This is a genomic window from Actinoplanes sp. NPDC049802 (assembly GCF_040656595.1).
In the GTDB taxonomy this organism is placed as follows: domain Bacteria; phylum Actinomycetota; class Actinomycetes; order Mycobacteriales; family Micromonosporaceae; genus Actinoplanes.
Window position 1 is genome coordinate 1 of record NZ_JBFAMR010000002.1, and the last position, 115,343, is coordinate 115,343.

90 protein-coding genes (1 of these 90 running past the window's edge) are annotated in these 115,343 nt (G+C 72.1%); 41 read left to right on the forward strand and 49 right to left on the reverse strand.

Translation table 11 applies throughout. From position 1 onward, the window contains the following. Positions 1-192 precede the first annotated feature (192 nt). The 3 genes from AB0I88_RS01520 to AB0I88_RS01530 form a co-directional block, all read right to left on the reverse strand. Complete coding sequence (locus tag AB0I88_RS01520) at positions 193-1,194, reverse strand: TAXI family TRAP transporter solute-binding subunit (protein WP_361017128.1); 1,002 nt, start codon at positions 1,192-1,194, stop codon at positions 193-195. 36 nt (positions 1,195-1,230) lie between these two features. Then, positions 1,231-3,240, reverse strand: coding sequence for a TRAP transporter fused permease subunit (locus AB0I88_RS01525; RefSeq protein WP_361017129.1), 2,010 nt, complete (start codon positions 3,238-3,240; stop codon positions 1,231-1,233). Positions 3,241-3,384: 144 nt separating this feature from the next. Continuing rightward, complete coding sequence (locus AB0I88_RS01530; protein WP_361017131.1) at positions 3,385-5,643, reverse strand: beta-galactosidase; 2,259 nt, start codon at positions 5,641-5,643, stop codon at positions 3,385-3,387. Between the two features lie 210 nt (positions 5,644-5,853). Here AB0I88_RS01530 and AB0I88_RS01535 point away from each other — a divergent pair, with 210 nt between their 5' ends. From AB0I88_RS01535 to AB0I88_RS01560, 6 genes are all read left to right on the forward strand, one after another. Further along, positions 5,854-7,167 (forward strand): extracellular solute-binding protein, encoded by a 1,314-nt coding sequence (locus AB0I88_RS01535; protein WP_361017133.1) that lies wholly within the window; start codon positions 5,854-5,856, stop codon positions 7,165-7,167. A gap of 65 nt (positions 7,168-7,232) precedes the next feature. Continuing rightward, positions 7,233-8,207: a sugar ABC transporter permease gene (locus tag AB0I88_RS01540; protein WP_361017135.1), complete on the forward strand. Its 975-nt coding sequence runs from the start codon at positions 7,233-7,235 to the stop codon at positions 8,205-8,207. A 1-nt stretch (position 8,208) separates the two neighbouring features. Continuing rightward, complete coding sequence (locus AB0I88_RS01545) at positions 8,209-9,057, forward strand: carbohydrate ABC transporter permease (protein ID WP_361017136.1); 849 nt, start codon at positions 8,209-8,211, stop codon at positions 9,055-9,057. Between the two features lie 14 nt (positions 9,058-9,071). Beyond that, entirely contained in the window at positions 9,072-10,088 is a 1,017-nt protein-coding gene (locus tag AB0I88_RS01550; protein ID WP_361017137.1) for a LacI family DNA-binding transcriptional regulator, read from the forward strand. 90 nt (positions 10,089-10,178) lie between these two features. Then, positions 10,179-11,276: a glycosyl hydrolase 53 family protein gene (locus tag AB0I88_RS01555; protein ID WP_361017139.1), complete on the forward strand. Its 1,098-nt coding sequence runs from the start codon at positions 10,179-10,181 to the stop codon at positions 11,274-11,276. Between the two features lie 93 nt (positions 11,277-11,369). Beyond that, complete coding sequence (locus tag AB0I88_RS01560) at positions 11,370-12,473, forward strand: glycosyl hydrolase 53 family protein (protein ID WP_361017141.1); 1,104 nt, start codon at positions 11,370-11,372, stop codon at positions 12,471-12,473. A gap of 437 nt (positions 12,474-12,910) precedes the next feature. On the opposite strand, the gene AB0I88_RS01565 is transcribed toward AB0I88_RS01560, so the two are convergent. From AB0I88_RS01565 to AB0I88_RS01580, 4 genes are all read right to left on the reverse strand, one after another. Next, on the reverse strand, positions 12,911-15,109 hold the full coding sequence (locus tag AB0I88_RS01565) for an MMPL family transporter (RefSeq protein ID WP_361017142.1): 2,199 nt from the start codon (positions 15,107-15,109) through the stop codon (positions 12,911-12,913). A 34-nt stretch (positions 15,110-15,143) separates the two neighbouring features. Further along, positions 15,144-15,692, reverse strand: coding sequence for a helix-turn-helix domain-containing protein (locus AB0I88_RS01570; RefSeq protein WP_361017144.1), 549 nt, complete (start codon positions 15,690-15,692; stop codon positions 15,144-15,146). A 67-nt stretch (positions 15,693-15,759) separates the two neighbouring features. Next, on the reverse strand, positions 15,760-16,500 hold the full coding sequence (locus AB0I88_RS01575) for a hypothetical protein (RefSeq protein ID WP_361017146.1): 741 nt from the start codon (positions 16,498-16,500) through the stop codon (positions 15,760-15,762). Continuing rightward, a complete protein-coding gene (locus tag AB0I88_RS01580; RefSeq protein WP_361017147.1) occupies positions 16,493-18,097 on the reverse strand; it encodes an AAA domain-containing protein in 1,605 nt (534 codons plus the stop codon). Before AB0I88_RS01580 ends, AB0I88_RS01575 begins: the two co-directional genes overlap by 8 nt. Before the next feature lie 90 nt (positions 18,098-18,187). On the opposite strand from AB0I88_RS01580, the gene AB0I88_RS01585 reads away from it, so the two are divergent. After that, positions 18,188-19,816 carry an amidohydrolase gene (locus tag AB0I88_RS01585; RefSeq protein ID WP_361017149.1) on the forward strand — a complete coding sequence of 543 codons (1,629 nt, stop codon included), beginning with the start codon at positions 18,188-18,190 and terminating at the stop codon, positions 19,814-19,816. Between the two features lie 4 nt (positions 19,817-19,820). Here the strand turns inward: AB0I88_RS01585 and AB0I88_RS01590 are convergent, their stop codons facing one another. After that, positions 19,821-20,468, reverse strand: coding sequence for a hypothetical protein (locus AB0I88_RS01590; protein ID WP_361017150.1), 648 nt, complete (start codon positions 20,466-20,468; stop codon positions 19,821-19,823). A gap of 275 nt (positions 20,469-20,743) precedes the next feature. Here AB0I88_RS01590 and AB0I88_RS01595 point away from each other — a divergent pair, with 275 nt between their 5' ends. Then, positions 20,744-21,406, forward strand: a complete 663-nt coding sequence (locus AB0I88_RS01595) for a LamG domain-containing protein (RefSeq protein WP_361017151.1) — start codon at positions 20,744-20,746, stop codon at positions 21,404-21,406. Positions 21,407-21,427: 21 nt separating this feature from the next. Here AB0I88_RS01595 and araA read toward each other — a convergent pair whose 3' ends face one another. The 5 genes from araA to AB0I88_RS01620 form a co-directional block, all read right to left on the reverse strand. Then, on the reverse strand, positions 21,428-22,909 hold the full coding sequence (gene araA, locus AB0I88_RS01600) for an L-arabinose isomerase (RefSeq protein ID WP_361017153.1): 1,482 nt from the start codon (positions 22,907-22,909) through the stop codon (positions 21,428-21,430). Between the two features lie 37 nt (positions 22,910-22,946). Then, positions 22,947-23,963: a galactofuranose ABC transporter, permease protein YjfF gene (gene yjfF / locus AB0I88_RS01605; protein WP_361017154.1), complete on the reverse strand. Its 1,017-nt coding sequence runs from the start codon at positions 23,961-23,963 to the stop codon at positions 22,947-22,949. Between the two features lie 85 nt (positions 23,964-24,048). Beyond that, positions 24,049-25,071: an ABC transporter permease gene (locus AB0I88_RS01610; protein ID WP_361017156.1), complete on the reverse strand. Its 1,023-nt coding sequence runs from the start codon at positions 25,069-25,071 to the stop codon at positions 24,049-24,051. Further along, positions 25,068-26,594, reverse strand: coding sequence for a sugar ABC transporter ATP-binding protein (locus AB0I88_RS01615; RefSeq protein WP_361017158.1), 1,527 nt, complete (start codon positions 26,592-26,594; stop codon positions 25,068-25,070). Before AB0I88_RS01615 ends, AB0I88_RS01610 begins: the two co-directional genes overlap by 4 nt. 70 nt (positions 26,595-26,664) lie before the next feature. After that, positions 26,665-27,648, reverse strand: a complete 984-nt coding sequence (locus tag AB0I88_RS01620; RefSeq protein ID WP_361017160.1) for an ABC transporter substrate-binding protein — start codon at positions 27,646-27,648, stop codon at positions 26,665-26,667. A gap of 323 nt (positions 27,649-27,971) precedes the next feature. Here AB0I88_RS01620 and AB0I88_RS01625 point away from each other — a divergent pair, with 323 nt between their 5' ends. From AB0I88_RS01625 to araD, 3 genes are all read left to right on the forward strand, one after another. Next, the gene (locus AB0I88_RS01625; RefSeq protein WP_361017161.1) at positions 27,972-28,964 is read left to right on the forward strand and encodes a LacI family DNA-binding transcriptional regulator; all 993 of its coding nucleotides are present in this window, start codon (positions 27,972-27,974) and stop codon (positions 28,962-28,964) included. A gap of 126 nt (positions 28,965-29,090) precedes the next feature. Beyond that, the gene (locus AB0I88_RS01630; protein ID WP_361017163.1) at positions 29,091-29,477 is read left to right on the forward strand and encodes a hypothetical protein; all 387 of its coding nucleotides are present in this window, start codon (positions 29,091-29,093) and stop codon (positions 29,475-29,477) included. A gap of 107 nt (positions 29,478-29,584) precedes the next feature. Continuing rightward, positions 29,585-30,292, forward strand: coding sequence for an L-ribulose-5-phosphate 4-epimerase AraD (gene araD, locus AB0I88_RS01635; RefSeq protein ID WP_361017164.1), 708 nt, complete (start codon positions 29,585-29,587; stop codon positions 30,290-30,292). 265 nt (positions 30,293-30,557) lie between these two features. Here the strand turns inward: araD and pstS are convergent, their stop codons facing one another. From pstS to AB0I88_RS01665, 6 genes are all read right to left on the reverse strand, one after another. Next, positions 30,558-31,607, reverse strand: a complete 1,050-nt coding sequence (pstS, locus tag AB0I88_RS01640; protein ID WP_361017166.1) for a phosphate ABC transporter substrate-binding protein PstS — start codon at positions 31,605-31,607, stop codon at positions 30,558-30,560. A gap of 62 nt (positions 31,608-31,669) precedes the next feature. After that, positions 31,670-33,046: a hypothetical protein gene (locus AB0I88_RS01645; RefSeq protein WP_361017168.1), complete on the reverse strand. Its 1,377-nt coding sequence runs from the start codon at positions 33,044-33,046 to the stop codon at positions 31,670-31,672. Between the two features lie 76 nt (positions 33,047-33,122). Continuing rightward, positions 33,123-34,325: an esterase-like activity of phytase family protein gene (locus AB0I88_RS01650; RefSeq protein ID WP_361017170.1), complete on the reverse strand. Its 1,203-nt coding sequence runs from the start codon at positions 34,323-34,325 to the stop codon at positions 33,123-33,125. 93 nt (positions 34,326-34,418) lie between these two features. Further along, complete coding sequence (locus AB0I88_RS01655) at positions 34,419-42,002, reverse strand: DUF4011 domain-containing protein (RefSeq protein WP_361017172.1); 7,584 nt, start codon at positions 42,000-42,002, stop codon at positions 34,419-34,421. Positions 42,003-42,352: 350 nt separating this feature from the next. After that, entirely contained in the window at positions 42,353-44,125 is a 1,773-nt protein-coding gene (locus tag AB0I88_RS01660; RefSeq protein WP_361017174.1) for a hypothetical protein, read from the reverse strand. 168 nt (positions 44,126-44,293) lie between these two features. After that, positions 44,294-45,289, reverse strand: a complete 996-nt coding sequence (locus tag AB0I88_RS01665; RefSeq protein WP_361017176.1) for an NADP-dependent oxidoreductase — start codon at positions 45,287-45,289, stop codon at positions 44,294-44,296. A 142-nt stretch (positions 45,290-45,431) separates the two neighbouring features. Here AB0I88_RS01665 and AB0I88_RS01670 point away from each other — a divergent pair, with 142 nt between their 5' ends. Next, a complete protein-coding gene (locus AB0I88_RS01670; protein WP_361017178.1) occupies positions 45,432-46,082 on the forward strand; it encodes an NAD(P)-binding domain-containing protein in 651 nt (216 codons plus the stop codon). Here the strand turns inward: AB0I88_RS01670 and AB0I88_RS01675 are convergent. Next, a complete protein-coding gene (locus AB0I88_RS01675) occupies positions 46,066-46,368 on the reverse strand; it encodes a hypothetical protein (RefSeq protein ID WP_361017180.1) in 303 nt (100 codons plus the stop codon). The genes AB0I88_RS01670 and AB0I88_RS01675 overlap by 17 nt on opposite strands. 122 nt (positions 46,369-46,490) lie before the next feature. Here AB0I88_RS01675 and AB0I88_RS01680 point away from each other — a divergent pair, with 122 nt between their 5' ends. The 3 genes from AB0I88_RS01680 (at position 46,491) to AB0I88_RS01690 (ending at position 48,541) form a co-directional block, all read left to right on the forward strand. Further along, positions 46,491-46,823: a metalloregulator ArsR/SmtB family transcription factor gene (locus tag AB0I88_RS01680; RefSeq protein ID WP_361017182.1), complete on the forward strand. Its 333-nt coding sequence runs from the start codon at positions 46,491-46,493 to the stop codon at positions 46,821-46,823. After that, positions 46,820-47,305 (forward strand): SRPBCC domain-containing protein, encoded by a 486-nt coding sequence (locus AB0I88_RS01685; protein WP_361017184.1) that lies wholly within the window; start codon positions 46,820-46,822, stop codon positions 47,303-47,305. The genes AB0I88_RS01680 and AB0I88_RS01685 overlap by 4 nt, the downstream gene beginning before the upstream one ends. Before the next feature lie 72 nt (positions 47,306-47,377). Further along, positions 47,378-48,541 carry a methyl-accepting chemotaxis protein gene (locus tag AB0I88_RS01690; protein WP_361017186.1) on the forward strand — a complete coding sequence of 388 codons (1,164 nt, stop codon included), beginning with the start codon at positions 47,378-47,380 and terminating at the stop codon, positions 48,539-48,541. Here AB0I88_RS01690 and AB0I88_RS01695 read toward each other — a convergent pair whose 3' ends face one another. The 7 genes from AB0I88_RS01695 to AB0I88_RS01725 all read right to left on the reverse strand — a co-directional run bounded on the left by AB0I88_RS01695 (position 48,542) and on the right by AB0I88_RS01725 (position 53,178). Next, positions 48,542-49,216 (reverse strand): DUF6766 family protein, encoded by a 675-nt coding sequence (locus AB0I88_RS01695; RefSeq protein WP_361017188.1) that lies wholly within the window; start codon positions 49,214-49,216, stop codon positions 48,542-48,544. An 87-nt stretch (positions 49,217-49,303) separates the two neighbouring features. Next, positions 49,304-49,684, reverse strand: a complete 381-nt coding sequence (locus AB0I88_RS01700) for a hypothetical protein (RefSeq protein WP_361017190.1) — start codon at positions 49,682-49,684, stop codon at positions 49,304-49,306. Positions 49,685-49,714: 30 nt separating this feature from the next. Beyond that, positions 49,715-50,326 (reverse strand): TetR family transcriptional regulator, encoded by a 612-nt coding sequence (locus tag AB0I88_RS01705; RefSeq protein ID WP_361017192.1) that lies wholly within the window; start codon positions 50,324-50,326, stop codon positions 49,715-49,717. Between the two features lie 22 nt (positions 50,327-50,348). Then, positions 50,349-51,077, reverse strand: a complete 729-nt coding sequence (locus tag AB0I88_RS01710) for an ABC transporter permease (RefSeq protein ID WP_361017194.1) — start codon at positions 51,075-51,077, stop codon at positions 50,349-50,351. Beyond that, a complete protein-coding gene (locus AB0I88_RS01715; RefSeq protein WP_361017195.1) occupies positions 51,074-51,796 on the reverse strand; it encodes an ABC transporter ATP-binding protein in 723 nt (240 codons plus the stop codon). The genes AB0I88_RS01710 and AB0I88_RS01715 overlap by 4 nt, the downstream gene beginning before the upstream one ends. A gap of 76 nt (positions 51,797-51,872) precedes the next feature. Then, entirely contained in the window at positions 51,873-52,505 is a 633-nt protein-coding gene (locus AB0I88_RS01720; RefSeq protein ID WP_361017197.1) for a phosphoribosyltransferase family protein, read from the reverse strand. 7 nt (positions 52,506-52,512) lie between these two features. Beyond that, complete coding sequence (locus AB0I88_RS01725) at positions 52,513-53,178, reverse strand: alpha/beta family hydrolase (protein ID WP_361017199.1); 666 nt, start codon at positions 53,176-53,178, stop codon at positions 52,513-52,515. Between the two features lie 148 nt (positions 53,179-53,326). Here AB0I88_RS01725 and AB0I88_RS01730 point away from each other — a divergent pair, with 148 nt between their 5' ends. Beyond that, positions 53,327-53,722: a hypothetical protein gene (locus tag AB0I88_RS01730; RefSeq protein ID WP_361017200.1), complete on the forward strand. Its 396-nt coding sequence runs from the start codon at positions 53,327-53,329 to the stop codon at positions 53,720-53,722. Here the strand turns inward: AB0I88_RS01730 and AB0I88_RS01735 are convergent. Then, a complete protein-coding gene (locus AB0I88_RS01735) occupies positions 53,719-54,399 on the reverse strand; it encodes a GAF and ANTAR domain-containing protein (protein WP_361017202.1) in 681 nt (226 codons plus the stop codon). The two genes, AB0I88_RS01730 and AB0I88_RS01735, sit on opposite strands and share 4 nt — an antisense overlap. Positions 54,400-54,980: 581 nt before the next feature. On the opposite strand from AB0I88_RS01735, the gene AB0I88_RS01740 reads away from it, so the two are divergent. Then, positions 54,981-56,477: a family 43 glycosylhydrolase gene (locus AB0I88_RS01740; RefSeq protein ID WP_361017204.1), complete on the forward strand. Its 1,497-nt coding sequence runs from the start codon at positions 54,981-54,983 to the stop codon at positions 56,475-56,477. A gap of 64 nt (positions 56,478-56,541) precedes the next feature. On the opposite strand, the gene AB0I88_RS01745 is transcribed toward AB0I88_RS01740, so the two are convergent. Both AB0I88_RS01745 and AB0I88_RS01750 read right to left on the reverse strand, forming a co-directional pair. Further along, on the reverse strand, positions 56,542-57,912 hold the full coding sequence (locus tag AB0I88_RS01745; protein WP_361017206.1) for a pyridoxal-dependent decarboxylase: 1,371 nt from the start codon (positions 57,910-57,912) through the stop codon (positions 56,542-56,544). Positions 57,913-58,124: 212 nt separating this feature from the next. After that, positions 58,125-59,453: a jacalin-like lectin gene (locus AB0I88_RS01750; RefSeq protein WP_361017207.1), complete on the reverse strand. Its 1,329-nt coding sequence runs from the start codon at positions 59,451-59,453 to the stop codon at positions 58,125-58,127. A 143-nt stretch (positions 59,454-59,596) separates the two neighbouring features. Here AB0I88_RS01750 and AB0I88_RS01755 point away from each other — a divergent pair, with 143 nt between their 5' ends. Together AB0I88_RS01755 and AB0I88_RS01760 are read left to right on the forward strand one after the other, a co-directional pair. Continuing rightward, complete coding sequence (locus tag AB0I88_RS01755) at positions 59,597-61,471, forward strand: phosphatase PAP2 family protein (RefSeq protein ID WP_361017209.1); 1,875 nt, start codon at positions 59,597-59,599, stop codon at positions 61,469-61,471. Between the two features lie 112 nt (positions 61,472-61,583). After that, complete coding sequence (locus tag AB0I88_RS01760; RefSeq protein ID WP_361017211.1) at positions 61,584-62,927, forward strand: prolyl oligopeptidase family serine peptidase; 1,344 nt, start codon at positions 61,584-61,586, stop codon at positions 62,925-62,927. A gap of 83 nt (positions 62,928-63,010) precedes the next feature. On the opposite strand, the gene AB0I88_RS01765 is transcribed toward AB0I88_RS01760, so the two are convergent. Beyond that, entirely contained in the window at positions 63,011-66,370 is a 3,360-nt protein-coding gene (locus tag AB0I88_RS01765; protein ID WP_361017213.1) for a bifunctional proline dehydrogenase/L-glutamate gamma-semialdehyde dehydrogenase, read from the reverse strand. Between the two features lie 186 nt (positions 66,371-66,556). On the opposite strand from AB0I88_RS01765, the gene AB0I88_RS01770 reads away from it, so the two are divergent. Further along, positions 66,557-67,459, forward strand: coding sequence for a LysR substrate-binding domain-containing protein (locus tag AB0I88_RS01770; protein ID WP_361017215.1), 903 nt, complete (start codon positions 66,557-66,559; stop codon positions 67,457-67,459). Here AB0I88_RS01770 and AB0I88_RS01775 read toward each other — a convergent pair. Next, on the reverse strand, positions 67,397-68,503 hold the full coding sequence (locus AB0I88_RS01775) for a Glu/Leu/Phe/Val dehydrogenase dimerization domain-containing protein (RefSeq protein WP_361017217.1): 1,107 nt from the start codon (positions 68,501-68,503) through the stop codon (positions 67,397-67,399). The genes AB0I88_RS01770 and AB0I88_RS01775 overlap by 63 nt on opposite strands. Positions 68,504-68,611: 108 nt before the next feature. Here AB0I88_RS01775 and AB0I88_RS01780 point away from each other — a divergent pair, with 108 nt between their 5' ends. Next, positions 68,612-69,082, forward strand: coding sequence for an Lrp/AsnC family transcriptional regulator (locus tag AB0I88_RS01780; RefSeq protein ID WP_361017219.1), 471 nt, complete (start codon positions 68,612-68,614; stop codon positions 69,080-69,082). Between the two features lie 51 nt (positions 69,083-69,133). Here AB0I88_RS01780 and AB0I88_RS01785 read toward each other — a convergent pair whose 3' ends face one another. Both AB0I88_RS01785 and AB0I88_RS01790 read right to left on the reverse strand, forming a co-directional pair. Beyond that, entirely contained in the window at positions 69,134-70,576 is a 1,443-nt protein-coding gene (locus AB0I88_RS01785; RefSeq protein ID WP_361017221.1) for a DUF222 domain-containing protein, read from the reverse strand. A 503-nt stretch (positions 70,577-71,079) separates the two neighbouring features. Then, a complete protein-coding gene (locus AB0I88_RS01790) occupies positions 71,080-71,703 on the reverse strand; it encodes a maleylpyruvate isomerase N-terminal domain-containing protein (protein WP_361017223.1) in 624 nt (207 codons plus the stop codon). Between the two features lie 385 nt (positions 71,704-72,088). On the opposite strand from AB0I88_RS01790, the gene AB0I88_RS01795 reads away from it, so the two are divergent. The 6 genes from AB0I88_RS01795 to AB0I88_RS01820 all read left to right on the forward strand — a co-directional run bounded on the left by AB0I88_RS01795 (position 72,089) and on the right by AB0I88_RS01820 (position 77,553). After that, positions 72,089-72,919: an MCP four helix bundle domain-containing protein gene (locus AB0I88_RS01795; RefSeq protein WP_361017225.1), complete on the forward strand. Its 831-nt coding sequence runs from the start codon at positions 72,089-72,091 to the stop codon at positions 72,917-72,919. Then, entirely contained in the window at positions 72,841-73,683 is an 843-nt protein-coding gene (locus AB0I88_RS01800; protein ID WP_361017227.1) for a methyl-accepting chemotaxis protein, read from the forward strand. Before AB0I88_RS01795 ends, AB0I88_RS01800 begins: the two co-directional genes overlap by 79 nt. A gap of 174 nt (positions 73,684-73,857) precedes the next feature. Then, entirely contained in the window at positions 73,858-75,318 is a 1,461-nt protein-coding gene (locus AB0I88_RS01805; RefSeq protein ID WP_361017229.1) for an aldehyde dehydrogenase family protein, read from the forward strand. Between the two features lie 75 nt (positions 75,319-75,393). Next, positions 75,394-75,735 (forward strand): hypothetical protein, encoded by a 342-nt coding sequence (locus tag AB0I88_RS01810; RefSeq protein WP_361017231.1) that lies wholly within the window; start codon positions 75,394-75,396, stop codon positions 75,733-75,735. A 579-nt stretch (positions 75,736-76,314) separates the two neighbouring features. Then, the gene (locus AB0I88_RS01815; RefSeq protein WP_361017232.1) at positions 76,315-77,142 is read left to right on the forward strand and encodes an aldo/keto reductase; all 828 of its coding nucleotides are present in this window, start codon (positions 76,315-76,317) and stop codon (positions 77,140-77,142) included. A gap of 138 nt (positions 77,143-77,280) precedes the next feature. Then, entirely contained in the window at positions 77,281-77,553 is a 273-nt protein-coding gene (locus tag AB0I88_RS01820; RefSeq protein ID WP_361017233.1) for a YggT family protein, read from the forward strand. 55 nt (positions 77,554-77,608) lie between these two features. Here AB0I88_RS01820 and AB0I88_RS01825 read toward each other — a convergent pair whose 3' ends face one another. After that, positions 77,609-78,586 carry an acetylxylan esterase gene (locus tag AB0I88_RS01825; RefSeq protein ID WP_361017235.1) on the reverse strand — a complete coding sequence of 326 codons (978 nt, stop codon included), beginning with the start codon at positions 78,584-78,586 and terminating at the stop codon, positions 77,609-77,611. 59 nt (positions 78,587-78,645) lie between these two features. Here AB0I88_RS01825 and AB0I88_RS01830 point away from each other — a divergent pair, with 59 nt between their 5' ends. Then, positions 78,646-80,832, forward strand: coding sequence for an ATP-dependent RecD-like DNA helicase (locus tag AB0I88_RS01830; RefSeq protein WP_361017237.1), 2,187 nt, complete (start codon positions 78,646-78,648; stop codon positions 80,830-80,832). 209 nt (positions 80,833-81,041) lie between these two features. Continuing rightward, a complete protein-coding gene (locus AB0I88_RS01835; protein ID WP_361017239.1) occupies positions 81,042-81,671 on the forward strand; it encodes a DUF4360 domain-containing protein in 630 nt (209 codons plus the stop codon). Here the strand turns inward: AB0I88_RS01835 and AB0I88_RS01840 are convergent. The 5 genes from AB0I88_RS01840 to dhaK form a co-directional block, all read right to left on the reverse strand. Then, positions 81,668-82,921, reverse strand: a complete 1,254-nt coding sequence (locus tag AB0I88_RS01840) for a YibE/F family protein (RefSeq protein WP_361017240.1) — start codon at positions 82,919-82,921, stop codon at positions 81,668-81,670. The genes AB0I88_RS01835 and AB0I88_RS01840 overlap by 4 nt on opposite strands. Before the next feature lie 54 nt (positions 82,922-82,975). Then, a complete protein-coding gene (locus AB0I88_RS01845; RefSeq protein WP_361017242.1) occupies positions 82,976-83,647 on the reverse strand; it encodes an acetoacetate decarboxylase family protein in 672 nt (223 codons plus the stop codon). Positions 83,648-83,687: 40 nt separating this feature from the next. Next, the gene (locus tag AB0I88_RS01850; RefSeq protein ID WP_361017244.1) at positions 83,688-85,259 is read right to left on the reverse strand and encodes a methyl-accepting chemotaxis protein; all 1,572 of its coding nucleotides are present in this window, start codon (positions 85,257-85,259) and stop codon (positions 83,688-83,690) included. Positions 85,260-85,331: 72 nt separating this feature from the next. Then, entirely contained in the window at positions 85,332-85,976 is a 645-nt protein-coding gene (dhaL, locus tag AB0I88_RS01855; RefSeq protein ID WP_361017245.1) for a dihydroxyacetone kinase subunit DhaL, read from the reverse strand. A gap of 1 nt (position 85,977) precedes the next feature. Continuing rightward, positions 85,978-86,976: a dihydroxyacetone kinase subunit DhaK gene (dhaK, locus tag AB0I88_RS01860; protein ID WP_361017247.1), complete on the reverse strand. Its 999-nt coding sequence runs from the start codon at positions 86,974-86,976 to the stop codon at positions 85,978-85,980. Positions 86,977-87,057: 81 nt separating this feature from the next. On the opposite strand from dhaK, the gene dhaM reads away from it, so the two are divergent. The 3 genes from dhaM (at position 87,058) to AB0I88_RS01875 (ending at position 89,195) form a co-directional block, all read left to right on the forward strand. After that, positions 87,058-87,444: a dihydroxyacetone kinase phosphoryl donor subunit DhaM gene (dhaM, locus tag AB0I88_RS01865; protein WP_361017249.1), complete on the forward strand. Its 387-nt coding sequence runs from the start codon at positions 87,058-87,060 to the stop codon at positions 87,442-87,444. Next, positions 87,428-87,688 carry an HPr family phosphocarrier protein gene (locus tag AB0I88_RS01870; protein ID WP_361017251.1) on the forward strand — a complete coding sequence of 87 codons (261 nt, stop codon included), beginning with the start codon at positions 87,428-87,430 and terminating at the stop codon, positions 87,686-87,688. Before dhaM ends, AB0I88_RS01870 begins: the two co-directional genes overlap by 17 nt. 136 nt (positions 87,689-87,824) lie before the next feature. Further along, positions 87,825-89,195 (forward strand): endo-1,4-beta-xylanase, encoded by a 1,371-nt coding sequence (locus AB0I88_RS01875; RefSeq protein ID WP_361017253.1) that lies wholly within the window; start codon positions 87,825-87,827, stop codon positions 89,193-89,195. A gap of 164 nt (positions 89,196-89,359) precedes the next feature. Here AB0I88_RS01875 and AB0I88_RS01880 read toward each other — a convergent pair whose 3' ends face one another. The 4 genes from AB0I88_RS01880 to AB0I88_RS01895 are packed head-to-tail and all read right to left on the reverse strand — an operon-like array spanning position 89,360 to position 92,006. Further along, positions 89,360-89,581 (reverse strand): type II toxin-antitoxin system HicA family toxin, encoded by a 222-nt coding sequence (locus AB0I88_RS01880; protein ID WP_361017255.1) that lies wholly within the window; start codon positions 89,579-89,581, stop codon positions 89,360-89,362. Beyond that, on the reverse strand, positions 89,578-89,790 hold the full coding sequence (locus AB0I88_RS01885; protein WP_361017257.1) for a type II toxin-antitoxin system HicB family antitoxin: 213 nt from the start codon (positions 89,788-89,790) through the stop codon (positions 89,578-89,580). The genes AB0I88_RS01880 and AB0I88_RS01885 overlap by 4 nt, the downstream gene beginning before the upstream one ends. A gap of 34 nt (positions 89,791-89,824) precedes the next feature. Then, entirely contained in the window at positions 89,825-90,664 is an 840-nt protein-coding gene (locus AB0I88_RS01890) for a MaoC/PaaZ C-terminal domain-containing protein (protein WP_361017259.1), read from the reverse strand. Between the two features lies 1 nt (position 90,665). Further along, positions 90,666-92,006 carry a 3-oxoacyl-ACP reductase gene (locus AB0I88_RS01895; protein ID WP_361017261.1) on the reverse strand — a complete coding sequence of 447 codons (1,341 nt, stop codon included), beginning with the start codon at positions 92,004-92,006 and terminating at the stop codon, positions 90,666-90,668. A gap of 50 nt (positions 92,007-92,056) precedes the next feature. Here AB0I88_RS01895 and AB0I88_RS01900 point away from each other — a divergent pair, with 50 nt between their 5' ends. From AB0I88_RS01900 to AB0I88_RS01915, 4 genes are all read left to right on the forward strand, one after another. Next, on the forward strand, positions 92,057-93,334 hold the full coding sequence (locus AB0I88_RS01900) for an acetyl-CoA C-acetyltransferase (protein WP_361017529.1): 1,278 nt from the start codon (positions 92,057-92,059) through the stop codon (positions 93,332-93,334). A gap of 85 nt (positions 93,335-93,419) precedes the next feature. After that, on the forward strand, positions 93,420-94,631 hold the full coding sequence (locus AB0I88_RS01905; protein ID WP_361017263.1) for an acyl-CoA dehydrogenase family protein: 1,212 nt from the start codon (positions 93,420-93,422) through the stop codon (positions 94,629-94,631). Between the two features lie 6 nt (positions 94,632-94,637). Continuing rightward, positions 94,638-96,182, forward strand: coding sequence for an AMP-binding protein (locus AB0I88_RS01910; protein ID WP_361017265.1), 1,545 nt, complete (start codon positions 94,638-94,640; stop codon positions 96,180-96,182). Between the two features lie 101 nt (positions 96,183-96,283). Next, entirely contained in the window at positions 96,284-96,802 is a 519-nt protein-coding gene (locus AB0I88_RS01915) for a DUF6879 family protein (protein WP_361017266.1), read from the forward strand. Here the strand turns inward: AB0I88_RS01915 and AB0I88_RS01920 are convergent. Next, positions 96,792-102,089: a DUF3320 domain-containing protein gene (locus tag AB0I88_RS01920; protein WP_361017268.1), complete on the reverse strand. Its 5,298-nt coding sequence runs from the start codon at positions 102,087-102,089 to the stop codon at positions 96,792-96,794. The genes AB0I88_RS01915 and AB0I88_RS01920 overlap by 11 nt on opposite strands. A 114-nt stretch (positions 102,090-102,203) precedes the next feature. After that, positions 102,204-103,778: a bifunctional NAD(P)/FAD-dependent oxidoreductase/class I SAM-dependent methyltransferase gene (locus AB0I88_RS01925; protein ID WP_361017269.1), complete on the reverse strand. Its 1,575-nt coding sequence runs from the start codon at positions 103,776-103,778 to the stop codon at positions 102,204-102,206. Between the two features lie 73 nt (positions 103,779-103,851). Between AB0I88_RS01925 and AB0I88_RS01930 the strand changes: the two genes are divergently transcribed. After that, the gene (locus AB0I88_RS01930; RefSeq protein WP_361017270.1) at positions 103,852-104,457 is read left to right on the forward strand and encodes an XRE family transcriptional regulator; all 606 of its coding nucleotides are present in this window, start codon (positions 103,852-103,854) and stop codon (positions 104,455-104,457) included. A gap of 75 nt (positions 104,458-104,532) precedes the next feature. On the opposite strand, the gene AB0I88_RS01935 is transcribed toward AB0I88_RS01930, so the two are convergent. The 3 genes from AB0I88_RS01935 to AB0I88_RS01945 form a co-directional block, all read right to left on the reverse strand. Beyond that, entirely contained in the window at positions 104,533-105,471 is a 939-nt protein-coding gene (locus AB0I88_RS01935; protein ID WP_361017272.1) for a phosphoglycerate dehydrogenase, read from the reverse strand. An 18-nt stretch (positions 105,472-105,489) separates the two neighbouring features. Continuing rightward, the gene (locus AB0I88_RS01940; RefSeq protein WP_361017273.1) at positions 105,490-107,040 is read right to left on the reverse strand and encodes a glycosyltransferase family 39 protein; all 1,551 of its coding nucleotides are present in this window, start codon (positions 107,038-107,040) and stop codon (positions 105,490-105,492) included. Between the two features lie 235 nt (positions 107,041-107,275). Continuing rightward, entirely contained in the window at positions 107,276-109,393 is a 2,118-nt protein-coding gene (locus AB0I88_RS01945; RefSeq protein ID WP_361017275.1) for a PhoX family phosphatase, read from the reverse strand. Between the two features lie 412 nt (positions 109,394-109,805). Here AB0I88_RS01945 and AB0I88_RS01950 point away from each other — a divergent pair, with 412 nt between their 5' ends. From AB0I88_RS01950 to AB0I88_RS01965, 4 genes are all read left to right on the forward strand, one after another. Next, positions 109,806-112,295 (forward strand): alpha-L-arabinofuranosidase C-terminal domain-containing protein, encoded by a 2,490-nt coding sequence (locus AB0I88_RS01950; RefSeq protein WP_361017277.1) that lies wholly within the window; start codon positions 109,806-109,808, stop codon positions 112,293-112,295. A 10-nt stretch (positions 112,296-112,305) separates the two neighbouring features. After that, on the forward strand, positions 112,306-113,727 hold the full coding sequence (locus AB0I88_RS01955; protein ID WP_361017279.1) for a family 43 glycosylhydrolase: 1,422 nt from the start codon (positions 112,306-112,308) through the stop codon (positions 113,725-113,727). Between the two features lie 87 nt (positions 113,728-113,814). Next, positions 113,815-114,249, forward strand: a complete 435-nt coding sequence (locus AB0I88_RS01960; RefSeq protein ID WP_361017280.1) for an Rrf2 family transcriptional regulator — start codon at positions 113,815-113,817, stop codon at positions 114,247-114,249. Between the two features lie 109 nt (positions 114,250-114,358). Then, positions 114,359-115,343: the 5' portion of a globin domain-containing protein gene (locus AB0I88_RS01965; RefSeq protein WP_361017282.1), read on the forward strand. 221 nt of this gene lie beyond the right edge of the window; the window shows 985 of its 1,206 coding nt (coding positions 1-985); its start codon is at positions 114,359-114,361; the stop codon falls past the right edge of the window.

Genomic DNA, 115,343 nt, shown 5'->3' on the forward strand with positions numbered 1-115,343 from the left:
CGTGAGACATGCGGCTCGCCTCCCCTCGGGGTCGGTGGGTCGGGTGCGGTCTGAGCTGGGAAATCCCCCGGATTCATCCGTGGGGATGGCGTTAAGAGGTCTCCATCCCGTCGGTCCCGCTAAACACGAGGCGAGCACCGGGGAAGGTTGCACGGGAATCGGGGAGGCCGCCGGATCGGCCTCCCCTCATCCTTACCGCGGGGCGCCCAGGTCGTCGAGCGCCTTGGTGGCGCCGCGGTGGACGGTCACCGGGGCGGTCTCGCGGGCCGTCTCCAGTTCGATCTCCTTGGCGGCGGCGCTGGTCTGTTCCAGCTGGGCCTTGCGGTCGAAGAGGGTCTTGGTGAGCACGCAGGCGACGTCCGGGTCCAGGTCCTCCCGGACCAGCAGGACGTTGGGCACGACGATGGTCTTCACGTCCGCCGCCGTCCGGTAGGTGGCCGCCGGGATGACGCCCTCCTGGTAGACCTCGTTGATCTTCCGCATCTCGGGCAGCAGCGGCGTGATGTCGAGGAACTCGACCTGGTCCCCGCTCGTGGTGAGCAGGTCGGTGATGCCCGGGGTGGGCAGGCCGCCGGACCAGAACAGGGCGTCGATGCTGCCGTCCTTCATCCCGTCGACGGTCTTGGTCAGGTCCAGCTTCTGCGCCTGGACGTCGGTGTCCGGTTCGAGCCCGGCCGCGGTCAGCAGCCGGTTGGCGATCACCTCGGTGCCGGACTTCGGGGAGCCGGTCGAGACCCGCTTGCCCTTCATCCCGGCGACGTCGGAGATCCCGGCCGCCTTGCGGACGATGACCTGCGTGTAGTTGTTGTGGATGCGTGACAGGGCGGCCACCTTCTGCTTCTCGGTGAAGCTTCCGGTGCCGTTCACCGCGTCGGCGGCCGTGTCGGCCAGCGAGAAGGCGACATCGTAGGTCCCGGCGACCAACTGCTGGATGTTCTGCACCGACGCGCCGGTCTCGGCGGCGGTCGCCTGGACTCTCCCGCCCACGGCGTTGATCTGCTCGGCGTACGCGTTGCCGAGGGTGAAGTAGACGCCCGTGGCGTTACCCGTCGCGATACCGATCCGGGCGTCCGCGGACACCTCGCAGGTGACCGCGCCGCCGGTGTCGGTGTTCGCCGAGTCCTGCCGGCCGCCGCACGCCGCGGTGGCGGCCGCGAGCGTGCCGGCCAGCGCCAAGCTCAGTATTCGTCTCATGCTTTCCTCCGGGGAGAGTGGTTCGGCAAGGGCGACTTACTGGGGGGTCCGTGCCCGGGGCGCGGGGCCCTCGGGAAGGGGTGCGGCCGTGGCCCGGCGTTTCTCGAGCATGCTGACCAGCACGGCGGCCAGGAGCGCCGTCACGCCGGTGGCGATCGCCACCGGATCGAGGTAGAGCAGCAGCAGCCCGGCGACCGCGGCCGGCACCCGGGTCGCCGGCCCGGTCGCACCGACGCCCGGCATCCACGCGCCGGTGGCGACGGCCAGCCCGAACACGGCCAGGGCGGCCACCACGGTGGTCCAGAGGATGCCCAGCAGCGGGCCGCGGGCCAGCAGGAACTCGCCCTCGTCGGTCAGCACGAAGGCGATCGGCACGAGGAAGGCCGGCAACGCGTACTTCAGCGCCTGCCACATGGTGGGGATGGCGCGGCCGCCGGTGATCGCGCTCGCGCCGACCGCGGCCAGCGCGGTCGGCGGGGTGACCTCGGAGAGCACCGAGTAGTAGAAGACGAACATGGCGGCGGCGGGCGCCGGGACGCCGAGCGTCAGCAGCGCCGGCCCGATGATCACCCAGCCGATGATGAAGCTGGCCGTCACCGGCACCGCCAGGCCGAGCAGCGCCAGCGCGAACGCGGCCAGCACCACGGTCAGCGCCAGCACCACAGCCGGCTCGTCGGTGATCGCCCGCGCGCCGTTGACCAGCAGAGACGCCAGTTGCGCGCCGAGGCCGGTCTTCGTGGTGGTCGCGGTGATCACCCCGGCCGCGGCGCAGACCGCGACCACCGGCAGGACGCCGCGCACGCCCGCGGAGAGCGCCGTGAAGATCCGCCGCGGGGTCATCCAGTGCCGCCGGTCCAGGAAGGACAGCGCCCCGGCCAGGATCGTCGCGTAGACCACCGAGCGGGTCGCGCTCACCCCGAGGGCCAGCAGCGCGACGATGACGATGAGGGAGGAGAAGTGGTAGCCGAAGCGGCCGAGCAGGCGCCAGGCGCCGGTGGCGGGGGCCTCGACGGCGCGGACCCCGTGCCGGCGGACATCGATCTCCACGGCGAGCAGGATGCCCAGGTAGTAGAGGACGGTCGGGATCATCGCCCAGCCCAGGACGGTCAGGTAGGAGACGTTCAGGTATTCGGCGACGATGAACGCGGCGGCGCCCAGGGTGGGTGGCGACAGGATGGCACCGACCCCGGCCGCGGCCAGCATGCCGCCGGCCTGCTCGGGCGGGTAGCCGGCGCGGCGCAGCATCGGCCAGGTGACGGCGCCGACGCTGACCGCGGTGGCCGTACCGGATCCGGAGACCGTGCCGAGCAGGAAGCCGGCGGCGACCGCGGTGCGCCCGGCCGCGGAGCGTGATCTCCGGAAGGCCGCGACGGACAGGTCGACGAAGAAGCGGCTCGCCCCGGACAGGTCGAGCACCGCGCCGTAGATGGTGAACAGCACGATGTAGGTGGCCGCCACGTCCAGCGGGGTGCCGTAGAAGCCGCTGCCCGAGTTGTAGAGGGCGTCGACGATCTGTGCGAAGTCGAGCCCGGAGTGCGCGATCGGCCAGGTCTGCGGCAGCAGGCCGCCGTAGTAGCCGTACGCCAGGAAGAGCAGGCAGACGATCGGCAGAGCCCACCCGGTGGTACGCCGGCACGCCTCGATCACCAGGGCCAGCAGCACCGCGCCGAACACGATGTCGACCGGTTCGAGCAGGCCCTGCCGGTTCAGGAAGTCGTCGTAGCCGCCCACGATGGGATAGAGGCAGACCACCAGCGAGCCGCCGGCCAGGATCCAGTCGGTCACCCCGGGCGTCTCCCGCCCTCCACCGAACCCCGATCGGTACGCGAGGAAGACGAGCGGCAGGGTCCCGGCCAGGAAGATGATCAGGTAGTACTGGCTGCCCTGGGCGAGCGGCCGGAACACCTGCCAGAGGACGAACAGCGCGACCGCGAACGCGACGACCGAGACGAGGAGCCCGGTCCGGCCGGTCAACTGCCGGGCCGGCCGTTCCTCCTCGTCGTAGTGCACGGCGGGCGGGTCCGCCAGAGATCGATCATCGCCCATGGAACGGACAGTACTATGTGACATCCCTTCCAGTAACGATCGGCGACCGGGGCCGGTTCCTACCGGAAGGTCTCGGATTCGCGGGGCCCCTCGGCCCGGGGGAGCGCGGCCCTGCCCGGGCCGCGCTCCCTCCCCCCGTTCGGGTCAGGGGGTGACGGTCGAGGTGGCGCGGGCGGTCACCTCGACCGTGTCGATGGCCAGCAACTGGGTCTCGATGGCGGCCAGGCGGGTGCGGGCCTCCTTCGGGACCGAGACCGGGGAGCCGGCGGCCAGCGGCAGCAGGTGCAGGGTGAGCTGGGCGCCGGCCCGGTAGCCGATGTCGGTGAGGTTGACCGTCCAGCCGGAGCCGTCCCAGTAGCGGTCGGTGACGGTCCGGCCGTCGATCCGCAGCTCGGCCACGTCGCCGGCCCAGATGATCCGCAGCAGCGGGTCGCGGGACCCGTCGGCGGCCCAGCCGGGCAGGCGGAGGCGGTAGACGGCGGCCAGCTCGTCGAAGACGTCGGGGGCGGGGGCGGACGGGCGGCCCTCGTGCTTGCCGTAGCTGACCGGGACCGTGGGGGCGGCCGGGCGGAGCTCCTCGACGGTGACGTTCTCGGTCACCGGGGCGGTGTTGCGGGGCACGCCGATCGAGCGGAAGGCACGAAGCGACGGGTCGTACGCCCGTACGTCCGCGGTCTTGACGGCCTTGACCGTCACCGTGCCGGAGGCGTCCCACTGCAGCTCGTCGTCGCTGAGCAGCAGGCGGCGTCCGCCGTCCTCGCGGACCCAGATCGTCGCGGCCGCCTCGGCGGGCAGGACGAGCACGTCGAGGCCCTCGAGGCGAACCGGTTCGAAGCCGGGCGTGATGTCGTGAACGGAATCGGCCACGGCGATCTGGGGGTCGATGCCGGGGGCGGCCACCAGCACGAGCGTGGGCACGTCGCCGGTCAGCAGGGTGAGCGCCGTGGCGGTGGCCCAGGTGATCGTCGTGCCGCCCGCGGTCAGGTGGAGCGGCCAGCGGGCCAGGGTGCCGGGCGGGATGTCGATCGGCCGTTCCGGGAACTCGATCACCCGGTCGGGAGCGAGGGTGACCTGGAAACGTGCGCCCTGGTAGGCCGGCAGCGGGAAGTGCGGCTGGTGCCGGGAGACGAAGAGGAAGCCGCTCTCCCCGTCGCTGCGCAGTGCCCACCGCAGGGTTTCGGAGTCCTCGACGTCGGCGGGCCGTACGTCCGGAAGACTGGACGGCATCTCCGCGAGCAGGTGGCCGAAAGCGGACAGGAAGGCGTGCTGACGGCGTAGTTCGGCGTGGCTGGGGGCGAGGGTGCCGGCCTCGCCGATCGGCGCGTGGAAGTCGTAGCCGAGAGGGGTGATGTCGTTGGGGTAGCCGGTGGCGTGCGACTCGTGTGTGTCCGGGCCGGGGTTGGTGCCGCCGGCGTACATGTAGTAGCCCTGCCAGGCCGAGCCGTTGCCGATCTTGCAGTGGGCGATGGTGGCGACGTCGAGGGCCTCGGGCCGTGGCCGCCGGTGGTACGCGGTGGCCATGCCGCCGCCGAGTTCGCAGGTGGCGGGCGGGAACTCGTCGGACGGGGTGCGCGGTCCCCCGGAGGCGGCGGCGATCGCCTGGGCCCGGCGTACGTCCGCGCCGATGCCCGGGTCGTCCCAGACGTGCGAGAAGAAGTAGTGGTCGCGGAAGGTCGGGTCCCACGGGGCGTCGGCGTCGACCCAGAAGCCGTCGCCGTAGCCGCCGTAGAGCGGCAGCACCTCGGAGGCGGGCAGGTCGGCGCCGCCCCAGGCGGTGGCGGTCCACAGCGGCGCGGACATGCCGGACGCCCGGGCCAGGCGTTTGAGCGTGACGAGGTGTTGCGGCTGGTCGTAGAGCTCGTTCTCCAGCTGAATGCCGATGATCTTGTCGAATCGGGGGCCGACGGCCGCCGCGATGGACGCGAACCACGGGGTGACCAGCGCGAGGTACGCCGGGTCGTCGGTGCGGTGCCGGACCGGGGCGTGCTGCACCCAGTCGGGGAAGCCGCCGTTGCGCGCCTCGCCGTGGCACCACGGGCCGATCCTGAGCACCACGTCGAGGCCGGTCTCGACGGCGAGGTCGACGAACGCGCCGACGTCGAGGTTGCCGTCGAAGCGGGTCTCGTCCGGGGTGGGCGCGTGGTGCAGCCAGAAGACGTAGCTGGCCACCACGGTCACACCGCCGGCCTTCATCTGGCGCAGCCGCTCGGCCCAGCGCCCACGCGGGACCCGGCTGTAGTGCAGCTCGCCGGAGACCGGGATGACCGGAACACCGTCGCGGATCAGGTAGCGGTTGGTGAGCGAGACGCCGTCCCGTACGTCTTCGGAGTTGCTCATCCGCGGCCGGCGCAGCGGCGTCGCCCAGGGTTGGTGGCGAACGGAGAGCGGCTCGAGCCACGACATGGGATCAGCTCCTTGCGGGTTTGACTGTAACCGGTCACAGGCCGGCGAGCCCGAACGATACACAGGAGTAACGGGTAGGACGCAAGGGCTTGACACATCGCCGTAACACCAGCACTGTAACCGGTCACAGGGGCCGCACCGAGCGACACGCTTCCGGTGAGGCACCGTCCCCGGCTTTCCGTTCCCGGCCAAGCCGATCAAGGAGGATCGATGAAAACGAAATTCGCCCCGCTCATGGCGGCCCTGACCGCCGCGGCACTGTTTACCGGCACCGCCTGCTCCAGCTCCGACTCCTCGTCCGAGAGCACCACGGACCCCAACGAGAAGGTCGCGCTGACCTACTGGACCTGGGCGCCGAACATGGACAAGGTCGTCGCCGCCTGGAACGCCAAGAACCCGAACATCCAGGTCACGGTCAACAAGCAGGACGGCGGCGACCCGGCCGTCACCAAGCTGCTCACCGCGATCAAGGCGGGCTCCGGCGCACCGGACGTCATGCAGGCCGAGTACCAGAAGATCCCCACGCTGGTCTCCGCCGACGCGCTCGCCGACATCGCCGGTGACGCCGGATCGCTCAAGGACAAGTTCCCGGCCGGCACCTGGAACGGCGTGACGCTGGGCTCGGAAGCGGTCTACGGCGTCCCGCAGGACTCCGGCCCGCTGATGTTCTTCTACCGCGCCGACGTCTTCGAGAAGAACGGCCTGCAGGCGCCCAAGACCTGGGACGAGTACGCCGCCGCCGCCGAGAAGATCCACAAGGCGAACCCGAAGCAGTACCTCGGCACCTTCTCGGCCACCGACGCGGGCCTGTTCACCGGCCTCGCCCAGCAGGCCGGCGCCTCGTGGTGGGGCGTGCAGGGCGACGCCTGGTCGGTGAAGATCGACGAGCCCGCCACCCAGAAGGTCGCCGCCTACTGGGGTGGCCTGGTGGAGAAGGGCGTCATCGACAACAAGCCGATGTACACCCCGGAGTGGAACGCCGCCCTCAACGACGGCACCCAGGTCGGCTGGGTCAGCGCCGTGTGGGCGCCGGGCGTCCTGGAGGGCTCCGCCAAGGACACCAAGGGCAAGTGGAAGGCCGCCGCGATGCCGCAGTGGGACGCCGCGGCCCCGGCGACCGGCGCGTGGGGCGGCTCGGCCACCAGCGTGACCACCCAGTCCAAGCACAAGAAGCAGGCCGCTCAGTTCGTCGCCTGGCTCAACAGCGACCCCGAGGCCGTGAAGCTGCTCGCCACCGAGGCCAACGTCTACCCGGCCGCGAACGACGCCACCAGTGTGCTGACCAGCCCGCCGGCGTTCTTCGCCGACCAGGCCGACTACTACACCATCGCCGGTGAGGCGTCGAAGCAGCTCGCACCGTTCACCTACGGCCCGAACGTGAACGTCGCCTACAGCGCGTTCAACGACGCCTTCGGCAAGGCCGCCGAGTCGAAGAAGGCCGCCGCCTTCACCGAGTCGCTGACCACCATGCAGAAGACCACCGTCGACGACCTGAAGAACTCCGGGTTCAACGTCGCCGGTTGAGATCGTCTCCGGGCGGGCGCGGCCGATCGTGCCCGCCCGGAGCGCTCCGAAAGGAAGATTCGGCGATGTCGCTGACCACCACCGCACCGAGCGCGACCGCGGCCCCCGCGACCGTGGCCGCCCGCCGCCGGCCCGCCAAACGCGGGACCGCCACCCCCTGGGGCTTCCTCGCACCGGCGCTGATCCTCTTCGCCGCGTTCCTGGCCGCGCCGATCGTCTACGCCGCCTACCTGAGCCTGCGCAAGGTCAAGGTGAGCGGCCTCGGGCTGGGCTCGAAGGCCCGGACCGAGATCTGGGCCGGGCTGGACAACTACTCCCGGTCGCTGACCGATCCCGACTTCCTGCCCAGCGTCGGCCGGATCGGGATGTACGGCCTGATCGTCGTCCCGATCATGCTCGGCCTGGCCCTGCTGTTCGCGCTGCTGCTGGACGCGAACCGGACGCGCGAGTCGATCGGCAGGTTCGCCCGGATCTCGATCTTCCTGCCGTACGCGGTGCCGGCCGTGGTCGCCTCGCTGCTGTGGGGCTTCCTCTACCTGCCCCGGGTCAGCCCGATCACCGACGCGTTCGAGGCGCTCGGCGTCACCGCGCCGAACCTGCTCTCCAGCAGCCTGACCATCTGGGCGGTCGCCAACATCGCGATCTGGGGCGGCACCGGCTTCAACATGATCGTCATCTACACCGCGCTGAAGGCCGTGCCGACCAGCCTGTACGAGTCGGCCCGCATCGACGGCGCCTCCGAGGTCGCGATCGCCTGGCGCATCAAGATCCCGATCGTGCTGCCGTCACTGATCATGACCTTCGTCTTCTCGCTCATCGCCACCCTGCAGGTCTTCGCCGAGCCGATGACGCTGCGGCCGCTGGCCAACACGATCTCCACGACGTGGACGCCGCTCATGAAGGTCTACCGGGACGCGTTCACCCGCAACGACATCTACGCGGCCGCCGCCACCTCGGTGATCATCGCGCTCGCCACGTTCATCGTGTCCTTCGGCTTCCTCAAGCTCGTCGGGCGCCGGGCCTTCAACCAGGAGGACTGACATGTCCGTCATGACAGCGGCGCGCAGGCGCAGCCCGATCGCCACCGGGCTCCTCCTGCTCGGCGCGGCCTACTGCCTGCTCCCGGTGCTCTGGGTGCTCATCGCCTCGTCGAAGAGCTCCAGCGAGCTGTTCTCCACGTTCACGCTGGCGCCGAGCACCCACCTGTTCGACAACCTCGCCGACCTGAGCGGCTACCGCGACGGCCTCTACTGGCGGTGGATGGCCAACACCGCCCTGTACGCCGGCGTCGGCGCGGCCGCGTCCACGCTGATCTCGGCGATGGCCGGGTACGCCCTGGCGAAGTTCGAGTTCCGCGGCAAGAGCTTCGTGTTCAACGTGATCCTGGCCGGCGTCCTGGTGCCCGGCGTCATCCTGGCCATCCCGCAGTACCTGCTGCTGGCCAAGGTGGGGATGACCAACACCTACTGGGCGGTGCTGCTGCCCAGCTTCATCAGCCCGTACGGCATCTATCTGGCCCGGATCTTCGCGGCCGCGTCGGTGCCCACCGAGATCCTGGAGGCGTCGCGCATCGACGGGGCCGGGGACTGGCGCACCTTCGGCACGGTGGTGCTGCCGATGATGCGGACCGGCCTGGTGACCGTCTTCCTCTTCCAGTTCGTGGCGATCTGGAACAACTTCATGCTGCCGTACATCATGCTCGGCGACGACAAGCTGTACCCGATCACGGTCGGCCTGAACGGGCTGCTCAACCAGGGCGCCAACCAGCCGGCCATGTACACGGCCGTGGTGACCGGGGCATTCGTCTCGATCATCCCGCTGATCGCCCTGTTCCTCACGTTGCAGCGCTACTGGCAGGTCGACCTGGCCGCCGGCGGCGTGAAGGCCTAGCTATGATCCCGAAGGTGTCACGCAAACGCCCCACCATCCGCGACGTCGCGGCTGAGGCCGGGGTGTCCTACGCGACGGTCTCCAGGGTGCTCAACGGCCGTGACTGGGTCAGTCCCGAGGCAGTCCGGGCCGTGCGTGACGCCATCTCCCGCACCGGTTACACCGCCAACCCGCACGCCCGGTCGCTGGCCACCGGGAAGTCCGGCTCGATCGCGTTCCTGCTCACCGAGCCGCAGCACCTGCTCTTCGAGGACCCGAACTTCTCCGTGCTGCTGCGCGGGGTGGCCCAGGCCCTCTCCGACCGGGAGCTGACCCTGATCCTGATGATCGCGTCGACGCCGGTGGAGCGCAGCCGCGCCATCGCGTACCTCTCCGGCGGCCACGTCGACGGGGTGCTGCTGGTGTCGCCGCACTCCGGCGACCCGCTGCTGCGGCAACTGGTCGAGGCCGAGGTGCCGATCGTCGCCTGTGGACAGGTGCTCGGCTTCGAGGACCGGATCAGCTCGGTGTCGGCGGACGACTGGGGCGGCGGCCGGTCGGCCGTGGAGCACCTGCTCGCCCACGGCTGCCGGCGGATCGCCACGATCACCGGGCCGCAGGACACCTTCGGCGGCGTGTTCCGGCTGCGCGGTTACACCGACGCGCTGGTCGCGGCCGGTATCAGCGTCGATCCGGCGTACATCGTGCACGGCGACTGGAGCCGGGAGAGCGGCGCGGCCGGGATGCGCACGCTGCTGGACCGGGCGCCCGACGTGGACGCGGTGTTCGCCGCCTCGGACGCGATGGCCGCGGCCGCCCTGCCGGTGCTGCGCGAGGCCGGGCGCGACGTGCCCGGCGACATCCGGGTGGTCGGCTTCGACGACTCCGGGCTGGCGGCCACCACCGAGCCGCCGCTCACCACCGTCCGGCACCCGCTGGAACGGATCAGTGAAGAGATGGTCCGGCTGCTCACCGACGTGATCGCCGGGCGTACCCCGCTCTCCATCACCGTTCCCACCAGCCTGGTCGTACGGGGCAGCTCCCCCGCCTGAGACCGGCCGGCCTCGATGAACCCCCTTGATCGAGGCCGGCCTTGCACAAAAACGACCCCTTTTGTCATGGAAGACCACAAAGGAGTGTCAATGAAACCGTCCCTCGCGGTCGCCGCCTTCCTCGCGGTGGCCCTCATCCCCTCACCCGCCGTCGCCCACGACAGCGACGGGTGGCGCATGCGCGGCGCCGACGTGTCGACACTCCAGCGGTCGCTGGAACTCGGCCAGCGGTTCTACGACGCGCGCGGGCGCCGCGACAACCCGTACGACATCCTCAAGCAGGCCGGGGCCAACTACGTCCGGCTGCGCATCTGGAACGACCCGGCCAGCGGCTACTCCAACAAGGCCAAGGTTCTCGAGCAGGCCCGGGCGGCCAAGGCCCGCGGCATGAAGTTGCTCGTCGACTTCCACTACTCGGACACCTGGGCCGACCCGGGCAAGCAGTACACCCCCGCCGCGTGGGAGGGGCACTCGCTGGAGCAGCTGCAGAAGGACGTCTACGACTACACGTACGACGTCTGCACCAGCCTGAAACGGCAGGGCACCACCCCGGACAGCGTGCAGATCGGCAACGAGATCAACGTCGGCATGTTGTGGCCCACCGGCTACGTCACCAACAGTGACTTCGGTCCGCTGTCCAAACTGCTCAACGCCGGGTACGACGCCACCAAGGCGTGCAGCAAACGCACCGAGGTCATGGTGCACACCGCGCTGGCCGGCAACATCGGCGCGGCGCACTGGTTCTACGACGGCATCACGGCGGCCGGCGCCAAGTGGGACGTCACGGCACTGTCCTACTACTGCATGTGGCACGGGACGCTGGACAACCTGAGCACGGTCATCGGCGACGTCACCGACCGGTACGGCAAACCCGTGGTGATCGCGGAGACGGCGTACCCGTACACCACCGAGAACTACGACCACCTGGAGAACATCATGCTCTCCAGCGCACCGTGCGACGGCATCCCCGCCACCCCGCAGGGTCAGGCACAGCAGTTCGCCGCGGTGCAGACCACCGCCCGGGCGGCCGGCGCGATCGGCGTCTTCTACTGGGAACCCACCTGGACCGCCGTCGACGGCAACGGGTGGGACACCGAGGACATCGAGAACTCCGGCAACGCCTGGGAGAACATGGCGATCTTCGACGACGGCGGGCGCGTCAACCCGTACGTCCGCTGGCTTCGTTGATCTTGATCGTGGCCCGGTGAGAGCCGGGCCGCGACGCAAGCCGGCGTCCGTCCCCGGCGCCGGAAACCGTTCCTCGTCACTGAAGGAGCGCACATGAAACCGTCCCTCCGAGCCGCCTTCTCGGCCGCGGTCCTCGCGGTCGCGCTGGTGGTGTCACCCGCCCCCGCACAGGCCGCCTCCCTCACCATGCTCGGCGCCGACGTGTCGTCGCTGCAGCGCACGCTCGACCTCGGCGGCAAGTACTACAACGCCTCGGGTGTCCAGGCCAACCCCTACGACATCCTCAAGACGGCCGGCGTCAACTACGCCCGGCTGCGCGTCTGGAACAACCCGGCCAGCGGTTACAACAACAAGGCCAAGGTGCTCCAGCAGGCCGCGGCCATCAAGGCCAAGGGCCTGAAGCTGATGGTCGACTTCCACTACTCGGACACCTGGGCCGACCCCGGCAAGCAGTACCCGCCGGCGGCCTGGGCGTCCTACTCGCTCACCCAGTTGCGGACGGCCGTCTACAACTACACCTACGACGTGTGCACCAGCCTGAAAGCGGCCGGGCTCACCCCGGACAGCGTGCAGATCGGCAACGAGATCAACGTCGGCATGCTGTGGCCGCGCGGCCAGGTCGTCAACAGCGACTTCGCCCCGCTGGCGTCGCTGCTCAAGCAGGGTTACAACGCGACCAAGGCCTGCAACAGCGGCACGCAGGTCATCATCCACACCGCCAACTCCGACAGCATGACGAACGCCCGCTGGTTCTACGACGGCATCAAAGCGGCCGGCGTGACCTGGGACGTCACCGCGCTGTCCTACTACTGCATGTGGCACGGCACGCTGGCCAACCTCTACAACGTGATCGTGGACATGCGCACCCGCTACGGCAAGCCGGTGGTCGTCGTGGAGACGGCCTACCAGTTCACCGCGGCGGACGCCGACAGCGAGAAGAACTCCATCCCCGGCACCGTGCTCTGCGACGGCATCCCGGCCACCTCGGCGGGCCAGGCCCAGCAGTTCACCTGGGTCCAGAACACGGCCCGCAACGCGGGCGCCGTCGGAGTCTTCTACTGGGAACCCACCTGGTACGCCATCAAGGGCAACGGCTGGGACCCGGCGAACATCAACGGCACCGGCGACGGCTGGGACAACATGGCCGTGTTCGACTGGGGCGGCAAGGTCAACCCGTACATCAAGTGGACCCCCTGACGGTCTCACCCCAGCGGCCCGGTCCGGCTTCTGCCGGGCCGGGCTTCTGCCTTTCCGGTACGGGCTGCCCGAACCCGCCGTGGAAGACCCGCGAGCCGCTGCCCACCCCCGCCCGTGCCGCGCCCACCGGGCGGAGATCGATTCCCGGCCGGCCGCCGGCCCCCTTTCGAGCGTTTTGAGGCGGCCCCCACGACCAGCCGTTGCCCGGCCATCGAGCTCGGCCCGGCGGGCGCGGCACCGGCCGGACCCGGCAGCAAGGCCGCGCCGCACGGACGGAACGGCCCCGATCGGGCGGGGCGAGGCCACCCGTACCGGAGATCGGATCGACTCGGACCGGCGACCGGCTGGAGCGGGAGCGCGCCGGAGCGGGCACCGGCATCTCCGCGAAGCGGCGAAGGGCCGCTGCCCGGAGGCGGCGGCCCTTCGTGGTGACGGGGTCAGACGGAGGTCGCGTAGGGCTCGGAGTGCGACGGGACCGGGTCGACGACCGGCGGGTGGCGTTCCAGGGCGGCACCCTCCACGTCGAGTTCGGGCAGCCAGCGCAGCCAGGACGGCAGCCACCAGGCGGAGCGGCCGAGCAGGGCGAGAGCGGCCGGCACGGCGACCATCCGGACGATGAACGCGTCGAAGGCGATACCCACGGCCAGGGCGAACGCGATCGGCTTGATGGTGTCGTTGCCCTCCGGGACGAACGCGGCGAAGACCGCGAACATGATGGTCGCGGCGGCGATGACGACCGGGGCCGCCTGCCGGAACCCGGTGACGATGGCCTCGCGGGGCGCCGCGCCGTGGGCGTGCGCCTCGTGCATCCGGGACACCAGGAAGACCTGGTAGTCCATGGCCAGGCCGAACAGGATGCCGACGATGATGATCGGCGCGAGGCTGAGGATCGGGCCGGTGGAGCCGGCGTTGACCGCGTCGGCGGCCCAGCCCCACTGGAAGACCGCGACCGTCGCGCCGAACGCGGCGCCGATGGTGAGCAGGAAGCCGAGCACGCCGACGACCGGCACCAGCAGCGAGCGGAAGACCAGCACCAGCAGCACGAACGCCAGGCCGACGACGAGCGCCAGGTAGACCGGGAGGGCGTCGTTCAGTTTCTGCGACACGTCGATGCTGACCGCGGTGTTGCCGGTGACGTAGACGTCCGCGCCCTCGGTGTCGTCGACCGAGTCACGGATCTCGTGGACCACGTCGACGGTCCGGTCGTCTTCCGGGCCGGTGGCCGGAATGATCGTGACGAGGGCGGCCGAGGCGTCCTGGTTGGGCTGCGGCGGCAGCACCAGGGTGCCCTTCGGCAGCACCTTGGTGAGGTGTTTCTGCACCTGGGGCGCGTACTCGACGGCGGCGGGCCCGTCGATCAGGACGAGCAGCGGGCTGCTGACGCCGGGGCCGAAGCGGCTGTCGATGATCGCCTGGGCGCGGGCCTGGGTGCTGCCCTCGGGGGCGCGCTGGGCCAGGGTGGTCTTCATCGAGAAGAACGGGATGGCGATGACCGCGAGGGCGGCGACCGCGGCGATCAGGCTGAGCCAGCGCTGCTGGGTGACCAGCCGGGCCCAGCCGCGGATGAAGCCGCGCCCGTCCGGGACGCCACCGTCGTCGCCGAGCGGGACGTCGCGCACCTTGCGGGGCAGCGCGCGCCGGCCGACGAAGCCGAGGATCGCCGGGACCAGGGTGATCGCGACCAGGACGGCGATCACGATGGTGACGGCGGCCGCGATGCCCATCTCGGAGAGGAAGGGGATCCCGACGACGGAGAGGCCGACCAGGGCGATGACCACGGTGAGGCCGGCGGTGACGACGGCCGCGCCGGCGGTGCCGACGGCCATCGCGGCGGCGGCGTCCACGGACAGGCCGCGGCGCAGCTCGTGCCGGAACCGGGTGATGATGAACAGCGCGTAGTCGATGCCGACCGCGAGGCCGAGCATGACGGCGAGGATCGGGGTGGTGGACTGCAGTTCGGTGAAGCCGGTGAGGGTGAGGATGCCGGCCGCGCCGATGCCGACGCCGGCGATCGCGGTCAGCAGGTTCATCCCGGCGGCGACCAGCGAGCCGTAGGTGAGGGCCAGCACGATCAGGGCCACCACGACGCCGAGGATCTCGGAGGCCCCGCCGATGTCGGCCGGGTTGCTCAGCGCCTCGCCGCGGGCATCGACGGTGAGGCCACTGGCGCGGGCCCGCTCGACCGCCGCGGTGACGGCCTCCCGCTGCTCGTCGGTGACCTCGGACGGCTGCACCTGGTAGCGGACCGCGCTGTAGGCGGCCGCTTGGTCCCGGGAGACGGTCGGTGCCTTCGGGTCGAGCGGGTTGGACGCGCTCACCGCGCCGGGCAGTCTGCTGAGGTCGGCCACGATCCCGGCCACCTTGGCGGCGTTCGCCGGGTCGGTGATCTTCTGGCCGGCCGGGGCTTCCAGGACCACCTGGACGGTGGCGCCGGCCGAAGCCTCCCCGAACCTCTCTTTCATCAGGGTGAGGGCGGTCGTCGACTCCTGGCCGGGGATCTTGAACGAGTGGGCCGTGTCACCGGAGAGCGTGGCCGCCCCGACGCCGACGGCGGCCAGTGCCACCAGCCAGGCGATCGTGACGAGTATCCGGTGCCGTACTGACGCCAGCCCGAGCCGGTGCAGAAGCGTTGCCATGAGAGGTTCCTTTTTCCGTGTGGGGCTGTGGGCTTCAATGACCGAGCGCGTCGAACCCGACCTCGGCGAGGCGGGGCGAGGCGTCGGCGGTGAGCCGGCCGCAGAGGGCGATGCTGGCGACGGCGACGGCGCCGAGCGCTCCGGTGACCCGCAGAGCCCGCTCGCTGTAGGCGTGCAGGTCATCGCCGAAGGCGTCGGCCAGGGCTCGGCCGATCACCGCGAGGGCCTCGCCGATCTCGCTCTCCCGCTCGCTGAGCAGGGAGGAGAGCAGCAGGGCGACCATGCCGGGCTGGGCGATCGCGAGGTCGGCCAGCCCGGTGAGGACGGCCCGGTCCCGTCGGGGGCCGGGAGGCAGCTCCGCCACACCGGAGGCGGTGTCACGGATCTGCTCGACGCAGCGATCGATCACCGCGGTCTGGAGCGCCTCCTTGGTCGGGAAACGGTGCAGCAGGCCGGTCTTGGAGTAGCCGACCGTGTCCGCGATCCGCTGGACCGAGGTCTCCTTGAGCCCGTGCCGGGCGAAGAGGTGCGCCGCGGCTTCGAGGATCTCGTCGTCGATCTGCTGCCTGGTGAGGCGAGGCATGGGACCACCGTAGACCGTTATGGACCAACCTGGTCCGGGAGGGACCGTGTCGGTCCCCACACTCCTGTCAGTCCGCTTCTGATTGCCCAGCGTGGCGACGGTAAACATCCAGCAGGTACGGGTCCGGGCCGTCCACCGCCCAGCCGAACACCAGCGGGCCGTCCTCGCACTCGACCGCGTAGACCGGCAGCCACACCGGCCGGGGCTCGGCAGCGGCCACCTCGACGGGCACCGCCGGTCCGGTGAAGTCGGCGACGTCCGGACGGTCGAGCAGCAGCTCCACCGCGTTCGACGGCAGTGGCCGGGCGGGGCCGACCGGCGCGAAGACGGTGCCGTCGGGCAGTTCCAGCACGGGTTCGCTCAGCCACACCGCGTGGGTGGCGTGGGCGTACGGCACCGGCTCGCCACCGCGCCCGTCGAACCGCAGCGTGATCCGGCGGCCCCGCGTGAGCAGGTACCGGCGCCCGTCTTTGATCGACTGGTGTCCGAGTTCGGTCAGGGTCAGCTCGTCGCCGTCGCGCCGCAGGTGACCGATCCGCTCCAGGAACCGGGCGGTTCGGATCACCAGCGCCGGCTCCACCCCGAAGAAGGCGGCCAGCTCGGCGGGGCGGGTCAGGCCGGCCTCGGCGACCGCCCGGCTCAGATAGCGGTCGAAGACGTCGTACGGATGCGCCTCCCGGACGGTGGCCACCACGTCGACCGCCCACATCGGCAGCAGCAGCGGAACGAAACGCCGGGGCCGTACGCCGGGAAGCGCCCCGGCCCGGCGGACCACCTCCCGCATCGGCAGGTGTGCGGCCTCAGTCACCCGGGCGCTCCGGAACCGGTGGAAGGTGATCGAGACCGGCCCGGTTGGGCTCCGGGGCACGGGCCGCGACCCGGTCGAACACGCTGCCGGTGAGCAGGGCGGTCAGCTCCGCGGCGTCCGTCCCGGCCGGGCAGCGGGCGGACACCCAGGCCCGCACCGACTCGAGGTCGCGCAACGGCGGGCGCCCGGTCTCGCCGACCAGCACGGCCCGCCGGGCCCGGACCAGCGGCACGAGCGCGGCCGGCACCGGCACCCGGGACGCGTCCTCGACGACGACCAGGTCGAACTCCAGGTCGGCGTGCTCCGGGCGGCCGGCGCCGAGGCAGGAGGTGGCGATCACATCGGCGTACCGGAGCAGTTCGGCGTGCAGCTGCCGGCTGGGGCGGGCGGCCCGCTGGCGCCACTCGCGCAGCAGCCCGGCCCGGCCGCGCAGGGTCGGCTCCAGCGTCCGGCAGCGGTCCGCGAAGCCGGTGAGCCCCGCGTGGTCGGCGGTCCAGTCGGGCCGGCCCAGCACGCCGTCGAGCATCCGGGTGAGCTGGTGGGCGGAGCGTTCGGCGGACTCCAGGGCGCGCCGGGCGGCCAGGTCGGCGAACGCGGCGCGTTCGGCGGCGGCCCGCACCACGCTGTCGTTCTCGATCGCCGTCCTCGTATCGCGGGCGCCCTCCTCGTACGCCGAACGGGTCCGGGAAAGGGCCGACCGGGCAGCGGCCGCACGCCGGACCGCGTCGCTCAGCATGGTCCGCGGCCGTCCGGTCCGCCACCGGCGCAGCCGGGAGGTCTCGGCGCGGCGCAGCGCGGCGGTGAGCAGCTCCACCTCCCGGGCCGTCGCCGCGGCGGCCCGCTCGGCCGTCGCGAGCTCGCGTTCGAGGGCGGCGAGCGGGGCGCCGAGCCGGTCCCGTGCGGCCCGCGCGGTCGCCTCCCGGTGCGCGGCGGCACGCCCGGCCCGTTCCTGAGCCTCGGCCGCCTCGGTGAGCGCGGTGTCGAGCCGGCGCAGCCAGCCGGTGGCCGGGGACGGGTCGCCGAGCCAGGGTTCGAGGGCACGGGCGGCGGCTTGCGAACGGGACAGGATGCGCTGTTGCACGGCGGCGGACGCGGCGTCGATGCTGCCCGGCCCGGACCCGGTCTGATCGGTGCGGATGACGGTGGCGCCGTCGGGCAGGGCGGCGATGACGGCGTCGACCAGCGGCGGTGTGGGCGCGGTGAGCAGCACCCGTTCGCCGCGTTCCGCGGCCGAGCGCACGATCTCGCAGACGGTCCGGGTGCGTGCCGTGCCGGGCGTCGCGACCAGGCAGAACACATCCGGTACGGCCAGCGCCCGCCCCACCTCGCCGAGGGACGCCGGGACGTCCGCGCCGAACGCGGCGAACCGCCCCTCGGCCAGCAGCGGCAGCAGCCCGGGATTGGCGGTGGCGCCGGAGCGCAGCCGCAGGATCGCCTCCCGCTGGACACGCTCGTCGAGGCCGGCGTCCCGTGGCGGGCGGGCCCGGTCGCCGCCGGGGCCCAGCTCGCGGGCGGCCGCGACGGCCAGTTCCAGGACGGCGCAGAACCCCTCGTTCCGGTACGGCGACTGCTCTAGATCGACAAGGGTCGACGCCATCCGACCACCATAGTTGTGCCGCGTGCGGGCCATCAAACGCACCACGATTGAATGAGGCGTCGCCGCCGTCGTACAGATCGGAGTCGCCGAATGTCCCATGATCACGCTGACCTGCTCCTCACCGGCGGGCCGGTGTTCTCCGCCGGTGCCGGGCCGGCCACCTCGGTGGCGGTCCGGGCCGGCCGGATCATCGCGGTCGGCGACGACCTCGGCGGGTTGCGCGGTCCGCGTACCGAGGTGGTGGATCTGGCCGGGCGCCTGCTGCTGCCCGGTTTCCAGGACGCGCACGTGCACGCCGTGATGGGCGGCGTCGAGCTGAACCAGTGCGACCTGACCGAGACCACCGACCCGGCGGAGTACCTGCGGCGGGTCGCGGCGTACGCGCAGGCCCACCCCGGCCTGGAGTGGATCGTCGGCGGCGGCTGGTCGATGGAGAGCTTCCCCGGCGGGGTTCCGGCCAAGGAGCTGCTGGACCGGGTCGTTCCGGACCGGCCGGTGTATCTGATCAACCGGGATCACCACGGCGCCTGGGTGAACAGCCGTGCCCTGGAGCTCGCCGGGATCACGGCGGACAGCCCGGATCCGGCCCACGGGCGGATCGACCGGAACCCGGACGGCTCACCGGCCGGCGGCCTCCAGGAGGGCGCCATGGAGCTGGTCGGCGACCTGCTGCCGGAGGTGACCACGGCGGACCGGATCGCCGGGCTGCGGCGGGCACAGGCGCTGCTGCACTCGCTGGGGATCACCGCCTGGCAGGACGCCATGGTGTGCGCCACCAACGGCTATCCCGACGTGGCCGACGCCTATCTGGCCGCGGCGACCGGGGGCTGGCTGACCGCGACCGTGGTGGGCGCGCTGTGGTGGGACCGCGACCTGGGCGCCGAGCAGATCCCCGGGCTGCTGGCGAAGCGGGAACGGTACAGCGTGGGCCGGCTGCGCTGCGACAGCGTGAAACTGATGCTGGACGGGGTGGCGGAGAACTTCACGGCCGCGATGACCGAGCCGTACCGGGACGGGTGCGGCCACGCCACCACCAACCGCGGGCTGTCGTTCATCGACCCCGCGCTCCTGCCGGGATTCGTCACCGAACTGGACGCGCACGGCTTCCAGGTGCACTTCCACGCGCTCGGCGACCGGGCGGTACGCGACGCGCTGGACGCGGTGGCCGCGGCCCGGGCGGCGAACGGTTTCCGCGACACCCGGCCGCATCTGGCCCACCTCCAGGTGGTGCACCCGGACGACGTCGGACGGTTCCGGGCGCTGGGCGCGACGGCCAACCTGCAGGCCTACTGGGCGTCGCACGAGCCGCAGATGGACGACCTGACCATCCCGTTCCTGGACCCGGCGCTGGTGGACCGGCAGTACCCGTTCGGCGACCTGTGGCGGGCCGGGGCGCATCTGGCGTGCGGCAGCGACTGGCCGGTCAGCACGCCCGACCCGTTGCAGGCGATCCACGTCGCGGTGAACCGGATCCACCAGGGCAGCGACCTCGGGCCGTTCCTGCCGGCGCAGCGGCTGGACCTGGCAGGCGCGCTGGCCGCCTACACGGCCGGCTCGGCGTACGTGAACCGGCTCGACGACACCGGAACGGTCCGTCCCGGCAACCGTGCCGACCTGGTGGTCCTGGACCGGGACCCGTTCGCCGCGCCGCCGGACGAGATCGCCGGCGCCCGGGTCGCGATGACCTTCGTCGACGGGAATCTCGTCCACGGCGGCTGACGGGTCAGCGGTCGTCGTCGTCCTCGTCGTCCTGGTCGTCGTCCGCGGCCTCGCCGTGCGCGTGCCGGGCCTGGGCGGGGCCGGCTTCGAGGACCTCGGCGACCGGCTCCTCCTCGACGTACTCGCTCATCTGCGGCGCGTCCACCCACAGGGCCCGCAGCTGGCTCTGCATGAAGGCGGTGAGCCGGCCACGGTACTCACGGTCGAACTGCTCCAGCGCCTCGATCTGCTGCTGCAGGGCCTCCCGCTTGGCGCCCAGGCTGCCGACCACGTCGTCGTAGCGCTGCTGGGCCTGATGCTTGAGCTGCTCGGCGCCGGCGATCGCGTCGGCGTTGATCGTCTCGGCCCGGTTGCGGGCGTCCGCGACGATCTTCTCGGCGGTGCGCCGGGCCTCCTCGGCGCGGGCCTGAGCGTCCCGGGCCATCTGCTCGGCGCCGGCGCGGGCCTCGGCCAGCACCCGGTCGGCCTCGCGGCGCACGTTGTTGGCGTGGGCCTGGGCGTCGCGGGCGATCTGCTCGGCGGCGGCCAGCGCGTCCGTACGGATCTTGTCCGCGTGGTGCTGGGCGCTCGCGACGTGTTCCTCGGCCGTGCGCTGGGCGAGGGCCAGCACCTGGAGGGCCTGGTTCGGCAGGCCGGGGCTCGGGGCGATCACCGCATGCTCCGAGGTCTCACCGTTAGTCCCATTGAGCAGCACTTCGACACGATCCTTCTCTGCAGGGGTGGGTCCGGGGGGTTCACAGCGACGGCTCCCGGCCATGATCGGCGGATGCTACCAAGCTGAACTCGAGGTTCGCGAGGGCCACTTCGCAAATCTCCGGCGATCTGGACATCCGTCGCATTAGGATCAAACCAATCACACCCTCGACGCCGTGAGGACAAACCTTGGGACACCGCCGCGCATGGGCCGTCACGGCCGCACTGACCTGCATGTTCACCGCTCTCCCCGGATCCGCCGAAGCGGCCGGCGGGTACGAGATGGCAGTCTGGTCCATGGACGAGAGCCGCGGGACCCGCTGGATGGTCGACACCACCGGGCGCGGCCATCACGGGCGGATCGGACCGGACGTCGGCACAGGTCTGGCCACCGGGTCCGGCCGCGGCTACCGGTTCGAACGGCGGGAACCGGACACCCCGCCCGCCCGGCCCGGCCATCTGGTCAGCGTCGCCGACCACGCGGACCTGGACCCCGGCACCCGCGACTTCGCCGTCACGGTACGCCTCAGGACCACCCACAAGTTCGGCAACATCATCCAGAAGGGCCAGGCCACCGTGCCCGGCGGGAGCTTCAAGATGCAGATCCCGAGCGGGCGGCCGACCTGCACGTACCGGGGCTCGACGGGGACCATCGAGCTGTGGTCGCCGTACCGGATCAACGACGGCGACTGGCACATCGTGCGCTGCCTGCGGATCCGGGACGGGGTGGCGCTGCTCATCGACGGGCAGGAGGTGGCGGCCCGGGCCGGATGGACCGGCTCCATCGCCAACACGTGGCCGGTCACCATCGGCGGCAAACTGGACTGCGACCAGATCGAGGTCGGCTGCGACTACTACGCCGGCGACCTCGACTGGATCATGATCGAGGCGGCCTGAGCCGCCTCGATCACCGCGACGTCAGCGGAAACCCCGGGCCAGGCGGTGGTACGCCTGGTTCCAGCGCACCTCCTTGGCGAACGAGCGGGTGGTGGTCGACTCGTCGATCACCAGCAGCTCGGTGCCCACCATCTCGGCCAGGTCGGCCAGCTCCTCCGCGCCCACCGCCGACGACAGCACGGTGTGGTGCGGGCCGCCCGCGGTCAGCCAGCACTCGGCCGACGTGGACAGCGACGGGGCCGGCTTCCAGACCGCCCGGGCGACCGGCAGCTTCGGCAGCGGCGCGGTCGGCGGAACCACCTCGATCTCGTTGGCCACCAGACGGAACCGCTCGCCCAGATCGGCCAGCCCGAGCACCACGGCCCGGCCGGGCGCCGCGTCGAAGACCAGACGGACCGGGTCCTCCCGGCCGCCGATGCCGAGCGGGTGGATCTCCAGCTTCGGGGTGCCGGACGCGATCGTCGGGCACACCTCCAGCATGTGGGCGCCGAGGATGACCTCGTTGCCCGGCGTCAGGTCATAGGTGTAGTCCTCCATGAAGGAGGTGCCGCCGCCCGGGGCCATCGCCTTGAGCGTGTGCACCAGGACCGACGTCTTCCAGTCGCCCTCGCCGCCGAACCCGTACCCGTCGGCCATCAGCCGCTGGACCGCGAGGCCGGGCAGCTGGCGCAGCCCGCCGAGGTCCTCGAAGTTCGAGGTGAACGCCTTGAAGCCGCCCTCGGTCAGGAACTGCCGCAGGCCCAGCTCGATCCGGGCGCCGTAGCGCAGCGAGTCGAGCCGGTCCCCGAGCAGCTCCGGGGCCACCTCGTAGGTGTCCTTGTACTCCTCGACCAGCTTGTCGATCTCCGAGTCGAGCACCTGGTCCACGACGGCTACCAGGTCGTTCACCCCGTACGTGTTGACCGAGACGCCGAACCGCAGCTGCGCCTCGACCTTGTCGCCCTCGGTCACCGCCACGTCGCGCATGTTGTCGCCGAAACGGGCCAGCTTGAGGTTGCGCATCGCCGAGTAGCCGCGGGCCGCCTTCACCCAGGTGGCGATCCGGGCGACCACGGCCGGGTTGCTGACGTGACCGGCCACCGTCTTGCGCGGCACCCCGAGCCGGGCCTCGATGAACCCGAACTCCCGGTCGCCGTGGGCGGCCTGGTTGAGGTTCATGAAGTCCATGTCGATCTCGGACCACGGCAGCTCGACGTTGTGCTGCGTGTGCAGGTGCAGCAGCGGGGCACGCAGCGCGTCCAGACCGGCGATCCACATCTTCGCCGGGGAGAACGTGTGCATCCACGTGATCACGCCCAGCACACCGGGCGTCGAAGACGCCCGCCGGCAGACGTCCAGGATCTGCTCCGGGCTGGTGAGCACCGGCTGCCAGACGACGTCGGCGTCGAGCTGGGCGTCCAGCTTCGCGGCGATCTCCCGGGACTGGGACGCGACCTGCTCCAGAGTCTCCGGCCCGTACAGCCCCTGGCTACCGGTGAGGAACCAGATTTCACCGTTGCTCATTTGACGCCCTTCTCGCACGTTTCACTGTTCATGTGGTTCATTTCGCCTTTCTCGTGACGATGCGCTGCAGCACGATGAAGGCGAAGAGCAGGACGCCGACGATGATCCGGGTCCAGGCCGAGTTGAGGTCACCCTGGAAGTTGATGATCGTCTGGATGAGGCCGGTGACCAGCACGCCGAGCAGCGTGCCCCAGATGTAGCCCTGGCCGCCGGTCAGCAGCACACCGCCGATGACGCACGCCGCGATCGCGTCCAGCTCCAGGCCGTTGCCCTGCAGGGCCCAGCCGGAGGTGGAGTTGATGCTGAACAGCACACCGCCGAGAGCCGCCGTGAAACCGCTCAGGGTGTAGACGGCGATCTTCGTACGGCCCACCGGCAGACCCATGAGCAGAGCCGAATCCGCGTTGCCACCGATCGCGTAGACGTTGCGGCCGAACCGGGTCCAGGCCAGCGTCACCGCCGCGATCAACACCGACAGCAGCGCGACGACCGCGATCGGCTTGGTGACGACACCCTCGGCGAGCACGATCCGGTAATCCGACATCGCCCGCCACATGTCGTCGCGGATCGGGATCGACTCCTCGTTGATGGTCAGCGCCGCACCCCGGGCCAGGAACAGCCCGGCCAGGGTGGCGATGAACGGCTCCACCTTGAAGAAGTGGATGACCGCGCCCTGCCCGGCGCCGATCAGGGCGCCGAGGAGCAGAACCGCCGGGAGCACCACCTGCGGAGCCCAGCCGGCCTTCAGCATGGTCGCCGTCAGCACGGTGGTCAGCGAGATGACCGCGCCGACCGACAGGTCGATGCCACCGGTGAGGATCACGAACGTCATCCCGACCGCGACCACCAGCAGCACGGCGTTGTCACGGAACAGGTTGACGAAGACGCTCGGGTCGCCGAAGTTCTCGTAGTTGACCACGCCGCTGGTGTACATGATCGCCAGCAGCGACAGCGTCGCGATGATCGGCAGGTACTTCGTGTTCCCCCGGTACCCCCGGTAACGCCGGTTGGTGGGCGTCCCCTTGGTGGTAGGAGTCATGTCGACGGTGGTCATGCTGTGCCCTCCTTGGGCATGCCCTCCCGGCCCTCGCCAGCGAGGCCGTTGAACGCTTCCGCCGAGTGCCGCTCGGTGCAGTCGGTCATGCCGTAACCTCCGCTCGAACGGCGGGACGTGCCTTGAAGCGCCCGAACACCTTCGCCCGGAAGTCCGGGGACTGCGACAGGCAGAGCGCCACCACGACGACGGACTTGAACAGCAGGTTGGCCTCGGCCGGGATGTCGAGCGCCACCACGGTCACCCGCAGCGTCTGGATGAGGACCGCGCCGAGAACCGTGCCGAGGATGGAGAACCGGCCGCCGGTCAGCGCGGTGCCGCCGATGACCACGGCCAGGATGGCGTCCAGCTCGATCAGGTTGCCGGCCGAGATGCTGTCCGCGCTGTTGATGTCGGCGCTGTAGATGAGGCCGGCCAGACCGGCGAAGCCGCCCGCCACGGCGTACACCATGATGGTGATCCGCCGGGCGCCGATGCCGGCCAGCCGGCTCGCCGTCGGGCTGCCGCCGACCGACTCCAGCAGCAGGCCCAGCGCGGTGCGCCGGGTCAGCGCCAGGGTCAGCGCCACGGCGGCCACCGCGATCAGGAACGCCACCGGCATGGCCAGCAGGAAGCCCGAGGCCATCTCGTTGTACGGGTCGGACCGCACGTTGATGATCTGACCGTCGGTGATCAGCTGGGCCACACCGCGGCCGGCCACCATGAGGATCAGGGTGGCGATGATCGGCTGGATACCGACGACGGCGACGAGCGTGCCGTTCCACACGCCCAGGGCCATCGACACGGCGATCGCGATCACGATGGCGAGCAGGACCGTACCGAGGCTGTTCTGGTCGTCGGCGTCGCTGATCAGCAGACACGCCACGGCTCCGGAGATGGCCATCACCGAGCCGACCGACAGGTCGATGCCACCGGTGGCGATGACCAGCGTCATGCCGAGGGCCACCAGGATCAGCGGCGCGCTGCCCCGCAGGATGTCGATGAACGTGCCGAACAGGTGCCCGTCCTGAACGGTGATGAACTGCTGTGAGGTGAACATGTTGATGACCAGCAGCACCACCAGGATCGCCGCGGGCCAGAACAACCGGTTCTTGAGAATGCTGGTCATGAGGTAGCTCCGCTGGCGATGGTCTGCATGATGCGGTCGGCGTCCACTCCGGCGGTGTTCTCCAGCTCCTCGACGAGCCGCCGGTCACGCAGCACGGCGATCTTGTGGCTGAGCCGGAGGACCTCCTCCAGCTCGGCGCTGACGAAGAGCACCGCCATGCCGCCGTCGGACAGCTCGGCGACCAGCTTCTGGATCTCCGCCTTGGCGCCGACGTCGATGCCACGGGTCGGCTCGTCGATGATCAGAAGCTTGGGCTCGGTGATCAGCCACCGGGCCAGCAGCACCTTCTGCTGGTTGCCGCCGCTGAGGTTGCGCACCGGGCGCTCCGGGTCGGCGGGCCGGATCTGCAGGGCCTTGATGTACTTGTCGACGATCTCGTCCTGCTTCTTGCGCGGGATCGGCCGGGTCCAGCCCCGGGCCGCCTGCAAGGCCAGGATGATGTTCTCCCGGACGCTGAGCTCGCCGATGATGCCTTCGGTGCGCCGGTTCTCCGAGGAGAAGGCGATCCCGTGCCTCATCGCGACCTGCGGGCTGCGCAGGGTCACCGGCTTGCCGGCCACCCGCAGGTCGCCCTGGTCGGCCTTGTCCGCGCCGAACAGCAGACGGGCCAGCTCGGTACGCCCGGAGCCGAGCAGACCGGCCAGCCCGACGACCTCGCCCTCGTTGATCGTCAGGTCGTACGGGGAGATGGCGCCGGTCCGGCCCAGGCCCTTGGCCTCCAGGACGGGCTTGGCTTCGGCCGCGCGCTCGCGGTTGCGCTGTGCCTTGTCCTCCAGGCTCTCCAGCGTCGCGAGCTCCTTGCCGATCATCTTCTCGACGAGCTGGACCTGGGTCAGCTCCTCGACCCGGTACTCGCCGATCAGCTGGCCGTTGCGCAGCACGGTGAGCCGGTCGGAGATCTCGAAGATCTGGTCCAGGAAGTGCGACACGAACAGGATCGCGGTGCCGTTCTCCTTGAGCCGGCGCATGACCCGGAAGAGTTGCTCCACCTCGGAGGCGTCCAGGCTGGAGGTGGGCTCGTCGAGGATCAGCACCCGTGCCTCGACGTCGACCGCGCGCGCGATCGCCACCATCTGCTGGATCGCCAGCGAGTAGGTGCTGAGCGGCGCCGACACGTCGAGGTCGAGGTCGAGCCGGGCGAGCAGCTCCGCGGCACGGCGCCGCATCTTGCCCCATTGGATCTTGCCGAACTTACGCGGCTCACGGCCGATGAAGATGTTCTCCGCCACCGAGAGGTTGGTGCAGAGGTTGACCTCCTGGTAGACCGTGCTGACGCCGGCCTGCTGGGCCTGCAGCGGCCCGGCGATGCTCACCGGGGCGCCACCGAGCTTGATCTCGCCGCCGTCGATGGTGTAGACGCCGGTCAGGACCTTGATCAGGGTGGACTTGCCGGCGCCGTTCTCGCCCATGAGGGCGTGGATCTCACCCGGGAACATGCGGAAATCGACGCCGTCGAGGGCGACGACGCCGGGAAAGACTTTTCTGATCCCGGTCATCTCGAGGACCGGGGACTGCTCGCCCATTGAGTGCTCCGTTTCGAGCGCCGCAGGCGCCCCGGCCGGTGCCGGCCGGGGCGGCCCGCGAGCAGATCAATCAGTACTGGCGGTTGGGGAGCTCGGTCTTGGCCTGCTCCTGGGTGAAGGTGGTCTCCTTGGTGAGAACCCGCTTCTCCACCGTCTCGCCCTTGTCGACCTTCTGGGCCAGCTCCATCAGCTGCGGGCCGAGGAGCGGGCTGCACTCGACGATGAAGTTGATCTTGCCATCGGCCAGGGCGGTCATACCGTCCTTGACGGCGTCCACAGTGATGATCTTGATATCGGTGCCGGGCTTCTTGCCGGCGGCCTCGATCGCCTCGATGGCGCCGAGACCCATGTCGTCGTTGTGAGCGTAAAGCACGTCGATGTCCGGGACGGACTGCAGGAAGGTCTCCATGACCGTCTTGCCGTCGGCCCGCTTGAAGTCACCGGTCTGGGACTTGACGATCTTCAGGTTCGGGTTCGCCGCGATGACCTCGGCGAAGCCCTTCTGCCGGTCCAGGGCCGGGGCGGAACCGGTGGTGCCCTGCAGCTCCACGATGTTGACCGGCTCGGTCTTGCCCTTGGTCTCGGCGACCAGCCACTCGCCGGCCTTCTTGCCCTCCTCGACGAAGTCCGAGCCGATGAACGACGCGTACAGCGAGGTGTCCTGCGAGTCGACGGCGCGGTCGGTCAGGATGACCGGGATGCCGGCGTCCTTGGCCTCCTTGAGCACCGCGTCCCAGCCGGAGGTGACCACCGGCGAGAAGGCGATGACATCGACCTTCTGCGTGATGAAGCTACGGATAGCGGAGATCTGGTTCTCCTGCTTACCCTGCGCGTCGGAGAACTTCAGCTCGATCCCGGCGGCCGCGGCCGAGTCCTGGATCGACTTGGTGTTCGCGGTACGCCAGCCACTCTCGGCACCCACCTGGGAGAAACCGAGAACCAGCTTGTCGTCGCCGCCCTCGGAGCCGCTGCTTCCACTGTCGCCGCAACCGGCGAGCGAGGACACCAGCATGAGCCCACCGAGCACTGCGGCCGCGTAGTTCCTGCGCACCATAACCTCCCGAAACTGTTACCGTTCACAAATAAGTAGCGGCTGAAGCGCACGCACTCCTGGCCGCGAAGATCGCGGTGTGTTGCGATCGCCATCACAGCTTGCGTTTCAGGAGTGTTACCGTTCTCAACGCGCTCGTCAAGAGATCGGGATCGCTGTTTCGTAAAGGTTGCAAGAACGCCCACGTCACCGCCGGTGATCGGACACAAGCTGCTAGGAATCATCCAATGGCGACAACTGAGCCGGCGCCGGGAGCCCCCGAATCCGCCGCTGACCTGCCCGTACCCGCCTCCCGGCCGAGATCGGCCAAGGAGCGCGGGAGCGTCATGCGTGATGTGGCCAAACTGGCCGGTGTCTCGCACCAGACCGTCTCGCGGGTCATCAACGAGCACCCCAACGTCCGGGCCGAGACCAGGGAACGCGTCCTCGCGGCGATGAGATCGCTCAACTACCGGCGGAACCTGGCCGCGCGCACACTGGCCACCCGGGAGTCGCACACCCTGGGCATCGTCGGCTTCGAGACCACCCTGTTCGGGCCCGAGTCCATGCTGTACGGCATCGAGAGCGCCGCCCGTGCCGCCGGCTACCTGGTCAGCGTCGCCACCGTCCGGGACCTGTCGCACCGGCCCGTCCTGGAGGCCGTCGACCGGCTCGTCCAGCACGGCGTCGACGGGATCATCGCGATCGCCCCGAAGCCGGCCGTCACCACGGCGCTCACCCACGCCCCGGCCGGGATGGCGTGCGTCGCGGTGGGCGGGGACAGGCAGGCGGGCTTCCCGACCGTACGGGTGGACAACGCCGCCGGCGCCCGCCTGGCCACCCGGCACCTGCTCGATCTCGGGCACCCCACGGTGCATCACGTCGCCGGCCCGCTCGACTGGCCGGAGGCGCAGGCGCGTGTGGACGGCTGGCGCGAGACCCTCTACGCGGCGGGCGCCGTCGTGCCCCCGGTGACCGCCGGCTGGTGGGACGCCGCCGCCGGATACGAGCAGGGGCGCCGGCTGGCCGCCGACCCGGCGGTGACCGCGGTGTTCTGCGCCAACGACCGGATCGCGCTCGGCGTGCTGCGCGCCATGCACGAGTCCGGCCGCAAGGTGCCCGAGCAGGTGAGTGTGGTCGGTTTCGACGACATGCCCGACTCGGGATATTTCCTGCCACCGCTCACCACGGTCCATCAGGATTTCGCCGAGCTCGGCCGGCGCGCGCTCGCCCTGCTGCTGCGCCACCTGGGCCTGCCGGACGGCGAGGCGCCGCCGGACGACGTGGTGGTGGCGCCGCGCCTCATCCCCCGGGCCAGCGTGGCGACCCCCCTCGGGTGACGGACGGTTGCGCTGTGGCCACGGAGCACTACAGTCCGAGGGGTGCTCAACGACGACACAGCGCTTCCCGCCGTCCCCGGCGGACGGTGACCGGTGGTCTCCGGGGCGGGATGGTTCCGGCGCAGGGTGCCCCGGCTCTCCGGCACCCTGCACATCCGTGACGTCACCGGCCGGGAGACGGCCGTGCCGCTGCGGGGGCGGGCGTCGCTGCTGACCGCGGGCGGGACCGGCCTGCGCGGCTACGGTGAGGTCTGGGCCGTGCACACCACCGCCGGCAGCCCGGCGGCCGAGACCCACCTGATGATCGTCTACGGTCGCGGCAGCACCGAGGGCGAGCGGAAGTCCGGCCTCTGCGCGGCCGGCGAGACCATCGTCCTCGACGGGGTGCGGTTCACCTGGCGCGCGCCGTCGGCCCCCGCCGCCTCCACCCGGGTCCCGCAGCCGCGCCCACCGGCGGCGAATGTTCCGCGCCGCTTCGAGTCGCCCTCGGCCGGCAAGATCCGCGGCAGTTGAGCCGGCCCCTTCTGTGGTCGCTAACATCCGCGGCGTTTCAGACTTGTGTCTTCCCGGCCAAGATCTCTATCGTTAGCGCTAACAAAGGCGGTCGAGGAGAAGACGACGTGACTTACGGTTCACCGGACCTGCGCCGGGCCGTTCTGCTGGCCAACCAGATGATCCCCGCAGCCGGGCTCGCCCAGCTGACCTGGGGCAACGTCAGCGGCATCGACCGCGACGGCGGCTACTACCTGATCAAGCCGTCCGGTGTGGCGTACTCGGATCTCACCGAGGACGACATGGTCCCCGTCGATCTGGAGACCGGCAAGGTCATCGAGGGCGACCTGCGCCCGTCCGTCGACAGCGAGAGCCACCGCGCCTTCTACCTGGCCTGGCCGTCCATCGGCGGCGTCACGCACACCCACTCGACGAACGCGGTCGCCTTCGCCCAGGCCAACCGGGACGTCCCGATCCTCGGCACGACACACGCCGACACCTTCGACGGCCCGGTCCCGGTCACCCGCGGCCTCACCCCCGAGGAGTGCGCCACCGACTACGAGCTGAACACCGGCCGCGTCATCGTCGAGCGCATCGGCGACGACGAAGCCGCCGCCGGCATGCCGGCCGCGCTGGTCGCCAACCACGGCCCGTTCACGTGGGGCGCCACCCCGAAGAAGTCGGTCGAGCACGGCATCATCCTCGAGGCCGTCGCCGAGATGGCCATCAAGACGCTGGCCCTCAACCCGAACGCCTCCACCCCGCCCCACCTGCAGGAGCGCCACTTCAAGCGCAAGCACGGCCCGGGCGCCTACTACGGCAATCCCCGCCCCTGACGCGCGTTCCCGGGTGGCCTCCTTCCCCTTCGCCCCCGGCCACCCGGGATCCGCTCTGTGCTGGCTGGCTGGCTTCGCTTCGCTTCGCGGCAAAAAGCCTCGTTCACCGGTGTCGAGGCAGGTGATTTCCCGCCGCCAGCACACCCCGCTGGCGGCGAAAAATCACTTGCCTCGACACCGGCGGCTTTTTGCGGGGACGTCGAGTGCACCGCCGTAGGGGTAAGGGTGGGCCGTTCCGTGGGTGGGAGCACTTACCTGGCGGTGGTCAGCGGAGGGTGGCGATGGTTTCGGCTACCTGGTCGCGGAGGGCGGCGGGTAGCGGAGTGAAGCCGGCCTGTTCGGCCACGGCCTGGCCGGGCTCGCTGGCCGCGTAGGCGAGGAAGCTGTGGGCCGTCTCCCCCACCGAGCCGCGGCACACCAGCTCGTAGGTGACCGACACGATGGGGTAGGCGCCACCGGACGCGGCCGCGTGGTCGATCTCCAACCGCAGGTCACCGTCGGCGCCGGTGACCCGGGCAGCGGCCACCGTGAGCCCGGCGGCGTGGTCGGACGGGCCGGTGAACCGCCCGTCGGGCGTACCCACCTGGACGGTGGCGAGCGAGTCGACCCGGGCGTAGGAGTACTCGACATACCCGATGGCGCCGTCGGTGCGGGCGATCGCGGCGGCCACCCGGTGACTGCCTCGCTGACCGGATCCGCCGGGAACCGGCCAGTCGCTGCCGCCGCCGTGCGGCCAGTCGCCGGGGGCGGCCGCCGCCAGATAGCGCAGCAGATTGCCGGTGGTGCCGGAGCCGTCCGACCGGTGGACGACCCGGATCCTCGTCGCGGGCAGGGCGGCGCCGGGGTTGTCGGCGGTGATGGCCGGATCGTTCCAGACGGTGATCCGGCCGCCGAAGATCTTCGCGATGGTCGCCGGGGCCAGCCGCAGGTCACCGACACCGGCCACGTTGTAGGCCAGCGCGATCGGCCCGACGACCAACGGCAGATGTACGGCCGGGCCGCTCCCGCACCGCTTGCCGGCCAGGCTCCGGTCGGTACCGGACAGCGGGGTGTCCGTCCCGGCGAAGTCGCCCGTCCCGTCGAGGAACGCCCGCACCCCGGCGCCGGAACCGGAACCGGCGTACTCGATCGAGGCACCGGGGCAGGCGATCTGGTAGGCCTTGATCCAGGCGTTGACCGCGTTGGTCTGCGCCGACGACCCCTGCCCGGCCGCGGTGCCGGTGGCGCAGGAGAACGGCGGCGCGGCCGGGGCGGCGGGCGCCTCACATCCGGCCAGCGCGAGAAGTCCCACCACCGCGAGTACCGGCGTCCTCATCCGTCTCGTCCCCTCATTCGCGCCCGTCCGCCGGCGCGACGGCTCGGCGGGGTTCGGGCGGGTCATCGGTACTCGGCCAATCGGCGGCGTACCCCGTACGGAATCAGAAGAGCGACGAGCGTGAGCACGGCGACGGGCAGGACCACCCAGCCGGTCATGGTCTGTTCCGCGGAGCGGAGCGCGCGGTCGAACTCCCGCTCGCGCGTGCCGGTGACGGCGGCCAGCGACGCGTCGAAGTAGGCGAAGTCGAAGGCCGCGTCGCCCCGCCGGATGCCGGTGAGCAGCCGCACCGCCTCGGCCGTGCGACCGTCGTCGGACAGGGTGAGGATGCGTTCGTGGCCGGCCCGGTAGGCGTTCCACCGGTCGACCGTCTCGCTTCCGGCCAGGCGGGCCAGGCCACCGCGGGCCGAGGCGGCGGTGGAGACGGTCGTTGCGGGGGACTCCAGGTCCCAGGTGGCCGGGGAGAGTTCCGGGGACGCGCACCCGGCGCCGCCGGTCAGGCAGGCCGCCTTGCCGTCGAAGTCGTCGCGGTAGTAGGCCAGGTTGGCGCTCACCACATAGCGGCCGGTGTCGGCGGCGGCGTCGTAGCCGAGGGCCCGCAACTCGGACAGGGCGAGGTAGGGCCCGAGTCCGCGGTCCCGGCCGTCGGCGAGCCGCCCGGACTGGGCCTGGAGGACCACGATCGCGGCGAGCGCCAGGATCGCGCCGAGGGCGGTGGCGACGGCGAGCGGCGGGTTCCACGTGCGGTGGAAGCGGCGGGCCAGCCAGATCTGGAGGCCGAGGAGCAGCGCGAGGAGCGCGCCGCCGAACAGCAGGACGAGGGTCACTCCGGTGCCTTCGGTGGCGCTCTTCGCGGCGTACGCGTCGTCGAGCCGCTCCGTGCCCGCCTCCCGCAACCGTTGAGCGGCCGGGAGCAGGCGCAGATGCAGCAGGTTCGTGGCCTGGGTGTAGTAGCCGAGGGCGTCCGGGGCGAGCCGTCCGGCGCCGGTGGACGGTGCGGCGGCCTGGGCGGCGATCGCCTGCCCGACCCGCTGCCGGTAGACGGCGAGCCCGTCCATCAGGTCGAGCACGATCGCCCGCTCGGCCTGCCCGGCGCCGGTGGTGAGCGACCGCTGCAGGTCCTGGTCCACCTGGTAGCCGCGGTTGCGGTAGGTGCCGAGCGCGTCGATCCGGCTGCCGGCCAGCTCGTCGCTGTCGCCGGCCAGGAGGATGCGGGTGACCTGGGCGTCCAGGTCGCTGAGGGCGAAGTAGAGGTCGGCGGCGCCGGCGGCTTGCGGGGCGGCTTCCCGTCCGATCACCTCGATCTGGCCGCGCACCTTCGCCATCACCAGGCTGACGGAGAGCAGCAGCGCGACGGCGGCGCACACCGCGGACGCGGTCCACCATCTCAGGCGTGCCGGTGTGTCGTTCCGGAACATCGCCTCGATAAACGCGGGCACGCCGTCACGGTAAGCCATTACCGCAATTCCGTGACGGCGCGGCCGCTCGTTTCCTATTCGTTCACAATCCGTTTAGCTACCGGCCGTGAGCTGGAAAGATGCGCTTGTCCGGATGCAGCGACGAGGGCAGCGCAATGGTGATCCACTCATTGTTGTCGGCCACTCCGGCGGTCCGCCCGCTGGAGAAGGGGAAGTTGTTGTCGTTCAATACGGCGACCGTCTTCTCGTCCAGGATGACCACGTCCTCGATGGTCTGGAACGGGAACGTGAACCTCTCGCCGGGGCCGGCCAGCCGCCGCGGGTCGGCGATGTTCATCAGGTCGGCGAGCAGGGTCTTGTCGAGGCGGCCGTCGGAGTCCCGGTCCCGCTTGTCGGCGACGTAGAGCCGCTTGACGACGGCCGTGGGGCCCTGGCCGCCGTCCCGCTCGATGATCAGGAACCGGTTCCGGTCGATCGCGACGGCGTCGCCGATGGCGAGGTTGGGCGCGCCGAGCCGGTAGACGTAGGTCTTGCCGGTGTATTTCCCGGTACGGGTGTCGAACTCGTTGAGCCGCAGGTCGCCGGGGGTGTCACCGGTGACCGTGCCCTCCAGGAGCGCGTAGAGGTGGCGTCCGCCGGGCGCGGCGGCCAGTCCCTCGAAGCCCTTGCTGCCGCCCAGGGTGGCGGTGGCGCCGGTCCGGGCCGCGGTCTCCGGGGCGGTCACCCCGTCCAGCGGGACCGGGGCGGCCAGGAGCCGGCCGGCGTGATCGAAGTGCAGCAGGTACGGGCCGAACTCGTCACCGATCCAGTAACCGCCGGACGCGTCCTTGACGATCGACTCGACGTCGAAGTCGGCCCCCGTGAGGACCCGGTCCTCGCGGGTCAGCTTCCACGGCACCAGCCTGTTCGGGTCGGTCAGGTGGAGGCCGCCGACCACGTCGACCGTCTTCGTGGCGAACGACGGCGCGAGCCGGTGGACACGGAGCAGGAAGTCGGCCGAGTTGGCCTGGTTGCCGTAGCCGTTGTCGGACAGCACGTCGAAGGTGCCGTCGCCGTTGTCCGCGATCCCGGAGAAACCCTGGACCGGCTGGTCGGCGAAGGGTACGGCGTGCCCGTTGGTGTTGCCGGTGACCAGGCCGCCGGACGGTTCGCTGCCCGGCACGAACGTGGCGGCGGGCAGCGAGGCGAACCCGGTCAGGGTCGGGACGGTGACCTCGGCGGGCCTACCGGCGTGCGCGGCGCCGGCCAGCGTCACGGTCAGCATCAGCGCCAGCGATCCACTCTGGATGATCTTTCGCATGTGGCCGGACCTTAGAGAGGACGGATGAACCGTGGCCGACGGTACGGTGGCGGCCGGGCGTACGGCCGGAACCACCGGCCGTACGCCCGGAAATCACCCTCCGGTGCGCGACCGGCGGCGGCTGGAACGCGTCGGCGCGGCGTCGTGCCGCGGCAGTGACAGGGGATCCGGCAGATCGTGGGCGGCGCTGAGCCCGTCCTCCCGGCGCAGCAGCCGCCCGGCGGTGACCAGGTCGGCGATCAGCGTGGTGAGCCGGGCGTCCACCTCCGGCGGGCGGCGGGACGCCCACCCGTAGAGCCGCCCGACGGCCGTGAGAAGTCCGTCCACGTCGATCGCGCCCGCGTCGACGACCAGGTGCTCCAGGGCGATCCGCAGCTCCGAGTCGGCGATCTGCCCGGCCTTGCGCGCCACCCCTTCGGCACGCAACCGCACCACCGGCGCCAACTGCTCCGGGTCGCTGAGGAACTCCCCGTCCTGGACCACCCCGGATTCGGCGATGGCCGCGTCCACGGCGGCCCGCGCCTGCTTGGTGATCCGGGTCAGCGCCCACTCGTCCCGCATCCGCTGGAGCGCGACCGTGATGTGGACCGGCCCTTCCACCTCGGCGATCCGGCGGACGGCGTCGACGATCCGGGCGCGGGTCCCGGCATCGGCGAGGCTCGCTCCGGCCGGGAGCGGGGCCAGCTCCGCCTTCCGGTACGGCTGCGCCCACTCCTCCAGCCCGTGCCCCGCCGCGGCCTTCGCGGCCGTGTCCCGGGATGTTCCGCTTCCGGAGGTGGCCTGCCTGGCCGTGGCCTCCGACGGCGCGCTCCTGGTGGGGGCCGCCTCGGCCGGGGTTCCCTTGCCGGGCATCGTCTTGACCGGCGGCGAGGTCCGGGCCGGTTTGGTGGCCTTGGCCGGCTTCTTCGCCCCGGTGGCGGACTTCTTCGCCCCGGCGGCGGGTTCCGGCCGCTCCCGTCGCGCGCGTTCCTCGGCCCGGGCCCGCCGCAGCCGTTCCGCCGCGGCTTCGGCCATCCTCCGGGTCTCCGCCTCACGTGCTTCGGCGATCGCCTGAGCCTCGGCGACGGCCTGCGCCTGGGTCAGCTCCCGCGCCTGGTCGGCCTGCCGGGACCGTGCCGCCGCCTCGGCTCGCGCGATCTCCTGAGCCAGCACGATCTCCTCCAGCCGTGCGCCGGCTTCGAGGTCCGCCAGCTCGCCGGCCCGTGCCGCTTCGGCCTCCGCGATGCCCTGGGCGAACGTGCCGCCCTCGGCGTGCCCGGCCGTCCACGGTTCGGCGGTCTCCGGGGAGGGCTCGCCCGTCTCCGTCCCGGCGGCCTCCCGGGCCTTCGACGCGGACACGAACACCGGATCGGCGGCGGGCGGCCCTCCGGTGCTCCGGACCTCCGCGGCCGGCCGGTTCTCCGGCTCCGGCGGTTCGGCGCCGGCGGCCACGGCGGTCCGGGCCGGGTCCTCCCGGCTCACCCTCTCGAAGACGGCGGGAGCGACGTTCGTCCCGGCCTCCTCCAGCATTTCGGTACGGGTGACGCGCTCGACGACCACCCCGTCCTCACCGGCGGCGACCACGGTCTCCTGGATCCGGCTGACGCGCTCGAAGACGGCCGGAACCGCCTCCCGTTCGAAGTCGCGCGCCCCGGCCGACCCGGCCCGGCCGACGCCCCCGAAGAACCCGGAGGCCGCCTCCCCGGCCCGGCCGGACGGCGTCTCGTCGCCACGGCTGACCCGCTCGAACACGGCCGGCGCGACCTGCGGCCCGGCGGACTCGGCCGGCGCGACCTGCGGCCCGGCCGGCGACCCGGTCCGGCTGACGCGCTCGAAGACCGGGCGTGAGACGCGCGGCTCATCGGAGCTCTCGACCCCGCGCTCGAAGAGTTTCGCGGCCGCGGCGGGGTCGTCGGCGCGGTCGACCCGTTCGAAGACGGCCCGGGAGACCCGTGGCTGCCCCGTCTCCTCGGCCCCACGCGCGAAGAGCGTCGAGGACTGATCGCCACGGCTGACCCGCTCGAACACGGCCGGCGCGACCTGCGGCTCGGCGGATTCGGCCGGCGCGACCCGCGGCCCGGCGGATTCGGCCGGCGCGACCCGCGGCCCGGCGGATTCGGCGGGCCCGGGACCGGCCTCCGGGGCAGCGGCCTCGCGACCCGGGTCCGAGGCGGCACCGCCCGGCACCACCTCCGGGGCAGCGGCCGCGAGATCGGGTTCCGTGGTGGCGTGCGGACGGCCTGGCTCCGCCGTCGCGGCGGTCCGGTCCGGCGGGACGCGCCACATGTGGTCCCGGCTGACCCGGTCGAACGCCGCCGGAACGTCCTCCTCCTGCTCCGCGGTGCCCACCGGCGCCGTCCGCGAGGTGGACGCGGCCGCGGCGGTGACGGGAGGCTCCAGGTCGGAATCGAGGCGCGGGCCGGATTCGGACGGCTCGTCGGGCCAGATCGGCCACGCCGGCCCCCGGTCCGGTACGGCGGCCCCGAACTCCCCGGGCCAGGCGCTGGGAACGCCCTCCCACTCCTCGGCGTGGTACTCGACGTCCTCGATGCCGGCCAGGTAGGCGTCCGCGTCCTCCTCGACCTCGGCGATCGCCTCGGCCACGGTGTCGGCCACCTCGTCGGCGAAGTCCTCCACCTCGGCTTCGACCGCGTCGTCCTCGGCCTCGGCCGTGGCGACCATGTCGGCGGGCATGTCGGCGTCGACGTCGGCGACCGTTCCGAAGTCGGGTTCGGCCGTCGTACGGTCCGGATCCGCTGATGCCGGCTCCTCGGTGGCGCCGGCCATCGGGAGATCCTCGGCGTACCCCCTTTCGGCGCCGGCCATCGGGAGATCCTCGGCGAAGCCCTTCTCGGTGCCGGCCATCGGGAGATCCTCGGCGAAGCCCTTCTCGGCGTCGGCCGCCTGTGTGGCGTACCCCTCTGAAGTGACCGTGGCCGGTGTGGGCTTCCCGGCCCACATGTCGCCGCCGCCCGCGGCGGCCTCCGCCCCTTCGACCGTGACGGTCAGTTCGGGCGCCGGGTCCTCCGGCGGCAGGTCGGCGAGGGCCGCTTCGATGGCCGAGCGCAGGCGCTGTTCCTCGTGTTCGCGGTCGAGGTGCCAGGCGGTGCCCCAGATCCGGTGCAGCCGCCAGCCGTGGTCGTGCAGCACCTGTTCGCGGAGCCGGTCACGGTCGCGGGCGGCGGGCGCCGAGTCGTAGGTGGTGCCGTCGCACTCGATGCCGAGGACGAACGGCGCGTTGCGGCGGGGCGAGCGGCGGACCGCCAGGTCGATCCGGAAGGCGCCGGCTCCGACCCGGGCGCGCACCCGGTAGCCCCAGGCCAGCAGCACGTCGCGGACCGAGTCCTCGAACGGGGTCTGCACGCCGGGCTGCGGTTCATCGAGGCCGAGGGCCGCCTCGCCGCGGGTCGCGTAGTCGAGGTAGGCGGCGAGCGGGCGCAGTTCCTCGGTGTCGGCCAGGTCGCGGGCCCGGACCGCGGAGACCACCTCCACCCGGCGGACGGCCCGGGTGGTGGCCACGTTGAGCCGTCGCCATCCGTCCGGGCCGGCGAGCCCGCCCAGGTCGGCGCCGACGGCGACGATGACGACGTCGCGTTCGTCGCCCTGTACCGCGTCGAGGTCCTTGACGAAGAAGCCGCGGAGCCGGTCGTCCTCGGGTGGGACCACCATGTCGGCGACCGCGGTCTCGATCTCGGCGGCGAGTTCGGGGGTGCAGGCGACGACGCCGAGGCTGAGTTCGGGGCGGGTGACGAAGTGGTGCGCGACCCGTCCGGCGACGAGCCCGGCCACGTCGGCGCCGCCGCTGTCGTCGACGGCCGGGAAGAGCTGCACGCCGGTGTCCGGCCCGGCCGGCCCGACGGGCGGGAAGGTGTTGAGCGCCCCCTGGTAGAAGGTGTGGTTGGCGAAGGCGATCAGCGACTCGTGCCGGCTGCGGTAGTGGGTGCCGAGGTCGAGGACCTCGAACGCGGCGCAGCCGATGGCGAGGTCGAGGATGGAGCGGCCGCCGCCGGGTGTGGGCAGGGCGGTCAGCTGCCGGTCGTCGCCGACGGCGATGAACGAGGCGCCGCGGAAGACGCAGCTGACGGCGTCCGGGATCGGCACCCGGGACGCCTCGTCGACGATCACCACGTCGAAGAGCAGGTCGGCGGGGAGCAGGCGGCTGGCGTCGGCGGGCACGGTGAGCAGGCAGGGCTTGACCGCGAGGGTGGCGTGGCGGGCCTGCCCGATCAGGTCGCGTACCGGCAGGCGGCGGGCGGTCTGGGCGGCGGAGGTGCGCAGCAGGGCGGCCTCGCCGGCCGCGGCGCCGGTCGGCTGGAGTTCGTCGACGGCGTTCATCACGTCCGCGACGGCGGCTCGCTGCAGTCGCTCGTCCCAGACGCGGAACTCTTCGACGAGACGGTCGCGGGCGGCGGCGTCGAGCGGTGGGAGCCGGTCGTCCTCGCGGATGACGGTGTCCGCCCAGGATCGGAAGAGGGCCCGGCCGAGCACCGGCAGGAGCTGTTCGACCGGCAGGTCCTCGCGAGCGCAGAAGTCGACGACGGCGTCCAGTCCGTGTTCGGCCAGGACGGTACGGGCGGCCTGGTACTCGAACCACTCCTGCTGGCCCTTGCCGTCCTCGATCAGGGCCCGGATCAGCTCGCGGGCCTGCTCGTAGTCGTCCAGGGCGGCGGTGAGCGACGGGTGCCGGCGCGGGGCGAAGGCACGCAGGATCCAGTCCCGGGCGGCCTGCCATTCGGCGACCCGGGACGGCAGCGTGTCGGTGGGCCGGGACTTGGACAGGGCGGCGGCCTGCTCCGGGGTGAACGCGGTGTCGACGCCGATCCGGATGCGCCGGGCCTCGGCGGTCCAGGACATCGCGGCGGCGAGCGCCTCCACGTCGGTCTGGGTGCCCTGGAAGACGTCTCCGAGCACCCGGGAGTACTCGGTGGCGTTGGCGGACAGGGCGGCGGCCGCGTCGGCGGCGGTCTCCCGCAGCAGCCCGACGGCGGCCGACTCGGCGAGGGTGAAGTCCCGCCCGGTGGCCGCGCTGTACGCCTGCACCAGCTCCGCCGTGGCGGTCAGCGGTTCGACGTGGGCGCGCAGCCAGGTGACCGCGTCGTGGATCGGCCCGGCGGCGAGCTGCGGCCGGGGCGCGGGTTCGGGTGGCGGGCGCAGGGCCGCGGTCCACCGGTCGAACTCTTTGTGGGCCTCGCTGACGATCCGGATGATGGCGCTGTTCGGGGTGGCGGCACTGACCCGTTCGATGACGGCCGGCAGTGCCTCCGGCGGGGTCACCTTCATCACCTCGTCGGCGGTGGCGAGGGCCCGGGCGATGGCGTCGAAGTCGGTGTCGAGGCGGCGCCAGTGCCGGCCCAGGATCCGGCCGTACTCGAGTTCCGCCCGGTCCAGTTCGTGCAGCGACTTCTTCCAGGCTGCCGCGGCGGAGAGGTTCGCGACGGCCTGGGATCGTTTGACGTCCGGCCGGGCGATCTCGGCGGCCGCCTTCCTGTCCCGCCGGTACGGCGCCCGCAGTTTCCGGATGCCCTTGTGCACGGTGGCGAACCGGTCGGCGAGCTCGTCGACGGGGTGGGCGAGCGCCGCCTCGTTGAAGTGTTCCCGCGCCGTGGACTCGGCGGCCTTGGCCACGTCGACGGCGCGTTGCAGCATCCGGGCGGCGGTGCGGGCGTTCGTCATGCCGGCCGGGTCGAACCAGGCCGCCTCCGGTTTCTCCGGCCGGGAGAGCAGGTCGACGATGGCGGAGACGCGGCCGATGTCGGAGAACGCGACCACGTTGGGCAGCCCTAGCCGGGCGGTGACCCGGTCCAGGCTGTGCTGGTGCTGTTCGAGCCGGTCGGCCTCCTCGGCGAAGCGCCGGGCCAGACCGCGGGCCTGCGCCGCGGTGAGCGGCAGCAACTCGACCGGCGCGGGGTCGAGCTGGACGAGGCTCGGCACGGTCGGCAGCTTGTTGGGCGTGGGCAGGGCCGACCAGGTGACGCCGGCCCGGGCGCGGACCGCGTCCTCGGCCTGGTTGAGCGCCTTGAGGTGGCGCAGCAGGCCTTCGGCGGCGCGGGCGACCGGTTCCAGGCTGTCCAGGGTGAGCCACTCGTCGGCGGCTTCGGCCGGGCGGCGGGCGGCGTGCCCGACGAGGGTGGTGAGGGCGATCGCGTCGGCCAGGTGGCGGGCCCGGAAGGCGGACGCCATCGGGTCCTTGCCGACCGCCTCGGCGAGGTGTTCGAGGGCGGTCTGGGCCTGGTGCAGGCGGGCGTCGAGCCGGCTGCGGTCGATCACCTCCCGCCACAGGAAGTCGTCGCCCTGCAGCGCGGGGCGCCAGGCGCGGCCCATCCGTTCGGCGGCGTCGCGGACCTTCTGCAGCGAGTGGGTGGTGAGCGGGACCGGGAGGACCGGTGGGACCGGGGCGGCCGGCACGTCGATCATCTGGGCGCACATGCCGAGCACGTCGTGCAGGCGGTGACCGAGTGGTTCCCGGACCTCGTTCATCGCCTCGGCGTACGCGTTGAGCCGCACCCGGTGATCGCGCAGTTCCTCCCGCTCGTCGGTGGAGAGGCCGGGCGGTGGGAGCGGAATGTAGTCCAGGGCGGCGGCGAGGGTGGTCGCGACGTGGTCCCGGCCGGTCCGGTCGCTGTGCAGTTCGAGCAGGTAGTCGTCGAGCCCGACGGTGGCGAGCCGGTTCTTGACCACGTCGAGGGCGGCGGCCTTCTCGGAGACGAGCAGCACCCGTTTCCCGGCGTGGATCAGGCCGGCGATCATGTTGGCGATGGTCTGCGACTTGCCGGTTCCGGGGGCGCCGCGCATCACGAAGCTGCGCCCGGACAGGGCGGCCGCGACGCAGGACCGCTGGGTGGCGTCGGCGTCGAGGACGAGCGGGACGTCGTCGGGTGAGGCGATGTCGTCGATACGGCGCCCGGAGACCGGCTCGAACTTGAACGCGTCGATCTGGGCCCGGGCGTCGGTGGCCAGCGCGCGGACCACCGGGTGGGCGAGGATCTGCCGTTCGTTGTCGACCAGATCCTGGTAGACGACCTCGCGGTGGACGGTGAACCGGGACAGCAGGATGGCCTCGTCGCTGCGCCATTCCGGGTGTTCGCTGATCGCCGCGTCCAGGCGGGCCCAGAAGACGGTGACGTCGAGGCCGGGCAGGCTCTCCACCGCGGGCAGTTCGACGCCGATCTGCTTGAGGCGTACCGCGAGCGCCGGGTTGACCAGCGGGTCCTCGGGGCGGGCCCGCAGGCGGGGGTAGTCCATCGGGTCGGTGCTGACCAGGTCGACGGGGAGCAGCAGGATCGGGCTGGCGTACTCGCGCTCGTCGTCCGTCCAGTGCAGGGTGCCGACCGCGAGGTGCAGGGCGGACATGCCGTACTCGAGCTGGTCGCGGTGCGCGGTGCGGCTGAGCGCACGCAGCGTGGCGTCCATCTCGGCGTCGGTCATGTGGGTCTGGAACGCGCTGGTGGCGCGGGGGCGGGGGCCTTCCTCCCGTTCCTCGACGCCGAGGAAGCCGCACTCGCGGCCCTGTTGGAGGGCTTCCAGCACGCTGCGCGGCGAGGGGTTGTCGATCGCCACCACGCCGGGACCCCACGGGTCGACGTGGATGAGCGGATTGGAGGCGGTGAGGTCGAGCAGACCGGCACGCCAGGTTTCCAGCACTCCGCGTACACGCGCATCCGGCCGCCCGGTCAGCCCGTCCGCATCATCCCACCTCATTGCATCATTCCAGCAAGGCGAGGCGGGTCACCGTGCCGTTTTTCCGGGTTAATCCGACGTATTCGGCTTTTATCGGGTGGTCAGTCCCACGAAGTGACCCCCCATCGCCAGTTCCCGGGGCCGGTGTATCCGGCTCTCAACCAGCGGCCAGTCCCACGAGGGGACCCACCGCTGCCGGCTCCCGGGAGTGCTGGGTCCGGCTCTCAACCGACGGTCAGTCCCACGAGGCGACCCACCACCGCCAGCTCCCGGGAGCGGTGCGTTCCAAGTTCTCCACCAGCGGTCAGTCCCACGAGGGGACCCACCGCTGCCGGCTCCCGGGAGTGGTGGGTCCGGCTCTCAACCGACGGTCAGTCCCACGAGGGGACCCACCACTGCCAGTTCGCGGGAGCCGGCGGCCAGGCCGGATCGGGACGCCAGCCGTCCGGCGGGTACCAGCCGGCGGGCGGGGCCGGCCAACCGGGCGGCACCATGAACCTGATGCCGGTCGGGGCGGGCGGGATCGGCGGATGCGGGTCGGCGGCCGGTGACACCGGGGTGACCGCGTGCAGTCCGCCCAGCCCGCCGGAGTTGGCCTTCACCACGGCGGTCAGCGCCGGGATGACCGTGGTCTCGGCGATCTCCATGGCCTGCACGTCATCGGGCGCCGGGCTCACCGGGGTGGGCATCGGCTCGGTGAGCAGCGAGGTCTGCGGTACCGGCCGGGTCACCGGCGCGGACTGGTCGAGGCGGGGCGTGTCGGCGCCGGACAGCGAGCCGGCGGTGGGCAGCCCGGCCAGTCCGTTGCTACCGGCACCCCAGGAGGGCACGCTGTCGCTACCGGCACCCCAAGAGGGCCCGCTGTCGCTCCCGGCCGCCCAGGAGGGCCCGCTGTCGCTCCCGGCCGCCCAGGAGGGCACACCGTTGTCGGCAACCGCCCAGCTGGGCAGTCCGTCTCCCGGCTCGGACCGGACCGGTGAGCTCTCCCCGGTGTGCGCCCAGCTCGGCGCGCGCTCCGGCGCGGCGTGTGTCGGCGGCGTGGGCTCCGGCACGGCATGCGCGGGCGACATCGGCTCCGGCGCGGCGTGCGCCGGAGGTGAGGTCAGATCGGCGAGCGAGGCAGGCTGCCCCGGACCGGCGACGTCGGCCGGGCCGGCCGGGGACACCGGCTGGTGCATCGTCGCGGGTGACGCCCAGCTGGGCAGCGGCTCGCCGGTGGTCACCCAGTTCGGGACGAGGCCACCGGAGGCGGGACCGCCGGACATCACCGGACCGCCCACCGGGGCCGGGGCGGTGCCCGGCGTGGCCGGTCCCGTGGCCACGCCGGAGCCGGGGACGCTCGCCGTCCCGCGACCGGGGGCCGGGGCGGCGGCCGGGCGGCGGGCCGGGGCCTGCCAGCTCTCCGGCAGGTCCTGGACACGGGCGATGTAGAGCATCACCTCGTTCTTGTCGGTGCTGCCGCGGACGATGGCGCGGGCCGCGGTGACCAGGCCCTGCTCGGCCATGTGCCGCAGGGCCGGGAGCAGCTCGCCGCTCATCTTCGGGCTGAGGTCACCGACCCGGGCGTCGCCGATCCGCACCTCGACCAGGTGGTCGGCCATCTCGTGCAGGGTCACGTAGGCCCAGCACTCCCCCTCCGGCCGCAGTATCAGGCGGAGCGCGTCGAGGGACGGTTGCTGGCCGACGACCTGGACGGCCGAGCCGGACGGCAGGACCCGGTGCTCACTCGCGGGCGGCGAGTTGGCCGGGACGAGCATGTGCGGCTCGGCGAGGTCGAGCCGGATGGACGCGTCGAAGGTGGCGGGACGGCCGTCGGCGGCGCCCCACTCCCGGCCGGTGATCTGGGCGTTGACCTCCGGGATCAGGCCGCGGTCGGTGAGCGACGTGAGGACCTGGACGTACCGGGCGGCTTCGGGGCGGGGCAGGTGCCCGAGAAGGTTGGAGCCGAACCAGACTCCGACCGCGTTGCGGTCGTGCCGGTTGTTGCGGTCCGGGATCAGCTGCACCGGGACGGTGATGTCGGTTCCTTGCGGGTCTATGTCGTCGGCGAAGAGCGCACGTATCGCTTTCGCGTAGTGCGTCTCGCCGACCACCTCGGCACTCGCCCAGCCTGCTTGACCCCAGAGTTGGAACCGATTCGCCACGCGGAAACGCTAGTGTCTGCTTTCCGTCAGCGACCTCACCCGTACGGACGACTGCGACTAACCGTACGTTCCGTATCCGGTCGGCTCGGGAGAGCGACTGAATTACCGTTCAGTGTCGGATCAACCCGGCGACCCGCACAAACGGGACGCCGGGCTCGAACCGGATTCTCAGAGCCGAACGACCATCTTGCCGGTGTTCTCCCCGCGAAGCAGGCCGAGGAACGCCTCAGGCGCGTTCTCCAGCCCGTCCACGACCGTCTCGCGCGCGGTGATCCGGCCGGCCCGCAGCCAGGCGCCCACCTCGGCGACGAACTCCGGCGCACGGTGCCCGTGGTTTCCGACGATGAACCCGCGCAGGTTGAGCTCCTTGCCGATGGCCGCCGCGAGGTTACGCGGGCCGGCCGCCGGGGTGGTGTCGTTGTACTGCGCGATCGCGCCGCAGAGCGCCACCCGGCCGAACTTGTTCAGCGAGCCGATCGCGGCCTCCAGGTGGTCGCCGCCGACGTTGTCGAAGTACACGTCGATGCCGTCCGGCGCGGCGGCGCGCAGCTGCTCGCGTACCGGGGCGTCCTTGTAGTTGAACGCGGCGTCGAAGCCGAGGTCCTCGACCAGGTGGCGAGCCTTCTCCCCGGATCCGGCGCTGCCGATCACCCGCTTCGCCCCGCGCAGGCGGGCGATCTGGCCCGCGACGCTGCCGACCGCGCCGGCGGCGCCGGACACGAAGACGGTGTCGCCCTCGCTGAACCGCGCGATGTCCAGCAGGCCTACGTACGCCGTCAGACCGGTCATGCCGAGCAGACCCAGATAGGCCGAGAGGCTGGGGGCGGCGGCCGGGTCGACGACCTGCACCCGGGAGGCGTCGGACACCGCGAACTCCCGCCAGCCGAGGTTGTGGCTGACGAAGGAGCCGACCGGCACGGCGTCGCTCTCGGAGGCGACCACCTCGCCGACCGCGCCGCCGTCGAGCGCGCGGCCCACCTGGAACGGCGGTATGTACGACTTCGCGTCGTTCATCCGGCCCCGCATGTACGGGTCGACGGACATGAAGACGTTGCGGATCAGCACCTGGCCGGGGCCGGGCTCGGGGACCGCCGTCTCGGCGATCTCGAAGTTGTCGACGGTGGGCCAGCCCACGGGGCGGGACGCGAGGCGGATCTCTCTCATGGAATCGACCCTACGACGGCCGGTGCCGCCGGACCGGCTCCGCTGGGCCGGTGGACGGCGTGGTGACGGCCGGGCCGCGGATGCGGTACGGCGATTTCCGGATTCCCACCCGATCCGGTGGTCCGGCGGGCACCCTGGGTGCATGCGTATCGGTGTCATTGGGGCGGGTCGGCTCGGCGGCACTCTGGCCAGGTGGTGCGCCGAGAGCGGGCACGAGGTGGCGGTCACCTCGCGCCATCCGGAACGGCTGCGCGCCGAGGTGGACCGCGAGGACGCGCCGCTGCGGGTGATGTCGATCCCGCGGGCGGCCGCGTTCGGTGACGTGGTGATCTTCAGTCCGAACTGGTCCTCCGCGCGGGAGGCGATCGACATGACCCGCGGCGTGCTCGCCGACAAGGTGGTGATCGACGCGACCAACCCGGAGCCGGACGGCGCCCCGGGCCCGGGCGGCCTGGCCGGGATCGGCACGCCGGGCGGCCGGAGCGGCCTGGAGACGCTGATCGAGTGGGCGCCCGAGGCGCACTGGGCGAAGGCGTTCAACACCATGTCGACCGAGGTGCTGAACCGCCGCCGGGGGCACGATCCGCTGCTCACCGAGTACGTCTGCACCGACCAGCGGGACGCCCGTGAGGCCGCCGCCCGGATCATCCGGGATCTCGGGTTCGCCCCGTTCTACGCGGGCGGGCCGCACGCGGCGCTGCTCACCGAGACCGGTGGGCCGCTGCGGATGCGCGAGGTCGACGTCCAGGACGCCACCGACGTGCTGGCCGAGGCGCTCACCACGCTGCGCTGACCGGCGCCCGGGCCGCCCCAGCCCCGCCCTGACCGGCGAGAGGGCCGACGAGAGCGCCGGCCAGAGCACCGGCGAGAGGGCTGGCCAGAGCACCGGCGAGAGGGCTGGCCAGAGCACCGGCGAGAGGGCTGGCCAGAGCACCGGCGAGAGGGCCGGCCCCGGCGGGTTCGGGGACCGGCCCGTGCGGTGCCCGCCGCCCGGCCGGACCGTCCTCACGGCGGCGCAGCCAGGCGGCGTGGGTGTCGCGCGCGGAGGGTGAACCGGATGTTCCGATGCTGATGGTCATTCGACACCTCCGGGGGCGGGTTCGTCGTTGAGGCCGCTCTCATCGGCGTACGCGTCCCCGCCTGAAGGAAATCCGCCGAACCGGGTTGCCGGAGGGCTCCGCGTCGCCTAACGTACAACCACATGGTTGTAGATTCCGGAGTCGCCGACGCCGACCGCGTCTTCCACGCGCTGGCCGACGCGACCCGGCGCGACATCCTGCACCGGGTGATCGGTGGCGGGATGTCCGTCTCGGAGCTGGCCCGGCTCTATCCGATGAGCTTCGCCGCGGTGCAGAAGCACGTCGTGGTGCTGGAGCGGGCCGCTCTGGTCAGCAAGACCCGCCGCGGACGGGAGCAGATCGTGCGGGGAGAGGTCGAGGCGCTGCGCCGGGTGGCGCTGCTGCTGGACGCGTACGAGAGGTTGTGGCGGCAGCGTGCCGCCGCGATCGCACAGATCCTGGAGGAGGAGCAATGACGGTCATCCGGAGCACCAAGGACGTCAACGCGTTGACACTGACCTTCGTCGCCGAGTTCGCGGCGCCGGTCGACCGGGTCTGGCAGGTCTGGGCCGATCCGCGCAAGCTGGAGCGCTGGTGGGGCCCGCCGACCTGGCCGGCCACCTTCGAGCGGTACGACTTCAAGCCCGGCGGCGCGGTCCGCTACCACATGACCGGCCCGGACGGGACGAAGGCGCGGGGCTGGTGGGTGATCACCGACATCGACGAGCCGAACCGTCTGGAGTTCGACGACGGGTTCGCCGACGCCGAGGGCGAGCCGGTCGATCCGGAGGACCTCACCCACGCCGTGGTCACCCTGGAGGCGGCCGGCCCGGGCACCCGGATGACGACGGTGAGCACGTTCCGCAGCGCCGAGCAACTGGAACGGATGGCGGAGATGGGCATGGAGGAGGGCATGCGGCAGGCGATGGGTCAGATCGACGCGATCCTCGCGGGCTGAAACGGCGTACACGGCACATCCGGGCGCGGTAGCGTCGGGTCGTTCCCCGACAACCGCGCCCGGAGGGGCCTGATGCCCACCTGGCTCATCCTGCTCGTCGCCCTGGCCGCGGTGGTGGCCGGTGTGGTGGTGGCGCGCCGGCGCAGTCGTCCGGCGGCCGGCCGCCGGGCTGATCCCGCCTCGGCCGGGCTGATCGCCGAGCTGACCGATTCGCTGCGGGACCGTGACGCCGAACTGGAGCGGCTGCGCGCCGACCTGGACGCGCAGGCGCAGTCCGCCCAGGTGCAGCAGCGGGAGCTGAACCAGCGGCTGCGGCGCCGGGCCCGGGAGGCGATCGACGACACGGCCGAGGTGATCGGCGGCAAGCTGAAGGACGTCGTGCGCCAGGTGGGCGCGGCCCGGGACTCGGCGGCCGCCACCCACGAGCGGGTGACGATCACCAGCGACGCGGCGAACGCGCTGGTGCAGCGGGCGCACAGCGCCGACGAGGCGGCCACCGCGCTGAACGCCAGCCTGCGCCAGGTGGCCGGGATCGCCAGCGTGATCTCCGGGATCGCCTCGCAGACCCGGCTGCTGGCGCTGAACGCCACCATCGAGGCGGTCCGGGCCGGTGCGGCCGGCAGCGGCTTCGCGGTGGTCGCCGACGAGGTGAAGGGCCTGGCCGACACGACAGCCGACTCGACCGAGCAGATCACCAGCACGATCGCGGCGCTGGAGGCGGACGTCGCGCAGATGGGCCAGACGCTGAGCGCCATCATCTCCGACGTCGGCGACATCGAGGACGCCATGCGGCACCTCGGCGGGATCGCCGACCGGCAGCACGAGATCGTGGGGCGGCTGCACCGCAGCGTGGACGCCACCATGGCGCAGATCGGGGACCTCTCCGACGTGGCCGATCGGCTGGAGCGCCGCCGCCACGACCGGCTGCCGGTCGACGGGACGGTCCGGCTCCAGACCGAGTCCCGCCCGGCCCCGGTGCCGGCCGAGATGATCGACCTGAGTTCGGACGGGCTGGGTTGCGCCGTGCCGGCCGGCGCCCGGATCGCCATCGGGGAGCTGGTCCGCGCCGAGTTCGCCCTCGACGGCCTGGCCATGGGTGCCGACGCCCGGGTGGTCCGCCGGGTGGAGCACGGCGAGACCGCCGAGATCGGCCTGCAGTTCCAGGGCGTGCCGGAGCACACCCGCGAGTCGATCAACGCCTATCTGACCCGGCGGGCCCGTGCCGGGGCGGGCTGATCACCCTTCGGTCCCGGTGGTGTCGTGCGGGCTGCCGACCGGTTTCGACTCCGGCGAGCCGCGCTGCCTCAGGTAGATCGAGAGGATCACCATCGAGGCGACGGCGAGCAGCTCGGACTGCCAGTTCTGCAGGGTGCGGTTCCAGAAGTCGGGCTCGGTCAGGTATTCCGCCCAGGTGACCGGTTCCTGGAGGTCGCGCAGCTGCTGCTCGTTGAAGGCGGCCGCCCCGGCGATCGACTGGGCCAGCCAGGAGCCGACGAAGAGCAGCCCCATCACCAGGCCGAGCGAGTTGGACAGCAGCGCCCGGCGCAGCCCGGAGGCGTGCGCCCAGCCGGGCGAGTCCTCGGTGGCGTACCGGCCGACCATCTGCTCCCGGTCCGACTCCAGGCCCTCCTCGCCGGGCTTCTTCGACTCCGGTGATCCTTTCTGGACCAGCCAGACGGTAAGGAAGATGTAGAGGAAGAACTGGAGGTACTCGGACTGCCAGTTCTCCGCCACGTCGGAGGCGAAGGACGCCGACGTCAGGTAACGGCCCAGGCTCACCGGCGGGAACCCCGCGGTGAGCTGCCGCTGGTTGAAGTCGGCGTGCCCGGCGAACGCCTGGGCGACCAGCACGGCCAGGAAGAGCAGCCCGAAGACCAGGCCGAGCGAGTTCTCCCGCAGCGCCCGTCTCACCGGTGCAGGACCCCGAGGGCGGCGAAGTACACCAGGCCCAGCGTCACCACGGACAGAAGCAGGAGGTATTGGAGTCGCATGCACTTCTCACCCACCTTGGATCCGGCAGTCGTAGGGTCGCTCGCCTCGCGGCACACATCCGGCGGCCACGACCCGCCAGCCGTCCGGGAAGACCGCGAGGAACACCGTGTCGCTCTCGAACCTGACGAGCGCGCTCTGCCCGTACACCTGAGAATCGGTGACCGGGGACGGCGCGGGCAGCGCCTCGTCCAGAATGCTCTGCTCGCAGGGCGCGTCGATCTCCGCCCGGGTCTCCGGCGCGAGAGCGCCGCAGGCGGCCGTCCCGTCACCCTCGGCGACCGCCTGGAGGAACGTCCGGGCCGTCGCCTCGGCGGCCGACGACCGCTCCTCGAGGGACGCGCACCCGGTCACCAGGGTCACCGCCAGCAGCATCGTCGCCCATCGCACGAAGCGGTGCTTGCCCCGCCGGGGCCGTTTTCATGCCTCCGGGAACACGCCCGGCAGGTCCTCGGTGAGGTAGCGCTGCACGGTCGGGCCGACCGCGGCGACAAGCGTGTCGGTCGGCGCGGAGGCCAGCGGCTCCACCTTGATCACGTAGCGGGCCATGGCGAGCCCGACCAGGTGGCTGGCCGCGAGGGTGACCCGCAGATGCGCCTCCGCCGGGTCGAGGCCCAGCTTGGGCACCGCCCGGCGCAGGACCTGGGTGATGATGAACTCGCGGAACAGCTTGGTGGTCCACTCGGTGCCGACCACCGAACGCAGCAGCGCCACGGCGGCCGCTCCGCGCGGCCCGTCCCACATGCCCAGGAAGGCCCGGACGAAACGGGCGCCGATCTCGTCGCGCTCCCCCGCGGTCGCCTCGGCGATGAGGTCGACCGGGTCGACCGGCGAGTTCATCGTCTCGAGGAACAGCTTGTCCTTGGTGCCGAAGTAGTGGTGCACCAGCGCCGGGTCGACCCCGGCGCCGGTCGCGATCGCGCGGATCGAGGCGCCGTCATATCCCTTCTCGGCGAACGCGCTGCGCGCCGCCACGAGAATCGCCTCGCGTGTGTCCGGGTTACCGGGCCGGCGTCCGGTCCGTCGCACCATCGAACCCCTTCTCCTGTACGTCCTAAGCGGTCCTCCGGCGCAGGGTGGCCGCGCCGAGGACCAGAGCCACGATGATCGCGCCCACCACGACGGTGAGGTCCCGCCACATGATGCCGGTCGGCTCCGCGTGCACGCCCACCTCGGTCAGCGCCTCCACGGAGTAGGACATCGGCAGCACGTCGCTGATCGCCTGCAGCCACCCGGCCATCTCCTCGCGCGGCACGAACAACCCGCAGAGCAGCAGCTGCGGCGCCACCACGAGCGGCATGAACTGCACCGCCTGGAACTCGGTGCGGGCGAACGCGCTGCACAGCAGGCCGAGGGCGACGCCGAGCACGGCGTTGGCGACCGCGATCAGGATGACCAGGCCGATGCTGCCGGCGGTGCGCATGTCCAGCGCCCAGTAGGAGAAGCCGGCCGCCACCGAGGCCTGCACGGCGGCCGCGACACCGAACGCGACGCCGTAGCCGAACAGCAGGTCGAGTTTGCCGACCGGGGTGGTGAACAACCGCTCCAGGGTGCCGGTGGTGCGCTCCCGGAGCATGGCGATGCTGGTGATCAGGAACATCACGATGAACGGGAAGACGCCCAGCATGGTGAGGGCGACCCGGTCGAAGAGGGCGGGCTGTCCCTCGTACATGAAATAGATCAGGGTGATCAGCAGCGTCGGGACGACGACGATGAGGCCGATGGTCCGCGGGTCGTGCCGAAGCTGGCTGAGGATTCGCTTGATCGTGCTCGCGAGGATCATCGGGTGACCACTTCCTGGCGCCGGATCAGATTGAGGAAGGCCTGGTCGAGGTCGTCGACACCGGCGGCGGCCTTGACCGCGGCGGGGGTGTCGTCGGCGACGAGCACACCCTCCCGGATCAGCAGCAGCCGGTCGCAGCGGTTCGCCTCGTCCATCACGTGGCTGGACACCAGCACGGTGGCGCCCTCGGCGGCGAGCCGGCGGAAGTGGTCCCACAGCTCGTCGCGCAGCACCGGGTCCTGGCCGACGGTCGGCTCGTCGAGGATCAGCACCTCGGGACGGCTGACGATCGCGCAGGCCAGGGAGGCGCGGCTGCGCTGGCCACCGGACAGGTTCACCACCAGCTGACCGCGGGCCGAGGTCAGGCCGACCGCCTCGATCGCCTCGTCGGCGGCGGCCGCCTTGAGGCCGTAGAGCGAGGCGAAGTAGCGGGCGTTCTCCACCACGGTCAGGTCGGCGTAGACGCTCGGGGCCTGGGTCAGATAGCCGATCTTGCGGCGCAGCGGCACGGACCCGGCCGGGTGGCCGAGCACGGTCACCGTGCCGGACGCGACGATCTGCACGCCGACGATCGCGCGCATCAGGGTGGTCTTGCCGCTGCCGCTGGGGCCGAGCAGGCCGGTGACGCTGCCGCGCGGGATGACGCAGGAGAAGCCGTCCAGAACGGTTCTCTTCCCGCGTTTCACGACGAGGTCGTGAACCTCGATCGCCTGGGACATCATTCCTCCCCGAGGAACTCATCAACTGTTGAACTCAACGCTAGATGAGTTCCCGGGGGCGGGGCAAGCACTTAACTCAACACATGATGAAATGACCTACGTCCTCGTCGGTGAGCTGCTCGAAATCCTCGTACCAGCGGCCCACCGCGTAGAACGGGTCCGGCGCGCTCAGGCAGACCACCTCGTCGGCCTCGGCGGACAGGGCGTCCCTGGCCTGCGGCGCGCACACCGGCACGGCCAGGATCAGCCGGCCCGGCCGCTGCCCGCGCACCCAGCGCAGCGCCGCGTGCGCGGTCACCCCGGTGGCCAGCCCGTCGTCGACGACGATCACCGTACGGCCGGCGACCGGCGGGGCGGGACGGTCGCCGCGGTACCGGCGGATCCGGCGCGCCAGTTCCTCCCGCTCGGCCGCCAGCACCCCGCTCACGCCGGCCTCGGTCACCCCGGCGTAGCGCAGGTTGTCCCGGTCGAAGACGGGCGGGCCGTCCTCCGCGATCGCGCCCACCCCGAACTCGGGACGCCCCGGCGCACCGATCTTGCGGGCCACCACGATGTCCAGATCACCGCCGAGCCGCGCGGCGACCGGCCCGGCGACCGGCAGGCCACCCCGCGGCAGGGCCAGGACCAGCGGGCGCACGCCGGCCCCCACGGTCCGCTCCAGCCGTTCGGCGAGCGCCTGGCCCGCCTCGGCGCGATTCGCGAAAATCATCGAAGCCTCACCTCGCCAGGGCGGCCGCCAGGTGGTCGCAGAACCAGTCCCCGGCCTCCTCGGCCACCGTCTCCAAGGCGCCCGCCTCCTCGAACAGGTGCGTGGCGCCGGCCACGATCCGCACCTCGGCGCGGATCCGCATGGTGTTGCGGGCCTCCTCGTTCAGATCGGCCACCATCGGGTCGTTCCCGCCGACGACGAGCAGCGTGGGGGCACGCACCTCAAGCAGGGCCGGGCCAGCCAGATCGGGCCGTCCACCCCGGGACACCACGGCACACACCGCCTCCGGCCGGGCCGCCGCCGCCACCAGCGCCGCGCCGCCGCCGGTGCTCGCCCCGAACAGGCCGATCGGCAGGGCCGCGGTGGGCGGCTGGGCACGCATCCAGTCGACCATCCCGACCAGGCGGTCGGCGAGCAGGCCGATGTCGAAACGCAGCTCACGGGTACGCGCGTCGCGTACCTCCTCCTCGGCGGTGAGCAGATCGGCCAGCACGGTGGCCAGCCCGCGCCGGTTCAGGGCGGCGGCCACCGCGCGATTGCGGGGGCTGTGCCGGGAGCTGCCGCTGCCGTGGGCGAACAGCACCACCCCGATGGCGTGCTCGGGCAGTGTCAGGTCAGCGTCCAGGCGTACCGGGCCGAGCTCGATTCGTTCCTGGGTCGTCCACGTCGTCATCGTCCGTCCCTTCTGATGCGGTGGTGGCGCCGGGGGGACGGTCCACCGACTCGGGATACCCGCAGGTGGGCCGGAAAACTCCTCAGGCGGGCGCTCCCTTCACCGATCTGGAAGAGGTCGAGTGCCCACGGCTGGAGGTCTAGCCGCCATGTCCATTCCCCGGATGAACCCGTACCGCACCGGGAGCACGCCGGCAACGGTCTCCCGGCCCGTTTCCCCGCACCGGAATCAGACCGCCCGCGAGGACGCCGCCAATCTGACCGAACGCGACCGCGAGCTGATATATCAGGCGACCGGCCAGCGCATCCGCCCCGGCGAGCCGAACCAGGGCTGGATCAACTCACTGGCCGCGGCGATCGCGGCGGACCGGGCGGCCGGGCGGCTGGCGCCCGGCCAGGAGATCACCGAGGTGTACCTCAAGGACCTGTCCCGCCGGTACGACCAGAACCCGACCGGCCGCAACCCGATCGCCGGCTACCTGGAGCCCGCGCTGCGCCACCTGCGGCAGAGCGGCAGCGGCGGCCGTCTCGACGTGACCGCCTAGCGGGCCCGCTGGGTGCGCCCGACCAGGGCGGCGGCCACGTCGCGCAGCTTGCGGTTGCTGTCCTGGGAGACCTTGGTGAGGATGGCGAACGCCTCGTCGGCGGTGCACCGCCGGTCGCCCATGATGATGCCCTTGGCCTGCTCGATCACGGCCCGGTTCTGCATCGCGGCCTGCATGTGCTGGGCCAGGGTGGCGGTGTCGTCGTAGAGGTGGGCGTTGGCGAGGGCGACGGTCGCGTACCCGGCGAAGGTCTCCGCCGCCCGCTCGGCACGGGCACCGAAGGCCCGGACTCCGGCGCCGTAGAGGTTGAGCGCGCCGCTCACGTCGTCCAGGATCGGCAGGCCCAGCGACAGCAGACTGCCCATCCCGGCCCGGGCCGCCTCGGCGCCCCACCGGTCCCACCGCACGTCGGCGGCGGTGTCCGGCACAGCGACCGTGATCTTCGCTCCGGCGGCCTCCAGGCACGGGCCGGCGGAACGCTCGTACTGCAGCTCGTCGAGCCGCAGCGCGATGTCGCCGGTGCTCGCCGCTGTTCTCGCCCCGCGGTGGTCGCGCAGCAGGGTGATGGACACCTGTGTGGTCCCGGGCACGGTGCGCCGGGCCAGGTCGGCGACGCGGTTCAGCACCCCGTCGAGATCGGTCTCGCCCAGCTTGATGCGACCGAGCTCCGCGAACACGGCAGCGGCGTCGGTTTGATCGTGCGCCTTCAACGTCAGTGGATCTCCGCAGCGGAAGCAGGAACCGGTGGAACGGTCCGTGCCATGTCGATCGTTGTCGCCATCCGGCGGGCGATTGCGCCCTCGGATCCGCGCCCCTGCTTGACGTCGGTACGCCGAAGTCGATGGACGACTCCGGCCGCAGATCGCCCATACTACCCCGGCGCTCCCCGAGGGTTTCCGCCGCGGCGGCCGGGTAACGGTGAGCACGCGAAACAGTGCCGGGGCGCACAGCGCCCTCTCGGCCGGTCTGCCGATCCGGGACCGGGTGACCGGCGCGCTCAACATCCACGCCGCCACGGTGCGGGCAAGCTGCGTGACGTGGCCGCCACCCTGATTGATCGAGCCCATCGTCGTTGATCAGCGGGGATGCGCCCTCTTGACACTCAACTTGTGATCGTTAACATAACGGCCATACATCGAGCACCACGGTCCGTCCATCCCCGACCGTCCGGACGGACCCGCGGCGCCCCGGCCCACCGGCGGGCGCGCCGGAACCCCCACATCGATGCGCCACTCCCCGCTCCCCCGAAGGGACTGTCATGTCTCTTGCACGCCTGAAATCAGTCGGAGCCGTCCTCCTCCTGCTCCTGGCGGTGGCCGTGGCCGTGGAGGCCCGCACCTCGAGCCCGGCCCGCGCCGCCGCGACCTTCACCAACCCGGTCGCCTCCGCGCCGTACGGCGCCGACCCGTGGATGGGCTACTACAACGGCTACTACTACCTGGCCGCCACCACGTGGAACAACCAGGTCGTCGTCAAGCGGGCCACCTCGGTGGCCGCGCTGCCCGGCGCTACCGAGAACGTCGTCTACACCGGCACCGCGGCCGCGAGCTGCTGCAACGTGTGGGCGCCGTCGATGCACCGGCTGAACGGCCCGAACGGGTACCGCTGGTATCTGTACTACTCGGCCGGCACCGCCACCTGCTGCGACGGGCAACGGTCGTTCGTGCTGGAGAGCTCCGGCGACAACCCGCTCGGCCCGTACACGTTCAAGGGTCAGCTCAACGTCCAGGCCAACAACGGCTGGGCCATCGACGGCAGTGTGGCGACCATCAACGGCGCCAACTACTTCCTCTACTCGTCGTGGGTCGGTGACCTGCAGAGTCTGTTCATCGCGCCGATGAGCAACCCGTGGACGGTCAGCGCCTACGGCACCCGGATCTCCTACCCGACGTACGACTGGGAGAAGGTCGGCGGCAACACCGAGGAAGGCCCGTACATCCTCCAGCGCAACGGGAAGACCTATCTGACCTTCTCGGCCAGCTCCTGCAACACCCCGGACTACAAGATCGGCATGCTGACCCTGACCGGCAGCAACCCGCTGTCCGCCTCGTCGTGGACCAAGAAGAGCACCCCGCTCTTCCAGCGCAGCGACGCCAACAGCGTCTACGGCCCCGGCCACCACTCGTTCTTCACCTCGCCCGACGGCACCGAGACGTGGATGGCCTACCACGCCAACGAGACCACCGCCCAGGGCTGCGGCGCGACCCGCACCACCCGGATCAAGAAGGTCAACTTCAACAGCGACGGCACCCCCAACCTGGGTACGCCCGACAAGCTCTCCACCACGCTGACCGCCCCCGCCGGCGACCCGGGCGGAACCGTCTCCTACCCGGTGGCCGGCACCAGGTACCGGATCATCAACCAGTCCAGCGGCAAGGTCCTCGACGCGGCGAACTGCGGCACCGCCAACGGAACCGCCGTCCAGCAGTGGACGTCGCTGGGCAACGCCTGCCAGCAGTGGACCTTCACGAAGACCACCAGCGGCTACTACCGGATCACCAACGCCAACAGCGGGACCGTGCTCGACTCGGTCAACTGCGGCACCGCCAACGGCACGGCCCTCAACCTGTGGGCCAGCCTGGGCAACACCTGCCAGGAGTGGAGCCTCACCCCGATCAGCGGCGGCTACCTGATCGCCAACCGGGGCAACGGCATGGTCCTCGACGTCACCAACTGCGGCGCCGCCGACGGCGTGGCCGTACGCCAGTGGGCGTCGCTGGGCAACACCTGCCAGCAGTGGAACATCACAGCCTGACCCGTCCCCAACAGCACCACCCCCCACGGCTCCCCGCCAACCCGAGGCGGGGAGCCGCCCCCTTTCACAGAGCCTTGCGGAGCGCCTCGAAGACCCGGTCGGCGTCGGCCTCGGCGGTGCGCCAGTTGCTGAAGGCGGCGCGGACCGCGGGGCGGCCGTGCAGGACGGTCGGGGTCAGGAACGCCTCGCCGGAGTCGGCGACGGCCCGCAGCACGGTGGCGACGTCGGCCGGGACGGCGAAGCACACGACGTTGAGGCGGACCGGGGACAGCAGCTCCACCCCGGGCAGCGCGGTCAGGCGCGCGCCCAGACGGCGGGCCGCCGCGACGGTCCGGATGACGATCTCCCGGTGCCCGTCCACGCCGTACGCGGCAAGCGTGAACCAGGCCGGCAGGGCCCGCAGCCGGCGCGAGTTCTCCGGGGTGAGGTGGCAGAAGTCGGGGTTCTCGCCGGTGACCGCCGGCAGGTAGGCGGCCGCGTTCTGGAACACCGCCGTCTGCAGGTCGCGGCGCCGGGTGAACTGCACCGCCGAGTCGTACGGCACGTTGAGCCACTTGTGCAGGTCGACGCAGACCGAGTCGGCCCCGGCCAGACCGTCCACCAGGTGGGCATGCTCGGGCACGAGGGCCGCGAACCCGCCGAAGGCCGCGTCCACGTGCAGCCAGAACGGAAACCTGTCGCGCAGCGCGAGGATCGCGCGCAGGTCGTCGAAGTCGACCGTGTTCACCGTCCCCGCGTTGGCCACCACGATCGCCGGGCGCCCGTCGAGCGCCGCCAGGGCCGTGGCCAGCGCCGACACGTCCACGGCTTCCCGGCCGGGAAGGGTCGCGACCGGCCGCAGCGCCTCCCTGCCCAGGCCGAGCACCGACAGCGCCTTGTAGACGCTGGAGTGCGCGGCCCCGGACAGCACCGGGATCTCGCCGAGCGCCGCGAGGCCCTGCCGGGCGACACTGACGCCGAGCCGTTCCCCGGCCCACTCGCGGGCGATCGCCAGGCCGGTCAGGTTCGACATGGTGGCGCCGCTGACGAACGCGCCGGAGTGGCCGGGGCCGAGACCGAACATGTCGCGCAGCCAGGAGAGGGTCTCGTCCTCCAGGGCCGCGGCCGACGAGCCGGCCCGGTTCGAGACGTTCTGGTCGAAGGCCGCGGTCAGCCAGTCGCCGGCGATCGCGGCCGGGGTGGCGCCGCCGGTCACGAAGCCCAGGTAGCGGGGGCCGGCGCTGCCGGAGAAGCCGGGCGCCCAGTGGCGCCCGAACTCCGTCAGCGCCCCGGCCGTTCCGGCGCCGCCGGCCGGGAGCGGGGCCGGTTCGACGGCGGGCGGGGCCGGCGCGACCGGGCGTTCGGCGAGGCCGGCCAGGACGCCGGTGGCGTAGTCGCGGGTGGCCTGGAGCAGGGCGGGCAGGTCGTCGAGGTCGTGAGCGAGTCGTCGGTGCACGTTTGCGACGTTAGGAGCCGCCGCGCGGGTGTGTCGCGGTCCAGTTCGGCTGTGCTGGCCCGGACCCATCGGTCCGGCCCGGCGGGCGCGGCACGGCCGGGACCGGGCAGCGCCTGGCGGGGACACCCGGGCGCCTTCGCACCCCCGTACCGGGAAAAAGGGGGTGAAGAGGGGTGGACGGCGCCGCCGCACACGAAGATGAGACGCAGCAGTCAGCGACGGGTGTAGATGACGCCCACTTTGTCGACCGCCGAACCGGAGCGCCCGTGGAAGCCGGCGATCTGCCGGCCGCTCGGCGCCGTCCGGGTCACACAGTCCGCCGTGGTGGTGCCGCCAGCGATGCTGTTGCCCAGGTTGGTGGTGAACTTCGCGTAGAAGATCCGGGTGTGCCCGTTGTGCTTGGCCTGACACAGGTACGCGCTCGTCACGTACTCGGCGCCGCCCAGCGTGAGCGACCTGGCCGTCCCGCCGGCGCCGCCGTGCGCCAGGACCGTCCCCGTCGCCAGGGTGAGGCTGACCTGGTCGACCCGGGCGCCGGCGCGCAGCCCTATCGTGATGGCCCGGGCGGCCGGCGGAACCGACACGATGTCGTTGAAGTGGCCGCCGTGCGGCCCGCCGAACTGGTCGCTGAGCTGATGGTCCGGGTTCGCCGTCCAGGTGAACGCGGCGCTGATCGGGAAGTGGTCGGAGAGCATCAGCCCGCCGTCGGTGCGGAATCCGGCGTCCTCGTTGCGGTAATCCGTCGCGGTGAGCGTGAGCGCCCGGCTGCTCCGGTACAGGATCTTGTCGACCACCTCACACGCGTCGGTGACCGCGGCCGCGTCACACACCAGAGCGGCCGAGCCGGCGGCCGGGGCGGACCCGCCGCGTTCCAGCCTCACCCAGGCGTCGGTGAGCCCGTTCGCGGCGTTGAAGTCGCGGATCGTGTCGGCGGCCCGGGTGTAGCGGGTGTTGGTGTCGCCCATGACGATCACCGCGTTGCCGGCCGAGTGGGTGGCGATGAAGGCGGTCAACTGGTTCAGGTTGTCGGCGCGCGACGCCTGGTCGCCGCTGCTCGTACCGGCGTTGGTGTGCAGGTTGTAGAGGTCCACGAAGACGCCGTCGGCGATCCGGTGACGGGCGAAGGTGAAGCCCTTGGGGGTGAGGCAGTCACCGGAGTCGAGCTGGCAGGAGTTCCAGTCGCCGCGTTCGAGGTCACCGGTGTCGTACGGGATCCGCGACAGCGTGTTGAGGCCGGAGCCGATGCCGGCGCCACCGCTGGTCGGGGTGCGGTGGGCGTGCGTGGTGTCGGCGGCGTACAGATGGGCGTGGTAGTTGAAGTCCTCCTGGACGTGCACGATGTCGTACGGGCCGAGGCGCTGCCCGATCAGGGTGTGCGCGGTCTTGCGGTCGGTCTCCGCGCTGGAGATCAGCTCGGGGAGACCGGCGACGTTGTAGGTGAGGACGGTGAAGGACCCGCCGGCGGCAGCGGCGGCCGGGGCGGTGCTGGGAGCGGTGACGAGCGTGGCGAGCACACACACCGTGAGGATTCTCCGGACCATGAACGGCAGCCTATGACCCCCTTACCCAGCGGTAACCTCACGTTGATGAATGTTCACGCTCACAACAGCGGATGTTGGGAAATCGGACGCTTGATCCACCAACGCTGAGCGCCGACCTTGCCCCTCCCGTTGATGGAGTCTCCGTGAACGTCAGCCGCCGCAGCATCCTGCGCGCCTCGGCCATCGGCGCCGCTGGCCTGGTCGCCGGCCCGGCCGTGCTCAACACCCCCGCCTCCGCCGCCTCCGCCGCCGCCGCGGAAGCGACCACGACGACGGCCGCGGCCTTCATCGACAGCTACAAGACGAACATCACGGCGAACCTGACCGCCGAGACCAACGCGGCCGTCCGCATCCTCTCCGGCTTTCAGCGGGTATGGAACACCGGCACGGCGTGGAACACCGGCACCGTCCTGGACGAGGCGTTCCTGCGGGCCAACGTCCGCTACGTCGTCAAGACCACCCGCAACCGGACCGCCGCCGAGGCCGCCCGCTCGTTCGTCGTGGACCGCCAGCACCAGAGCTACTCGGTGATCGCCGGCCTCGGCCCGCTCGCCGCCGCCTACAAGGCTGGATCGCTCGCCGTCACCGGCATCACCACCGCGCCGGAGACCACACCGGCCACCACCGTCAGCGACGCCGTCCCGGCCGGCTCCCCCGCCGGATCCACACTCGGCGCCGGCAACCCCGGCTCCGCCCTCGGCAAGGTGGTCACGCTCGTCAACACCGTGCGCGGCAACTGGTCGTCCGGCAACCCGAGCAAGTTCGCCTACCAGTACCCGCGCCCGTGGCGGATGACCGGGGACAGCCGGATCGTCGACACCGGCGCGGTGGACGCGTTCGGCTATCCGGTCTACGACTCCGACGTCGTCGTCACCCCGCAGCTTCTGCGCCAGCGCAGCACCAACCCGGCCGAGGACGGCGGCTACGTCAGCGGGCACACCAACGCGCTGTACATGGCGGCGCTGGCGTTCGCGTACGCCGTACCCGAGCGTTTCCAGGAGCTGGTCACGGCCGCCTTCGATCTGGCGCACACCCGGATCGTCTCCGGCATGCACTCCCCCGTCGACGTGATCGGCGGCCGGGTCCTCGGCACCGCGCTGGCCGCCGCGATCCTGAGCGACCCGGCGAACGCCACACTCAAGGCGGAGGCCCGCGCCCAGGTACTCGCCCACTTCGGTCCGGACCTCTTCGCGGCCGCGCACGCCGCCGCCGACGACGCCTACGCCGACCGGGAGGCCAACGCCGCCATCGTCGGGCCGAAGCTGACCTACGGCCTGCCGGCGCGCCGCTCGTCCACCCCGTTCACCGTCCCGGCCGGCGCCGAGGTGCTGTTGGAGACGCGTCTGCCGTACCTCGGCGCCGCCCAGCGCCGCGAGGTCCTGCGCACCACCGGCCTGCCCGCCGGCAACCCGATCCTGGACGGCCCGGAGCAGTGGGGCCGGATCAACCTGTTCGCGGCCGCCGACGGTTACGGCGCCTTCGACTCGACCGTGGCGGTCACTCTCGACGCCGCGGCCGGCGGCTTCTCCGCCGCCGACACCTGGCGCAACGACATCGCCGGGCGCGGCGGTCTGGTCAAGCTCGGCACCGGCACGCTCACCCTGACCGGTGACAACGCCTACCGGGGTGGCACCACGGTCGCCGAGGGCACGCTGACCGCCGCGTCGAAGTCCGCACTCGGCCGCGGCGACGTCACCGTCTCCGGCGGCACGCTCCGCCTGACCGCACCGAAAACGCACGTCAGCGGCGGTTACCGGCACAGTTCCGGCACGCTCGCGGTGACCGTCCGCCCGCACGGCGCCGCCCCGCTCACCGTGGGAGGCGACGCGGTCATCGGCGCCGGCGCGATCCTGTCGGTCACCGTCGGCAAGGCCGGCGAATACGACTCGCCCGTTCCGGTGCTCAAGGCCCGCCGAGTGCGTGGCCGGTTCGCCGAGGTCGTCGTGACCACACCCGGTTACCGCGCCGATCTGATCCAGCGGGGCGACGCCGTCACCCTGCGTCTCCGCAAAGCCTGACCCGAGAGCCGGACGAACCGCGCACCGCCCCGGCGCGGCGGACACGACAGCCGTGGGCGGGCGCTTGACAGGGATCGAGCACGGTCATTGGATGTTTCCTGGAGGTAACGTGATGATCGTTCGCCGAGCCGTTGTCGTCGCCGTGCTGATCGCCGGCATTCTCACCGGAGCACCGGCCTCGGCCGCGCCGGAGACCTGCACCGCGCCCGTGCCGAGCGAGACACAGCCCGGCTATCTGGTCGCCGACCCGGACTGCGGGCTGGACGGCACCCCGTTCACAGCTCTGCCCGGCGCCCGGGCGCACACCGGGATCGCCGACGGCGCCGCGTACCGGATCGAGGTGCCGCGGAAGTGGAACGGGCGGCTGGTGGTCTACGCCCACGGCTACCGGGGTACCGGGACGACCGTCTACGTGTCCGATCCGGATCTGCGGCAGCACTACATCGACCGGGGATTCGCGTGGGCGGCGTCGAGCTACGCCACCAACGGGTACGACGTGGCGCAGGGCGTCTCGGACACGTACGCGCTGGTCGGCCTCTTCCGCCAGGTCACCGGCAAGCGCCCGGCCAAGGTCTACATCACCGGCGCGTCGATGGGTGGCCATGTCACGGGCGTGGCCATCGAACGGTATCCGCGGACGTTCGCCGGGGCGATGCCGACGTGCGGGGTGCTCGGCGACGTCGAGCTGTTCGACTACTTCCTGGACGCGAACGTCACGGCGGCCGCGCTGGCCGGTGTGCCGATCGAGTTCCCGTTGGAGCCGGACGCCGCCTACCCGGCCCGCTGGGCGGGGCAGGTCGCCCGGATCAAGGCCGCCTTGACCGGTACGGCCGCCGGCGCCACCTGGTCCGATGTGGCGGAGCGGCGCAGCGGTGGTGAGCGGCCCGGCTTCCCGGCGGCGTTCGCCTACTGGAACGCGGCCACCCAGGGCGGTCTGCCGTTCCTGTTCAGCCTCTACCCGGGTCTGTCCGGCGGCACGGCCGGGATGGCGGAGGGCAACCTGACCGACAACCGGTGGGCCCTCTACCGCTCGACCGACGGCCGGCGGCTCACCGCGGAGGAGAAACGTCTCAACGCGGAGGTGCTGCGTGTCCGCCGGACCGCGACGGACGGTGTGCCGCGCATCGCCGGCCGCCCGTCGATCCCGGTGCTGTCGCTGCACGGCATCGGCGACCTGTTCGTGCCGTTCTCGATGGAGCAGGAGTACGCCCGGGAGGCCGCCGCCAACGGCCGCTCCCGCCTGTTCGTCTCCCGCGCGATCCGGGACGTGGCGCACTGCGGCTTCACCCAGGCCGAGCTGCGCCGCGGCTTCGACGACCTGGTCACCTGGGTCGAGCGGGGTCACCGCCCGGCCGGCGACGCCGTCCTCGACCGGCGCACGGTCGCTGCCGCGTCCTTCGGTTGCCGTTTCACCGAGGGGGTACGCCCGGCGTACGCGGCCCTGCCCTGCGCCTAGTCCGGCGGATCGAAGACCGGAGGGTACGCCCTCCGCGCGGAAGAAGAGGAAGAACGCGGAGGGCGTACCGGAGAAACGTCTTTCTAGAGCACCCGGGCGGCGAGGGTGAGCGGGTTTCCGAAGCGGTGGGCCGTCACGCTGACCGCCTGCTCGCGCAGGAACGGCAGCAGTTCCACCCGCCCGGCCTCGGTCACCGGCCCGGACCAGATCGCCAGGTCGGGCCGCCCGCCGGTGGCCTCGGCCAGCGCTGAGGCGTCGCCGCCGATCAGCCGGATCCGCCCGGCGGAGAGCTCGGCCGCGAAGGCCGTGTCGTCCTCGACGGTGACCGTGCGGCACCGCGCCGCCAGTGTCTCCGGCAGCGGTGAGGCGGCGGAGACGTGCACGTCGGCGCCGGTGAGCAGGCCGGCGGCCAGCACCCGGACGAGGTCGGCGAGCGAGGCGCCGGCCGCGAACCGGACGGTGACCGGGGCCGGCAGGTAGCGGAACACGTTACGTTCGGCCTGGAGCCCGGAGACGTCGGTGGGCGTGCGGAAGTCGAACGCCGCGTCGCTGCGGGCGGCTCGTTCCACCGACGCCGACTGCTCCTCGGTGAGCAGGGTGCGGGCGTCGGCGAGCAGCACCCGTACGCCGGGGTGGCTGATCTCGGTGGTCGCGGACGCCGGGCGGGGCTGCCAGCCGGTGAGCCCGGTCAGGTAGTTGGGGCCGCCGGCCTTGGCGCCGGGGCCGACCGCCGAGCGCTTCCAGCCGCCGAACGGCTGCCGCTGGACGATGGCGCCGGTGATGCCGCGGTTGACGTACAGGTTGCCGGCCTGGACACGGTCCAGCCAGGTGCGGATCTCGGTCTCGTCGAGCGAGTGCAGGCCCGAGGTGAGACCGAAGTCGACCTCGTTGACCAGGTCGATCGCCTCGTCCAGGGTGCCGGCGGTCATGATGCCGAGGATCGGGCCGAAGTACTCGGTGCGGTGGTAGGCCGATCCGCGGCGGACCCCGTCGCGGACGCCGGGGCTCCACAGTTTGCCGGAGTCGTCGAGTCGGCGGGGTTCGAGCAGCCAGCGCTCACCGGCGCCGAGGGTGGTGAGCCCGTCGAGCAGTTTGCCGGCGGCCGGTTCGACGAGCGGGCCGACCTGGCTGCGCGGGCCGGACGGGTAGCCGACGTCCAGCGAGGACACCGCGTCGAGCAGCTGGGTGCGGAACCGCTGCGATTTCGCGACGCTGCCGACCAGCACGACCAGGGAGGCGGCCGAGCACTTCTGCCCGGCGTGGCCGAACGCGGACGACACCACGTCCTTGACGGCCAGGTCCAGGTCGGCGCTGGGGGTGACGATGATCGCGTTCTTGCCGCTGGTCTCGGCGAGCAGTGGCAGGTCGGCGCGGAACGAGCGGAACAGTTCGGCGGTCTCGTACGCGCCGGTCAGGACGACCCGGTCCACGAGCGGGTGGGCGACCAGTTCCCGGCCCAGGGTGGCCTCGTCGACCTGGATCAGGGTGACCAGGTCCGGGTCGGCGCCGGCCGAGGAGAGGGCGTCGCGGAGGATGCCGGCGAGCACCGTGCCGCAGCGTTCGGCGGGACCGGCCGGTTTGAGGACCGCGGCCGAACCGGCGGCCAGGGCGGCCAGCACCGACCCGGCCGGGATCGCGACCGGGAAGTTCCACGGCGGCGTGACCAGGGTGAGCCGGGCCGGAACCGGGGCGGCGCCGTCGGTGCCGTCGAGTTCGGCGGACAACTCGGCGTAGTAATGGGCGAAGTCGACCGCCTCGGACACCTCCGGGTCGGCCTGGTCGATCGTCTTGCCGGCTTCGGCGGCCATCACTTCGAGCAGGGTGTCGCGGTGCTGTTCCAGGGCGACGCCGACGGCGTGCAGGACGGCGCGGCGGTCGACGGCGCCCCAGTGCGCGGCGGCCGCCTTCTCCAGGGCCTCGTCGAGGTGTTCGCGGTCGGTGATCCGGGGCAGGTCCAGACCGAGCGTGGACGTCTCGACCCGGCCCAGCAGCTCGCGGATCCGGTCGCGGTGGACGGCCACGGCCGGGTCGGTGTCGGGGGTGTTGACGAACAGGCCGGGCTCGGAGCGGGGCACGGCGGCGTAGCGGTCGGCCACCCGGTGCGGCTGCGGGACCTCCTCGGCGGAGGAGAGGTCGGCCAGGGAGGCCAGGAATCGGTCCCGCTCGCGGGCGAACAGCTCCGTGTCGGAGTGCAGCTCGAAGACGGCGGACATGAAGTTGTCGGCGCTGGCGCCCTCCTCCAGCCGCCTGATCAGGTAGGCGATGGCGACGTCGAACTGCTCCGGGCGTACCACCGGGGTGTAGAGCAGCAGGCCGCCGACCTCGCGCCGGACCGCCTCGGCCTGGCCCTCGGCCATGCCGAGCAGCATCTCGAACTCGATGCCGTCGCGCACGCCGCGCTCACCGGCCAGGAGCCAGGCGTACGCGATGTCGAACAGGTTGTGGCCGGCCACGCCGAGGCGCACGTTGCGGATCCGCTCCGGGTGCAGCGCGTACCGCAGGACCCGCTTGTAGTTGGTGTCGGTGGCCTGTTTGCTGTCGCAGGTGGCGACCGGCCAGCCGTGCAGCTCCGCCTCGACCCGCTCCATCGGCAGGTTGGCGCCCTTGACGAGGCGCACCTTGATGCCGGCGCCACCACGCTCGCGGCGGGCAGCCGACCACTCCTGGAGGCGGATCATGGCGCTGAGCGCGTCCGGCAGGTAGGCCTGGAGCACGATGCCGGCTTCCAGGGCGAGCATCTCCGGCCGGTCCAGCAGCCGGGTGAAGACCGCGATCGTGAGGTCGAGGTCCTTGTACTCCTCCATGTCGAGGTTGACGAACTTGCCGGTCTCGGCGGCCAGCGTGAACAGCGGGGTGAGCTGCTCGACGATGTCGGCGACGGCCTCGTCGAAGGCCCACGGGTTGTGCGGGGCGACCGTCGACGACACCTTGATCGACACGTAGTCGACGTCGGGGCGGGCGAGCAGGCGCTCGGTGCTCTTGAGCCGCTGGGAGGCCTCGCGGCGGCCCAGGACGGCCTCGCCGAGCAGGTTCACGTTGAGGCGCACGTCGCGCTCGCGGATCCGCTTGATGGCTTTGCCGAGGCGGGCGTCGGTGGCGTCGACGATGAGGTGGCCGACCATGTGCCGCAGCGCGCGCCGGGCGATCGGGACGACCACGCCGGGCATGATCGGGGCCAGCGCGCCGCCGGTCCGCACGGCCAGGCGCAGGTACGCCGGCAGGAACGCCGGAACGTCCTTGGCCAGGGCGTTCAGCGCGCGGGCACTGACTCGCAGGTCCTCGGGGCGGACCACGCCGTCGACGAAGCCGACGGTGAACGGCAGGCCTTTGGGGTCGCGCAGCACACCGGCGAGCTGGGCGGCCGATCCGCCGACCGGAATGTCGGCGGCCTCGCGCAGCCAGCGCCGGACGAGGTCGATCGTCTGCTCGGCGATCTCGGACATCGGGATGCTCCTTCCGTTTCCGCCACGGTGAGGCTGGTCCGCGGCGGTGGAGACCATCGCGTGTGGCATGCGCATGAGTGCGACTCGTGGAAGGTCGCGAACAAGCCCCAGTCTGTAGGCCCTTGTACCCTTAGGAAAAGCGATGCTTTGTAAGCGGTGTTCTTAAGTTGAGCTAATGTTTTTCTCATGCTGGAGATCCGCCGTCTCGTCCTGCTGCGTGAGCTGGCCATCCGCGGCACCATCGCGGCCGTCGCCGACGCGCTGAACTTCACGCCGTCCGCCGTGTCCCAGCAGCTCAGCCTGCTGGAGAAGGAGACCGGGACGCAGCTGCTGCGCAAGGCCGGCCGGCGGGTGCAGCTCACCCCGCAGGCCGAGGTGCTCGTCGCGTCGGTCGGCGAGGTGCTGGACACGCTGGAACGCGCCGAGGCCCGCTTGCAGGCCGCCGCGACCCGGGTGACCGGGCGGGTCCGGGTCGCCGTCTTCCAGTCGGCGGCGCTCGCCTTCATGCCGGCCACCCTGCGGGCCATGGCGTCGCTGCATCCGGACGTCCGGGTGGAGATGACCCAGCGCGAACCGGAGGAGGCGCTGCGTGAGACCTGGGCACGGGACTTCGACATGGTCATCGCCGAGCAGTACCCGGCGCACGCCGCCCCGCACCATCCCGGCCTGGACCGCCGGGGCCTGACCACCGACGCGATCCGGCTGGCCCTGCCCCCGGTCGCCGAGTCGCTGCACCCGGTCGACTCCCTCGGCACGGCCCGGCAGATGCCGTGGGTGATGGAGCCGCGCGGCGCCGCCTCCCGCCACTTCGCCGAACAGGTGTGCCGCCGGGCCGGTTTCGAGCCGGACGTCCGCTACGAGACGGCCGACCTGCAGGCCCACATGCGCCTGGTCGAGTCGGGCAACGCGGTCGCCCTCATCCCCGGCCTGATCTGGGCGGGCCGCGGCACCCCGGCCCGGCTGCTGGAACTGGACGGGGCGCCGCGCCGCACCATCTTCACCGCCCAGCGCCTGGCCGGCGCGGCGTCACCGGCCGCCCGCGCCTTCCGCGACATCCTCGAACAGACCGTCCAGCGCTGCGCCGCCTAGCCCTGTCCGCACCGTCGTGACCATCGGGGGATCGACCAGGAAGGCGGCGAGGCGGGCCGCGGCGGCGGCCGGGGTGCAGGACGTCTCCCGGGCCGCGTTCAGGATCCCGGTCAGGGTGTCGCCGATGCCGGTGACCCGTGCGGCCACCCGTTCCGCCGGCTCCCGGTGCAGCTCGGCGGCGACGGCGTGGACGATCCCGCCGGCGCTGACCACCACGTCCGGCGCCCACAGGATGCCCCGCTCGTGCAGCAGGTCGGCGGTCTCCGGCCGGTCCAGCTGATTGTTCGCCGGGCCGGCGACCGCCGCGCAGCGCAGCGCCGGCACGGTCGCCGCGGTGAGGACGCCGCCGAGGGCGGCCGGGACCAGCACGTCCACCTCGGCGGTCAGACAGCCGCGCGGGTCGGTCCAGGCCGCGCCGGACGACGCCGCCACGGTACGCCGGGACGGGTCCACGTCGGCCGCCACCACCCGCGCGCCGGCGTCGGCGAGCAGCCGCAGCACGTGCCCGCCGACCCGGCCCACGCCGAGGACCGCGAAGCTGCGGCCGGCCAGATCGGGTGATCCGAACCGGTCGGCGACGACGGCACGCAGCGAGGCCAGCACCCCGGCCGCGGTCGCCGGGGACGAGTCACCGCTGCCGCCGGCGCGTTCCGGGCGGCAGAAGACGTGCCGGGTACGCTCACCGATCGTCACCATGTCGTCCGGTCCGGTGCCCACGTCCGGTCCGGTCGCGTAGTCCCCGCCCAGGCTCTCGATGACGTCGGCCACGTCGTGCAGCACGGCCCGCCGGTCCGGGACCACGCCCGGCGGCAGGGCCACCACCGTCTTGCCGCCGCCGTTCGGGAGCCCGGCCAGCGCCGCCTTCGCGGTCATCGCGGCGGACAGGCGCAGCGCGTCCTCGAGGCCGTCGCGCCAGTCGGCGTAGACCGACAGCCGGCACCCGCCGACCGCCTGTCCCAGGGTTGTCGAATGCACCGCCACGATGACGGGGAGCCCGGATCGCCGCCCGCGACCCGCCAGCACACGCGCATGTTCGAGGGACATCGCTTCCTCCGTACATCTGAGGGGTGGATGTCTTTGAAGTTAGGACGGCCACCGGGAGGTGACGGATCTCGCCGAACGACGTTCGGCAGGGCGTGCAGAATGGCGGAGATGGACGACATTGATTCGGCGATCGTGCGGGAACTCCAGGCGAACGCCCGGCAGACCAACCGGGACCTGGCCCGCGCGGTCGGCATCGCGCCGTCCACCTGCCTGGAGCGGGTCCGCCTGCTGCGCGACCGCGGCGTGATCACCGGTTTCCACGCGGAGGTCAGCCTCACCGCGCTCGGCCGGGAGGTTCAGGCGCTGCTGCACGTGCAGGTCCGGCCACTCAACCGGGAGGTGATCGAGGGGTTCAAGGCCTACGCGGCCGGGCTGCCCGAGGTGCTGTCGGTGTTCGTGCTGGCCGGCGGCGACGACTTCCTGGTGCACGTCGCGGTGCCCAGCGTGGACGACCTGCACGGCTTCCTGATGGACCGGTTCTCCGGCCGGCGGGAGATCGTCGGTTTCCGCAGCTCGGTGATCTACCAGCATCACCGCAACCGGGTCGTCGATCCCGGCCCCGCCGGGAACTCCCGCTGAGCGTGGGGCCGCGGGATCGTGCTTCGCGTGGCGGGTTGGGCAGAACTGAGATCAGGTTCGCCGGTGACATCGGTTGCGGCGTGGGCGCCGCTCCTGGTCCAGCCAGCTTGGAGGCAGAAACTCCGGGCGGCCGTCCGGGGCGAGGCGGATCTGCCAACCGGCGTCGTCATGGATGAGGCGATGGTGGTGGCCGCAGAGGAGTGCAAGGTTGGCGATATCGGTCGGCCCGCCGTCTGCCCAGCTGACGATGTGGTGGGCATCGCACCAACGGGCGGGGCGGTCACATCCGGGAAAGGTGCAGCCCGCGTCGCGGACGTTGAGAGCCTGCCGAAGCGTGCCGGTGGCGGTGCGGCGAGTGCGGCCCGCGTCGAGGATCTGGCCTTCACCATCGAGGAGCAGCGGTAGGACCCGGGCGTCGCAGGCGAGGCGGCGCACGGTTGCGGCGGAAACGGGTTCGCCGGAGTCGAGCGTGCCGGAGCGCAGTTGCCGTCGAAGGACGTCGTATTCGACGGTGATCGCGATCTGCGGACGGTCGCCGCCGTTGCGCGGTAACGCTCCCCCGGACAGAACGAGCCGGCACACCTCGACCAGGGCATCCGCACGGCGCTGGCCCGGTGTCCGGGTCTCACCCGTGGCGGCGAGCTCGGCGGCGACGCGACCACCAGTGAAGCCGGCACTTGCGGGATCAGCAGCCGAACCAGTGCCAGCCGAACCAGCGACAGCAGAACCAGTGACAGCAGAACCAGTGACAGCAGAACCAGCGGAACCGGTAGCGCTGTCCGGTTTGCACAGCGGGTCCAAGGCCGCGGAGACGATGGCGGCGGCCTCGTTGTCCAGGATGCCGCGAAGGCGGACGCGGCCGTCGCCGAGCGGGCTGAGGGTCACGTGGCGATGAGCATGGGCCTCACGTTCCTGCCGGTGCAACCATCGGCTTTCGACGGCTTCGGCGATGTCGGGGGCGACGTGATGAAGAATCCGGCGACCGGCGGTCCGCAGCCCGACGGGGTCGAGATGGGACGCCCAGTCGGCCAGTGTGGCCGTCGCTTCGCCACGGATCTGCGGGTTCAGGTCATCGGGCAGCTCGGCGAGCGCCACGGTGATCGCGGCGAGTTGTTCGGCGTTTACTCGACCGCCGGTGACCGCTGCGTCGAGTGCGGGATTGCGGTCGACCGCCTCGGCTTGGGCAAGCAATCGGCCGGCGGCTCCTGGGCTGATCCGGAGCACGCCACGCAGCCAGGCCCGGGCCGACGGAGCGCCCTGATCGGCCGGGATGCCGCGCCGGCTCGCCTCCTGGACGGCGTGCATCATGGCTGCCTGCAACAGCTGCTGGGCGGTGTGCACGTCGTCGAGAAACGCGAGCAACTGCGGCTGGGACAACGGCGTCAGCCGCAGGACAGCGCAATCGCCCGCCATGCCGACGAGCGCCCGGGAGACGGCCTCCGCCGGAGCCGCCCCGGGGTGGAGGGCTTCGGCGTTCAGTGATCCGGTGACCATGCCGCAAATCATCGAACATACGTACGACAAAGTCAGAGGTACTGCCGGCGCGAACTGTGCCTCTGCACCGCGGTCGCACAAACGGACGAAACGTTCGACCGTAGATCGGACGTCACGCGATAAGCACCACTCGTGACGGAGACGTTCCGGCGAAGCCGCGAACCTCCAACCCGGCAGAGCCGCGAACGCCCAACCCGGCAGAACCGCGAACCTCCAACCCAGCAGAGCCGCGAACCTCCAACCCGGCAGAGCCGCGAACGCCCAACCCGGCAGAACCGCGAACCTCCAACCCAGCAGAGCCGCGAACCGCCAACCCGGCGGAGCCGCATGGGCGCGGGCCTTGCGTTGGGCTGTCCGCTCGTCGTGGAGGCGTGCGGCGTCGTGGTGCCATGGACCACCGATGTCAGCCCGGCGGTCGCGGCACAGGCTCGGCCGGCAGCAGGTCGCGAGGTACGGCGGAACGGCCGCCGTGTGTTCGGGGCCGCTCCCACGCGTACCGGAAATCAGATCATCGAGTAGCCCGCCGGAAGCGTGCCCCGGCCGGTGAGCGCGCCCAGCACGATCTCGCCGTCGCCGAGGGCGACCGCGACGCGGGCGGCGAGCGCGGCCACCTCGGCGAGGGTGTCCGGGTCGAGGTCGATCGGCACTCCGGCGGCCGTGGCCGCGTCCCGCCCGTGCACCACCAGTTCAAGAGTGCGGGTGGGCAGCCAGTCCCGAACCCGCATGCCGCCGGCGGGGGTGGCCACCACGTCGTCGTCGCCGGCCCCGGCCAGCGCGGCGGTCGCCTGGCCGATGAAGCCGCTGACCGCGGTCGCCGGCTGGTCGCCGAGAGCCGCACCGGTGGCCCGGGCGTCCTCGGTGGATTCCTTGCGCGCGGTGGCGACCATCTCGTCGGAGGCCGAGCGGATCAGCGCGAAGTAGAACTCGGGACCCGGCACGAGCAGCGCGGGGGCACGGTCGGCGAGGACCGTGGGCACCTGGCGCAGCGCCGAGCTGACGGTGTGGCCGAGCAGGTCGCGCAGCGTCCACTCGCCGAGGCCGGGGCCGTCGAGCCGGTCGTGCGGGATGCGGGAGACGAGGTCGGCGAAGGCGATGGCGGCCGAGCGGTAGGTGCGGCGGTAGTCCATGTCATCAAACCTGCCACGCGGGGCACGATCGCGCGGCCCCGCCCCGGTAGCCTGCCCGGGTGCTGCTACCCCTGCCGGACGGCGACTTCGAGGACACCGACCCGGGTGTGGCCGCGGGCATGGGATATCCGCGTGTGCCGCCGCTGTGGGAGCGATGAGAACCGATCCATGAGGCATCAGCGGGCGGGTGCGGATCGTCCATGCTGGGCACCGCGACGTGCGCCAGGAAGTCGTCGCCGCCGGCCGGCACGCACACGGACGGCACCTCGGACGGCCCGGTCGCGTAGGCCTTGAACCCCTCGATCACCTGCCGTTTGCGTTCAGCCGGCCGGCGGGACGGCCGAAGAGACGTGATGAGCCCTGACGCATCATCCTGAGGTGGGAAATGTGTCTCTATCGCTTCATCGACGACCGGCCGGTGTCCGTCAAGATCGGGGTGGCTGTCGGGGCGGCGCTGCTGACCGCGGCCGGCATCGGCGGCATCGCGTTCACGCGCGTGTCCGAGCTGCACGACACCGCGATCAGCATCCGGGACGAAGGCCTGCGGCCGGCCGCCGCGACCGAGGCCCTCCGGCGTGCCTACATGCAGGTCCGCATCAACGCCTGGGTGGACGCGATGCTGGCGCCCGGTGACGACTCCAAGGAACATCAGGCGTTCGTGGCGAGCGTCGAGGCGATTCCGGTGGCGGCCGAGGAACTGCGCGGCACGCTGACCGACCCGGCGGCCATCGCGCAGGTGGACGTGTTCATGGACTCCTGGAACCCGTACATCGAGCAGGTCGAGGGCCCGCTGTTGCAGGCCGGCCGAACCGGGGACATCGCGAAGTACAAGGCCGTCCGCGGCGACCGGATCCCCCAGCTCGCGGCCCAGGTGCAGGAGGCGCTGGACGCGATCGTCGTCACCACCCAGAAGGCCGCCGACGACGCCGTGGCCGAGGCCGACGACGCCTCCGAACAGGCCCGGGCCGTCATCGTGGGGGCTCTGGTGGCCGGAGTGGCGATCTCCGCGCTGCTGGCCCTGCTCGTCTCCCGCCGTCTGCTGCGCGCCGTACACGCCCTCGGGGACGTGATCTCCGCGGTCGCCGACGGCGACTCACCCGCCGGGTGCCGGCTGCCGCGAACGACGAGGTGGGGAAGATGGCGACGTCGTTGGGCATCGCGCTGGACCACGTCCGGGAGACCGTGGCCGAGGTCGCCCGTACGTCGGAGTCGCTGACCAGTTCGGCCGGCGAGCTCACCGCCGCCACCTCGCGGATCGCCACCTCCGCCGACGACACGTCGTCGCAGGCGCAGGTGGTGGCGTCCGCCGCCGAGGAGGTGTCCCAGAACGTCCGTACGGTTTCGGCCGGCTCGGACGAGATGGGCCAATCGATCCGGGAGATCGCGCGGAGCACCTCGGAGGCCGCCCGGGTGGCCTCGCAGGCGGTCGACGTGGCCACGGCGACCAACGCGATCGTCGGCTCGCTCGGCGAGTCGTCGCGCCAGATCGGTGAGGTGGTCAAGGTGATCACGCAGATCGCCGAGCAGACCAACCTGCTCGCCCTGAACGCGACGATCGAGGCGGCTCGCGCCGGTGAGATGGGCAAGGGCTTCGCCGTGGTGGCCTCGGAGGTGAAGGACCTGGCTCAGGAGACCGGACGGGCGACCGGCGACATCGGGGCCACGGTCGAGGCCATCCAGGCCGACACCGGCAAGGCGGTGTCCGCGATCGAGGAGATCGCCGCCATCATCGGGCGCATCAACGAGTTCCAGTCGACGATCGCCGCGGCGGTCGAGGAGCAGACGGCGACCACCGCCGAGATGTCGCGCAACGTGACCGAGGCCGCGGCCAGCTCGGACCAGATCTCCGACAACATCTCCGCGGTGGCCGGCGCCACGCTGGCGACCAGTGACGGTGTCGGCCAGGCGCGCGCGGTCGCCGGTGAACTCGCCACCGCGGCGGGGACGTTGCGCGAACAGGTGTCCCGCTTCCGCTACTGAGCCGGCACCTGGTGGCGGGCCGCCTCCGCCTCCCACCCACTGCCGGAACGGCCTCCGGCCGGCCCTCAGGCTGTCTCACGGGCGGTGAGACCGCTCTGAAAGCCGGCCGGAGGTTGTTCGGCCGGAAACCGGGGCCTACCGTCGGCGCAACCGTGCGTTTGGAGGCGATTCTTCGTGTTTCTCGACGACAAGCTCTGGACCGGCAACATCTTCATCGGCGGCGAGTGGCGGCCGGGGCGGGGCGGCGCGTACGACGTGACCGAACCCGCCACCGGCGCCGTGCTCGGCCGGATCGGGCGGGCCACGCCCGAGGACGTGACCGAAGCCGCCCGCTCCGCCGCCGAGGCCCAGCGCGCCTGGGCGGCCACCGACCACCCGCGACGCGCCGCCGTGCTGCGCCGCGCCGCCCGGCTCTGGACCGAGCACGCCGACGAGATCTCCGGCTGGAACGTCCGCGAGGTCGGCGCGATCGGCCCGATGGCCGGGTTCGCCCTGCACGTGGCCGAGCAGGAGTGCTACGAGGCGGCGTCGTTGCCCGCCCGGCCGTACGGTGAGCTGCTGCCCAGCGAGGAGCCGCGGCTGTCGATGGCCCGCCGGGTCCCGGCCGGGGTGGTGACGGTGATCGCGCCGTTCAACGTGCCGATCATCCTGGCCGTCCGGTCGGTCGCGCCGGCCCTGGCGCTCGGCAACGCGGTCCTGCTCAAGCCGGATCCGCGGACCGCGGTGACCGGCGGTGTCACGCTGGCCCGGGTCTTCGAGGAGGCCGGGCTGCCGCCGGGCGTGCTCCAGATGCTGCCCGGCGGCGCCGACGTCGGCGAGGCGATGGTCACCGATCCGATGGTGCGGGTCGTCTCGTTCACCGGCTCGACCGCGGCCGGCCGCCGGGTGGGCGCGCTGGCCGGCGAGCACCTGAAGCGGGCGCACCTGGAGCTGGGCGGCAACTCGGCGCTGATCGTGCTGGACGACGCGGACGTGGAGAAGGCGGTCGCGGCGGCGTCCTTCGGCTCGTGGTTCCATCAGGGCCAGATCTGCATGACCACCGGCCGGCACCTGGTGCACGAGCGGCTCTACGACGACTTCGTGGAGCGGCTGGCGGCCAGGGCGGCGGCCCTGCCGGTCGGCGACCCGGCCCGCGAGCAGGTGGCGCTCGGCCCGGTCATCGACGCCGGGCAGCGCGACAAGATCCACGGTGTGGTGACCCGGTCGGCGGACGCCGGCGCCCGGGTGGCGGCCGGCGGCGAGTACCGGGATCTGTTCTACTCGCCCACGGTGCTCGCCGACGTCTCGGCCGGCACGCCCGCATTCCGGGAGGAGATCTTCGGGCCGGTGGCGCCGGTCGTCCGGTTCTCGGACGCCGACGAGGCGGTCCGGCTCGCCACCGCGAGTGAGTACGGGCTCTCCCTCGGCATCGTCACCCCGGACGTGATGCGCGGCCTGGCGCTGGCCGACCGGATCCCGTCCGGCATCGTGCACATCAACGATCAGACCGTGAGCGACGAGGCGAACAGCCCGTTCGGCGGTGTCGCGGCGTCCGGGACCGGCTCCCGCTTCGGTGGCGCGGCGGCCAATGTGGAGGCGTTCACGGAGACACGTTGGGTCACTGTGCGTAAGGAGCTACCCGGGTACCCGTTCTGAGGAAAGTTGTTTCCACGCCGTTACAGGCACTCCGGGAGCCTTGCGTTAAATGCACGTTCATCAATAATGAGCGCCATGACTCGAGCCGAGGCGATACCGGTCGACGGATCCCGGAGCACGACCGAGCCCCCCGGTGGCCGGGCACCGGCGGCACTGCCGCCGGCACCCGGCCGGGCCTCCACATCCCAGGTCATCGCGCCGGCCCGGCCGGCCGATGGCGGCACCTCGACGGCACGGCCGACGGTGCGCCTGCGCCCGCCGGCCCCCGCCCCGCCCCCCTACCGCGGCCGGGCGGCCGTGGTGCCCCACCCCGGCGACGCCGCCCCGCCGGAGAGACGCGCCCCCGGCGGCTCGGTGACCCGGCGCACCCGCGGCCACCGCGGCGCGGTCGGCGCTCGCAGGCTGGTCGGCCTGTGACCGCCCCGGCCCTGGCGAGCGGCCCACCAGCGACGGCGAGCCGAACCGTTCGCCGCGACCGGGACCACGCCGAACAATCGGACACTCACCCACGTGCGGTGACGGGGGAAGCACGACGAGCCCGCCGGGGCGCTCCACGACGGACCACGGAACGCCTGCTGCTGGCGATCGCACACCACGGCCTGCCCGCGCGGCCCGCGCCCGGCCGTCCGGCGCCCGCAGGACGACGGCGGCCACGGTACGCGGACCCGGCGACCCGCACCCACGAGTACGCCGCCGGGCCTGCGGTGACGGCCGAGCGGACGGCTGCGGCGGCGGGTTCGGGTAGCCGTACCGGAGAAAGGGGCGGCGGAGGGACGCCTGGCCGGACCGACCGCCGGCCACCTGATGTGACGCATGCGGGACGGCCACCACCCGAGCCGGCGGAAGGCCGGCGCCGGGCGAAGTGACGCGTGCGGGACGGCCACCAGACCGGCCGGCGAAGGCCGGTGGCGGGGGATGGGAACCTGTTCGGGGTAGAAGGGAAGCACCCGGCCACCGCCGGGTGGCCGCACCCGCTGAAGAGGGGAACCACTCTCCATGGGCGAAACGCCTGTCATCACGCTCAACAACGGCGTCACGATTCCGCAGCTCGGCTACGGGGTCTTCCAGATCCCGGAGGCCGACACCGCGGCCGCCGTCACCACGGCCCTGGAGGCCGGGTACCGCAGCATCGACACCGCGGCGATCTACCGCAACGAGTCCGGCGTCGGCGCCGCGCTGAAATCGGCCGGGATCCCCCGGGACGAGCTGTTCGTCACGACCAAGGTCTGGAACAACGATCAGGGGTACGACGAGACGCTGCGCGCCTTCGACGCCAGCCTGGCCCGGCTCGGGCTGGACCGGCTCGACCTGTACCTGATCCACTGGCCCACCCCGAAACGCGGACGGTATCTGGACACGTGGCGGGCGCTGGAGGAGCTGCTCGCCGACGGGCGGGTCCGCGCCATCGGCGTCTCCAACTTCCTGCCCGAGCACCTGCGGGCCGTCGCCGGCCTGGGCGGCACGGTGCCCGCGGTGAACCAGATCGAGGTGCACCCCCAGTTGCAGCAGAGGGACGCGCAGGCCGCGAACACCGAGCTCGGGGTGGCGACCGAGGCGTGGAGCCCGCTGGCGCAGGGCGGGGTGCTCGGCGATCCGGCGGTCACCCGGATAGCCACCACGCACGACCGCACCCCGGCTCAGATCGTGCTGCGCTGGCACGTGCAGCAGGGCCGGATCGTGATCCCGAAGTCGGTCACCCCGGCGCGCATCCGGGAGAACCTGTCGATCTTCGACTTCGAGCTGGCCGCGGACGAGATGGCCGCGATCGACGCGCTGGAGTGCGACGGCCGGACGGGCCCGCACCCGGACCACTTCAACAGCTGACGACCTGAGGTTTTGTGAGATTGTCGGCTCGCCGCGCTCCCGGGGGCGCGCGGCGGGCCGGGTCACAGCGACCGTCGAGCGGCTTCACAGGAATCCGCCGCATAGTGGTGGCACAGCCGGCGTCACACGGAGGTTTCGATGGGTCTTCTCGCTCTGATCAGTTTCGCGCTGCTGCTGGTCCAGGTGGTGCTGGTGGTTCGGGTGATCCTGGACTGGAGCGTGACCCTGGCCGGTCCGGCGATGCCCGGCTCGTTCCGGTCGAAGGCGCTCGACGTCGTCTACACGATCACCGAGCCGATCCTGGCCCCGGTGCGCAAGCTGATCCCGCCGCTGCGGGCCGGCGGCGTCTCGATCGACCTGGCGTTCATCGTGGTGTTCCTGGCGATCAGCGTCATCCGCTCGTTCCTCTGACCGGCCCCGGCGCCGGGCCGCCTCAGGTGCGGCCCCGCGCCGTCTCCGCGTCGGGTCAGCTCAGCCGGTCGTTCACGAACTCACATGCCGCGACGTCGAAGAAGCCGCGGCCGCCCTCGTGGCCGTCCCACTCGTAGACCTCGATCCGCTTGTCGTCTCCGGGGATCGCGTTGTACGCCGCGAACACCCCGGACGGCGGGCACACGTCGTCCATCAGCGCGGCCGACAGGATCGTGGGCGCGGTGATCCGGCGGGCGAAGTGCACCGAGTCGACATGGTCGAGGGTGTTCAGGGCCTGCTCGGCGGCGGGCGGGTTGGTCCGCAGGAACCGGACCACCTCGTTGAACGGGTCGCTGTCGGTGATCGTCACGGACCGCCGGATGTCGCAGAGGAACGGCACGCCGGAGACCACGGCCGAGACCCGGTCCGCGGCCAGCCCGCCGGCCGCCAGGGCCAGCGCCCCGCCCTGGCTCTTCCCGGTCACCACGAGCCGGGAGGCGTCGACGCCGGGCAGTTCGGCGGCGGTCTCCACGGCCCGGACCGCGTCGGTGATCAACCGGCGGTAGTAGTAGGTCTCCGGGGACAGCACGCCGCGGGTCATGAAGCCGGGGGTGGACGGGCCGGCGCCGTGCTCGTCCGGGTCGGGGGTGTCGCCGCCACGCCAGGAGCCGCCCTGCCCGCGGGTGTCCATGACCAGGTGGGCGTAACCGGCGCCGGCCCAGAACAGCCAGTCGGTCGGCAGGCCGCGCCCGCCGCCGTAGCCGATGAACTCGACGGCGACCGGCAGCGGGCCGGTGACGCCGGCGGGACGGTTCAGCCAGGCCCGGACCGGCTGGCCCGCGTAGCCGGTGAAGGTCACGTCGTACGAGCTGACGCCGCGCAGCGGGGTCCGCGCCTCGGCCAGCTTCGGTGGCAGCGCCGCCGAGCGTGCGGAGGTGAGGGTGCGGTCCCAGAACTCGTCGAAGCCGGCGGGCTCGGAGCGGGTGAGGCGGTACTCCCGCAGCTGCGGGAGGGGGAAGTCGAAAAGCGCCATGATGATCACGCTAGGCGGTGGGGTTGGCCGGTTCCACTCCGGCCGGGCACGATGGGCCCGTGCCACCGGAGACCACGTCCCGACCGCCGCACGTCCTCGAGGCGGTCCTGGAGCGGCTGACTTATGTGAACGAGGAGACCGGCTACACGGTGGCCCGGGTCGCCACCTCGCAGAGCGGGAGCGACCTGCTGACCGTGGTGGGCGCGCTGCTCGGGGCGCAGCCCGGGGAGAGTCTGCGGCTCAACGGCTGGTGGTCGTCGCACCCGCAGTACGGGCGGCAGTTCGAGGTCGTCTCGTACACCACGGTGCTGCCGGCCACCATCCAGGGCATCCGCCGCTACCTGGGTTCCGGGCTGGTCAAGGGTGTCGGGCCGGTCTTCGCCGGGCGGATCGTGGACCATTTCGGACTCGACACCCTGGAGATCATCGAGACCGCGCCGGAGCGGCTGGTCGAGGTGGCCGGGCTGGGCCCGAAACGGACCGCGAAGATCACCGCGGCGTGGGCCGAGCAGAAGGCCATCAAGGAGGTGATGCTCTTCCTCCAGGGGGTCGGCGTCTCCACGTCGATCGCCGTGCGGATCTACAAGAAGTACGGTGACGCGTCCATCTCCGTGGTGAAGAACTCGCCCTACAAGCTGGCCGCCGACGTGTGGGGCATCGGCTTCAAGACGGCCGACACGATCGCGCAGGCGGTCGGCATCCCGCACGACAGTCCCGAACGGGTGAAAGCCGGCCTCCAGTACACGCTGTCGCAGGCCACCGACAACGGGCACTGCTTCCTGCCCGCGGTGGACCTCACGGCCGACGCCGCCAAGATCCTCGATGTGCCGGCCGGGCTGATCCCGTCCTGTCTCGACGAACTGGTCGAGGAGGAGGGGGTGGTCCGCGAGGACGACGACGTCTACCTGGTGCCGTTCCACCGCGCGGAGCAGTCCCTGGCGTCCACGCTGGTCCGGCAGTTGCGCGATGGCACCGACAGGATGCCGCATTTCCGTTCTGTCGACTGGCCCAAGGCTCTGGACTGGCTGCACAAGCGCACCGGTTCCACCCTGGCGACCGAGCAGGAACAGGCCGTCCGGCTGGCGCTCACCGAGAAGGTCGCGGTCCTCACCGGTGGCCCCGGCTGCGGCAAGAGCTTCACGGTCCGGTCGATCGTCGAGCTCGCCGCCGCCAAACGCGCCAAGATCCAGTTGGTGGCGCCGACCGGCCGGGCCGCCAAGCGGCTCGCCGAGCTGACCGGCCACCCCGCCGCCACCGTGCACCGCCTGCTCAAACTGCAGCCGGGCGGCGACGCCACCTTCGACCGGGACAATCCGCTCGACGCCGATCTGGTGGTCGTCGACGAGGCGTCCATGCTGGACCTGATCCTGGCGAACAAACTGGTCAAGGCGATCCCGCCGGGCGCCCACCTGCTGCTGGTCGGCGACGTCGACCAGCTTCCCTCGGTGGGCGCCGGCGAGGTGCTGCGCGACCTGCTCACCGCCGAGGTGATCCCGCGGGTGCGGCTCACCCAGATCTTCCGGCAGGCGGCCGAGAGCGGCGTGGTCACCAACGCGCACCGGGTCAACCGGGGGCGCCCGCCGGTGTTCGACGGGATGCGCGACTTCTTCCTGTTCCCGTGCGACGACACCGAGGCCACCGCCGGGCTCACCGTGGACGTGGCGTGCAACCGGATCCCGCGCAGATTCGGTCTCGACCCGCGCCGGGACGTGCAGATCCTCACCCCGATGCATCGCGGCCCGGCCGGCGCGGGCGCCCTCAACACGCTGCTGCAGCAGCAGCTCACCCCGGCCCGGGAGGGCCTGCCGGAGCGGCGGATGGGTGGGCGGGTGTTCCGGGTCGGCGACAAGGTCACCCAGATCAGGAACAACTACGACAAGGGGGTCGCGGGGGTCTTCAACGGCACGGTCGGCGTCGTGACCGGGCTGTCGCCCGAGGAGCAGACCCTGAGCGTACGCACGGACGAGGACGAACTGATCGACTACGACTTCGACGAGCTGGACGAGCTGGCCCACGCGTACGCCATCACGATCCACCGCTCGCAGGGCTCGGAGTATCCGGCCGTGGTGATCCCGCTGACCACCAGCGCCTGGATGATGCTCCAGCGCAACCTGCTCTACACCGCGATCACCCGGGCCAAGAAGCTGGTGGTGCTGGTCGGCTCCCGGCGTGCCCTGGCCGCCGCGGTGCGCACGGTCGGCGCCGGCCGCCGGCACACCGCCCTGGCCCGGCGCCTGGGCTCGTAGCACATCGCCACCGCCCCCGAGCGGCGATTGGGCGAATCCGGCCGATCAGCCGTCTTCTCCGGACTCTGGTACGGCTGTTGCACTCCCTAGCCACCGGCAGTTCCCGGAATCGCTACGGTTGGAAATCGGAAATGATTCTTCGAGCCTATTCACGAGTCATTCTCCGATTCCGCGAAAAGACAGACGGGGGAATTGTCATGCTGCGTTCGATGACTGCCGGAACAGCGCTTCTCGGCGCTCTCGCGGTGTCCGCGCCGGCCCAGGCGCACCCGGAGTACGTGCCGAAACCGGACAAGATGATGGTGATCGACGTGGTCTCCGCGAACGGCTCGGGCTGCCCGGCCGGGACCGCGGAGATCCAGGTGTCGCCGGACTTCACCGCGTTCACGGTGACCTACGCGAACTACACGGCGCTGGTCGGGCCGACCGCCACGCCGCTGGACTTCCGCAAGAACTGTCAGCTCGCGCTCGACATCAAGGTGCCGGGCGGATTCACCTTCGCGATCGCCAGCGCCGACTACCGCGGATACGCCAGCCTGCGGCCCGGGTCGTACGGCCAGCAGGCGGCCAGCTACTACTTCCAGGGGCATTCCCGCACGACGCGCAGCCGGCACGACTTCAAAGGCCCGATGGAGGACTCGTGGCAGCGCACCGACAAGGTCGCGATCGCGTCGCTGAACTACCTGCCGTGCGGTGAACGGAAGTTCCTCAACATCAACACGGAATTGCGGGTGAATCGCGGGACGTCGGACACCAGGAAGCACACCAACTTCCTCTCCATGGACTCCACCGACGCCGCCATCAACACGCTCTACCGGGTGGCCTGGAAGAAATGCTAATCAGCGCGCTCGACGAAGGCCGCCCACGGGTCGTCGACCGGCCGCTCCACCCGCTGCGACGGCCGCGGGGCGACCGGCCGGGCCCGCCGGGCGGCCAGCAGGGCGGCCAGGGCCGTGGTGATCGGCACCGCGGCGACCAGGCCGATCGTGCCGACCGCGCTGCGGACCAGCTCCTGCGCGATGAGCTGGGAGGTGAGCACCTCGCCGACCGGGGTGTCGCCGGCCGCGAACAGCAACATCAACGGCAGTGAGGCGCCCGCGTACGCCAGCACGATCGTGTTGATCACCGAGGCGATGTGCGCCCGCCCGATCCGGGTCGCCGCGCCGTAGAGGCGGCGGAACCCGTACGCCGGATTGGCCGCCGCCAGCTCGGTGACCGTGGCCGACTGGGTGACCGTCACGTCGTCCAGCACGCCGAGCGACCCGATCACGATGCCGGCCAGCAGCAGGCCGCGCATGTTCACGTCGCCCTGGGTGATGGTCAGGAAGTTGGACGTCTCGTCGGCGACGCCGGTCAGGTGCACCGACCCGGTGGCGAGCGCGGCCAGGATCGCGGTGATCGCCAGGCTGGCCAGGGTGCCGGCCACCGCGATGGTCGTGGTGATCGACAACCCGTGCGTCAGATAGAGCACGATCAGCATGATCGCGGCGGCTCCGACCACCGCCACCAGCACCGGGGGCCGGCCGTCCAGGATGGCCGGCACGATGAACCACACCAGGATGCCGAAGGTGACCGCCAGCCCGGCCAGCGCCGTCACGCCCCGCCACCGGCCGAACGCGATCACCGCCAGGGCGAACGCCGCGCCGAGCAGCCACAGCTCGGTGCCCCGCTGGTGGTCGGAGATCGCGTAGGTGGTCTCGCCCTCGGCATTGAGCTCCAGCAGGATCACGTCGTCGCCGGCCGCCACCTCGGGCGCACCCGGCCCGTTCGGGACGTCGGTGGTGATCTGGGTGCCGGACGCCGAACCGCTGGTGAGCCGGACCGTCACGGTGCCGCAGTCCTCCAGCGGCGGGTCGCCCTCGGGCACCTCCGGGCACGGGGCCGGCTGGACCGCCACCACCTCGCCGGTCACCTGCACCGGACCGTCTCCGCCCCCGGCCGTGGCGGGAGCGTCCCGCGGCCACAGCAGGAACATGCCGGCCAGGGTCACCAGCACGGCCGGGATCAGCAGGAGCAGGGTGAGCCGCCGGGCGCCGGGGAACGCCGGGAGGTCGCCGTGCGCGTGGTGATGGTGGTCGGCCGGGCTCATCGTGCTCCTCGTCGCGGTCGGCGGGACGTCCTGCCGAACCGTACCCGGCGCCGGTCAGGAGGCCGAACGCTCCCGCCGTTTCGCCCGGTCCTCAGCGGATCGCCCGAAAACCAGCCAGAAGTCGGTGATCGCGAGAGTGAGCGCCGGACGCCGGCCGGCCAGATAGCCGAGCGGGCCGTCCGGCTCGGGACGCCAGGCCGCCGCCGCGGCACGCAGACCGGCCCGGCCGCGCACCGGGGTCCGGCGGACCTGCCCGCCGAGCGCCTGCGCCACCGTGAACCCGACCGGGAACCGGCCGGGCACCCGCCGTTTCAGCCGGACCAGCGCCGAACAGAACGGGGCGTCCGCCTCCGGGGCGGTGACGGTGGCGTCGACCAGCGGCTCGGTCTCCGCGTCGACGGTGAAGCCGGCCAGTTCCTTGGGGATGCCCCAGAGCCGGCGGCCGCCCTCCCGGGAGGCGACGCTGTCCACCCAGATGTCGGTGATGCTCACCCGGGGACGGCCGCGCTCGTGCACCAGGACGGCGCTGAGCAGCTCCTTGTAGTGCAGGACGCCGCCCGGCTCGTACGACACCCAGGCGGCGCCGACCGCGACCCGGCCGCCGACGGTGAGCGGGCGCACCGCGGCGCCCAGGACCGGGGGCAGCGCCGGCGCCTGCGACTTGGGCAGCAGGAAGACCGACAGATACATCTGACCGCGTAGATGCCAGGGCTCGGGCGGGTACATGCCCTCCACAGTGTCAGCCGGGACGGCCGCGCACCAGAGGTCAGTACCGGAATCGGGAGACCACCGCCTGCAACTGGTCGGCCGTGGTGGCCAGGTCGTCGGCCGCGGTCCGGGTCTCCCCCACGGTGGCGGTGGTCCGCCGGGTCGCGTCGGAGACCGTACCGATCGTCCTGGCGATGTCGCCGGCGCCGTGGGCCGCCTCGGTGAGCGTCCGGTTCATCTCCTGGGTGGTGGCGGTCTGCTGCTCGACCGCCGAGGCGATGGCCAGCTGGATGCCGTTGATCCGCTCGATGATCTCGGAGATCTCGCCGATCGCGGTGACCGCTCCGCTGGTGTCGGCCTGGATCGCCTGCACCCGCTGGGAGATGTCCTCGGTCGCCTTGGCCGTCTCCTGGGCCAGGTCCTTCACCTCGCCGGCGACCACCGCGAAGCCTTTGCCCACCTCGCCGGCCCGGGCCGCCTCGATGGTCGCGTTCAGGGCCAGCAGGTTCGTCTGCTCGGCGATGCTGGTGATCACCTTGACCACGGTGGCGATCTCCTCCGACGACGCCCCGAGCCGGGCCACGATCGCGTTGGTCTCCGAGGCGACCCGCACCGCCTGCGCGGCCACCTCGGTCGCCTCCGACGTGGAGACGCTGATGTCGCGGATCGCCGAGCCCATCTCGTGGGAGCCGGACGACACCACCTGAAGGTTGTGCGACACCGCGTCGGCCGCCGCGGCGACCGTGCCGGCCTGGCTGGACGCCTCGTTGGCGGCCGCGTCGACCGCGCCGGAGACCGAGCTCAGCCTCCCGGCGGCGCTCTGCAGGGTGCCCGCGCTGTCGGCGAGTTGCACCACGTCCGCGCGGAGCCGGCCCACCGCCTCGTCCAGCGAGGCCGCCATCCGGCCGATCTCGTCCCGGCTGCGCACCCCGGAGGTGCTGGTGAGATCGCCCTCGGCGAGCCGGTCCGCCAGCTGGGAGACGGCCTGCACGTTCCTGCTCACCCGGGCCGCGACCTGGAAGCCGATGACGACGCTGAGCAGGACGCCGACCGCCAGCAGGACACCGACCATCCAGACGGCACGATCACCGGCGGCCTCCGCGTCGTCGATGCTCCGCGCCGCCAGATCCATTCCGCGCTGCACCAGGGCGTCCTGATCGGCGGCGAGCGCGGCGCGCAACGCGTCGTACCGTTTGAGCCCTTCGGCGAGTTCGGCGGGCGTGGAGTCGGCGGCGCGGATCTGGCTAATGAAGGAGAGGTAGGCCTCCCAGTCGCTCTTCGCCTTGGCGACGGTCTCGTCCCCCGGCAGGTGGGTGTCCAGAACGCCGAAGGCGTCGGTGACCGCCTGCCGGTTCGCCGCCATCCCCTTCTGGATCCGGTCGGCCAGGGTGGGGTAGAGCTGCAGCGCCGAGACGTTTCCGCCGAACGCCTCGACATTGGTCCGGAACGCCCCGATCGCTGCCGCGACGCCCACGGACCGCTGTTGCGCCGCGGCGCTGTCCCGGTTCAGATCCCGGATGGTCGACACCGCCAGCACGCCGACCAGCAGTCCGCTCAGCGTCGCGATCAGCACCGCCAGGCCGATCTTGGCTCGCAGTGACCTGTCCTCGTAGATCCCACTCAGCCCCACCCCCGTAGTCTGCGGCCGGGAACGGCCGTAACGTGCCGACTCGACCCGATTGACGGATGGGGCTGGTGGGACTCAGGGTGCCGTGACGTCCGCCAGCGCCTGGAAGATGAGCCAGGTCGAGGTCGCTCCCGGGTCCTGGTGGCCGGCGCTGCGCTCGCCCAGGTAGGACGCCCGGCCCTTACGCGCGGTCAACGGCGTCGTGGCCCGTGCGCCCTCCCCGGCCGCCCGTGCCGCCGACGCCGCCACCTCCGGCAGCGCGGCGCCACCGGCCACCGCCTCGTCGAAGGCGTCCACCGCCGGGCGGAAGGCGTCCACGATCGTCTTGTCCCCCGGTTCGGCCCCGCCCAGCTTGCGGACCGCGTCCAGTCCGGCGTGCAGGGCGGAGGCCAGGTCGGCGAGGTCCGCCGACGGGGCGCCGGGCGGCAGCGCCTTGCCGACGGCACGCAAGGCACTGCCGTACAGCGGGCCGGACGCCCCGCCGACCTTGGAGATCAGGGTCGCGCCGGCCCGGACGAAGACGTCACCGACCGCGGTGAACTCGGCGCCCTCCAGAGCGGTGGACACCGCGGTGAAGCCACGGGACAGGTTGACCCCGTGGTCGCCGTCGCCGATCGCGGCGTCCAGGCGGGTCAGCTGATCGGTCTCGGCGGTCACCGACGCGGCGGCCGCGCGCAGCCAGGCCACGGCCAGGGCGACATCGAGGTACGTGCCCTCCACGTCAGACCCCCCAGCGCAGCCCGGGCGTACGGACCGGGGCGTCCCACAGGCGGATCATCTCGCCGGTCGCCTTCGCCACGGTGATCGAGCAGCCGGCCATGTCGAGGCTGGTGACGTAGTTGCCGACCAGGCGGCGGCCGATCTCGACCCCGCGCTCGGCGAGCACCGTGGCGACCTCGCCGAAGACCAGGTACAGCTCGATCAGCGGGGTCGCGCCCAGGCCGTTGACCAGCACGATCGTACGGTCGCCGGGGTTGAGGGGTTTGGCATCGAGGATCGCGTCGACGGCCGAGCGGACCAGCTCGCGGGCCGGGCGCAGTTTCTCGCGCCGCCGGCCGGGCTCGCCGTGGATGCCGACGCCGGCCTCGATCTCGTCGTCCGGCAGGTCGAATCCGGGCCGCCCGGAGGCGGGCGTGGTGCAGGCCGTCAGGGCGTACGCGAACGAGGCCGAAGCGGCGTTGACCTCGCGGCCGGCGGCCGCCACCTCGCCCAGCCCGGCGCCCTTCTCGGCGAGCGCCCCGGCGATCTTCTCGACCAGCAGGGTGGCGCCGGTGCCGCGGCGGCCTGCCGTCCACGTCGAGTTCTCCACCGCCACGTCGTCGTCGACCAGCACCGTCTCGACGGTGATCCCCTCGTCGGCGGCGAGTTCCGCGGCCATCCGGAAGTTCATCACGTCACCGGTGTAGTTCTTGACGATGTGGACGACCCCGGCGCCGCCGTCGACGGCCTTGGTGGCGGCCAGGATCTGGTCGGGGACCGGGGAGGTGAAGACCTCGCCCGGGCAGGCGGCGTCGAGCATGCCGGGGCCGACGAACCCGCCGTGCAGCGGCTCGTGCCCGGACCCGCCGCCGGAGACCAGCGCCACCTTGCCGGGGCGGGGCGCGTCGCCGCGTGCCACATACCGTTCCGCCGCGTCCACCCGCAGCTCGGGGTGGGCGGCGGCGAGACCGGCGAGCGCCTCGGCCACCACGTCGGCGGGATCGTTGATGAACTTCTTCACGGCCGGCTCCTTCCTTCGTCCCCTCAGCATGGTCGCGGTGAGCGATCCGGCCAAGGCTTTCCGTGACTACCATCGGGATCCATGGCGTACGTCGGGATCGTGCTCGTCTCACACAGTCCGGCGCTGGCGTCCGGCGTCCGCGACCTGCTCGCCCAGGTGGCCGGGCCGGACGTCCGGGTGGAGCCGGCCGGCGGCACCGACGACGGCGGGCTGGGCACCAGCGCCGGGCTGATCGAGGCGGCGATCGCCCGCGCCGAGGCCGGGGCCGGGGTGCTGATCCTCGCCGATCTGGGCAGCGCCGTCCTCACCACCCGGGCGGTGCTGGCTGAGCTGCCGGACGGTCCACTGCTGGTGGACGCACCGTTCGTCGAGGGCGCGGTGGCCGCCGCGGTCCTCGCCTCGACCGGCGCCGATCTCGCGACGGTCGCCGGCGCCGCCCGGGAGGCCCGCGATGTCGAGAAGTTCTGAGGTTCCGGTGGTTCTGCCGGCCGCGTTGCACGCCCGTCCGGCGGGTGCGGTGGTCCGGGTCGCGGCGAGTTTTCGATCGCCGGTCGAGGTGTGGCTGGGTGAGCGGTCCGCGAGCGCCCGGAGCGCGCTGCGGCTCATGTCGCTGGGCGCGGAGGCGGGCGCCACGGTGGTCGTGCGCGCCTCCGGCGACGACGCGGTGGCGGCGGCGCGGGCGGTCGCCGAAACGCTCCTCCTCTCGGAGTGATCGCCCGAAAGTTTCGGGCTGTGCTGCCTGGTGGTTCATGGACTGAACCGGTTGAGGTTTTCGGAACTTGTCGGTAGCGTTCCGGGGTGGAGTCGATCCCCGTCGATGCCTTCCAGATCCCCGACTGGAGTTCCCCATGAGACGATCCCGCGCGATCCTCACCGTACTGGCCAGCGGCGCCCTGACCGCCGGCGCGCTCACCGTCCTGTCCCCCGCGGCCGACGCGGCCACCACCCTCGGCGCGGCCGCCGCCGAGAAGGGCCGCTACTTCGGCACCGCGGTCTCGATCAACAGGCTGAGCGACGCGACCTACTCGAGCATCCTCAACCGCGAGTTCAACTCGGTCACGGCCGAGAACGAGATGAAAATCGACGCTCTCGAACCGCAACAGAACCAGTTCAACTACACCACCGCCGACCGGCTGATCACCCGCGCCAACGAGATAGGCGCCAAGGTCCGCGGTCACACGCTGGCCTGGCACTCACAGCAGCCCGGCTGGATGCAGAGCATGAGCGGCACCGCCCTGCGCAACGCCATGAAGAACCACATCACCCAGGTCATGACCCACTACAAGGGCAAGATCGACTCCTGGGACGTGGTGAACGAGGCGTTCGACGACGGCAACGGCGGCCGCCGCGACTCCAACCTGCAGCGCACCGGCAACGACTGGATCGAGGACGCGTTCAAGACCGCGCGCGCCGCCGACCCGGCCGCCAAACTCTGCTACAACGACTACAACACCGACAACTGGACCTGGGCCAAGACGCAGGGCGTCTACAACATGGTCAAGGACTTCAAGGCGCGCGGTGTGCCGATCGACTGCGTCGGCTTCCAATCGCACTTCAACAGCGGCTCGCCGTACCCGGGCAACTACCGCACCACCCTGCAGAACTTCGCCGATCTCGGCGTCGACGTGCAGATCACCGAGCTCGACATCGAGGGCTCCGGCACCACACAGGCGAACACGTACGCCAATGTGGTCCGCGACTGCCTGGCCGTCACCCGGTGCAACGGCATCACCGTGTGGGGCATCCGCGACAGCGACTCGTGGCGGGCCAGTGGGACCCCGCTGCTGTTCGACGCGAACGGCAACCCCAAGCAGGCCTACACCGCGACCCTGGCGGCGTTCGGCGGCTCCACGTCGTCACCGTCGCCGTCCACATCGTCGTCGGCTTCGGTGTCCCCGTCTCCGTCGGTCAGCCAGTCCACCGGCACCCGCGCGTGCACCGCGACCGTCACGGTCAACGCCTGGACCGGCGGCTTCGTGACCAGCGTCAAGGTCACCGCCGGCTCCGCGCCCCTGACCGGCTGGACAGCCGGCCTGACCCTGCCCGCCGGCAGCGCCGTCACCAACACGTGGAGCGCCACCGCGGCCGGCACGAGCGGCGCCGTCTCCTTCACGAACGTCGGCTACAACGGCACGGTCCCCGCCGGCGGCACCACCGAGTTCGGCTTCCAGGGCACCGGCAGCGCCCCGTCCACGACGGCCACCTGCACCGCCCGCTGACTCCCGACCACCCACCGCCGCGCGGCCTGCCCTTCCCGGGCCGCGCGGCGGTTCCTCGACCCCACCGGTGGTCACCGCAGGCGAGTCCCGCTCCACACCTTCGCCGGTACGCGTGACCGCGCCCCCACCTCGTTCGGACCGTCCCGTCCGTCCACCGCGATCCGTCAGAGCAGACTCTGGAACTCCGCGGTCGTCAGGCCCGCCTGACGCAGTATGGAGGCCAGCGTGCCCCGTTTGACGGTGGAATGCTGGGGCACGACCACCACCCGCCCGTTGGGATGCTGATAGACGGCGTGGCTGCCCTTCGTCCGCATGTGAACAAAGCCCGCCTTCGTAAGCGCTTGCAGCACCTTCCGAAGCGGGAGATCCGCCAGTGCGGGACTCATGCGGCCGAGGCGACCTGGAACGAGGTGACGAACGGTGTCGCCTCGATCTGGGGTTGCGACACCTGATCGAGGTAGAGCTCGACGGCCTCCTGGAGATTCACCAGCGCCTCTTCCAGGGACGTGCCCTGGCTCGCCACATCGAGTTCCAGACAGCGGGCGACGTACCAGTCGTCCTCTTGGTGAACAGCGGCTGTCAGCGTCCGGACCATCGATATCCTCCCACCGTCGTGCCGTCGTCCCATGCTAGTGGGTGACGAAACCGGTCAGGTGGGGATGGCGGGAGGTGACCGTGAAGGTCCAGCCGTCCGGGGCCGGGGTGGCGGCGAAACGGGCGGACCCCGGCAGGAGCAGGGGCTTCTTGAAGGAGACGTCGACCGTGTACGCGTCCGGCAGGCGACCCTCCAGCGCCGCCAGGCAGCGGGCCTTGGTCCACATCCCGTGGGCGATCGGGCGCGGAAAGCCGAAGAGGCGGGCCCCCAGCCGGGACGTGTGGATGGGGTTACGGTCGCCGGAGACGGCCGCGTAGTCGCCACCGGCACGGGACGGCACCCGCCAGACGGCGCCACCGGACGGCGGCGGATCGTTGTCGACCGGGCGCGGGCCGGGGCGGTCACCACCCAGGCGGAGATATGTGGAGACGCCCCGCCACACCTCCGCGCCGCCGGCCGTGGCCGTGGCGACGACGTCGAACCGGCGGCCGCGCGGATGGTCGCGCAGCTCGGTGGCGTGCACCGACAGGTCGAAGGTCGCGCCGGCGGACAGCGGCCGGCGCACCGTGATCCGGTTGGCGAGGTGCACCAGTCCGATCAGCGGGAACGGGAAGCCGGGCATCGTCATCAGGCGCATGGCCAGCGGAAACGCCAGCACGTGCGGATAGGTCGCGGGCAGCGTGTCGGTGAGCCGGAATCCGCACACCCGGTCGTACGCGGCCAGATGCCCCCGGTCGACCGTCACCCCGCGGCGCAGCACCTCCACGTCCGGCAGGGTGTCGCCGCACCGGGCGCCGGGGAGCAGCCCGAGGGCGGCGCGGGCGTACGCCGCCGTGGTGCCCGGCCCGTCGCCGATCTCCACGACCACCACCATGTCAGGCTCCCAGCAGGCTCTGACCGCAGACCCGGACGACGTTGCCGGTGATCGTCGCCGACCCGGGTGCGGCGAGCCACGCGATCGTCTCGGCCACGTCGGCCGGCAGGCCGCCCTGGGACAGGCTGTTGAGCCGCCGCCCGGCCTCGCGCAGTCCGGCCGGCATCTTCGCGGTCATCGCCGTCTCGATGAAGCCGGGCGCCACCGCGTTGATGGTGATGCCTTGCGGGAGCAGCACCGGGGCGTAGGCCTGGACCATCCCGATCACACCGGCCTTGCTGGTGGCGTAGTTGGTCTGCCCCCGGTTGCCGGCGATGCCCGCGATCGAGGCGACGCCGACGATCCGCCCGCCGGACGGGATGAGCCCGCGTTCCAGCAGCACTTCGTCGACCCGTTCGGGTGCGGTCAGGTTGACGCCGATCACCGCGTCCCACCGGTCCGCGGACATCCGGGCGATCGTCTTGTCCCGGGTGATGCCGGCGTTGTGGACGACGATGTCGACGCCGGCGTGCGGTCCGGCGGCCAGGTATCCGGCGAGCCGGGCGGGCGCGCCGGCGGCGGTGAGGTCGAGTTGCAGCGCCCGGCCGCGGGTCTCGTTGGCGACGTCGGCGAGCGCGTCGCCGGCGGCCGGCACGTCCAGCGCGATGACGTCGGCGCCGTCGCGGGCCAGCACCCGGGCGATGGCCGCGCCGATCCCCCGCGCGGCGCCGGTGACCAGGGCGAGTTTGCCGTCGAGGGGCCGTTCCCAGTCGGCCGTGGCGGGCACGTCGCCGGCGCCGGCCCGGATGACCTGCCCGGAGACGTAGGCCGACCGGCCGCTCAGCAGGAACCGCAGCGTCGACTCGATCGCCTGCTCACCGCCGGGCGCCACGTGGACGAGCTGGGCGGTCACCCCGCGCCCGAACTCCTTGCCGATGCTGCGGGTCAGGCCTTCCAGGCTCCGCTGCGCGGTCGCCTCGGCCGGCGAGGCGGTGGCTTCCGGTGGGGTGCCCAGCACCAGCACGCGGCCGGAGACCTGCACCGAGCGGGCGTACGGGTGGAAGAAGTCGTAGAGCGCCCGCAGCCCGGTGCTGTCGGTGATCCCGGTGGCGTCGAAGACGAGCGCGCCCACCCGTACACCCTCGGGGGTCTGCTCGACAACCTCCGCGCCCGCCGCCTCGATCATCTTGCGGACCGGCTCGGAGAGGCGGCCGCCGGGCGCCGCACCGAGCAGGACCGGCCCGGTGATGGGCGGATCGCCGGGCTGGTGACGCCGCAGCCGGGGCGGATCAGGCAGCCCGAGTCGCTTGACCACGGTCCGGCCGAGACCGGAGTTGGCGAAGTTCGCGTACCTGTCAGCCATGCGGGTAGCGTACCGGTGAGTAACCGAGATTCTTCGATGTGGAGGAAGTCGTGGTGGACGTGCGCCGTGTGGCCGTGCTGGGCGGGAACCGGATTCCGTTCGCCCGGTCCAACAGCCGCTACGCCGAGGCCTCGAACCAGGACATGCTGACCGCCGCGCTGGACGGGCTGATCGCCCGGTTCGGGCTGGCCGGTGAGCGGCTGGGCGAGGTCGTCGCGGGCGCCGTGCTCAAGCACTCCCGCGACTTCAACCTCACCCGGGAGACCGTGCTCGGCTCGCGGCTCGACCCGCGCACTCCCGCCTACGACATCCAGCAGGCGTGCGGGACCGGCCTGGAGGCGGCCGTCCTGGTCGCCAACAAGATCGCGCTCGGGCAGATCGACGCCGGAGTGGCCGGCGGTGTGGACACCACCTCGGACGCTCCGTTGCAGGTCAACGAGGACATGCGGCGTGCCCTGCTGGAGCTGAACCGGGCACGGGGCCTCGGCGACCGGCTCAGGGCGGTGGCCAAGCTGCGCCCGCAGCACGCGGTCCGGCCGGAGTTGCCGCGCAACGCCGAGCCGCGGACCGGGCTGTCGATGGGCGAGCACGCGGCGGTCACGGCCCTGCGGTGGAACATCGGGCGCGAGGCTCAGGACGAGCTGGCTCTGACTTCGCATCAGCGGCTCGCGGAGGCGTACGATCGCGGCTTCTTCGATGATCTTCTGACGCCCTATCTGGGGCTGACCCGGGATCAGAACCTGCGGCCCGACAGCAGTCTGGAGAAGCTTTCGAAGCTGAAGCCGGTGTACGGCAAGGAGAACGCGACGATGACGGCGGGCAACTCGACGCCGCTCACCGACGGCGCCTCGGCCGTGCTGCTCGCCTCCGAGGAGTGGGCGGCCGCGCGCTCGCTGCCGGTGCTGGCGTGGTTCACCGATTCGGAGACCGCCGCCGTGGACTACGTGCACGGCGACGAGGGCCTGCTGATGGCGCCCGCCTACGCGGTCCCCCGGATGCTGGCCCGCAACGGCCTCACCCTCCAGGACTTCGACTACTACGAGATCCACGAGGCGTTCGCGTCGCAGGTGCTGGCGACGCTGGCCGCGTGGGAGTCGCCGGAGTTCTGCAAGGAGAAGCTGGGCCTGGACGCCCCGCTCGGCCCGATCGACCGGGCGAGACTCAACGTCAACGGTTCCTCGCTGGCGGCCGGGCACCCGTTCGCGGCGACCGGCGGCCGCATCGTCGCGTCACTGGCCAAGCAGCTCGCACAGAAGGGCTCCGGCCGCGGCCTGATCTCCATCTGCGCGGCCGGCGGCCAGGGCGTGGTCGCCATCCTGGAGCGCTGAGACGCATCGACGGGGGTTGTCCCGGAAGTTACGCGCTCGTAAGGTTACCGGCGAGTTCGTCCGCTGGCTGAAAGGCTGATCCGCCGTGGAGTTCTGGCTCGATCTGAACGACGAACAGCGCGAGCTGCGTGACTGGGTGCACGGCTTCGCCGAGTCGGTGATCCGGCCCGCGGCCGCCGAGTGGGACGAGCGGGAGGAGACTCCCTGGCCGGTCCTGCAGGAGGCCGCGAAGATCGGCCTGTACGGGTTCGAGTTCCTCGCCAACACCTGGTCGGACACGTCCGGGCTGAGCCTGCCGATCGCCAACGAGGAACTGTTCTGGGGCGACGGCGGCATCGGCATGGCGATCTCCGGGACGTCGCTCGCGGTGGCCGCCATCTTCGGGTCGGGCACCCCGGATCAGCTGGTCGAGTGGGTGCCGCAGTGTTTCGGCGACGCCGACGACCCGAAGGTGGGCGCGTTCTGCAGCACCGAGCCGGAGGCCGGGTCGGACGTGGCGGCGATGCGCACCCGGGCGGTCTACCACGAGGCGTCCGACGAGTGGGTGATCAGCGGGCAGAAGGCGTACGCCACGAACGGTGGGATCGCCGACGTGCACGTGGTGACGGCCAGTGTGGACCCGTCGCTGGGCTCCCGCGGGCAGGCCGCGTTCATCGTCCCGCCGGGCACGAGGGGCCTGGTGGGCACGAGGAAGCTGAAGAAGCTGGGGCTGCGGGCCTCGCACACCGCCGACGTGTTCCTCGACGACGTCCGGGTGCCCGGAAGCTGCCTGCTGGGCGGCAAGGAGGCCCTGGACAAGCGGCTCGCCCGGGCCCGGGACGGGCACAAGCGGTCCGGCCAGGCGGCGATGCGGACCTTCGAGCTGTCCCGGCCGGCGGTGGGCGCGCAGGCGATCGGCATCGCCCGGGCCGCCTACGAGTACGCGCTGGAGTACGCGAAGACCCGGGTCCAGTTCGGCCGCCCGATCATCGAGAACCAGGCGATCGCGTTCGCGCTGGCCGACATGCGGATGGAGATCGACGCGGCGCGGCTGCTGGTGTGGCGGGCCGCGTGGATGGGCCGCAACGAGAAGCCGTTCACCGCGGGCGAGGGTTCGATGTCGAAGCTGAAGGCCGGTGAGGTGGCGGTCGCGGTCACCGAGAAGGCGATCCAGATCCTCGGCGGGGCCGGCTATCTGCGGGAGCATCCGGTGGAGCGGATGTTCCGGGACGCCAAGATCTACACGATCTTCGAGGGCACGTCGGAGATCCAGCGTCTGGTGATCGCCCGGGCCGTCTCCGGCGTACAGATCAGGTGACCGGCCGTGGACTGGGCGTTCATCGCGGCGACCATGGCGAGACGCGGCCTGCTGACGCCGGGCCGCCCGGACCGGATCGTCCGGCAGTTCGCGTCCCTCGGCCGGTGGGGGTTCGGTCTCGCCGGTGAGCTGCGGCAGGCCGCGTCACGCAGCCCGGACCGGGTGGCGGTGATCGACGACGAGCGCACGGTGACCTACACCGAGCTGCTGGACCGCGCCGGGCGCCTGGCCCGCGCCCTGCCGGTGAAGCCGGGCGAACGGGTCGGCCTGCTCTGCCGCAACTCGGCCCGGATGATCGAGGCGCTGATCGGGGTGACCATCCTGGGCGCCGATCCGGTGCTGGTCAACACCGGCCTGTCGGCGCACCAGCTGGACGCGGTCGGCCGGGAGCAGGAGCTGTCCGCGCTGATCCACGACGACGAGTTCACCGACCGGGTGGGGATGCTCGACTGCACGCTGGACGAGCGGCGTGTGGAGCAGCTGATCGCGGCGGCGCCGGACGGCCCGCCGGCCCCGCCGGGGCGGCCCGGCCGGACCATCGTGCTCACCTCCGGTACCACCGGTGTGCCGAAGGGTGCCCGGCGGCCCACCCCGGGCGGTTTCCGGCCGCTCTGCTCGGTGATCGACCGGATCCCGTTGCGGGCCGGCGACCGCATCATGATCGCGGCGCCGCTCTTCCACACCTGGGGCTTCGCCGGGATGCAGATCGCGCTGGCGCTGCGGGCCACCATCGTGCTGCGCCGCCGCTTCGACCCGGCGGACACCCGCACCGCTCTGGCGGAACACCGGGTGGACGGCCTCGTCGCCGTACCGGTGATGGTGCGGCAGCTGATGGATCTGGAACCCGGCGGCGAGCCGCGGACCTTGCGGGTGGCCGCGGTGAGCGGTTCGGCCCTGCCGGGCGGCCTGGCCACCCGCTTCATGGACCGGTACGGCGACGTCCTCTACAACCTGTACGGCTCGACCGAGGCCTCCTGGGTCTCCATCGCCACCCCGGCCGACCTGCGCGCCGACCCGGCCACCGCGGGCCGCCCGCCGTACGGGACGCGGGTCGTGGTCCTCGGCGACGACGACCGCCCGGCGCCGCCCGGCGTCACCGGCCGGATCTTCGTCGGCAACGAGATGCTGTTCGAGGGTTACACCGGCGACCGGCCGGCGAGCGAGATGGTGGAGGGGCTGCTCGGCATCGGCGACGTGGGCCACTTCGACGCCGACGGCCGGCTGTTCGTGGACGGCCGCGCCGACGACATGATCGTCTCCGGTGGGGAGAACGTCTTCCCGGCCGAGGTGGAGGATCTGCTTGCCGCGTTGCCGCAGGTCCGCGAGGTGGCGGTGATCGGTGTGCCGGACCCGGAGTGGGGTCAGCGGCTGGCCGCCTACCTGGTGGTGAGCCCGGGCGGGCAGCTGGACGCCGAGGCGGTCCGCGAGCACGTGCGGCGGCACCGGGCCCGGTTCTGCGTGCCCCGGGACGTGGTCTTCCTGGGCGAGTTGCCGCGCAACGCCACCGGCAAGGTGCTGACCCGGGAGTTGCCCCGGTCCGCGCCGGGGTGACCGGCGGCCGGCGCAACGGCTGACCGGACGTTTTCCTCCAGCCGCACCAACGCCGCCGGCGGGCTGGACCGGTCCCGTCCACTGTGGTCAAGGTGGGACGCATGCGGCTACTTCTGGGTAACGCGTTCGACGGGCTGTTCCGGTCCTTCGAACGGACGGCGTTCCACCTGGAGGTGCGGGACGTCTACCACACCCGGGAGGAGGCGGCGCCGTTCCAGCGGTTCCTCGACGGCGAGCCGGACGACCTGGTCTGGCAGCGGCCGTGGCTGGAACTGGTCCGCGAGGTCACCGACGGGGGCCGCAGCGTCCGCCGGCTGCGGGTGATCCCGGTGCCGCACCTGGACTACACGCGGTGGCTGCTGAGCATCTCCGGCTTCAACGTCGAGGCGGGCGAGGACATCCGCTGGCTTCCCCGTCCCGACGCGGCCGGGCTGGCGGTCACCGACGACGACTTCTGGCTGTTCGACGACCGCCGGGTGGTGTTCACCCTGTTCGGGCCGGACGGCGGGTTCGCCGGCGGCGCGCTCACCGAGGATCCGGCGATCGTCCGGCAGTGCACGCGGACCCGGGCGGCCCTGTGGGCCGCCGGAATCCCGCACGAGGACTACGTCAAAGGTTGACCTCGACCCGTATCGGCCGGCCGGCCTCGTCGCGGCGCGGCAGGCTGGCCGGGTCGGGCAGGTCGAGCAGGTCGTTCTCCGGGGCGGCGATCAGGCCGTTGCGGTGCGCGATCAGCCGGCCCGCCTCGACCAGGTCGTCGAGCATCGCGGCGAGCCGGGCCGCGCCCGCCCGGTTGCCGTTCCAGCCGAACAACCTCCCGGCCGCGGCCAGCAGGTCCTCCCCCTCGACCAGGCCCGCGTCGAGGACCAGGTACTCCAGGGCGAGCTGGATCTCGGCGTCGGCGACCTGGTCGGGTTTGCGGTTGACCCCGTCGGCGGGGACCCGCACGGTCGGGATCGGCGCGTCCGGGGCGGTCACGAAGACGCCGTCGAATCCGGCGCGGGAGTCGCGTACGGCGGTTTCGATGGCCGCCTTTACCTGCTGGGTGAGTCGGGTGATGCCCCAGCCCTCGCGGATCCGCCGGGTCAGGGTGGTCAGGTGCACGGGCCCTTCCACGTCGGCGATCCGCTCGACGGTGGCGATCAGCAGCCGCCGGGCGACGGCGTCGTCGACCCGGGCGGTGGCCGGCAGCGGCTCGACCCCGGCCCGCTCGTAGGGCAGCGCCCACTCGGGCCGCTGCGCCGGGCGGGAGGTCAGCGTCTCGTCCAGTGGTTCGGCGAAGACGTCCGGGGTGGCCAGGGCGTTCTCGACGGCTGTCCGGAGGCGGGCCTGCTCGGTCTCCCGGTCGTGGTACCAGGCGACCGACCAGATCCGGTGCAGATGCCAGCCGAGGCCGTGCAGCACCTGGTCGTGCAGGCGGTCGCGGTCCCGGGCGGCCGGGGACGACTGGTAGGCGGGGCCGTCGCAGCGGACTCCGAGGGCGTACGACTCGCGGTCGTCGTCGGGGTGGCGCACGCCGAGCTCGATCCGGCAGCGGCCCGCGCCGACCCGTACGTGCACCGGGTAGCCCCAGTTCTCCAGGGTCTCCCGGATCGAGTCCTCGATCGGGGCCGTGTCCTGCCCGGTGGCCGCCGGCCCGCCGCGCTCGGCGTAGTCGAGGTAGGCGGCCAGCTGCCGTTCCCCCTCGGCGGCGGGTTCCTCGCGGTCCACCACCCCGATCGCCGACACCACCTCCACCCGCTGCCGGGCCCGGGTGACGGCGACGGCGAGGCGGCGCGCGCCGGTGGGGCCGCCGGCCGCCTCCAGCCCGGCGCCGGTGGACAGGATGATCACGTCGCGTTCGTCGCCCTGTGCCGCGTCGGCGCCCTCGACCACGAAGTCGCCGAGGAAGCCCTCCAGATCGGGGCGGCCGGCCAGTTCGGCCTCGACGGCGTCGGCGATCTCGTCGGCGTGCGTGGCGGTGAGCGTGACGACGCCCAGTGACAGCGACGGCCGGGTGGTGAGGTGGTGCAGGACCCGTTCGGCGACCACGCGGGCCTCGGTCGTGCCGGCGGCCGGGTAGAGCCGGACACCGAGATCCTCGCCGGGCGGGTGCGCGCCCGGGAAGGTGTGCAACCGGTCCTGGTAGAAGGCCTGGTTGGCGAAGGCGATGAGGCTCTCGTGCCGGCTGCGGTAGTGCCAGGTGAGGCCGAGCCGGGTGAACGCGCCGCAGTCGTTCGCCACCACCAGCACCGACGGCTGGTCGCCGGCCGGTGGCAGCTGGGCGTCGTCGCCGACGATCACCAGCGAGGCGCCCCGGTACGCGCAGGCGACCGCCGCAGCCGGGGTCATCCGGGACGCCTCGTCGATCACCACGACGTCGAAGGACGCCTCCGCCGGCAGCAGCCGGCTCACCTCGGCGGGCGGCATGACCAGGCACGGTTTGAGGGCGGCGACCGTGTCCCAGGCGCCGGCGAGCAGCTCGCGTACCGGGAGGTGGCCGTCGTTCTTGAGGCCCTCGGCCCGGATCAGGGCGGCGCCGTCGCCGCCGGTGACGGCCGGGCGGCGTTCGTTGAGCGCCTCGATGACGGCGCTGGCCGCGTCGGTGAGCAGCTCGGCGTCGAGGCGGCGGAACGCGGCCGCCAGTTCGTCGCGCTCGACGGACCCGAGCGGCTGGAGGCGCTCGTCGGCGGCCAGGACGTGATCGGTCCACGCCCGGTACGCGCTGCGTTCCAGCACGTCGCCGAGCAGCCGGACGTCCACCGCGTGGTCGGCGCAGTAGTCGGCGGCCGTGTCCAGGCCGTGCTCGGCGAGGACCGCCCGGGCCGCCAGGTACTCGAACCACTCCTGCTGCCCGGTGTCGTCGTCGATCAGGTCGCGCAGCAGGTCACGGGCGGTCTCGTAGCGGTCCAGGGCGGTGCCGAGGCGCACCTGGCGGGCGGGGCCGAAGGCGTCCAGGATGCGCTGCCGGGCGGCCTGCCACGCCTCGATGGCCGGGGTCAGGTCGGGGGCCGGGCGGCCCGCGCTCAGCGCCTGGGCCTGCTCGCCGGTGAGCGCGGCGTCGGCGCCGGTGCGCAGCGTACGCGCGTGGGCCGTCCACTCGATGGCGTCCTCCAGGGCCCGCGGGTCGGTCTGCCGTCCCCGGTAGACCGGCCCGAGTGTGGTCTCGTACGACCGGGCGGCGGCGGCGAACGCGTTCTCGGCGTCGATCACGCCCTGCCGTACCTCGATGACCCCGGCCGCCTCGGCGACGTTGAGGTCCCGGCCGACGGTGTCGCCGAGCTGCCGCAGGACGGCGGCGGTGTCGCGCAGCGGCCCGACCTGGGCGCGCAGCCAGGCGACCGCCTCGTGCACCGGGCCGTGGCCGAGTTCGGGCCGCCCGGCCGGGTCGGGTTCCGGCCGCAGCGTGGCCCGCCAGTGCCGGAACACGTCGCGGGCCTCGGTGACGGCCCGGACCAGCTCCTCCTCCGGGTGGTTGGCGCAGACGTAGTCGACGACCGCGGGCAGCGCCTCCGGCGGGGTGACCCGCAGCACCTCGCCAGCGGTCTGCAGGGCCCGGCCGATCGCCCGGAAGTCGGTGTCCAGGCGCCGCCAGAACCGTCCGAGCAGGCCGGCGTTCTGCTTCTCGGCGGCGACCAGGCCCTGGTAGGCGCGCTGCCAGGCGACGGCCAGGCCGAGTTCGGCGACCGCCTCGTCGACGGGGACGTCCGGCCGCGTGAACCCGGCCACCGTCTCCTTGTCGCGGCGGTGCGGGGCGAGCAGTTTGCGGGCGCCGCGGTGCACGGTGGCGAACCGTTCGGCGAGTTCCTCGACCGGTTCGGTGAGGACCGCGTCGGTGAAGATCTCGTGGGCGGCGGCGCGGGCCGCGGCCACCGCGTCCACGTGCAGCCGCAGCGTGCCGGCGGCGTTGTGCACGGCGGACTGGGCGCCCGGGGCGAACCACGCCTTCTCCGGCTTGTCCGGGCGGCCGCCCAGTTCGGCGATCAGGTGCACCAGCTCGACGTCGGAGAAGGTGACCACGTCCGGCAGGCCGAGCCGGGTGGTGGCCCGGTCCAGGTTGCGCTGCTGGTGCTCCAGCTCGTCGGCGTCGGCGGCGAACCGGCCGGCCAGGGCTTTCGCCTCGGCGGCGGTGAGCGGCTCCAGGCGTACCGCGGGCGGGTCGAGGCGGGGCGGCTCGGGCAGCGTGTCCAGGTCCATCGGGGCGGCCAGGGTCTCCCAGCCGACGCCGGCCCGGTGCCGGACCGCCTCGGCGGCCCGGCGCGACACCTCCAGCCGCTGGACGAGTTCCTCGGCCGCCAGCCGGACCGGGCGCAGGCTGGTCGCCGTGAGCCACTGGTCGGCGACGCCGGGCGGGCGCTGCGCGGCGTGCTCGGCGATCTCCCCGAGGGTGGCCGCGTCGGTCGGCAGCCGCAGATGGAAGGCGGCGGCGATGGGCGCGTTCACAGCGGCGGTGGCGGCCAGGTTCTCCAGCGCGAGGTGGGCCTCCAGCAGGACCGGGCCGAGCGGTTCGCGTTCGGCGACCTCACGCCAGCGGAAGCCGCTGCGCTCGGTGGCCGGCCGCCAGGCGCGGGTGAGGCGGGCCGCGGCCGCACGGACCCGGTCCAGGGCGCCGTCGGTCAGGGCGGCGGCCTGCAGCGCCGGGGCCGGCGCCTCCGGCACACCGGCCAGCCGGGCGAATCGGCCGGCCACGTCGTGCAGGCTGCGGCCGAGCGGGTGGCGGATCTCGTTGACCGCTTCGGCGTACGCGTTGAGCCGCTCCCGCCGTTCCCGCAGCTCCTGGCGGGCCTCGTCGTCCATCCGGGTCCCGGGCAGCGGCACCGCCTCGAGGGCGGCGGCCAGGGCGGCCGCGACCTGCCGGCGGGAGGCGCGGTCGCCGTGCAGGTCGAGCAGGTAGTTGCCGAGTCCGGCGGCGGCCAGCCGGCGCTGGACGGTGTCGAGGGCGGACGCCTTCTCGGAGACGACCAGCACCCGCTTCCCGGCGTGGGCGAGGGCGCCGACCATGTTGGCGATGGTCTGCGACTTGCCGGTGCCGGGCGGGCCGTCGATCACGAAGCTGTGGCCCTCGCAGGCGGCGGCCACGCAGGCGCGCTGGGCGGCGTCGGCGTCCAGCACGAGCGGCACGTCGTCGGGCGGGGCGAGCACGTCGACCTCGTCCGGGGTGATCGGGTCGAAGGTGAAGGCGCCCTCGGTGCCGTCGGCGGCGGCCAGCGCCCGGACCACCGGGTGGGTGAGGACGCGGTCCTCGTTCTCCAGCAGGTCGCGGCGGATGGCCTCGGCGGCCGGGTCGAAGCGGGCCAGCACGGCCAGGTCGGCGGTTCGCCAGCCGGGTCGCCCGGCGCCGGCGGCGGCGACCCCGGTGACGAACGCCGCCACGTCCACGCCGGCCAGGTCGCCGATGTCGGGCAGGGTGACGCCGAGGCGGGCGAGCCGGGCCGCGAGGGCCGGGTTGACGAGCGGGTCGCCGCTGCCGGCGCGCAGCCGGGGCACCTCGCCGGGGCCGAGGGCGACGAGGTCGGCCGGGATCAGCAGCAGCGGGCTAGCGTACCCAGCGCCGTCGTCGTCCTGCCAGTGCAGCAGCCCGGCGGCCAGGTAGAGCACGTCCACGCCCCGGTCGGCCCGCTCGATCTGGGTGTGCCGGCGCAGCCTGCGCAGCAGCGGCCGCAGCACCCCGTCCGGCAGGTCGGTACGCAGTCCGCCGCCCTTCTTCGCCCCGGCGCCGGACAGCGCGCAGTCCCGGCCGCGGCGCAGCGCCTCGACGACACCCGCCGGGTTCGGGGAGATGATCTCCACCAGGTCGGCGCCGCCACGGGGCAGGTTGAGGAGCCGGTTCGTGCCGCCCGGTTCGACGAGCCCGTCCCGCCAGGCCGCGAGCGCCGCCCGGGCGTCCTCGCCCGGGGCGGGGAGTGCTTCATCATCATCCGGACGCATGTGCCCATTGCAGCAAGGCGGCCGCGGCCATGCTGGCGATTCGCCCGGTTAGCCGGAAACTCGACCCGGAATACTCGGACAAATCCCCCGCCGACCGCGGCCGCCGACGGAATCTCAAAGCCTGCGCTGAGCCACCAGGACCGCGTCCCGGACGGTGACCACGCGACCCTCCGGGTCCGTCGCCGTCCGGGGCCGGGCCTCGGCGGTGAGCACCTTCCACTCCTGCGGATCGAGCCCGGCGGCGATCTCCTCGGCGGTGAACAGCATGTCCGGGAAGTGATGCCGGATGAAGGTCGCCAGGTCGGACGGGTGGTGGCCGACCACCAGAAGGGTGCCGCCCGGCGCCACCGACGCGGCCAGCCGGGCGTACAGCTCCCGGCGCTCCTCCGGCGGCAGATGCATGAACTGCGCGGACACCAGGTCGTACGCCTCGCCGGGCTCGTCCGAGCGCAGATCGGCGTGCCGGAACGTGACCCGCTCGGCCACCCCGGCGCCGGCCGCGTGCCCGGCCGCCCGCTCCAGCGCCACCGTCGAGATGTCCACGGCGGTCACCTGCCAGCCCCGCTCGGCCAGCCACACCGTGTCCGCCCCTTCGCCGCAGCCGACGTCCAGGGCGCGGCCCGGTGTGAGCCCGGACGCCTCGGCGACCAGCTGCGGGTTGGGCCGCCCGCTCCAGATCGCGTCCCTGCCCCGGTACCGCTGCTCCCAGGCCTCCTCGGTGAACATCGTGGTGACCCGGTCCCGGTAGGCGGCCACCGCCCGCCGGGTGTCGTCGGCGATCAGATCCATGTTGATCGCCGCGGCGGCGGTCTGCCCGGCCGCCGCTGCCACCACGACGGTCGCGCCCAGGTTCGTCACGTTGCCGGCCACCCACACGCCGGGCTCCCGGGTCGCCCCGGTCTCGTCCGCCGGGATCCGGCTGCCCAGCACGAACCCGTGCATCTCGAACGGCTCCGCTTCCAGACCCAGCGACTCCAGCACCCCGGACCGGGCGGTGAACCGTGGTCCGGCCACCACCGCGTCCACCGCGACCACCTCGCCGGACGCCAGCCGCACCCCGGTCAGCCGGTCCCCGGACACCTGCACGCCCGCCACCTCGCCGGCCACCACCGGGATGCCCCGGGCGGCCAGCTCCTCGGCCCGCCCGGCGTCCGGCGCCGGCTGACCGTTGAGCAGGATCAGCACGTGCGGGCTGATCTGCCGCCACATCTGCGCCTGCAACAGACTCAGCGGCCCGCTCGCCAGCACACCGATCCGGTGGTCGCGCAACTCCCAGCCATGGCAGTACGGGCAGTGCGCCACGTCCCGCCCCCAGCGCCCGGCCAGCCCCTCGATCTCCGGCAGCTCGTCGACCAGCCCCGTGGTGACCAGCAGGCGCCGCCCGCGAACCACCCGGCCGTCGTCGACCGCCACCCGGAACCCGTCGCCGTCGCGGACCGCCGACTCGGCGCGGCCGGTCAGCAGCTCGGCGCCGTAGCCGGCCACCTCGGCCCGGCCCACGGCCAGCAACTCGGCCGGGGGCATCCCGTCGCGGCCCAGGTAGTTGTGCATGTGCGCGGCCGGGGCGTTCCGCGGCTCCCCGCTGTCGATCACCAGCACGGACCGCCGGGACCGGGCCAGGGCCAGGGCCCCGCTCAGTCCGGCCGCGCCGCCGCCGATCACCACGACGTCGTACGTCTGCTCCTCCACGGCGTACTCCTCTCTCGCCTCTCCCGCTCACCGTGCCCAACGCTCCCGCAGGACGGCAACTAATGTTGCTGTTATGGCAAAAGACCTGGAGTCCGCGCTCGCCGCCGTCGGGCCCCGGCTGCGTGAGCTGCGCCAGCGGCGGGAGATCACCCTCACCCAGCTGGCCGAGACCACCGGCATCTCGGTGAGCACCCTGTCCCGCCTCGAGTCGGGCAGCCGCCGCCCCACGCTGGAGCTGCTGCTGCCGCTCGCCGAGGCGTACCAGGTGTCCCTCGACGAGCTGGTGGACGCGCCGGAGACCGGTGACCCACGGGTCCGGGCCCGGCCGATCCAGCGGGGCGGGCGCACGTACATCCCGCTCAGCCGCAGGCCGGGCGGGATGCAGGCCTTCAAGCAGATCCTGCCGCCCGAGGCGGGGGCGTGCGGGGTGGAACAGCAGACCCACGAGGGTTACGAGTGGCTCTACGTGCTCTCCGGCCGGGTCCGGCTGCTGCTCGGCGAGCACGATCTGCTGCTCACCCCGGGCGAAGCCGCCGAATTCGACACCCGGCTGCCGCACGCCGTCCTCAACCCGGGGCCGGAGCCGGCCGAGGTGCTCCACATCTTCGGCCCGCAGGGCGAGCGGGTACACGTGCGCGCCCGCCCGGCCCGCACCCCGGGAGACGACACCGCGCGGTGAGCGAGGGCACGGGCCCGCCCGGCCCGCACCCCGGGAGACGACACCGCGCGGTGAGCGAGGGCACGGGCCCGCCGCTCAGGGGACGACGCCGCGCAGTGAGCCACCCGACCGGTAGGCGGCCAGGTTCTCGCCGAGCAGGGCGGACGCGCCCTCCGGACGGCCGCCGGCGGCATGCGGCGTGATGATCACGTCGGGCTCGTCCCACAGCCCCGACGTCACCGGCAACGGCTCCTCGGCGAAGACGTCGAGGGCGGCCCCGCCGAGGCGCCCGGCCCGGATCGCGGCGAGCAGCGCCTGCTCGTCCAGAGTGGCGCCGCGGCCCACGTTCACCACCCAGGCGTGGGCGGGCAGCCGGTCCAGGATCGTGGCGTCCAGCACGCCGGCCGTCTCCGGGGTGGCCGGCAGGATGTTGATCAGCAGATCGGTCTCCGGCAGCAGACCCGGCAGCTCGGCGTCGGTGACCACCGGGAAGCCGTGCCGCTCGCCGGCATGGCGGGCCACCCCGGTCACTCTCGCCCCCAGGGCGGCGAGCAGCGGCGCCAGGGTGGCGGCGATCCCGCCGAAACCCCAGATCACCACGCCGGCGTCGCGCAGGGTCCGGAAGGCGCCCGGCTCGTCCACCGGTTGCAGGCCGCCCCACTCACCCGCCCAGCGGCGCCCGATCTGCGCGCGGACCAGCCGGTTGAGCCGGCGCGCGGCGGCCAGGACCAGGCCCAGCGTGTGCTCCGCGACGGTACGGTCGTGCAACCCCAGCCCCGCCGTGACCACCACGTCCGCGGCGAACCCGGACGCCAGCACCGCGTCCGGCCCGGCGGCGAGCGTCTGCACCCAGCGGACCTCCTTGAGCCGCTGCGCCGCGTCGGACAGGTTCTCCGGCGTGTTGCCCCACACCACCAGCACCTCGGCGTCGGTGTGTTCGTCCGGTACCGGACAGCGGACGTCGTAGACGGCGGTGGTCACGCCATCGGGCAGTTCCGGGTCGAGGGGGATGGTGTCGGGCAGCAGAACCTTCATGGCGGTCAGCTTGCCAGCTCAGCCCCGCAGCTCGTAGAGGGCGACGGTGGCCCACCTGGGCCGCCAGAGACCGACCCGCCGGTAGTCCGCGGCGAGCAGCCCGCGCAGTTCCGGCCGGGCCTTCACCGGGTCGTCCACGCTGTTCCCGGCGACCAGCCAGATCCGCCCGGCGCCGTCCACCCGCGAGCCGGCGTCCGGGTACTCCTCGGCGGTCAGCCGGCCGGTCCGCTCCGACGGCACCCGGACCAGCGGGTCGGCCGGGACCACCGGCTGCCGGGCCAGGTAGTGGTTCACGCCGGCTCGCAACGCCCGGTTCCGCGCCTGATAGACGACCACGTCACCGGGCTGCGCCGCCCCGCCCACGATCTTCGAGATGGCCCGGTAGTCGGGCCCGTTCTTGGCGGTGGGCGTACGGACCGCCCGCTGCCCGGGCACGGCCACCGCGGCGAGCATCAGCAGCACGGTCACCACCCGCAGCACGGTGAACCGGGGCCAGCCGTCCCGTCCCCCGGTCAGCCCGACCGCCGCCAGGATCGCCAGCGGGGCGAGCACCACCAGCAGGTAGCGGGGCACCCACATGGGAGAGATGAGGACCGACACCGCGCCCAGGACGGCCAACGGGCCGAACGCGAGCAGCGCGACCGGGACCAGGCGGCGCAGCGGCCGCCAGGAGACCAGCACCACCATGCCGATCAGGAACCAGGCCACCTCCCGGGAGCCGACGATCCCGGCCGGCATGCCGCCGACCGCTTGTGGCGTGATCGGCTTCACCCAGTACAACTGGTCGTCCTGCTGATGCACGCCCAGCCAGGCGACCGGGGCGAGTGGCAGCAGCGCGGCCAGCACCGTGCCGCCCCAGACCAGCGCCCGGCGGCCGCGCAGCCCGCCGCCCTGGATGTGGACCAGGGCGGCGTGCGCCAGCAGGGTGGTCAGGGCGGCCAGATGGAAGAGACCCAGCAGAAACACGCTCAGGCCGTAGGCCACCCATCGGTACGCGCCGCCGCGCCGGATCGCCTCGAACAGCAGGAGCAGGGCGAGGACCGAGAAGAAACAGGCGAAGGCGTACGGCCGGGCCTCGGCGGCGTACCGGGAGGTGTTCGGCACGATGCACAGGATCAGGCCGGCGACCAGCCCGGCCAGCGGGGTGAACAGACGCCGCCCCAACTCGGCGGCGACCGCCACACTGCCCGCCATGGCGACGATCGAGGGCAGTCGCAGCGCCATCTCGGAGGTGCCGGCCACCCCGGTCCACCAGTGCAGCAGCAGGTAGTAGGCACCGAAGACGGCGTCGATGTTCGGCACGGTGGCGAGGATCTGCGGCACCGAGCGGGAGGCCATCTCGGCGGAGGTGACCTCGTCCCAGCTGAGTGTGGGCCGCCCGGCATGGATCAGCGCGATGCCGAGGATCAGCGCCCCTGGCACCGCGGACGGCAGGATCCGCAGCAGCCGTGGGGCGATCCGCGGCCGGCGGACCCCGGGGCGCTGCTCCTCGGCATCGGTCACCGGGCGCGCCCGGGCCGCCTCCGGCTCGGACACGCTCGTTCTCGTCGTGGTCGGTGTCTCGGTCAACCTGTCACCCCCGCAGGTGTCGCGGACCTTGGACGGTTTGGAACACGCTGAGCACGGCCGGGCGGATCACCTCAGCGCCCTTCTGAGCCGCGGGTCACGTGCTTTCCCGACCGTGCACGCGAATAACCCTTCGGGCGCCATCACCGTACGATGATGGCGCGAATACGGGAAGTGCCCGGCGATGAAAAACGGCCGCGGCTGGGAACGCCGCGGCCGTCCGGGTGACACGTGGAGATCAGCTGCCGACCGGGCCGCCGTCCGGGCGCCAGGTCACCACGACGCCGGGCTTGGCGAAGTCGCCGTCCGGCCAGACCGACGCCGGCTTGTCGATCGACGCGCCGGTGATCTCACCGGGGTGCTGGACCGCCACGAACACCGAGCGGTCGTCGGAGGTGATGAAGGGACCGCAGGTCTCGGCGCCCTTCGGCACGGTGAGGAACTGTCGCAGGTGGCCCCGTTCCTTGCCCTCGATCGGGGTGGCGAACAGGCCGTCGTTGCTGCCCAGCGCGTTGCCGTCGGTCGAGATCCAGAGGTTGCCGGCGCTGTCGAAGGCGACGTTGTCCGGGCAGGAGATCGGGGACACCGCGGCCTTGTCGTACCCGCCGAAGTAGGTGTCGGCGGCGGCCGGGTCACCGCAGACGATCGGCAGCTGCCAGGTGAAGCCGGTGCCGGTGTGGTCGCCGCGGTCCTCGGTGATCTCGAAGATGTGGCCGTGCTTGTTGGCGTTGCGCGGGTTGGCCTCGTCCGCCTTGGCGTTGGTGCCGGTGCCCCGGTTGCTGTTGTTGGTCATCGCCGCGTAGATCTTGCCGGTGCGCGGGCTGGGCTGCACGTCCTCGGGACGGTCCATCTTGGTGGCGCCGACCGCGTCGCCCGCCAGGCGGGTGAAGGTCAGCACGTCGGCGGCGGTCATGCCGGGCACGAACGAGGTGTTGCCGGAGACCAGCTTGATCCACTCGCCCTTGCCGTCGAACTTCCCGTCGGCCGGCAGCTTGCCGGTGCCGTCGATCTCGGCCGGGTCGCTGTCCCCGGTCACCTTGGCGACGTAGAGGGTGCCCGACTCCAGCAGGGTCAGGTTGTGCTTGCGTGCCCACGGCGAGTCGCTGTCGATGTACTTCTTGTCCGAGACGAACTTGTACAGGTAGTCGAACCGCTCGTCGTCACCCATGTACGCGACGACCTTGCCGTTGCGGGCCACGATGACGTTGGCGCCCTCGTGCTTGAAGCGGCCCATGGCGGTGTGCTTGCGCGGGCGGCCCTCCGGGTCGAACGGGTCGACCTCGACGATCCAGCCGAAGCGGTTCGCCTCGTTCGGGTTGAGTGCCAGGTCGAAACGGTCCTGGGCCCGGTCCCACTTGCGGCTGCCGCTCGGGTAACGGGCGGTGGTGCTGATGCCGTACCGGTTGAGCTTGGGTTTGACGTCGGCCGCCACCGCGTCGCCGCCGACGAAGTACTGGTTGAAGTTCTCCTCGCCGGAGAGCACGGTGCCCCACGGGGTGACGCCGCCGGCGCAGTTGTTCAGCGTACCGATGACGATCTTGCCGGTGGGGTCGGCGGTGGTCCTGACGAGCGCCGAGCCGGCCACCGGGCCGGTCAGCTTGAACTCGGTCTCGAGGGCCGTGATCCGGCGGTTGTAGCGCAGGCGGCGGCTCTTGGCCGGCTTCCACCGGCCGCTGCGGCCGACCCGCTCGATCTCGACGACGGACAGGCCGTGTGCCGCGATGGCGACCTTCAGCTGCTCGACGGTGAGGGCGTCCATGCCGGTGAAGCCACGGAACATCAGGTCCTCGTTGGTGTACTCGTGGTTCACCACGAGCAGCGCCCGGTCGCGCTCGCCGGGGATCGGGATCACGCCGACGAAGTCGTTGTTGTAGCCGAACTGCTTGGACTGCGCGGCCGCGGTCTGGTTGTCCACATCGAACGCGGGCGCGCCCGGCTCGACCGGGTCGCCCCAGCGGATGACGACGGCGCTCCGGTAGCCGTCCGGGATGGTGACCGCGTCGAGGGTGTTCGGCGCGACCGGCTGGAAGGTCAGCTTGCCGGCCTTGGTGTGACGGCCGCCGCCGGGCAGTGTCTCCGGCACCGGCACGGTCTGCGCCGGGGCGGCCGCGGCCGGGCCGGCGGCGGCGAGCGCGGTGCCGCCGAAGCCGAGCACCATCGCCCCGACAGCGCCGGCCCGGACCACACCGCGGCGGCTCATCTCGGCGTTGACGACGTCCCCGAGGTAGGGGTTGGCCGACTCGTTCGGCACGGGGTGGTCACACGCGTTGCCACATCGGTACAGACAGGTCATCGCGTCGCGACTACCACCGCTGTGTCCCAGCAGCGGAAGCAGGCGGCGACTGAAGTCTGGCATCGGTTCTGTTCTCCTCGGTCTCACGTCACCGTGCTCGGTGACGGGCTGCCCGGACGCTAAGAAGCCCAGATGTACGGCGACCACCCCGCAGTGGTGCCGCCCGGGTGAACGCGGCATGAACGTCCGTCGTGTCGACCGTCCTTCGTGGATGCCGGCGGGGCCGCGCCGGGTGCCGGGGAGTGGGAACGGGAGCGGGCGGTGAGTCTGGTCGAGACCGCGCGCTGCCGCTCGGCGAGAGTCTTCGGTGCTCAGGCTGGTTAACGCTAACAAGATCGCACCCTAACGCTTGCAGCGCTGCAAAACCACTACCTCGGAAGCCTTGACAGCCCTGTCGATGTTTGCGTACACATTGCGGAGCCCCTATATCGGAAACACTTCCGAAACCGTTGCGATCCGCACCGGAGGACACCTCATGCCCCGAATCCCCAAACGCCTCGTGGGCGCGACCGCACTGCTGGTCTCGCTCCCGCTCGCGGTCGCCCCGCCCGTCGCCGCCGTAGCGGTCGAACCGGACTACACCATCACCGTGAACCCGGACGCGACCGGCGCGGCCATCCCCGATTCCATGTACGGCGTCTTCTTCGAGGACATCAACTACGCGGCCGACGGCGGCCTCTACGCCGAACTGGTCCGCAACCGCTCGTTCGAGTTCAACAGCACCGACGCGTCCGGCTTCAACGGGCTGACGGCGTGGACGGTCAGCGGCTCGGCCGTGGTGACCGACGACGGCCAGCGGCTCAACGAACGCAACCGCAACTACCTGACGGTGACCGGTGCGGCCGGGCTCACCAACGCCGGCTACAACACCGGGCTCGCGGTCGCACGCTCGGAGCACTACAACTTCTCGGTCTGGGCCCGGGCGGGCGCCGCGACCTCGCTCGAGGTCTCGCTGGTCACCGCGGACGGCACCGCGCTGTCCGCGCCGCTGACCGTCGCCGTCACCGGTGACACCTGGAAGAAGTACACCGGAACGCTGCGGGCCACCGCGACCAGCGACGTGGCCCGGCTGTCGGTCAAGACCTCCGGCAGCGCGCGGCTCGACGAGATCTCCCTGTTCCCGCGCGACACCTACAAGGGACGCGCCAACGGTCTGCGAAAGGACCTGGCGGAGAAGATCGAGGCGCTGCGGCCGGGCTTCGTCCGCTTCCCGGGCGGCTGCCTCGTCAACACCGGCAGCATGTACCAGTACACCGCCGCCAACAACTACCCGCGCGCCCGGTCCTACCAGTGGAAGGACACCGTCGGGCCGGTCGAGACGCGGGCCACCAACAAGAACTTCTGGGGCTACAACGCCACCTACGGCCTCGGCTACTACGAGTACTTCCAGTTCTCGGAGGACATCGGCGCCATGCCGCTGCCGGTGCTGCCGGCCCTGGTCACCGGCTGCGGCCAGAACCGGGCCACGGTGGACGAGGCGCTGCTCCAGCAGTACATCCAGGACGCGCTCGACCTGATCGAGTTCGCCAACGGTGCGACCACCACCACCTGGGGCAAGCTGCGCGCCGACATGGGCCACCCGAAGCCGTTCGGCCTCACCACGCTCGGCGTCGGCAACGAGGAGAACCTGCCCGAGGAGTACTGGGCGAACTTCCTCAAGTTCGAGTCCGCCATCAAGGCGAAGTACCCGGACGTCACCGTGGTCAGCAACTCCGGCCCGGACGACCAGGGTTCGACGTTCGAGAACCTGTGGGCCAAGAACAAGGCGCACGGCTCGGACATGGTCGACGAGCACTACTACAACAGCCCGTCGTGGTTCCTGCAGAACAACAAACGCTATGACGCGTACGACCGGAGCGGCCCCAAGGTCTTCCTGGGCGAATACGCCTCGCTGGACGCCAAGCTGTACAACTCACTGGCCGAGGCCGCCTACATGACCGGCCTGGAGCGCAACGCCGACGTGGTGAAGATGGCGTCGTACGCGCCGCTGCTCGCCAACATCGACAACGTGCAGTGGAAGCCGGACATGATCTGGTTCGACAACGACGAGTCGTGGGGCTCCACCAGCTACCAGGTGCAGAAGCTTTTCATGAACAACGTCGGCGACCGGGTCGTCCCGACCACCACGACCGGCGCCGTGGCCCAGCCCAAGCCGATCACCGGTGCGGTCGGGCTCTCCACCTGGCGTACCGCCGCGGTCTACGACGACGTCAAGGTCACCAAGCCGGACGGCACCGTGCTGTTCAGCGACGACTTCGGCGACGGCGACGCGGACGGCTGGAGCCCGGTGACCAACCGTGGCAGCTGGGCGGTGACCGACGGGGCCTACACCCAGACCGACACGGCGTCCGAGGACACCATGGTCAAGGCGGCCACCATCAGCGAGACCGACTACGACTACACGCTGAAGGCCACCAAGACCGCCGGCGCCGAGGGCTTCCTGGTCGCGTTCGGCATCCAGCAGACCGGCCAGTTCTACTGGTGGAACCTGGGCGGCTGGAACAACACCCAGGGCGCCGTCGAGAAGGGCGTCACCAGCGCCAAGGAGCAGATCCTCACCAAGCCCAACACGGTGACGACCGGCCGCACCTACGACCTCAAGATCCAGGTCCGGGGTACGAAGGTGACGCTGTTCCTGGACGGCGTGGAGTGGGGCGGCTTCGACGACGACAAGGTGAGCGAGCCGTTCGCCCAGGTCGTCACGGAGGACACCGAGAAGGGCGAACTGATCGTCAAGGTCGTCAACGCGCAGGACACCCCGGCCGTCACCCGCATCGACCTGGGCGGGCGCAAGGTGGCCCGGACCGCGAAGCACACCGTGATCACCGGTGACCCGGGCGAGCAGAACACCCGCTCGGCCGAGCCGATCCTGCCGGTCACCAGCACCGTCAGCGGGATCGCCTCGACGTTCACCCGTGAGTTCCCGGCGAACTCGGTCACCTTCCTCCGGATCAAGACGCGATAAGGACGCAGACATGACGTTCGCACTGAATCGCCGTACCGTGCTGCGGGGTTCTCTCGGGGTGGCCGGCGCCGGCACTCTCGGAGCGCTCGCCGCGAGTGGCGCGGAAGGCGCCCCGCAGCCCGGACCGCTGCCCGACGATGCCGTAATCCATGGAGTGCCCACCATCGACCCCCTGATCAGCCAGCGCGCCGACCCCTGGATCACCAAGCCGGTCGGCGGCATGTACTACTTCACCGGCTCGGTCCCGGAGTACGACCGCCTGGTCGTGCGCGGCGCGAGCACCATCGCCGGACTGGCCGACGCCGAGGAGTCGGTCATCTGGCGCCGCCCCACCAGCGGAAAGATGGGCGGCCACATCTGGGCGCCGGAGCTGCACCGCATCGGCGGGAAGTGGTACATCTACTTCGCCGCCGGGGACGCCGGCGAGGTGTTCCGGATCCGGACGTACGTGATGGAGTCCGCGCTCGACGACCCGCGCGACCCGGCCGGCTGGACCCTCAAGGGGCAACTGGTCACCGAGTGGGACGGCTTCACCCTGGACGCCACCAGCTTCACCCACCGGGGGAGGCAGTACCTGGTGTGGGCCCAGAGCGAGCCGGAGATCGCGGTCAACACCAGCCTGTACATCGCGGAGATGGCGAACCCGTGGACCTTCAAGTCCAAGCCGACCCGGATCACCACGCCCACCCGGAGCTGGGAGATCATCGGCTACCGGGTCAACGAGGGCCCGGCCGTGCTGATCCGCGACGGGAAGGTCTTCATCACCTTCTCGGCCAGCGCCACCGACGCCAACTACTGCATGGGGCTGCTCACCGCGTCCGCTTCGGATGATCTCTTGAAGAGGGCGAGCTGGACCAAGCACCCGGACCCGATCTTCGTCTCCAACGAGGAGACCTCCCGTTTCGGGCCCGGCCACAACTCGTTCACGGTGGCCGAGGACGGGAAGACCGACGTGCTGGTCTACCACGCCCGCGACTACAAGCAGATCGTCGGCGACCCGCTGTACGACCCCAACCGGCACACCCGGGTGCAGAAGCTCTACTGGCACGAGGACGGGACGCCGATGTTCGGCATCCCGGTCGGGTCGGGCGGGCCGATCGTGCGCCTGTCGCCGTCCGACGCGCCCCGCTCGTTCGTCAAGCACGAGGGCGACGTGATCCGGGCCGCGCACGCGCCGCATGAGCTGGAGCTGACCCAGTTCCGGTTCGTGGCCGGGGCGGACGGCAGCGAGACGATCCAGTCGGTCGACCAGCCCACGAAGTTCCTCGTGGTCAGCGGTACGGCCGTGTCGCTGGGGACCACCGGCACGCCGGTGACCCGGATCGCCGCGAAGGGTGGCGTGACCATCCGGGTCGCGGCCGGACAGTACCTGCGGCACAGGGACGGTCAGATCACGGTCGCCACGAAGGCCACGGTCTTCAAGCTCAGCTAGTCCACGGTTCACGGAGGGGGTCCGCCCCCTCCGTGATCTATGGCTCAAAAACAGGACTTTCAGATACCTCTTTAGTACGGTCGGCACGTGCGACTGAACCGCTCCACCGACATCGGTCTGCGCGTCCTGATGCTCGCCGCCGCGCGGCCGGAGGCCCTGCTCACCGTCGACGTGCTGGCCGGCTCGGTGGCGGTCCCCCGCAGCCACCTCGCCAAGGTGGTGCAGCGGCTGCACCACCTCGGTCTGCTGGACACCGTGCGCGGCCGCAACGGCGGCGTCCGGCTCGCCACCGGCGCCGCCGGTACCTCCATCGGCGGGCTGGTCCGCGAGCTCGAAGGCGAGACCGAGGTCGTCGACTGCGACGGCGAGCCGGGCTGCCCGCTCCGCGGCGGCTGCCGGCTGCGGGGTGCGCTGCGCGTCGCACAGGAGGCGTTCTACGCCTCGCTCGACCCCATCACGATCGGCGACCTGGCCGCTCCCCCGGTCCGGCAGGTCCTGCTGACCCTGGGGTCCGTTTCATGAGGGATGGCTGGGGCTGCGGCGTGGCCCAGCCGCCGTCTGGACCTCGCCTCGCTCCTGCCCCCTCATGAAACAGACCCCAGGCCGATCACCCGAGTAGAGGAGGCCCCTCATGCTGTCCGCAACCAGCACCCCGGTCATCGAGGCGACGCTGCCGGTCGTCGGCGAGCACCTCGAAGCCATCGCGTCCGTCTTCTACGAGACGATGATCGGGGACCACCCGGAGCTGCTGAACCTGTTCAGCCGCAGCGCACAGGCCACCGGCGAGCAGCGCAGCGCGCTCTCCGGAGCCGTCGCCGCGTACGCCGCGCACCTCATCGGCGCCGGACCGGCCGGGGTCGCGTTCGAGCACGTCGTCGACCGGATCGCCCACCGGCACTGCGCCCTCGGCATCCGCCCGGAGCAGTACACGATGGTCGGCCGCTACCTGCTGCGCGCCGTCGGCACGGTGCTCGGCGACGCCGTCACACCGGAGATCGCCGCCGCGTGGGACGAGGTGTACTGGCTGTTCGCCGCCCAGCTGATCGGCCGGGAGGCCCGCCTCTACGCCCAGGCCGGCGTCGACGGCGCCGACCCGTGGCGGTCCTACGCGGTCGCCAACAAGATCGACGAGGCGCACGACACCGTCTCGTTCGTGCTGGTCCCCGCCGATCTGAAAGCCGTCCCCGACTACCACCCGGGGCAGTACGTGACGATCGCCGCCGACCTGCCCGGCGCCGGCCGCCAACTGCGGCAGTACTCGCTGTCCCAGGCGCCCACCGGCGGCACCCTGCGGATCACCGTGCGGCGCGTCCGCGGCCGCGGCGGCGCCCCCGACGGCGTGGTGTCGGCGTTCCTGCACGACCAGGTGGACATCGGCGACCGGCTGCGGGTCAGCCAGCCGTACGGCGACCTCGTCCTGCGCCCCGCCGACACTCCGCTGCTGCTGGTCAGCGCCGGAGTCGGGGTCACCCCGATGGCGGCCATCCTGGAGCACACCGCGCGCACCCGGCCGACCCGGGAGGTGACGGTCGTGCACGCCGACCGCGACCCCGGGCGGCACCCGCTGCGCGGCGACATGCTCAGCAACGGCGCCCGGCTGCGGTCGTTCCACGAGA

Coding starts and splice junctions, on each gene's coding strand:
- AB0I88_RS01520 (WP_361017128.1), bottom strand. CDS start 1,194: ATGAGACGAATACTGAGCTTGGCGCTGGCCGGCACGCTCGCGGCCGCC.
- AB0I88_RS01525 (WP_361017129.1), bottom strand. CDS start 3,240: ATGGGCGATGATCGATCTCTGGCGGACCCGCCCGCCGTGCACTACGAC.
- AB0I88_RS01530 (WP_361017131.1), bottom strand. CDS start 5,643: ATGTCGTGGCTCGAGCCGCTCTCCGTTCGCCACCAACCCTGGGCGACG.
- AB0I88_RS01535 (WP_361017133.1), top strand. CDS start 5,854: ATGAAAACGAAATTCGCCCCGCTCATGGCGGCCCTGACCGCCGCGGCA.
- AB0I88_RS01540 (WP_361017135.1), top strand. CDS start 7,233: ATGTCGCTGACCACCACCGCACCGAGCGCGACCGCGGCCCCCGCGACC.
- AB0I88_RS01545 (WP_361017136.1), top strand. CDS start 8,209: ATGTCCGTCATGACAGCGGCGCGCAGGCGCAGCCCGATCGCCACCGGG.
- AB0I88_RS01555 (WP_361017139.1), top strand. CDS start 10,179: ATGAAACCGTCCCTCGCGGTCGCCGCCTTCCTCGCGGTGGCCCTCATC.
- AB0I88_RS01560 (WP_361017141.1), top strand. CDS start 11,370: ATGAAACCGTCCCTCCGAGCCGCCTTCTCGGCCGCGGTCCTCGCGGTC.
- AB0I88_RS01565 (WP_361017142.1), bottom strand. CDS start 15,109: ATGGCAACGCTTCTGCACCGGCTCGGGCTGGCGTCAGTACGGCACCGG.
- AB0I88_RS01570 (WP_361017144.1), bottom strand. CDS start 15,692: ATGCCTCGCCTCACCAGGCAGCAGATCGACGACGAGATCCTCGAAGCC.
- AB0I88_RS01580 (WP_361017147.1), bottom strand. CDS start 18,097: ATGGCGTCGACCCTTGTCGATCTAGAGCAGTCGCCGTACCGGAACGAG.
- AB0I88_RS01585 (WP_361017149.1), top strand. CDS start 18,188: ATGTCCCATGATCACGCTGACCTGCTCCTCACCGGCGGGCCGGTGTTC.
- AB0I88_RS01595 (WP_361017151.1), top strand. CDS start 20,744: ATGTTCACCGCTCTCCCCGGATCCGCCGAAGCGGCCGGCGGGTACGAG.
- araA (WP_361017153.1), bottom strand. CDS start 22,909: ATGAGCAACGGTGAAATCTGGTTCCTCACCGGTAGCCAGGGGCTGTAC.
- yjfF (WP_361017154.1), bottom strand. CDS start 23,963: ATGACCACCGTCGACATGACTCCTACCACCAAGGGGACGCCCACCAAC.
- AB0I88_RS01610 (WP_361017156.1), bottom strand. CDS start 25,071: ATGACCAGCATTCTCAAGAACCGGTTGTTCTGGCCCGCGGCGATCCTG.
- AB0I88_RS01615 (WP_361017158.1), bottom strand. CDS start 26,594: ATGGGCGAGCAGTCCCCGGTCCTCGAGATGACCGGGATCAGAAAAGTC.
- AB0I88_RS01620 (WP_361017160.1), bottom strand. CDS start 27,648: ATGGTGCGCAGGAACTACGCGGCCGCAGTGCTCGGTGGGCTCATGCTG.
- AB0I88_RS01625 (WP_361017161.1), top strand. CDS start 27,972: ATGCGTGATGTGGCCAAACTGGCCGGTGTCTCGCACCAGACCGTCTCG.
- pstS (WP_361017166.1), bottom strand. CDS start 31,607: ATGAGGACGCCGGTACTCGCGGTGGTGGGACTTCTCGCGCTGGCCGGA.
- AB0I88_RS01650 (WP_361017170.1), bottom strand. CDS start 34,325: ATGCGAAAGATCATCCAGAGTGGATCGCTGGCGCTGATGCTGACCGTG.
- AB0I88_RS01655 (WP_361017172.1), bottom strand. CDS start 42,002: ATGAGGTGGGATGATGCGGACGGGCTGACCGGGCGGCCGGATGCGCGT.
- AB0I88_RS01665 (WP_361017176.1), bottom strand. CDS start 45,289: ATGAGAGAGATCCGCCTCGCGTCCCGCCCCGTGGGCTGGCCCACCGTC.
- AB0I88_RS01670 (WP_361017178.1), top strand. CDS start 45,432: ATGCGTATCGGTGTCATTGGGGCGGGTCGGCTCGGCGGCACTCTGGCC.
- AB0I88_RS01675 (WP_361017180.1), bottom strand. CDS start 46,368: ATGACCATCAGCATCGGAACATCCGGTTCACCCTCCGCGCGCGACACC.
- AB0I88_RS01680 (WP_361017182.1), top strand. CDS start 46,491: ATGGTTGTAGATTCCGGAGTCGCCGACGCCGACCGCGTCTTCCACGCG.
- AB0I88_RS01685 (WP_361017184.1), top strand. CDS start 46,820: ATGACGGTCATCCGGAGCACCAAGGACGTCAACGCGTTGACACTGACC.
- AB0I88_RS01690 (WP_361017186.1), top strand. CDS start 47,378: ATGCCCACCTGGCTCATCCTGCTCGTCGCCCTGGCCGCGGTGGTGGCC.
- AB0I88_RS01705 (WP_361017192.1), bottom strand. CDS start 50,326: ATGGTGCGACGGACCGGACGCCGGCCCGGTAACCCGGACACACGCGAG.
- AB0I88_RS01710 (WP_361017194.1), bottom strand. CDS start 51,077: ATGATCCTCGCGAGCACGATCAAGCGAATCCTCAGCCAGCTTCGGCAC.
- AB0I88_RS01715 (WP_361017195.1), bottom strand. CDS start 51,796: ATGTCCCAGGCGATCGAGGTTCACGACCTCGTCGTGAAACGCGGGAAG.
- AB0I88_RS01720 (WP_361017197.1), bottom strand. CDS start 52,505: ATGATTTTCGCGAATCGCGCCGAGGCGGGCCAGGCGCTCGCCGAACGG.
- AB0I88_RS01725 (WP_361017199.1), bottom strand. CDS start 53,178: ATGACGACGTGGACGACCCAGGAACGAATCGAGCTCGGCCCGGTACGC.
- AB0I88_RS01730 (WP_361017200.1), top strand. CDS start 53,327: ATGTCCATTCCCCGGATGAACCCGTACCGCACCGGGAGCACGCCGGCA.
- AB0I88_RS01740 (WP_361017204.1), top strand. CDS start 54,981: ATGTCTCTTGCACGCCTGAAATCAGTCGGAGCCGTCCTCCTCCTGCTC.
- AB0I88_RS01750 (WP_361017207.1), bottom strand. CDS start 59,453: ATGGTCCGGAGAATCCTCACGGTGTGTGTGCTCGCCACGCTCGTCACC.
- AB0I88_RS01760 (WP_361017211.1), top strand. CDS start 61,584: ATGATCGTTCGCCGAGCCGTTGTCGTCGCCGTGCTGATCGCCGGCATT.
- AB0I88_RS01765 (WP_361017213.1), bottom strand. CDS start 66,370: ATGTCCGAGATCGCCGAGCAGACGATCGACCTCGTCCGGCGCTGGCTG.
- AB0I88_RS01770 (WP_361017215.1), top strand. CDS start 66,557: ATGCTGGAGATCCGCCGTCTCGTCCTGCTGCGTGAGCTGGCCATCCGC.
- AB0I88_RS01775 (WP_361017217.1), bottom strand. CDS start 68,503: ATGTCCCTCGAACATGCGCGTGTGCTGGCGGGTCGCGGGCGGCGATCC.
- AB0I88_RS01780 (WP_361017219.1), top strand. CDS start 68,612: ATGGACGACATTGATTCGGCGATCGTGCGGGAACTCCAGGCGAACGCC.
- AB0I88_RS01785 (WP_361017221.1), bottom strand. CDS start 70,576: ATGGTCACCGGATCACTGAACGCCGAAGCCCTCCACCCCGGGGCGGCT.
- AB0I88_RS01790 (WP_361017223.1), bottom strand. CDS start 71,703: ATGGACTACCGCCGCACCTACCGCTCGGCCGCCATCGCCTTCGCCGAC.
- AB0I88_RS01795 (WP_361017225.1), top strand. CDS start 72,089: ATGTGTCTCTATCGCTTCATCGACGACCGGCCGGTGTCCGTCAAGATC.
- AB0I88_RS01800 (WP_361017227.1), top strand. CDS start 72,841: ATGGCGACGTCGTTGGGCATCGCGCTGGACCACGTCCGGGAGACCGTG.
- AB0I88_RS01810 (WP_361017231.1), top strand. CDS start 75,394: ATGACTCGAGCCGAGGCGATACCGGTCGACGGATCCCGGAGCACGACC.
- AB0I88_RS01815 (WP_361017232.1), top strand. CDS start 76,315: ATGGGCGAAACGCCTGTCATCACGCTCAACAACGGCGTCACGATTCCG.
- AB0I88_RS01820 (WP_361017233.1), top strand. CDS start 77,281: ATGGGTCTTCTCGCTCTGATCAGTTTCGCGCTGCTGCTGGTCCAGGTG.
- AB0I88_RS01825 (WP_361017235.1), bottom strand. CDS start 78,586: ATGGCGCTTTTCGACTTCCCCCTCCCGCAGCTGCGGGAGTACCGCCTC.
- AB0I88_RS01835 (WP_361017239.1), top strand. CDS start 81,042: ATGACTGCCGGAACAGCGCTTCTCGGCGCTCTCGCGGTGTCCGCGCCG.
- AB0I88_RS01840 (WP_361017240.1), bottom strand. CDS start 82,921: ATGAGCCCGGCCGACCACCATCACCACGCGCACGGCGACCTCCCGGCG.
- AB0I88_RS01845 (WP_361017242.1), bottom strand. CDS start 83,647: ATGTACCCGCCCGAGCCCTGGCATCTACGCGGTCAGATGTATCTGTCG.
- dhaM (WP_361017249.1), top strand. CDS start 87,058: ATGGCGTACGTCGGGATCGTGCTCGTCTCACACAGTCCGGCGCTGGCG.
- AB0I88_RS01870 (WP_361017251.1), top strand. CDS start 87,428: ATGTCGAGAAGTTCTGAGGTTCCGGTGGTTCTGCCGGCCGCGTTGCAC.
- AB0I88_RS01875 (WP_361017253.1), top strand. CDS start 87,825: ATGAGACGATCCCGCGCGATCCTCACCGTACTGGCCAGCGGCGCCCTG.
- AB0I88_RS01880 (WP_361017255.1), bottom strand. CDS start 89,581: ATGAGTCCCGCACTGGCGGATCTCCCGCTTCGGAAGGTGCTGCAAGCG.
- AB0I88_RS01885 (WP_361017257.1), bottom strand. CDS start 89,790: ATGGTCCGGACGCTGACAGCCGCTGTTCACCAAGAGGACGACTGGTAC.
- AB0I88_RS01890 (WP_361017259.1), bottom strand. CDS start 90,664: ATGGTGGTGGTCGTGGAGATCGGCGACGGGCCGGGCACCACGGCGGCG.
- AB0I88_RS01895 (WP_361017261.1), bottom strand. CDS start 92,006: ATGGCTGACAGGTACGCGAACTTCGCCAACTCCGGTCTCGGCCGGACC.
- AB0I88_RS01915 (WP_361017266.1), top strand. CDS start 96,284: ATGCGGCTACTTCTGGGTAACGCGTTCGACGGGCTGTTCCGGTCCTTC.
- AB0I88_RS01920 (WP_361017268.1), bottom strand. CDS start 102,089: ATGCGTCCGGATGATGATGAAGCACTCCCCGCCCCGGGCGAGGACGCC.
- AB0I88_RS01930 (WP_361017270.1), top strand. CDS start 103,852: ATGGCAAAAGACCTGGAGTCCGCGCTCGCCGCCGTCGGGCCCCGGCTG.
- AB0I88_RS01935 (WP_361017272.1), bottom strand. CDS start 105,471: ATGAAGGTTCTGCTGCCCGACACCATCCCCCTCGACCCGGAACTGCCC.
- AB0I88_RS01945 (WP_361017275.1), bottom strand. CDS start 109,393: ATGCCAGACTTCAGTCGCCGCCTGCTTCCGCTGCTGGGACACAGCGGT.
- AB0I88_RS01950 (WP_361017277.1), top strand. CDS start 109,806: ATGCCCCGAATCCCCAAACGCCTCGTGGGCGCGACCGCACTGCTGGTC.
- AB0I88_RS01955 (WP_361017279.1), top strand. CDS start 112,306: ATGACGTTCGCACTGAATCGCCGTACCGTGCTGCGGGGTTCTCTCGGG.